105 protein-coding genes, 2 pseudogenes and 1 riboswitch (1 of these 108 cut by a window edge) are annotated in these 111,670 nt (G+C 74.3%); of the genes and pseudogenes, 60 read left to right on the top strand and 47 right to left on the bottom strand.

All coding sequences use genetic code 11. The features are described 5' to 3' along the window. Positions 1–140: the 5' end (the start) of a TerD family protein gene (locus Sdagh_RS19470; protein WP_189414433.1), read on the bottom strand. The gene continues 436 nt to the left of window position 1, outside the view; 140 of the gene's 576 nt are visible here — the first part of the coding sequence; it begins with the start codon at positions 138–140; its stop codon lies beyond the left edge, outside the window. Positions 141–300: 160 nt separating this feature from the next. Between Sdagh_RS19470 and arfB the strand changes: the two genes are divergently transcribed. Further along, the gene (gene arfB / locus Sdagh_RS19465) at positions 301–744 is read left to right on the top strand and encodes an alternative ribosome rescue aminoacyl-tRNA hydrolase ArfB (protein ID WP_370594898.1); all 444 of its coding nucleotides are present in this window, start codon (positions 301–303) and stop codon (positions 742–744) included. A gap of 12 nt (positions 745–756) precedes the next feature. On the opposite strand, the gene Sdagh_RS19460 is transcribed toward arfB, so the two are convergent. Continuing rightward, a complete protein-coding gene (locus Sdagh_RS19460) occupies positions 757–1,338 on the bottom strand; it encodes a flavin reductase family protein (RefSeq protein WP_190076652.1) in 582 nt (193 codons plus the stop codon). A 340-nt stretch (positions 1,339–1,678) separates the two neighbouring features. Here Sdagh_RS19460 and cdgB point away from each other — a divergent pair, with 340 nt between their 5' ends. Continuing rightward, a complete protein-coding gene (gene cdgB / locus Sdagh_RS19455) occupies positions 1,679–3,376 on the top strand; it encodes a diguanylate cyclase CdgB (RefSeq protein WP_190008898.1) in 1,698 nt (565 codons plus the stop codon). A gap of 119 nt (positions 3,377–3,495) precedes the next feature. Then, positions 3,496–4,467: a CBM35 domain-containing protein gene (locus Sdagh_RS19450; RefSeq protein ID WP_190076651.1), complete on the top strand. Its 972-nt coding sequence runs from the start codon at positions 3,496–3,498 to the stop codon at positions 4,465–4,467. A gap of 31 nt (positions 4,468–4,498) precedes the next feature. On the opposite strand, the gene Sdagh_RS19445 is transcribed toward Sdagh_RS19450, so the two are convergent. From Sdagh_RS19445 to Sdagh_RS19435, 3 genes are all read right to left on the bottom strand, one after another. Next, entirely contained in the window at positions 4,499–5,431 is a 933-nt protein-coding gene (locus Sdagh_RS19445) for a 1-phosphofructokinase family hexose kinase (protein WP_190076650.1), read from the bottom strand. A gap of 144 nt (positions 5,432–5,575) precedes the next feature. After that, positions 5,576–6,826: an N-acetylglucosamine-6-phosphate deacetylase gene (gene nagA, locus Sdagh_RS19440; protein WP_226535456.1), complete on the bottom strand. Its 1,251-nt coding sequence runs from the start codon at positions 6,824–6,826 to the stop codon at positions 5,576–5,578. Further along, positions 6,826–7,770 (bottom strand): ROK family protein, encoded by a 945-nt coding sequence (locus Sdagh_RS19435; protein ID WP_189414439.1) that lies wholly within the window; start codon positions 7,768–7,770, stop codon positions 6,826–6,828. Before Sdagh_RS19435 ends, nagA begins: the two co-directional genes overlap by 1 nt. Positions 7,771–7,887: 117 nt before the next feature. Between Sdagh_RS19435 and Sdagh_RS19430 the strand changes: the two genes are divergently transcribed. From Sdagh_RS19430 to Sdagh_RS19415, 4 genes are all read left to right on the top strand, one after another. Then, complete coding sequence (locus tag Sdagh_RS19430) at positions 7,888–9,156, top strand: ABC transporter substrate-binding protein (RefSeq protein ID WP_442777977.1); 1,269 nt, start codon at positions 7,888–7,890, stop codon at positions 9,154–9,156. A 68-nt stretch (positions 9,157–9,224) separates the two neighbouring features. Beyond that, the gene (locus Sdagh_RS19425; RefSeq protein WP_189414440.1) at positions 9,225–9,464 is read left to right on the top strand and encodes a DUF3263 domain-containing protein; all 240 of its coding nucleotides are present in this window, start codon (positions 9,225–9,227) and stop codon (positions 9,462–9,464) included. Between the two features lie 56 nt (positions 9,465–9,520). After that, on the top strand, positions 9,521–10,381 hold the full coding sequence (otsB, locus tag Sdagh_RS19420) for a trehalose-phosphatase (RefSeq protein WP_189414441.1): 861 nt from the start codon (positions 9,521–9,523) through the stop codon (positions 10,379–10,381). Positions 10,382–10,516: 135 nt separating this feature from the next. Next, the gene (locus Sdagh_RS19415) at positions 10,517–11,011 is read left to right on the top strand and encodes a hypothetical protein (RefSeq protein ID WP_189414442.1); all 495 of its coding nucleotides are present in this window, start codon (positions 10,517–10,519) and stop codon (positions 11,009–11,011) included. Between the two features lie 100 nt (positions 11,012–11,111). On the opposite strand, the gene Sdagh_RS19410 is transcribed toward Sdagh_RS19415, so the two are convergent. Both Sdagh_RS19410 and Sdagh_RS19405 read right to left on the bottom strand, forming a co-directional pair. Beyond that, positions 11,112–12,509 carry an alpha,alpha-trehalose-phosphate synthase (UDP-forming) gene (locus tag Sdagh_RS19410; protein WP_190076649.1) on the bottom strand — a complete coding sequence of 466 codons (1,398 nt, stop codon included), beginning with the start codon at positions 12,507–12,509 and terminating at the stop codon, positions 11,112–11,114. A 42-nt stretch (positions 12,510–12,551) separates the two neighbouring features. Further along, on the bottom strand, positions 12,552–13,496 hold the full coding sequence (locus tag Sdagh_RS19405; protein ID WP_189414444.1) for a glucosyl-3-phosphoglycerate synthase: 945 nt from the start codon (positions 13,494–13,496) through the stop codon (positions 12,552–12,554). Positions 13,497–13,651: 155 nt separating this feature from the next. Beyond that, a riboswitch (SAM riboswitch) is annotated at positions 13,652–13,793 on the top strand. Positions 13,794–13,810: 17 nt separating this feature from the next. On the opposite strand from Sdagh_RS19405, the gene thrC reads away from it, so the two are divergent. The 6 genes from thrC (at position 13,811) to Sdagh_RS19375 (ending at position 21,079) form a co-directional block, all read left to right on the top strand. After that, a complete protein-coding gene (thrC, locus tag Sdagh_RS19400; RefSeq protein WP_189414445.1) occupies positions 13,811–15,103 on the top strand; it encodes a threonine synthase in 1,293 nt (430 codons plus the stop codon). An 88-nt stretch (positions 15,104–15,191) separates the two neighbouring features. Beyond that, on the top strand, positions 15,192–15,467 hold the full coding sequence (locus Sdagh_RS19395) for a MoaD/ThiS family protein (protein ID WP_189414446.1): 276 nt from the start codon (positions 15,192–15,194) through the stop codon (positions 15,465–15,467). A gap of 414 nt (positions 15,468–15,881) precedes the next feature. Further along, a complete protein-coding gene (locus Sdagh_RS19390) occupies positions 15,882–16,085 on the top strand; it encodes a cold-shock protein (RefSeq protein WP_004986573.1) in 204 nt (67 codons plus the stop codon). Between the two features lie 323 nt (positions 16,086–16,408). Continuing rightward, positions 16,409–18,034, top strand: coding sequence for a chaperonin GroEL (groL, locus tag Sdagh_RS19385; protein ID WP_189414447.1), 1,626 nt, complete (start codon positions 16,409–16,411; stop codon positions 18,032–18,034). A 257-nt stretch (positions 18,035–18,291) separates the two neighbouring features. Continuing rightward, positions 18,292–19,419: an NADH:flavin oxidoreductase gene (locus Sdagh_RS19380; RefSeq protein WP_226535447.1), complete on the top strand. Its 1,128-nt coding sequence runs from the start codon at positions 18,292–18,294 to the stop codon at positions 19,417–19,419. 79 nt (positions 19,420–19,498) lie between these two features. Continuing rightward, positions 19,499–21,079, top strand: a complete 1,581-nt coding sequence (locus Sdagh_RS19375) for a carboxylesterase/lipase family protein (protein ID WP_190076648.1) — start codon at positions 19,499–19,501, stop codon at positions 21,077–21,079. Here the strand turns inward: Sdagh_RS19375 and Sdagh_RS19370 are convergent. The 4 genes from Sdagh_RS19370 to Sdagh_RS19355 all read right to left on the bottom strand — a co-directional run bounded on the left by Sdagh_RS19370 (position 21,019) and on the right by Sdagh_RS19355 (position 25,010). Beyond that, the gene (locus Sdagh_RS19370; protein WP_190008908.1) at positions 21,019–21,582 is read right to left on the bottom strand and encodes a hypothetical protein; all 564 of its coding nucleotides are present in this window, start codon (positions 21,580–21,582) and stop codon (positions 21,019–21,021) included. The genes Sdagh_RS19375 and Sdagh_RS19370 overlap by 61 nt on opposite strands. Continuing rightward, positions 21,530–23,002 (bottom strand): PTS transporter subunit EIIC, encoded by a 1,473-nt coding sequence (locus Sdagh_RS19365; protein WP_190076647.1) that lies wholly within the window; start codon positions 23,000–23,002, stop codon positions 21,530–21,532. Before Sdagh_RS19365 ends, Sdagh_RS19370 begins: the two co-directional genes overlap by 53 nt. A gap of 16 nt (positions 23,003–23,018) precedes the next feature. Further along, positions 23,019–23,945 (bottom strand): N-acetylmuramic acid 6-phosphate etherase, encoded by a 927-nt coding sequence (gene murQ / locus Sdagh_RS19360; RefSeq protein ID WP_189414452.1) that lies wholly within the window; start codon positions 23,943–23,945, stop codon positions 23,019–23,021. Positions 23,946–24,065: 120 nt separating this feature from the next. Then, positions 24,066–25,010: a MurR/RpiR family transcriptional regulator gene (locus tag Sdagh_RS19355; RefSeq protein WP_190076646.1), complete on the bottom strand. Its 945-nt coding sequence runs from the start codon at positions 25,008–25,010 to the stop codon at positions 24,066–24,068. A 54-nt stretch (positions 25,011–25,064) separates the two neighbouring features. Here Sdagh_RS19355 and Sdagh_RS19350 point away from each other — a divergent pair, with 54 nt between their 5' ends. Then, positions 25,065–25,451 carry a DUF8819 family protein gene (locus tag Sdagh_RS19350; protein WP_189414454.1) on the top strand — a complete coding sequence of 129 codons (387 nt, stop codon included), beginning with the start codon at positions 25,065–25,067 and terminating at the stop codon, positions 25,449–25,451. Continuing rightward, positions 25,448–25,762 carry a DUF4031 domain-containing protein gene (locus Sdagh_RS19345; RefSeq protein WP_190076645.1) on the top strand — a complete coding sequence of 105 codons (315 nt, stop codon included), beginning with the start codon at positions 25,448–25,450 and terminating at the stop codon, positions 25,760–25,762. The genes Sdagh_RS19350 and Sdagh_RS19345 overlap by 4 nt, the downstream gene beginning before the upstream one ends. Here the strand turns inward: Sdagh_RS19345 and Sdagh_RS19340 are convergent. Beyond that, entirely contained in the window at positions 25,751–26,827 is a 1,077-nt protein-coding gene (locus Sdagh_RS19340; protein WP_190008912.1) for a GNAT family N-acetyltransferase, read from the bottom strand. The two genes, Sdagh_RS19345 and Sdagh_RS19340, sit on opposite strands and share 12 nt — an antisense overlap. A gap of 10 nt (positions 26,828–26,837) precedes the next feature. After that, positions 26,838–27,503, bottom strand: a complete 666-nt coding sequence (locus Sdagh_RS19335) for an HD domain-containing protein (RefSeq protein ID WP_189414457.1) — start codon at positions 27,501–27,503, stop codon at positions 26,838–26,840. 42 nt (positions 27,504–27,545) lie between these two features. Here Sdagh_RS19335 and Sdagh_RS19330 point away from each other — a divergent pair, with 42 nt between their 5' ends. Continuing rightward, the gene (locus tag Sdagh_RS19330) at positions 27,546–28,220 is read left to right on the top strand and encodes a maleylpyruvate isomerase family mycothiol-dependent enzyme (RefSeq protein WP_189414458.1); all 675 of its coding nucleotides are present in this window, start codon (positions 27,546–27,548) and stop codon (positions 28,218–28,220) included. Between the two features lie 114 nt (positions 28,221–28,334). Next, complete coding sequence (locus tag Sdagh_RS19325; protein WP_190076644.1) at positions 28,335–29,030, top strand: copper homeostasis protein CutC; 696 nt, start codon at positions 28,335–28,337, stop codon at positions 29,028–29,030. Here the strand turns inward: Sdagh_RS19325 and Sdagh_RS19320 are convergent. Together Sdagh_RS19320 and Sdagh_RS19315 are read right to left on the bottom strand one after the other, a co-directional pair. Beyond that, a pseudogene (locus Sdagh_RS19320) lies at positions 29,027–29,600 on the bottom strand (integrase core domain-containing protein). The gene Sdagh_RS19325 and the pseudogene Sdagh_RS19320 sit on opposite strands and share 4 nt — an antisense overlap. Before the next feature lie 164 nt (positions 29,601–29,764). Then, positions 29,765–31,834: a HelD family protein gene (locus Sdagh_RS19315; RefSeq protein ID WP_226535444.1), complete on the bottom strand. Its 2,070-nt coding sequence runs from the start codon at positions 31,832–31,834 to the stop codon at positions 29,765–29,767. Between the two features lie 341 nt (positions 31,835–32,175). On the opposite strand from Sdagh_RS19315, the gene Sdagh_RS19310 reads away from it, so the two are divergent. Continuing rightward, positions 32,176–32,361: a hypothetical protein gene (locus Sdagh_RS19310; protein ID WP_189414460.1), complete on the top strand. Its 186-nt coding sequence runs from the start codon at positions 32,176–32,178 to the stop codon at positions 32,359–32,361. Positions 32,362–32,386: 25 nt separating this feature from the next. Here the strand turns inward: Sdagh_RS19310 and Sdagh_RS19305 are convergent, their stop codons facing one another. After that, positions 32,387–34,033 (bottom strand): DNA repair helicase XPB, encoded by a 1,647-nt coding sequence (locus Sdagh_RS19305; protein ID WP_189414461.1) that lies wholly within the window; start codon positions 34,031–34,033, stop codon positions 32,387–32,389. 218 nt (positions 34,034–34,251) lie between these two features. Between Sdagh_RS19305 and istB the strand changes: the two genes are divergently transcribed. Then, positions 34,252–35,478, top strand: coding sequence for an IS21-like element helper ATPase IstB (gene istB / locus Sdagh_RS19300; protein ID WP_189414800.1), 1,227 nt, complete (start codon positions 34,252–34,254; stop codon positions 35,476–35,478). On the opposite strand, the gene Sdagh_RS19295 is transcribed toward istB, so the two are convergent. Both Sdagh_RS19295 and Sdagh_RS19290 read right to left on the bottom strand, forming a co-directional pair. Then, positions 35,447–35,662 (bottom strand): hypothetical protein, encoded by a 216-nt coding sequence (locus Sdagh_RS19295; protein ID WP_189414462.1) that lies wholly within the window; start codon positions 35,660–35,662, stop codon positions 35,447–35,449. The genes istB and Sdagh_RS19295 overlap by 32 nt on opposite strands. A 471-nt stretch (positions 35,663–36,133) precedes the next feature. Then, positions 36,134–38,704: a helicase C-terminal domain-containing protein gene (locus tag Sdagh_RS19290; RefSeq protein ID WP_190076643.1), complete on the bottom strand. Its 2,571-nt coding sequence runs from the start codon at positions 38,702–38,704 to the stop codon at positions 36,134–36,136. Between the two features lie 151 nt (positions 38,705–38,855). On the opposite strand from Sdagh_RS19290, the gene Sdagh_RS19285 reads away from it, so the two are divergent. Beyond that, complete coding sequence (locus tag Sdagh_RS19285) at positions 38,856–39,851, top strand: hypothetical protein (RefSeq protein WP_189414464.1); 996 nt, start codon at positions 38,856–38,858, stop codon at positions 39,849–39,851. A gap of 45 nt (positions 39,852–39,896) precedes the next feature. After that, positions 39,897–40,526, top strand: a complete 630-nt coding sequence (locus tag Sdagh_RS19280) for an HAD family hydrolase (protein ID WP_226535442.1) — start codon at positions 39,897–39,899, stop codon at positions 40,524–40,526. On the opposite strand, the gene Sdagh_RS19275 is transcribed toward Sdagh_RS19280, so the two are convergent. Next, on the bottom strand, positions 40,496–40,753 hold the full coding sequence (locus Sdagh_RS19275) for a hypothetical protein (RefSeq protein WP_189414466.1): 258 nt from the start codon (positions 40,751–40,753) through the stop codon (positions 40,496–40,498). The genes Sdagh_RS19280 and Sdagh_RS19275 overlap by 31 nt on opposite strands. Positions 40,754–40,924: 171 nt before the next feature. Between Sdagh_RS19275 and Sdagh_RS36715 the strand changes: the two genes are divergently transcribed. Then, a complete protein-coding gene (locus Sdagh_RS36715) occupies positions 40,925–41,308 on the top strand; it encodes a cold-shock protein (protein ID WP_161163330.1) in 384 nt (127 codons plus the stop codon). 12 nt (positions 41,309–41,320) lie between these two features. On the opposite strand, the gene Sdagh_RS19265 is transcribed toward Sdagh_RS36715, so the two are convergent. The 4 genes from Sdagh_RS19265 to Sdagh_RS19250 all read right to left on the bottom strand — a co-directional run bounded on the left by Sdagh_RS19265 (position 41,321) and on the right by Sdagh_RS19250 (position 44,846). Then, positions 41,321–42,166 (bottom strand): 1,4-dihydroxy-6-naphtoate synthase, encoded by an 846-nt coding sequence (locus Sdagh_RS19265; protein WP_189414467.1) that lies wholly within the window; start codon positions 42,164–42,166, stop codon positions 41,321–41,323. Then, entirely contained in the window at positions 42,159–42,854 is a 696-nt protein-coding gene (locus tag Sdagh_RS19260; protein ID WP_189414468.1) for a futalosine hydrolase, read from the bottom strand. The genes Sdagh_RS19265 and Sdagh_RS19260 overlap by 8 nt, the downstream gene beginning before the upstream one ends. 23 nt (positions 42,855–42,877) lie before the next feature. Next, a complete protein-coding gene (locus Sdagh_RS19255; protein WP_226535440.1) occupies positions 42,878–43,348 on the bottom strand; it encodes a DUF2771 domain-containing protein in 471 nt (156 codons plus the stop codon). Positions 43,349–43,451: 103 nt separating this feature from the next. Beyond that, a complete protein-coding gene (locus Sdagh_RS19250) occupies positions 43,452–44,846 on the bottom strand; it encodes an MFS transporter (RefSeq protein WP_190076642.1) in 1,395 nt (464 codons plus the stop codon). 400 nt (positions 44,847–45,246) lie between these two features. Here Sdagh_RS19250 and Sdagh_RS19245 point away from each other — a divergent pair, with 400 nt between their 5' ends. From Sdagh_RS19245 to Sdagh_RS19230, 4 genes are all read left to right on the top strand, one after another. After that, positions 45,247–46,173, top strand: a complete 927-nt coding sequence (locus Sdagh_RS19245) for a DUF3027 domain-containing protein (protein ID WP_189414471.1) — start codon at positions 45,247–45,249, stop codon at positions 46,171–46,173. A 164-nt stretch (positions 46,174–46,337) separates the two neighbouring features. Beyond that, a complete protein-coding gene (locus tag Sdagh_RS19240; protein WP_190076641.1) occupies positions 46,338–49,466 on the top strand; it encodes a sacsin N-terminal ATP-binding-like domain-containing protein in 3,129 nt (1,042 codons plus the stop codon). A gap of 168 nt (positions 49,467–49,634) precedes the next feature. Next, a complete protein-coding gene (locus tag Sdagh_RS19235; protein ID WP_190076640.1) occupies positions 49,635–50,492 on the top strand; it encodes a calcium-binding protein in 858 nt (285 codons plus the stop codon). 161 nt (positions 50,493–50,653) lie between these two features. Next, positions 50,654–51,538, top strand: a complete 885-nt coding sequence (locus Sdagh_RS19230; protein ID WP_190076639.1) for a calcium-binding protein — start codon at positions 50,654–50,656, stop codon at positions 51,536–51,538. Positions 51,539–51,552: 14 nt separating this feature from the next. On the opposite strand, the gene Sdagh_RS19225 is transcribed toward Sdagh_RS19230, so the two are convergent. Together Sdagh_RS19225 and Sdagh_RS19220 are read right to left on the bottom strand one after the other, a co-directional pair. After that, on the bottom strand, positions 51,553–53,955 hold the full coding sequence (locus Sdagh_RS19225) for an HAD-IC family P-type ATPase (protein ID WP_189414475.1): 2,403 nt from the start codon (positions 53,953–53,955) through the stop codon (positions 51,553–51,555). Between the two features lie 102 nt (positions 53,956–54,057). After that, a complete protein-coding gene (locus Sdagh_RS19220; RefSeq protein WP_189414476.1) occupies positions 54,058–54,324 on the bottom strand; it encodes a DUF2530 domain-containing protein in 267 nt (88 codons plus the stop codon). Positions 54,325–54,516: 192 nt separating this feature from the next. Here Sdagh_RS19220 and Sdagh_RS19215 point away from each other — a divergent pair, with 192 nt between their 5' ends. Then, positions 54,517–55,968, top strand: a complete 1,452-nt coding sequence (locus tag Sdagh_RS19215; protein ID WP_189414801.1) for an NCS2 family permease — start codon at positions 54,517–54,519, stop codon at positions 55,966–55,968. Between the two features lie 4 nt (positions 55,969–55,972). Here Sdagh_RS19215 and Sdagh_RS19210 read toward each other — a convergent pair whose 3' ends face one another. After that, positions 55,973–56,161 (bottom strand): BrnA antitoxin family protein, encoded by a 189-nt coding sequence (locus Sdagh_RS19210; protein WP_226535438.1) that lies wholly within the window; start codon positions 56,159–56,161, stop codon positions 55,973–55,975. Positions 56,162–56,331: 170 nt separating this feature from the next. Between Sdagh_RS19210 and Sdagh_RS19205 the strand changes: the two genes are divergently transcribed. Next, positions 56,332–56,769, top strand: a complete 438-nt coding sequence (locus Sdagh_RS19205; protein ID WP_189414478.1) for a MarR family winged helix-turn-helix transcriptional regulator — start codon at positions 56,332–56,334, stop codon at positions 56,767–56,769. Between the two features lie 27 nt (positions 56,770–56,796). Further along, positions 56,797–58,146 carry an MFS transporter gene (locus tag Sdagh_RS19200; RefSeq protein ID WP_189414479.1) on the top strand — a complete coding sequence of 450 codons (1,350 nt, stop codon included), beginning with the start codon at positions 56,797–56,799 and terminating at the stop codon, positions 58,144–58,146. A 9-nt stretch (positions 58,147–58,155) separates the two neighbouring features. Here Sdagh_RS19200 and Sdagh_RS19195 read toward each other — a convergent pair whose 3' ends face one another. Beyond that, positions 58,156–58,743, bottom strand: a complete 588-nt coding sequence (locus tag Sdagh_RS19195; RefSeq protein ID WP_189414480.1) for a Uma2 family endonuclease — start codon at positions 58,741–58,743, stop codon at positions 58,156–58,158. A gap of 94 nt (positions 58,744–58,837) precedes the next feature. On the opposite strand from Sdagh_RS19195, the gene thpR reads away from it, so the two are divergent. Further along, positions 58,838–59,410 carry an RNA 2',3'-cyclic phosphodiesterase gene (thpR, locus tag Sdagh_RS19190; RefSeq protein WP_189414481.1) on the top strand — a complete coding sequence of 191 codons (573 nt, stop codon included), beginning with the start codon at positions 58,838–58,840 and terminating at the stop codon, positions 59,408–59,410. Positions 59,411–59,538: 128 nt separating this feature from the next. Here thpR and Sdagh_RS19185 read toward each other — a convergent pair whose 3' ends face one another. The 3 genes from Sdagh_RS19185 to Sdagh_RS19175 all read right to left on the bottom strand — a co-directional run bounded on the left by Sdagh_RS19185 (position 59,539) and on the right by Sdagh_RS19175 (position 61,943). Next, positions 59,539–60,531: an aldo/keto reductase gene (locus tag Sdagh_RS19185; protein ID WP_190076638.1), complete on the bottom strand. Its 993-nt coding sequence runs from the start codon at positions 60,529–60,531 to the stop codon at positions 59,539–59,541. Positions 60,532–60,583: 52 nt separating this feature from the next. Further along, entirely contained in the window at positions 60,584–61,171 is a 588-nt protein-coding gene (locus Sdagh_RS19180) for a Uma2 family endonuclease (RefSeq protein WP_189414483.1), read from the bottom strand. A gap of 70 nt (positions 61,172–61,241) precedes the next feature. Further along, complete coding sequence (locus Sdagh_RS19175) at positions 61,242–61,943, bottom strand: SGNH/GDSL hydrolase family protein (RefSeq protein ID WP_189414484.1); 702 nt, start codon at positions 61,941–61,943, stop codon at positions 61,242–61,244. A 109-nt stretch (positions 61,944–62,052) separates the two neighbouring features. On the opposite strand from Sdagh_RS19175, the gene Sdagh_RS19170 reads away from it, so the two are divergent. Both Sdagh_RS19170 and Sdagh_RS19165 read left to right on the top strand, forming a co-directional pair. Further along, complete coding sequence (locus tag Sdagh_RS19170) at positions 62,053–63,018, top strand: WD40 repeat domain-containing protein (RefSeq protein WP_189414485.1); 966 nt, start codon at positions 62,053–62,055, stop codon at positions 63,016–63,018. Between the two features lie 111 nt (positions 63,019–63,129). Continuing rightward, positions 63,130–63,414, top strand: a complete 285-nt coding sequence (locus Sdagh_RS19165; RefSeq protein ID WP_189414486.1) for a hypothetical protein — start codon at positions 63,130–63,132, stop codon at positions 63,412–63,414. A gap of 218 nt (positions 63,415–63,632) precedes the next feature. On the opposite strand, the gene Sdagh_RS19160 is transcribed toward Sdagh_RS19165, so the two are convergent. Next, complete coding sequence (locus tag Sdagh_RS19160) at positions 63,633–64,037, bottom strand: ATP-binding protein (protein ID WP_189414487.1); 405 nt, start codon at positions 64,035–64,037, stop codon at positions 63,633–63,635. Positions 64,038–64,164: 127 nt separating this feature from the next. Between Sdagh_RS19160 and Sdagh_RS19155 the strand changes: the two genes are divergently transcribed. After that, positions 64,165–65,034 carry a helix-turn-helix domain-containing protein gene (locus Sdagh_RS19155; RefSeq protein ID WP_190008944.1) on the top strand — a complete coding sequence of 290 codons (870 nt, stop codon included), beginning with the start codon at positions 64,165–64,167 and terminating at the stop codon, positions 65,032–65,034. After that, positions 65,031–65,213: a DUF397 domain-containing protein gene (locus tag Sdagh_RS19150; protein WP_190008946.1), complete on the top strand. Its 183-nt coding sequence runs from the start codon at positions 65,031–65,033 to the stop codon at positions 65,211–65,213. Before Sdagh_RS19155 ends, Sdagh_RS19150 begins: the two co-directional genes overlap by 4 nt. 61 nt (positions 65,214–65,274) lie before the next feature. Here the strand turns inward: Sdagh_RS19150 and serC are convergent, their stop codons facing one another. From serC to Sdagh_RS19120, 6 genes are all read right to left on the bottom strand, one after another. Beyond that, a complete protein-coding gene (gene serC, locus Sdagh_RS19145) occupies positions 65,275–66,393 on the bottom strand; it encodes a phosphoserine transaminase (RefSeq protein WP_190008947.1) in 1,119 nt (372 codons plus the stop codon). Positions 66,394–66,464: 71 nt separating this feature from the next. Continuing rightward, positions 66,465–67,682, bottom strand: a complete 1,218-nt coding sequence (locus Sdagh_RS19140) for a cytochrome P450 (protein ID WP_189414491.1) — start codon at positions 67,680–67,682, stop codon at positions 66,465–66,467. Further along, positions 67,679–68,305, bottom strand: a complete 627-nt coding sequence (locus Sdagh_RS19135; RefSeq protein WP_189414492.1) for a GTP-binding protein — start codon at positions 68,303–68,305, stop codon at positions 67,679–67,681. The genes Sdagh_RS19140 and Sdagh_RS19135 overlap by 4 nt, the downstream gene beginning before the upstream one ends. Further along, positions 68,286–68,645 carry a DUF742 domain-containing protein gene (locus Sdagh_RS19130; RefSeq protein WP_189414493.1) on the bottom strand — a complete coding sequence of 120 codons (360 nt, stop codon included), beginning with the start codon at positions 68,643–68,645 and terminating at the stop codon, positions 68,286–68,288. The genes Sdagh_RS19135 and Sdagh_RS19130 overlap by 20 nt, the downstream gene beginning before the upstream one ends. After that, the gene (locus Sdagh_RS19125) at positions 68,642–69,058 is read right to left on the bottom strand and encodes a roadblock/LC7 domain-containing protein (protein WP_189414494.1); all 417 of its coding nucleotides are present in this window, start codon (positions 69,056–69,058) and stop codon (positions 68,642–68,644) included. The genes Sdagh_RS19130 and Sdagh_RS19125 overlap by 4 nt, the downstream gene beginning before the upstream one ends. Next, on the bottom strand, positions 69,055–70,833 hold the full coding sequence (locus Sdagh_RS19120; protein WP_190076637.1) for a sensor histidine kinase: 1,779 nt from the start codon (positions 70,831–70,833) through the stop codon (positions 69,055–69,057). The genes Sdagh_RS19125 and Sdagh_RS19120 overlap by 4 nt, the downstream gene beginning before the upstream one ends. A 364-nt stretch (positions 70,834–71,197) precedes the next feature. Here Sdagh_RS19120 and Sdagh_RS19115 point away from each other — a divergent pair, with 364 nt between their 5' ends. After that, entirely contained in the window at positions 71,198–74,128 is a 2,931-nt protein-coding gene (locus Sdagh_RS19115) for an FAD-binding and (Fe-S)-binding domain-containing protein (protein ID WP_189414496.1), read from the top strand. 35 nt (positions 74,129–74,163) lie between these two features. Here the strand turns inward: Sdagh_RS19115 and Sdagh_RS19110 are convergent, their stop codons facing one another. Then, positions 74,164–74,616: an NUDIX hydrolase gene (locus tag Sdagh_RS19110; protein ID WP_189414497.1), complete on the bottom strand. Its 453-nt coding sequence runs from the start codon at positions 74,614–74,616 to the stop codon at positions 74,164–74,166. A gap of 225 nt (positions 74,617–74,841) precedes the next feature. Between Sdagh_RS19110 and Sdagh_RS19105 the strand changes: the two genes are divergently transcribed. Continuing rightward, positions 74,842–75,786 (top strand): EamA family transporter, encoded by a 945-nt coding sequence (locus tag Sdagh_RS19105; RefSeq protein WP_189414498.1) that lies wholly within the window; start codon positions 74,842–74,844, stop codon positions 75,784–75,786. Further along, positions 75,770–75,952, top strand: a complete 183-nt coding sequence (locus Sdagh_RS19100; protein ID WP_226535436.1) for a hypothetical protein — start codon at positions 75,770–75,772, stop codon at positions 75,950–75,952. Before Sdagh_RS19105 ends, Sdagh_RS19100 begins: the two co-directional genes overlap by 17 nt. On the opposite strand, the pseudogene Sdagh_RS36495 reads toward Sdagh_RS19100, so the two are convergent. Continuing rightward, positions 75,940–76,044, bottom strand: a pseudogene (locus Sdagh_RS36495) (nitroreductase family protein); the annotation flags it as partial. The gene Sdagh_RS19100 and the pseudogene Sdagh_RS36495 overlap by 13 nt on opposite strands. Before the next feature lie 140 nt (positions 76,045–76,184). Between Sdagh_RS36495 and Sdagh_RS19090 the strand changes: the two are divergent. The 9 genes from Sdagh_RS19090 to Sdagh_RS19050 all read left to right on the top strand — a co-directional run bounded on the left by Sdagh_RS19090 (position 76,185) and on the right by Sdagh_RS19050 (position 86,927). Then, positions 76,185–76,676 carry a TetR/AcrR family transcriptional regulator gene (locus Sdagh_RS19090; protein WP_229879733.1) on the top strand — a complete coding sequence of 164 codons (492 nt, stop codon included), beginning with the start codon at positions 76,185–76,187 and terminating at the stop codon, positions 76,674–76,676. Between the two features lie 193 nt (positions 76,677–76,869). Next, positions 76,870–77,667: a TIGR03084 family metal-binding protein gene (locus tag Sdagh_RS19085; RefSeq protein WP_190008954.1), complete on the top strand. Its 798-nt coding sequence runs from the start codon at positions 76,870–76,872 to the stop codon at positions 77,665–77,667. Further along, complete coding sequence (locus tag Sdagh_RS19080) at positions 77,664–79,334, top strand: acyclic terpene utilization AtuA family protein (protein WP_190008956.1); 1,671 nt, start codon at positions 77,664–77,666, stop codon at positions 79,332–79,334. Before Sdagh_RS19085 ends, Sdagh_RS19080 begins: the two co-directional genes overlap by 4 nt. Further along, the gene (locus Sdagh_RS19075) at positions 79,331–80,929 is read left to right on the top strand and encodes an acyl-CoA carboxylase subunit beta (RefSeq protein ID WP_190076636.1); all 1,599 of its coding nucleotides are present in this window, start codon (positions 79,331–79,333) and stop codon (positions 80,927–80,929) included. The genes Sdagh_RS19080 and Sdagh_RS19075 overlap by 4 nt, the downstream gene beginning before the upstream one ends. 10 nt (positions 80,930–80,939) lie before the next feature. Next, positions 80,940–82,865 carry an acetyl/propionyl/methylcrotonyl-CoA carboxylase subunit alpha gene (locus tag Sdagh_RS19070; RefSeq protein WP_190076635.1) on the top strand — a complete coding sequence of 642 codons (1,926 nt, stop codon included), beginning with the start codon at positions 80,940–80,942 and terminating at the stop codon, positions 82,863–82,865. Then, positions 82,862–83,992, top strand: a complete 1,131-nt coding sequence (locus Sdagh_RS19065; RefSeq protein WP_189414503.1) for an acyl-CoA dehydrogenase family protein — start codon at positions 82,862–82,864, stop codon at positions 83,990–83,992. The genes Sdagh_RS19070 and Sdagh_RS19065 overlap by 4 nt, the downstream gene beginning before the upstream one ends. Positions 83,993–84,007: 15 nt before the next feature. Beyond that, entirely contained in the window at positions 84,008–85,579 is a 1,572-nt protein-coding gene (locus Sdagh_RS19060) for a 4-coumarate--CoA ligase family protein (RefSeq protein WP_190076634.1), read from the top strand. After that, entirely contained in the window at positions 85,576–86,310 is a 735-nt protein-coding gene (locus Sdagh_RS19055; protein WP_190076633.1) for an enoyl-CoA hydratase family protein, read from the top strand. The genes Sdagh_RS19060 and Sdagh_RS19055 overlap by 4 nt, the downstream gene beginning before the upstream one ends. Next, the gene (locus Sdagh_RS19050; protein ID WP_189414506.1) at positions 86,298–86,927 is read left to right on the top strand and encodes a TetR/AcrR family transcriptional regulator; all 630 of its coding nucleotides are present in this window, start codon (positions 86,298–86,300) and stop codon (positions 86,925–86,927) included. The genes Sdagh_RS19055 and Sdagh_RS19050 overlap by 13 nt, the downstream gene beginning before the upstream one ends. Here Sdagh_RS19050 and pdxH read toward each other — a convergent pair. Beyond that, positions 86,917–87,603: a pyridoxamine 5'-phosphate oxidase gene (gene pdxH, locus Sdagh_RS19045; protein ID WP_190008964.1), complete on the bottom strand. Its 687-nt coding sequence runs from the start codon at positions 87,601–87,603 to the stop codon at positions 86,917–86,919. The genes Sdagh_RS19050 and pdxH overlap by 11 nt on opposite strands. A gap of 163 nt (positions 87,604–87,766) precedes the next feature. Between pdxH and Sdagh_RS19040 the strand changes: the two genes are divergently transcribed. Both Sdagh_RS19040 and Sdagh_RS19035 read left to right on the top strand, forming a co-directional pair. Then, entirely contained in the window at positions 87,767–88,861 is a 1,095-nt protein-coding gene (locus tag Sdagh_RS19040; protein ID WP_189414508.1) for a citrate synthase 2, read from the top strand. A 441-nt stretch (positions 88,862–89,302) separates the two neighbouring features. Then, on the top strand, positions 89,303–90,706 hold the full coding sequence (locus tag Sdagh_RS19035) for a PAS domain-containing protein (protein WP_370594897.1): 1,404 nt from the start codon (positions 89,303–89,305) through the stop codon (positions 90,704–90,706). A gap of 21 nt (positions 90,707–90,727) precedes the next feature. On the opposite strand, the gene Sdagh_RS19030 is transcribed toward Sdagh_RS19035, so the two are convergent. After that, on the bottom strand, positions 90,728–91,483 hold the full coding sequence (locus tag Sdagh_RS19030; RefSeq protein WP_189414510.1) for an SIS domain-containing protein: 756 nt from the start codon (positions 91,481–91,483) through the stop codon (positions 90,728–90,730). A gap of 312 nt (positions 91,484–91,795) precedes the next feature. Between Sdagh_RS19030 and Sdagh_RS19025 the strand changes: the two genes are divergently transcribed. Both Sdagh_RS19025 and Sdagh_RS19020 read left to right on the top strand, forming a co-directional pair. Further along, entirely contained in the window at positions 91,796–92,488 is a 693-nt protein-coding gene (locus Sdagh_RS19025; protein ID WP_189414511.1) for an iron-dependent transcriptional repressor DtxR, read from the top strand. Between the two features lie 531 nt (positions 92,489–93,019). Further along, positions 93,020–93,919, top strand: a complete 900-nt coding sequence (locus Sdagh_RS19020; protein WP_190076632.1) for an alpha/beta fold hydrolase — start codon at positions 93,020–93,022, stop codon at positions 93,917–93,919. 175 nt (positions 93,920–94,094) lie between these two features. Here the strand turns inward: Sdagh_RS19020 and Sdagh_RS19015 are convergent, their stop codons facing one another. Then, on the bottom strand, positions 94,095–94,748 hold the full coding sequence (locus tag Sdagh_RS19015) for a bifunctional DNA primase/polymerase (RefSeq protein ID WP_190076631.1): 654 nt from the start codon (positions 94,746–94,748) through the stop codon (positions 94,095–94,097). Positions 94,749–95,048: 300 nt separating this feature from the next. Between Sdagh_RS19015 and Sdagh_RS19010 the strand changes: the two genes are divergently transcribed. Both Sdagh_RS19010 and Sdagh_RS19005 read left to right on the top strand, forming a co-directional pair. Beyond that, positions 95,049–96,434: an NsdA family TPR-like regulatory protein gene (locus Sdagh_RS19010; RefSeq protein WP_189414514.1), complete on the top strand. Its 1,386-nt coding sequence runs from the start codon at positions 95,049–95,051 to the stop codon at positions 96,432–96,434. A 244-nt stretch (positions 96,435–96,678) separates the two neighbouring features. After that, entirely contained in the window at positions 96,679–98,262 is a 1,584-nt protein-coding gene (locus Sdagh_RS19005) for a hypothetical protein (protein ID WP_226535433.1), read from the top strand. A 17-nt stretch (positions 98,263–98,279) separates the two neighbouring features. Here Sdagh_RS19005 and Sdagh_RS19000 read toward each other — a convergent pair whose 3' ends face one another. After that, positions 98,280–99,551, bottom strand: coding sequence for an ABC transporter substrate-binding protein (locus Sdagh_RS19000; protein WP_190076630.1), 1,272 nt, complete (start codon positions 99,549–99,551; stop codon positions 98,280–98,282). Positions 99,552–99,668: 117 nt separating this feature from the next. On the opposite strand from Sdagh_RS19000, the gene Sdagh_RS18995 reads away from it, so the two are divergent. Further along, on the top strand, positions 99,669–100,169 hold the full coding sequence (locus Sdagh_RS18995) for an SCO4402 family protein (protein ID WP_189414517.1): 501 nt from the start codon (positions 99,669–99,671) through the stop codon (positions 100,167–100,169). Between the two features lie 47 nt (positions 100,170–100,216). After that, on the top strand, positions 100,217–101,101 hold the full coding sequence (purU, locus tag Sdagh_RS18990) for a formyltetrahydrofolate deformylase (RefSeq protein WP_190008970.1): 885 nt from the start codon (positions 100,217–100,219) through the stop codon (positions 101,099–101,101). A gap of 67 nt (positions 101,102–101,168) precedes the next feature. Here purU and Sdagh_RS18985 read toward each other — a convergent pair whose 3' ends face one another. Then, a complete protein-coding gene (locus tag Sdagh_RS18985; protein ID WP_190076629.1) occupies positions 101,169–102,575 on the bottom strand; it encodes a zf-HC2 domain-containing protein in 1,407 nt (468 codons plus the stop codon). Then, positions 102,572–103,162, bottom strand: coding sequence for a sigma-70 family RNA polymerase sigma factor (locus Sdagh_RS18980; protein ID WP_190076628.1), 591 nt, complete (start codon positions 103,160–103,162; stop codon positions 102,572–102,574). Before Sdagh_RS18980 ends, Sdagh_RS18985 begins: the two co-directional genes overlap by 4 nt. A 394-nt stretch (positions 103,163–103,556) precedes the next feature. Here Sdagh_RS18980 and Sdagh_RS18975 point away from each other — a divergent pair, with 394 nt between their 5' ends. The 4 genes from Sdagh_RS18975 to Sdagh_RS18960 all read left to right on the top strand — a co-directional run bounded on the left by Sdagh_RS18975 (position 103,557) and on the right by Sdagh_RS18960 (position 107,062). Next, positions 103,557–103,937, top strand: a complete 381-nt coding sequence (locus Sdagh_RS18975) for an STAS domain-containing protein (protein ID WP_189414803.1) — start codon at positions 103,557–103,559, stop codon at positions 103,935–103,937. Positions 103,938–104,209: 272 nt separating this feature from the next. Continuing rightward, positions 104,210–104,734 carry an EF-hand domain-containing protein gene (locus Sdagh_RS18970; RefSeq protein WP_189414804.1) on the top strand — a complete coding sequence of 175 codons (525 nt, stop codon included), beginning with the start codon at positions 104,210–104,212 and terminating at the stop codon, positions 104,732–104,734. A 119-nt stretch (positions 104,735–104,853) separates the two neighbouring features. Further along, entirely contained in the window at positions 104,854–105,330 is a 477-nt protein-coding gene (locus Sdagh_RS18965; protein WP_190008975.1) for an ATP-binding protein, read from the top strand. 466 nt (positions 105,331–105,796) lie between these two features. Next, a complete protein-coding gene (locus Sdagh_RS18960; protein ID WP_190076627.1) occupies positions 105,797–107,062 on the top strand; it encodes an MFS transporter in 1,266 nt (421 codons plus the stop codon). Here Sdagh_RS18960 and Sdagh_RS18955 read toward each other — a convergent pair. Further along, entirely contained in the window at positions 106,967–107,989 is a 1,023-nt protein-coding gene (locus Sdagh_RS18955; protein WP_190076626.1) for a GlxA family transcriptional regulator, read from the bottom strand. The genes Sdagh_RS18960 and Sdagh_RS18955 overlap by 96 nt on opposite strands. 72 nt (positions 107,990–108,061) lie before the next feature. Between Sdagh_RS18955 and Sdagh_RS18950 the strand changes: the two genes are divergently transcribed. Together Sdagh_RS18950 and Sdagh_RS18945 are read left to right on the top strand one after the other, a co-directional pair. After that, the gene (locus Sdagh_RS18950; protein WP_190076625.1) at positions 108,062–109,354 is read left to right on the top strand and encodes an MFS transporter; all 1,293 of its coding nucleotides are present in this window, start codon (positions 108,062–108,064) and stop codon (positions 109,352–109,354) included. Positions 109,355–109,377: 23 nt separating this feature from the next. After that, positions 109,378–110,346, top strand: a complete 969-nt coding sequence (locus Sdagh_RS18945) for a hypothetical protein (RefSeq protein ID WP_226534774.1) — start codon at positions 109,378–109,380, stop codon at positions 110,344–110,346. Here Sdagh_RS18945 and Sdagh_RS18940 read toward each other — a convergent pair. Then, complete coding sequence (locus tag Sdagh_RS18940; protein ID WP_189414525.1) at positions 110,316–111,503, bottom strand: flavin-containing monooxygenase; 1,188 nt, start codon at positions 111,501–111,503, stop codon at positions 110,316–110,318. The genes Sdagh_RS18945 and Sdagh_RS18940 overlap by 31 nt on opposite strands. Positions 111,504–111,670: the final 167 nt, after the last annotated feature.

Raw genomic sequence — 111,670 nt, 5'->3', positions numbered from 1 at the left:
GCGATCGCGGAGGCGTCCAGGTCGAAGTCGGTGCCCGTGGTGGTGCGGACGTCCCAGCCGAGGCCCACGGTGACGGCGGTCAGGCCCGGAGCCTCCTTGGTGAGCGAGACGTTGCCACCCTTGGACAGGCTTACAGCCATTGTTGGGAGTCCCTTCCCTCGTGTACGTACGGCAAGAAAGCTACAGCTACCCCCATGAACGACGAGGGGGGTACGCAAGGTTCCAGCTCCCTTTACTTTCTTTACCTCGGCTCGGATATTCGGGTGACGTGGGCGGCGGGAGCGCGGGAACATGGACCCCATGTCCCCCGTCTCCGGCCCCGGCCCGCACGTCGTCCGAGGCTCCGTCTCCCTCCCGGAGGCCGAGCTGATGTGGCGTTTCTCGCGGTCGTCCGGCCCCGGCGGACAGCACGTCAACACCAGCGACACCCAGGTCGAGCTGCGCTTCGACCTCGCCCGCACCGAGGCGCTGCCCGAGGTGTGGAAGCGGCGGGCGCTGGAGCGGCTGGCCGGCCGGCTGACCGACGGCGTCATCACCGTCCGCGCCTCCGAGCACCGCTCCCAGTGGCGCAACCGCGAGGCCGCCGCCGTACGCCTCGCCGCCCTGCTCGCGGAGGCCACCGCCCCGCCGCCCAGGCCGCGCCGCCCGACCCGCGTCCCGCGCGGGATCAACGAGCGCCGGCTGCGGGAGAAGAAGCAGCGCGGGCAGACCAAGCGGGGGCGTTCCCCCAAGGGCTGGGACTGACGGCGGGCCCGGTCAGCCCAACTGCCGGTACCGCCCCCGGAAGTACGTCAGCGGCCCGCCCTCCGCGCTCGGCACGGAAGCGGTCAGGACCCGGCCGATGACCAGCGTGTGGTCGCCGGCCGCCACCCGCTGCTCGGTGCGGCACTCCAGGGTGGCCAGCGCGCCGCCGACCAGCGGGGCGCCGGTCCGCGCGCCCGGGGAACAGGGGATGTCCTCGAAGAGGAGGCGGTCGCTGAGGCGGCCCTTCATCGCGAAGCGGCCGGCGATGTGCCGCTGGCTCTCCGACAGCACCGACACCGCCCACAGGGGCTGCTCGTCCAGCAGGTCGTCCATCCGGGAGCCCTCGCGCAGGCTCACCAGCACCAGGGGCGGGTCCAGGGAGACGGAGAGGAAGGCCGTGGCGGTCATGCCCACGTACTCCCCGGGCGGGGCGCCGGGGTCGTCCGGGTCCAGGGACGGCTCCTGGGCGGTCACCAGGACCACGCCCGAGGCCAGCCGGGACATGGCGGCACGGAACTCGTCGTTGCTCACCCCCTCAGCATGCACGGCCGTGGCGGAGGGGGAGGACGGGGTGGCGGGGCTGGTCTCGGACACGCCCTCACGCTAACGGCCGTCCGTCCGCTCCCGCATCGGGCTCCGGTCCCGGACGGGACCTAGGACCAGGGGCGGAGAAGCAACGTCACTATTTGCGTTCAGGAAGCGTAAGGGGAAAGTGCGGAAAGCCCGCCCAATTGTTCATCTTTCGCTGTGACTTGAGTCACAAGAGGTAGGAATTGTTGACCCTGTGTACCGAGTGGGCAGCGCGCTGTGATTCAGTGGCGGGGAAGCTGCAAGAGCATCATCGATACCCCATCGATGGATCATCGTGCACCATCCGGCAAAGGCGCCGAAGAGAACCCTTGATTCGCTGCGAGGTCTCGGGGGGAGGGCGAGCATGGAGACCGAGTCGGAGCCGTACGTCCGCCTTGCGTCCCTTCGGCAACTGCACCAGGCCATGGCCGACATGAACACGGCCCGCAGCCTGGCGGACACCCTGCAGACCGTCGCGGACGGCGTCGTCCACGCCCTCGGCTACGAGATGGCGGCCGTCAACCTCGTCCGCCCCGACGGCGACCTCGTCGTCGCCGCCTTCGCCGGGAACGCGGCCGCCGAGGCGCTCATCACCGGCCGCGTCGGCCCCCGCGCCTCCTGGGACCGCCGGCTGAACATGGGCGAGCGCTGGGGCGACCTGATCTTCATCCCGCACACCGAGGGCTGGGTCCTCGACGACGACGACGTGCCCCAGTGGTACACCGACGGGCCCGCGCCCCGCTTCGAGGACGAGTGGCACCCCTCGGACCGCCTCTTCGCCCCGATGTACGCCCCCGGCCCGCAGGGCGGCGGCACCAGCGGCGAGCTGATCGGCGTCCTCTCCGTGGACCGCCCGCGCAACGGCCGCCGTCCCGGCGCCTGGGGCCGCGAGGCTTTGCAGATGTACGCGTTCCAGGCGGCCATAGCGATCAGCAACGCCCGGCTCCGCTCCAACATGCAGCGCGCCCTGGTCCGCCTGGAACGCGAGCAGCAGGCCCTGCGCGCCAGCGAGGAGAGCTTCCGGCAGGCCTTCGAGTACGCCCCCTCCGGCATGGCCATCGCCGAGATGGGCGGCGACCAGCACGGCCGCATCCTGCGGTCCAACGACGCCCTGTGCCGGCTGCTCGGCCGGCCCGCCTCCGCGATGCGCCGCTACTCCTTCTCCGACCTCGTGCACGCCGAGGACATAGGCACCCTGCTGCGCACCTCCGCCGAGGGCGGCCGGGCCGAGCTGCGGCTGCGCCGCCGGGACGGCTCCTACGTCTGGGTCTCGCTGCGCAACAGCGTCGTCGCCGACGCCGCCGACGGGCCCCGCTTCCTGCTCACCCACGTCGAGGACATAGAGGAGCGCAAGCGCCGCGAGCTGGCCCTCGCCCACCGCGCCTCCCACGACTCCCTCACCGGCCTGCCGAACTCCGCCGAGCTGCGCTCCCGCCTCTCCGCCCGGCTCTGCACCCGCCCCCAGGCGGCGCACTCCGCGGTCGACGCCATGGACTCCGCCTACGGCGACACCCCGCACGGCGCCTACGCGGAGACCGCGCCCGGCGACCCCGTCTTCGACTCCGGCGGCCACTACTTCGACTTCCCGCCGCACCCGGCGCCGTACGAGACCCACGACCACCATGTGCACGCCGTGGCCCCCGAGGGCGACCGGGACGACGGCACCAAGGGGCTCGCGGTGCTCTTCTGCGACCTCGACGGCTTCAAGTCGATCAACGACCGGTTCGGGCACAACGCGGGCGACGCCGTCCTCATCGAGGTCGCCCGCAGGCTCTCCGGCGGCGTCCGCGACGGCGACACCGTGGCCCGGCTCGGCGGCGACGAGTTCGTCATCCTCGCCGACGGCCTCGGCCGGGCCGACGCGGCCGACCTCGCCGTACGGCTGCGCAACGAGATCGTGCAGCCGATCCGCGCCGAGGGACGGGCCGTCCGGGTGGGCGCCAGCTTCGGCATCGGATGGGCGCACTGCGGCATGACGGCCGACGAGGTCCTGAAGTCCGCGGACGAGCGGATGTACATCGAGAAACGATCTCGTCCCAAACAACATCGGCGGGCGGGATGATCCCCAGGTCAGCGAGTTGATGCGGTCCGCGTCACCCGTTCGGGTCATCGACACCGGGTAGGCTCGGCCTCTCACCACATGTACCGCACCCGCACCGCACCTGGTTAGGAGACCTAGGGATGACGCCCGGCAACAACGGCGCGAGCACGCCCGAGGACGACGACCCCTTCGGCTATCTGTACGCCGACGGGCAGGCCAACGGGGCCCAGCCGCCGTCCGGTGGTTACGGCTACCCGAACTCGGTCAACCGTGTGCGCCCGGTCGGTACCCGGCAGTACGGCGGGCCGGCCGCCGCCCCGCAGGCGGCCCCGCCGCAGCAGGGTGCCTACGGCCGGCCGAACGCGCCCTACGGCACCCAGGCCCCGCACTACGCCGCCCCGGAGACGCTCCCCGGCGGCGCCCCCGCCGGACCGCAGCAGCCGGGGCACGGCGGCGGGCGCGGGAGCCGCGGCGGGCGGCGCGGGCCGAACACCAAGGGGCTGCTGATCGGCGCGATCGCCGTGGTCGCCGCCGTCGTCATCGGCATCGGCATCGCCATGACCAGCAGCGGCTCGGACGACGACAAGACCGGCGACCGGGCGGGCGGGGCCTCCCCGACCACCTCCCAGTCGTCGGAGCCGTCCCCGTCGGCCAGCAGCAGCGCGCAGAACGACCCCGGTTCCGGCCTCCCCGCCGCCGACGCCGGCACCCTCGACCTCCAGGGCGGCGCCACCACGGCGTCCGACGTCGAGGGAGCCAAGTCCGCCGGCGGCGCCTACGTCACCGGCTTCAACGCGGTCGGCGCCAAGGTCACGTGGAACGTGGACGGCATCGCCGACTCCGGCACCTACCGGCTCTACGTGCGCTACGGCATCCCGGGCGTGGACGCCGACGCGACGGCGGTCGTCAACGGCAAGGCGAACGCCCAGCCCATCAACATGGCCAACTTCGGCAAGATGCCCGAGGGCGACTGGGAAAAGGGCTGGCAGACCACCTGGGTCAACGTCAACCTGAACAAGGGCACCAACGTCATCGAGATCGCCTGCAACCAGGGCAACCAGTGCAACGCGGTCCTCGACCAGGTGTGGCTGGAGCCGGAGAAGGGCCAGTAGGGCCGGCCCGGTCCGCCGGGCCCGCACGGCATCAGGCCGCGCTGCCGGCCTCCGGCAGCACCGTGACCCGGGCGAGCACTTCCTCGTACGCCGCCCGGTCGAACTCGCCCGCCACCGGGGCCAGGACCGTCGCCGCCGACAGGGCGACCGCGCGGGCCAGCCGGTCCGGCCAGGGCAGCCGCTCGGCCAGCCCCGACAGCAGCCCCGCGACCGCCGAGTCGCCCGCGCCGGTCGGGTTGCCGCGCACCCGGGCGGGCGGCGCGGCCCGCCAGCGGCCCTCCGCGGTCACCGCCAGCAGCCCCTCGGCCCCCAGGGACGCCACCACCGCCCGCGCCCCCCGCCGCCGGGCGTCCTGCGTGGCCCGCAGCGGCTCGTAGGAGCCGGTCAGCTCGGCCAGCTCGTCCGCGTTCGGCTTGATCAGGTCGGGCCGGGCGGCGACCGCCCGGCGCAGCGGCTCCCCGCTGGTGTCCAGCAGCACCGGCACCCCGGCGGCGCGCGCGGAGCGCACCAGCCCGGCGTAGGCGCCCACCGGCACGCCCGGCGGCAGGCTGCCGCACAGGGCGACCGCCGAGACGCCGGCGAGCAGATCCTCGTACGCCTCCTGGAAGGCGCGCCACTCGGCGGGCGAGATCAGCGGGCCCGGTTCGTTGAGCTGGGTGGTGTCGCCGGTGTGCTCGTCGACGACGGCGAGGGTGCGCCGGGTCGCGCCGGCCACCGGCAGCAGCGCGTCCACCAGCCGGGCCTGGCCGGCGAGCGCCGCCCGGACGGCGTGCCCGGTGCCGCCGCCCGCGAAGCCCGTGACCGTCACCTCGTGCCCGAGCGCCGCCAGCACCCGGGCCACGTTGACGCCCTTGCCGCCGGGGCGTTCCGTCACCTCGGTGACCCGGTGGGAGGCGTGCGGCTTCAGAGCCGGGACGCGATAGGTGAGGTCGAGAGCGGTGTTCAGCGTGACCGTGAGGATCACCGGGCCGGCCTCCCCCGAGTGCGTGCGTGCGTCCGTCCGTCCGTACCGGAGTGTTCCGCCGTGCTCCGGAGCTTCGATCATGCCAAACGGACGGCGGTCGGCCCAGCCCCGGGGCGGCCGGGACCCGCCCGACTCCGGGACGGATCAGTCCAGTCGCTGACCGGCCGCCCCGGGCTCGACCACCCACGCGCCGCGGCGCATCACGCCGACCACGTCGAACGCGGCGTCCAGCACCACCAGGTCCGCGTCCTTGCCCGGCTCCAGGGACCCCACCCGGTCGGCGAGGCCGAGCAGCCGCGCCGGGTTGGCGGAGATCGCGGCGACGACGTCCTCGACCGGCAGCCCGTCCACCGTCACCGCCCGCTTGAAGGCGCGGTCCAGGGTGAGCGTGGAACCGGCGATGGAGTCGCCCTCGACCAGCCGGGCCACCCCGTCGGTGACCTCCACCTCCAGCGGGCCCAGCAGGTACCGGCCGTCGCCGAAACCGGCCGCGTCCATCGCGTCCGTGATGAAGGCGACCCGGGCGGCGCCCGCGTGGTGGAAGGCGAGCCGGAGCGCGGCCGGGTGCAGGTGCGTACCGTCGTTGATCAGCTCGACCGTGACCCGCTCGTCCTCCAGCAGGGCGGTGATCGGACCAGGGGCCCGGTGGCCGATCGGCGGCATCGCGTTGAAGAGGTGGGTGGCGACGGTCGCGCCCGCGTCGATCGCCCGGAGCGTCTGCTCGTACGTGGCGTCCGTGTGCCCGACCGCCGCGATCACGCCGTGCTCGGCGAGCAGCCGTACGGAGTCCAGGCCGCCCGGCAGCTCGGTGGCGAGCGTCATCATCCTCGCGTGGCCGTGCGCGGCGTCGATCAGCTTGCGCACCTCCGCCGGGTCGGGGTCGCGCAGCAGCTGCTCGTCGTGGGCGCCCTTGCGGCACGGGGAGATGAACGGGCCCTCGAAGTGGATGCCGGCGATCTCTCCCTGCTGGGCCAGCTCGGCGAGCATCCCGGCGTGCCGGGCGAGGAAGTCCAGGTCGCCGGTGACGGCGGAGGCGACGACGGTGGTCGTGCCGTGGCGGCGGTGGGTCTCGACGCCCCGGAGGACGTCCTCGGCGGTGCCGCCGGCGAAGGAGGCTCCGCCGCCGCCGTGGTTGTGCAGGTCGACGAAGCCGGGGACGATCCAGTGGCCGGTCAGGTCGATGACCTGGGCGTGGCCGGGGGCGGTGGCGGCGATGCGGGTGCCGTCGACGGCCACCCGGCCGCCGGGGACGGTTCCGGTGGGGAGGACGACGTCGGCGCCGGACAGGAGGAGGGGTGCGCGGTCCGCCGCGGCGTGCGGCTCTGCTGTGGCTGGTCGCGCTCCGCGACGGAGTCGCGTGTCGGCGCTGCCCCGCGCCCCTGGGTCGGCTGCCATCACGACGTTTCCTCCGTACGGTCCGTTGGGTTCAGGAGATCCCAGGCCAGGAGTCCCGCGCCGAGACATCCGGCGGTGTCGCCCAGGGCGGCGGGGACGATGGACGGCTGGGTCTGGAAGGTGATCCGGCGTGCGACGGCCTCCCGGAGCGGTGTGAACAAGGTTTCCCCGGCTTCCGCCAGCCCGCCACCGATGATCAGCGTGCGGGGGTCCAGCAGGGTGAGGGCGGTGACCAGGCCGGCGGCCAGCGCGTCGACCGCCTCCCGCCAGACGCGTACGGCCGCCGGGTCCCCGGCCGCCACGGCCCCGGCGCAGTCCGCGGCGCCCGCCGCCGGGTCGCCCGAGGCCGCCGCCCACGCCTCGCCCACCGCGCTCGCGGAGGCGTACCGCTCCAGGCAGCCGCGCTGCCCGCACGGGCAGGGCACGCCGTCGGGGCGGACGACGACATGGCCGATCTCGCCCGCGAAGCCGTGCGCGCCGCCCTCGACCCGGCCGTCGATGCCGATGGCGCCCGCGATGCCGGTGCCGAGCGGGACGAAGAGGAAGCGGTCGGCGCCCCGGCCCGCCCCGATCCGGCCCTCGGCGAGCCCGCCGGTGCGCACGTCGTGGCCGAGGGCGACCGGGACGCCGCCCAGCCGCTCGCTCAGCAGGGCGCGCAGCGGCACGTCCCGCCAGCCCAGGTTGGCGGCGTAGACGGCGGTGCCGCGCGCGTCGTCCACGATGCCGGGGACGGCGACGCCGGCCGCGGCCGGGGCCGAGCCGAACCGCTCCGCGCCGAGCGCGGCCAGCTCGGCGGCGAAGTCCAGGATGCCGTCGACGACCGCCTCCGGGCCGCGCTCGCGGCCGGTGGGGCGGCGGGCCCGGTGCAGCGGCTCGCCGTCCGGCCCGGCCAGGGCGGCCTTCATCCCGGTGCCGCCCACGTCCAGGGCGATGACATGTCTCACGGGGACAGTGTGGCCCGATGACCCGCGAGAGGTCTAGTCCACTCGCGTGGTGTAGACCTTGATCCGTTAATCGGACGAAGGTCGGCGGAAAACGGTCGGCGGAGCGGGGAGCGAAGAGTGCGGCGGCGTGGAAAAGGGACGATCGCGGTGGTGTCCGCCCTGGGCATGGCGGCGGTCCTCGGCGGCTGCGGGATCGGCTCGGGCGGTTCGGACGGCGTGACCCTGCGCCTGGTCGCCGCCGACTACGGCGACAGCGAGTCCACCGGCTCGCAGCGGTACTGGGACGAGCTGGCCGAGTCGTACGAGTCCGGCCACCCCGACGTGGACGTCGAGGTCACCGTCTACTCGTGGAACGACGTCGACCGCAAGGTCCGCGAGATGGTCGACGCGGGCGACGCGCCCGACCTCGCCCAGATCGGCGCGTACGCCGACTACGCGGACGAGGGCCTCCTCTACCGGGCCGACGACCTGCTCTCCATCCCCACCCAGGCCGACTTCGTCCCCCAGCTCGCCGCCGCCGGCAGGGTCAACGGGGTGCAGTACGGCATGCCGTTCGCGGCGTCCACCCGCGTCCTCTTCTACAACAGGACCCTCTTCGCCGAGGCCGGCCTGTCCGCGCCCAGGAGCTGGGCCGACCTCGCCGCCGCCGCCGAGGCGCTGAAGGCCGACGGGGTGGCGTACCCGTACGCGCTGCCGCTCGGCCCCGAGGAGGCGCAGGCGGAGACCATGCAGTGGATGCTCAGCGGCGGAGGCGGCTACACCGACGCCACCGGCACCTACAGCATCGACTCGCCCGAGAACACCGCCGCCTTCACCTGGCTGAAGGAGAACCTGGTCGACAAGGACCTCACCGGACCCGTCCCGCCCGCGAAGCTGAACCGGGCCGACGCCTTCGCCGCGTTCGCCAAGGGCGAGGTCGGCATGCTCAACGGCCACCCGTCCCTGATGGCGATGGCCGAGAAGCAGGGCGTGAAGTACGGCATGGTGCCCACCCCCGGCGCCGACGGGCCGAGCGGCAGCACCCTCGGCGTCACCGACTGGATGACCGCGTTCAAGAAGAACGGCCACGCCGAGGAGGCCGGCGCCTTCCTCGACTTCGTCTACGACGACGAGAACGTCCTCGACTTCTCCCGCCGCTACGACCTGCTGCCGGTCACCGGATCCGCCTCCGAGACCATGGCCGCGGCCGAGGAGGACCAGGACCTGAAGCCCTTCCTCGACGAACTGCTGACCTCCGAGCTGTACCCGGTGGGCGAGACCTCCTGGGCGGCGGTCAGCGCGCAGATCAAGAAGGAGATCGGCAAGGCGGTCGCCCCCGGCGCCGATCCCGGGGCCGTGCTCCGGCTGCTCCAGACCGCGGCGAGCCGGGCCGACGACGCGAGCTAGGCCGGCGACGCGTGCCGGGCCCGAGCCGGCCGGCACCGGTTGTCGGTGCCCGGCGTTACCGTGCGGGCATGGACCAGGAACGACAGCCGCTGGGGGAGCGGGAGCTGCGCGTCCTCGCGCTGGAGCGCCGCGGCTTCCCCGGCCCCGGCGCGAAGGAACGCGCGATCCGCGAGGAACTCGGCCTCGCCCCCGTCCGCTACTACCAGCTCCTCAACGCCCTCCTGGACGACCCCCGGGCGCTGGCCGCGGACCCGGTGACGGTCAACCGGCTCCGCCGGGTCCGCGCGGCCCGCCGCACCGAGCGCTGAACCGCCCGGCCGATCACCGAGGCGTGCGGACGCCGCCTTGGGGATAGGTTCGCCGTATGGGCAGCCACACGGACGCACACACCTCTACGGACCCCCTGCCGACCCCCGCCACCGCGGCCGGGCGCGCGGGGCTCGACGCGCTGGTCGCCGACCCCGGCCGGGCGGTGATCGCGCTCGACTTCGACGGCACCCTCGCCGAGATCGTCCCCGACCCCGACCAGGCCCGAGCCCACCCGGACGCGGTGCCCGCGCTGGCCGCGCTCGCCCCGAAGGTCGCCTCCGTCGCGGTGATCACCGGCCGTCCGGCCGAGGTCGCCGTCCACCACGGAGGCTTCGCCGGCGTACCCGGCCTGGAACACCTCGTCGTCCTCGGGCACTACGGCGCCGAGCGCTGGGACGCGGCCACCGGCACCCTCTCCGCGCCCGCCCCGCACCCCGGCGTCGCCGCCGTCCGCGCCGAACTGCCCGCGCTGCTGGAGCGGGCCGGGGCGGAGGGCACCCGGGTCGAGGAGAAGGGCCGCTCGGTCGCGGTCCACACCCGCCGGGCCACCGACCCGCAGGCCGCCTTCGAGGCCCTGCGCGGCCCGCTCACCGGCCTCGCCGCCCGCCACGGGCTGATCGTGGAGCCGGGCCGCATGGTCCTGGAGCTGCGCCCGCCCGGCATGGACAAGGGCGTCGCCCTCCTCGACCACGCCCGCGGCCTCGGCGCCGGCACGGTCCTCTACGCCGGCGACGACCTCGGCGACCTGCCCGCCTACGACGCCGTCGACACGCTCCGCGCCGAGGGCACCCCCGGCCTGCTGGTGTGCAGCGGCAGCGACGAGGTGACGGAGCTGAAGCGCCGCGCCGACCTGGAGGTGCCCGGCCCGGCCGGAGTGGTCGCCCTCCTCGCGGCCCTCGCCCGCCGCCTGGCCTGAGACAAGGTCACGAGCAGTCGGCCCGTCTGTCACAGGCGCGTCCTGACGCCCCGCGCGAGGCAACCGGGCCGGCGCTCCCCGCTCTCCTGGAACACGAAGGCCCGCTCACCGGGCCCGCGACCCACAGGAGACACCATGTCCGCTCGCAGGACCCCGCTGCTCGCCCTCGCCGCCCTCGTCGCCGGCCTCACCCTCACGGCGTGCGGCAGCGGTGGCGGCGACGACAGCGCCGCTGCCTCCCAGGCCCCCGCGACCGCCTCGCAGACCGCCGCCGCGCCCTCCACCCCGGCCGCCCCCGCCTCGGACGCCGCCTCGGCCTCCGCGACGACCGGCGCCCCCGCCGAGGGCACCGCCGCGGACGGCGGCCCCGCCACCACGGACCCGGCCGCCCAGCCCGACGACCGCTGCACCAACCGCGTCGACTACGCCGGCGACCCCCGCTCCAACGCGGAGATCAACTCCATCGGCGACGACACCGGCACCTGCCCGGCCCCGCTGACGGGCACCTCGGCCAAGGGGGACACCAAGTGCACGGACCTGATCGACTACGCCGGCGACTCCCGCTCGAACGCGGAGATCAACTCGATCGGCGCCGACACCGGCTACTGCCCGGCCGTCCTGACGAAGTAGCGGGACGAGACAGCGGGACCAGACAGCGGGACGAGGCAGCGGGACGAAGCAGGAGGACAAGACAGCGGGACGGGGCCGGGGGACGACCGGGCTGCGGGACTCAGCCCCGCAGCGCCTCCAGCTGGTCCAGGAACCACCGGGCCGGGGGCAGCGCCGTCGCCGCCGCGGCCAGCCGCTTCGACCGCTCGGCCCGCTCCCCGTCCGGCAGGCTCAGCGCCTCGTGCAGCGCCTCGGCCGTCCCCGTCACGTCGTACGGGTTGACGACGAACGCGTCCTCGCCCAGCTCCTCGTACGCCCCCGCCTCCCGGGACAGCACCAGCGCGAACCCCGCGTCGGAGACGACCGGCACCTCCTTGGCGACCAGGTTCATCCCGTCCCTGATCGGGTTGACCAGCGCCACGTCGGCCAGCCGGTACGCCGCCAGCGACCGCGCGAAGTCGTCCTGGACGTGCAGCACGACCGGCGTCCAGCCCGCCGTGCCGAACTCCTCGTTGACCGACTCCGCGACCCGCCGCACCTCGGCCGTGTAGTCCCGGTAGACCTCCAGATCCTGCCGGGACGGGTAGGCGAACGCGACGTGCACCACCCGTTCGCGCCACTCCGGCCGGTCCGCCAGCAGCCGCCGGTAGGCCAGCAGCCCGCGCACGATGTTCTTCGACAGCTCGGTCCGGTCGACCCGCACCACGACCTTGCGGCCCTCGCCGATCTGCTCCCGCAGCGCCGCCATCCGTTCGTCCACGTCCGCCTCGCGCGACCGCTTCCGCAGGAAGTCCGCGTCCGCGCCCAGCCCGTGCACGCCGACGACCGTCTCCCCGAGCCCGCCCGCCAGCGCCTCGCAGCACGCGGTGAACGCGTCCGCCCAGCGCCGGGTGAGGAACCCGAGCCGGTCCGCGCCCAGCATCCCGCGCAGCACCTGCCCGGCGATGTCGTCCGGGAGCATCCGGAAGTACTCCACCGGCGCCCACGGCGTGTGCGAGAAGTGGCTGATCCGCACGTCCGGGCGCAGCTCGCGCAGCATCCCCGGCACCAGCGTCAGGTGGTAGTCCTGCACCAGCACGGCCGCGCCCTCGGCGGCCTCCTCGGCCAGCGCCTCGGCGAAGGCCCGGTTGAACGCCTCGTACGACGCCCACTGCCGGCGGAACTCCGCGTCGAAGACCGGCTCCAGCGGCGTCTGGTACAGCATGTGGTGGACGAACCACAGCACCGAGTTGGCGATCCCGTTGTACGCGTCCGCGTGCACGTCCGCCGGGACGTCCAGCATCCGCACGCCGTCCTCGCCGGCCCCGCGCCGCACCGCCTCCCGGTCGCCGTCGGACAGCGCCGAGCACACCCACAGCGCCCTCGCGTCCGGCCCGATCGCCGACAGCGCAGAGACCAGGCCGCCGCCGCCGCGTTTCGACCGCAGCGAACCGTCCTCCTGGATCTCGTACGAGACCGGTCCCCGATTGGAGGCGACCAGCACCTGGGCAGCACCGAACGACGAAGACGTGGAAGCCATACGCCTCAACCTAGCCCGGTCACGACCAGCTCAAACGTACGTTCACGCCACCTCGCGCCGGGCGTACTCGGCGATCTCCCGCATCGGCGGCCGCTCCTCGGTGTCCACCGAATAGGTGCGCGGCTCGAAGCCCGCCTCACCCCGCTCGAACTGGGTGAGCGCCGGCCGGATCAGATGCCCGCGGGCCAGCCGGAGCTGCGCGGTGCGGTAGATCGCGGCGGCCATCCGGCCCAGTGCCTGCCCGTCCTGGTGCCGGTGCCTGCGCACCCCCACGTCCACCTGGGCCAGCGCGTCCAGGCCCACCAGGTGCAGCGCGTCCACCAGCATGCCCAGCTCCACCCCGTACCCGACCGGGAACGGCAGCCGCTCCAGGAGCGACCGGCGGGCCGCGTACTCGCCGCCGAGCGGCTGCACGAACCCGGCCAGCTGCGGCCAGTGCATGTTCAGCAGCGGGCGGGCCATCAGCTCGGTGACCCGGCCGCCCTGCCCGGCCGCGCCCGCGAGCGGCCGGTCGTACATGGCCTTGACCAGGTGCACGTCCGGGTCGGTGAGCAGCGGGCCGACGATGCCGGTGACGAAGTCGGAGGAGAAGTCCTTCAGGTCGGCGTCGACGAAGGCCACGATGTCGCCGCTCGTCACCAGCAGCGACCGCCACAGCACCTCGCCCTTGCCGGGCACCGGTGCGATCCGCGGCAGGATCTCGTCCCGGTGCACGACCCGGGCGCCGGCCGCCGCGGCCACCTTCGCGGTGGCGTCCGTCGACCCGGAGTCGACCACCACGATCTCGTCGACCAGCGGCACCTGGCACATCAGGTCGTGGCGGAGGGCCGCGACGATGTCGCCGACCGTCTCCTCCTCGTTCAGCGCGGGCAGCACGACGCTGACCGACTGGCCGCCGCGCTGCTTCGCGGCCAGGATCTGGTGGAGCGGCCGGTCGGTCACGGACCAGGAGCGCGCGTTCAGCCACCGCTCGACTTCTTCCAGCACGGTCCCGGCTCCTCCCTGTACGGACCACGCACCGCTCGTGTGATCCATCTCGCGCATCGGACGACTATCTCAACTGTCCTGGCCTTCGGTTACAGTCTTGAACAACGCGGATGACCATCGCATGTCGGGGGTGGCCACCGCTGACAACCACATACAGCTCATCCAGAGGGGCAGAGGGACACGGCCCGATGAAGCCCCGGCAACCCTCCAGTCGGCACTCGTGAAGAAGCGGGGCTCCCGGCTCGGGAAGGTGCCAAATCCGTCTCACGACGAGATGCGTCGTGAGGAAGATGAGGAGAAAGGGCCTCGCCTCCATGGCTGTGCAGACTGCCGAAAGCACCACCTCTCCCGCTGCCGCTCCGGTCGATCTCGGTCCCGCCGCGGCGCTCTCCTGCCGGGAATGCGGCCACCGCGTGCCCCTCGGCCCGGTCTTCGCCTGCGAGGAGTGTTTCGGCCCGCTGGAGATCGCTTACGACTTCTCCGGATACGACACCGAGAAGCTCCGCGCGCGCATCGAGGCGGGCCCCGCGAACATCTGGCGGTACGCGCCGCTGCTCCCCGTCCCCGCCGACGTCGCGGACAAGCCCAACATCAACCCGGGCTGGACCAAGCTCGTCAAGGCCGACCGCCTCGCCGCCGAGCTGGGCGTCACCGGCGGCCTGTACGTCAAGGACGACTCCGGCAACCCGACGCACTCCTTCAAGGACCGTGTCGTCGCGCAGGCCCTGGAGGCCGCCCGCGCCTTCGGCTTCACCACCCTGTCCTGTTCCTCCACCGGCAACCTGGCCGGGGCCGTCGGCGCCGCCGCCGCCCGCGCCGGCCTGCGCTCGTGCGTGTTCATCCCGCACGACCTGGAGCAGGGCAAGGTCGTCATGGCCGCGGTCTACGGCGGCGAACTCGTCGGCATCGAGGGCAACTACGACGACGTCAACCGCTTCTGCTCCGAACTGATCGGCGACCCGGCCGGCGAGGGGTGGGGCTTCGTCAACGTCAACCTGCGCCCCTACTACGCCGAGGGCTCCAAGACCCTGGCGTACGAGATCTGCGAACAGCTCGGCTGGCGGCTGCCCGACCAGCTCGTCGTGCCCATCGCCTCCGGTTCCCAGCTCACGAAGATCGACAAGGGGCTCAGGGAACTGATCGAGCTGGGCCTGGTCGAGGACCGGCCGTACAAGATCTTCGGCGCCCAGGCGGAGGGCTGCTCTCCGGTGTCCACGGCGTTCAAGGCGGGGCACGACGTGGTCCGCCCGCAGAAGCCGGACACCATCGCCAAGTCCCTCGCGATCGGCAACCCGGCGGACGGCCCCTACGTCCTCGACATCGCCCGCCGCACCGGCGGCGCGGTGGAGGACGTGGACGACGAGCGGATCGTCGCCGCGATCAAGCTCCTCGCGCGCACCGAGGGGATCTTCGCGGAGACCGCGGGCGGGGTCACCGTCGGCGTGACGAAGAAGCTCATCGAGGCCGGCGTGCTCGACCCGGCCCTCACCACCGTCGTGCTCAACACCGGGGACGGCCTCAAGACGCTGGACGCGGTCGCGGGGACGGGGCTCACGGCGACGATCCGGCCGAACCTCGACTCCTTCCGCGAGGCGGGGCTGGCCTGACGGCCGCCGTCCCTCGTCCGCGGCCGGCGGTACCGGCCGCGCAGTTCCCCGCGCCCCTGGGCCGACCCACCGACCGGAGGTCAACGTCATGAGTGTCACCGTCCGCATCCCGACCATCCTGCGCACCTACACGGGCGGCAAGGCAGAAGTGAGCGCCGAGGGCGCGAACCTCGGTGAGGTCATCGCCGACCTGGAGAAGAACCACACCGGCATCTCCGCCCGCGTCCTGGACGACCAGGGCAAGCTCCGCCGTTTCGTCAACGTCTACGTCAATGACGACGACGTCCGTTTCGAGCAGGGCCTGGAGACCGCCACCCCCGACGGGGCCGGTGTCTCGATCATTCCCGCCGTCGCCGGCGGCTGACCCGGTCACGCACCGTCCCCGGAATTGCCCCCTCCGCAATAGAAGCGGAGGGGGCAATTCCATGTGGTTGAGCGCGGTACAGTTGGGGAACGCGCTGCCGATCGAGAGATCGGGAGCCCCCGAATTCCTGCCGCGCGCCCGACTAGATGTAGCCAAAGTGTGCGCACTCTTCGCGGCTTTTGTGACTTTTATGCGGCCCGACTTGCCCCGGAATCTGCTGAATTCATGCGATATTCCGGACCGCTCCCGTCCAGAATTCTCGTCCAATTGACCTGTTGCAGAGGGCAGTTGGACAGATACATTCGGCCGCGGTCGACGCGTTCCGGCGCACGCCCCCGCAACCTGGGGGGCGAGGTCTGACCCGGATCCGCGAAGTGCGGGTCTGTGCAAGGGCCAGTAATAGGGGAGTTAGGCATGGCTCAGGGCACCGTCAAGTGGTTCAACGCGGAGAAGGGGTACGGCTTCATCGCGGTCGACGGTGGTGCGGATGTTTTCGTCCACTACAGCGCGATTCAGATGGACGGCTACCGCACCCTTGAAGAAGGCCAGCGGGTCGAGTTCGAGATCTCGCAGGGCCAGAAGGGCCCGCAGGCCGACATGGTCCGCGTCACTGCCTGATCCGCGCGACCACCGCAGCGAACGGTCTTCGTCCGAAGGGCCCGCGTCTCAGGCGCGGGCCCTTCGGCATGCCCGGGAGCCGGTCCGGGGCGTGTTCGCCGGGGGCGGAGCGCGGACGCCGATCCGGGGGAGGCGCTTGCACTCGCAGGGGTCGAGTGCTAATCATTGGCGTTAGCACTCTGAAGGTGAGAGTGACAACGAAGGACCGGGTCGGTGAGGCCCGCAGGCCGGATGGGAAGGAACCACGAGGCCGGCGAGCCGTCCGTCGCGGGCGCGGGCGCGGTCCGAAGGAATCACCCCCAGTCCTGGAGGGACCACTTCACATGGCCAAGATCATCGCGTTCGACGAGGAGGCGCGGCGCGGCCTCGAGCGCGGCATGAACCAGCTCGCGGACGCCGTCAAGGTGACGCTCGGCCCCAAGGGCCGCAACGTCGTCCTCGAGAAGAAGTGGGGCGCGCCCACGATCACCAACGATGGTGTGTCCATCGCCAAGGAGATCGAGCTCGAGGACCCGTACGAGAAGATCGGCGCCGAGCTGGTCAAGGAAGTCGCCAAGAAGACGGACGACGTCGCCGGTGACGGTACGACCACCGCGACCGTCCTCGCCCAGGCCCTGGTCAAGGAGGGCCTGCGCAACGTAGCCGCCGGCGCCAACCCGATGGCCCTGAAGCGCGGTATCGAGAAGGCCGTCGAGGCCGTCTCCGCCGCCCTGCTGGAGCAGGCGAAGGACGTCGAGACCAAGGAGCAGATCGCCTCCACGGCCTCCATCTCCGCCGCCGACACCCAGATCGGCGAGCTGATCGCCGAGGCCATGGACAAGGTCGGCAAGGAAGGCGTCATCACCGTCGAGGAGTCCCAGACCTTCGGTCTGGAGCTGGAGCTCACCGAGGGTATGCGCTTCGACAAGGGCTACATCTCGGCGTACTTCGCCACCGACATGGAGCGTATGGAGGCCGTCCTCGACGACCCGTACATCCTGATCGCCAACTCCAAGATCTCCAACGTCAAGGACCTGCTCCCGCTCCTGGAGAAGGTCATGCAGTCGGGCAAGCCGCTGCTGATCATCGCCGAGGACGTCGAGGGCGAGGCCCTGTCGACCCTGGTCGTCAACAAGATCCGCGGCACCTTCAAGTCCGTCGCCGTCAAGGCCCCGGGCTTCGGCGACCGCCGCAAGGCCATGCTCGGCGACATCGCCATCCTCACGGGCGGCGAGGTCATCTCCGAGGAGGTCGGCCTCAAGCTGGAGAACGCGACCCTGGACCTCCTGGGCCGCGCCCGCAAGGTCGTCATCACCAAGGACGAGACCACCATCGTCGACGGCTCCGGCTCCGCCGACCAGGTCGCCGGCCGGGTCAACCAGATCCGCGCCGAGATCGAGAACAGCGACTCGGACTACGACCGCGAGAAGCTCCAGGAGCGCCTGGCCAAGCTCGCGGGCGGCGTCGCGGTCATCAAGGCCGGTGCCGCCACCGAGGTGGAGCTCAAGGAGCGCAAGCACCGCATCGAGGACGCCGTGCGCAACGCCAAGGCGGCCGTCGAGGAGGGCATCGTCGCCGGTGGTGGCGTGGCCCTGCTCCAGGCCTCCCAGGTCTTCGAGAAGCTGGAGCTGGACGGCGACGAGGCGACCGGCGCCAACGCCGTGAAGCTCGCGCTGGAGGCCCCGCTGAAGCAGATCGCCGTCAACGGCGGTCTCGAGGGCGGCGTCGTCGTGGAGAAGGTCCGCAACCTCACCGTCGGCCACGGCCTCAACGCCGCGACCGGTGAGTACGTCGACATGATCGCCGAGGGCATCATCGACCCGGCGAAGGTGACGCGCTCCGCGCTGCAGAACGCGGCCTCCATCGCCGCGCTCTTCCTCACCACCGAGGCCGTCATCGCCGACAAGCCGGAGAAGGCGGGCGCCGCGCCGGCCGGCGGCGGCATGCCGGGCGGTGACATGGACTTCTGATCGACCCCAGGGTCGATCGAGCGTCCGGTCGTTCGAGGGCGGTGCCCTCTGTCCTTCACGGGACAGGGGCACCGCCCTCGGCGTTTCCCGGCGACCGCCGGGCGGCCCCGGCGGTCACCGGGCACGGGCGGGGTGTGAGCTGGGTCATGGGCGCCGGGGCGGGCGGAATGCCGTGGGCGGGAGCCGTGTTACGCGGAGCGCACGATGAATGCGCGTGCACATACCGACCGGTACTTGCAGAACCGAGGAGCCCCCACGTGACCACCTCCCCCGATGTCGCCGCCCGCGCCGCCGAGATCCTCGCCCGTCCGGCCGCCCTCAACGGCCTGACCCTCCGCAACCGCATCGCGATGGCTCCGATGACCCGGATGTTCTCGCCCGGCGGCGTCCCGGGGGAGGACGTGCGGTCGTACTACGCCCGCCGCGCCGCCGCCGGCGTCGGACTGATCGTGACGGAGGGGACGTACGTCGGCCACCCCTCCGCCGGGCTGAGCGACCGGGTGCCCCGGTTCCACGGCGAGGAGCAGCTCGCGGGCTGGGCGAAGGTCGCCGAGGCGGTGCACGCCGGGGGCGGCGCGATCGTGCCGCAGCTCTGGCACATCGGGACGGTGCGCAAGGAGGGGCAGGCGCCGTACCCCGACGCCCCCTCCCACGGCCCCTCCGGCCTGCGCATCGGTGAGGACGAGCCGACCGCCACGCCGATGACGCGGCAGGACATCGACGACGTGGTCGCCGCGTTCGCGCAGGCCGCCGCCGACGCCGAGCGCATCGGGTTCGACGGCGTCGAGATCCACGGCGCCCACGGCTACCTCGTCGACCAGTTCCTGTGGTCCGGCACCAACCGCCGCACCGACGCCTACGGCGGCGACCCCGTCGCCCGTACGAAGTTCGCGGCGGAGATCGTCGCGGCCGTGCGCGAGCGGGTGTCGGCCGAGTTCCCCGTCATCTTCCGGTACTCGCAGTGGAAGCAGGACGCCTACGACGCCCGGCTCGCCGAGACCCCCCAGGAACTGGAGGCGATCCTCGCGCCGCTCGCCGCCGCCGGTGTCGACGCCTTCCACGCCTCCACCCGCCGCTACTGGCTGCCCGAGTTCGACGGCTCCGACCTCAACCTCGCCGGCTGGACCAAGAAGCTGACCGGCAAGCCCGTCATCACGGTCGGCTCGGTCGGCCTGGACGGCGAGTTCGGCCAGGCGTTCCTCGGCAAGGGTGCCGAACTGCGCGGCCTGGACGACCTCCTTGACCGCTTGGAGCGCGACGAGTTCGACCTCGTCGCCGTCGGCCGCGCCCTGCTCCAGGACCCGCACTGGGCCGAGAAGGTCCTCGCGGGCCGCTTCGACGAACTGGCGCCGTACGACGCCGCGTCGCTGAAGACCCTGAGCTGAGCCCGTTCCCCGGGCGGGCGTAAGGTCCGTGAGATCACCAACTGGCGTACGGCCGGCGGTATCCAGTGAGGAGTGATCGATGACGGACACAGAGGTGGGCGAGGTCGAGGTGCGCACCACCGGCGGCGCGGTGCGCGGCCGGCGGGAGGACGGTCTCACCGTCTTCCGGGGCATCCCCTTCGCCGCGCCGCCGGTCGGCGAGGCCCGGTTCGCCGCGCCCCGCCCGGCCCGGGCGTGGGACGGCGTCCGGGAGGCGTACGCCTTCGGCCCGCCGCCCCCGCAGGACCTGCTGGTCCCCGGCCCGGCGACCGGGTCGGGCGACGGCGACTGGCTGACGGCCAACGTCTGGACGCCCGACGCCGCCCCGGCCGCCCGCCGCCCGGTGATGGTGTGGATCTACGGCGGTGCCTACAAGCTCGGTCACGCCGGCAGCCCCGGTTACGACGCCCGCCGGATAGCGGACGACGGCGACCTGGTCGTCGTCACCTTCAACTACCGGGTCGGCATGGAGGGTTTCGCCCGTATCGAGGGCGCGCCCGCCAACCGGGGACTGCTCGACCAGGTGGCCGCGCTGGAGTGGGTCCGGGAGAACATCGCCGCCTTCGGCGGTGACCCGGATCAGGTCACCGTCTTCGGGGAGTCGGCGGGCGCCGGCTCGATCGCCGCGCTGCTCGCCATGGACCGGGCCCGCGGCCTCTTCCGGCGGGCGATCGCGCAGAGCGTGCCCGGCACGTTCTTCTCCGACCCGCTCGCCCGGGACATCGCCGCCGCCCTCGCCGCGGAGGCGGGACTGCGCCCGACCGTCGCCGACCTCGCGGCCGTCGCCCCGGACCGGCTGGTCGCGGCCGGGCAGACGCTGGCCGCGAAGATGCTCGGCCGCGCCGACCGCTGGGGGCAGGCCGCGCCCACGGTGACGCCGTACGCGCCCGTCGTGGACGGTGACGTCCTGCCCGAACTGCCGTGGCGGGCGGTGGCCGGCGGGGCGGCCCGGGACGTCGACCTGGTCGTCGGCCACAACCGCGACGAGTTCCGCCTGTTCACCGCCCTCGCCGGACAGCTCGGCCGGATCGGCGAGGACCGGGCGACGGCCGCGCTGCGGATGTACGCCCCCGGCGGCGAGGCCGCCTACCGGGCCGCCTTCCCCGACGCGTCCGCCGGCGAGCTGTACGAGAGGGTGCAGACGGACTGGCTGTTCGCCGTGCCGACGATGCGGCTGGGCGAGGCCCAGCTCACCGGCGGCGGCCGGGTCCACGCCTACGAGCTGACCTGGCCGGCCCCCGGCAACGGCGGCGGGCTCGGCGCCTGCCACGCCCTCGACGTGCCCCTGCTCTTCGGCACCTTCGGCGCGGACCTCGGCATCGTGCTCTTCGCCGGGACCGAGCCCGACGCGACGGCGCACGCGCTGTCCGCCCGGTTCCGCGCGTCCTGGACGGCGTTCGCCAGGACCGGCGACCCGGGCTGGCCGGCGTACGACACCGAGCGGCGGCTCGTGCAGGTCCTCGACACCGAGCCCGCCGTCGTCCCCTACCCGGAGGAGACCACCCGGCGCCTGTGGGAAGGGCACGAGATCACCGCGCTGCCGCTGCTCGGCCGGTCGGATCAGGGCATCGGCTCGACGTCCCTGCGGACCGGGGTGCCCCACACGCGCAGCACCTCGTAGTCCGTGAACTCGTGGACGAGGCGGTAGGCGAGCGCGGGGCGGGGACCGCGGCGCTGCGCCGCCAGGTACAGCTCGGCCTCGCGGCGGTCGCGGCGCGGGGTGCCGCACAGCTGCCACGCCCGGCCGTTCCACGCCTCCGGCAGCCAGCGCTGCTGGGGCTGGGGCCGGTCGTCCCGCACCCCGTACCGGGACTGCACCGGCTCGACGGGCCGGGGCCGGGCCGGGCCGCCGCCGTACTCGGCGCGGCGGGCGGACCGGCGCCGGGTCTCGCACAGCAGGCACAGGTCGGGCGCGGCCTCGTCCACCGGCCCGTTGGGGTGCTCGGGGCAGCGGGTGCTGGGGGCGGCCGTCGTGACGCTCTCCTCCAGCAGGTCCAGGGCGCGGCGCAGATCGCCCCGCATCTCGTGGACCTTGGCGTCGGGGGTGTCGGTGGACAGGGCCTCGCCGTGCTCACCGAGGAGACGCAGGGCGCGGCCCAGGGCGGTCAGCTGGGCGTGGTTCATGTCCTTCAGAATCGCACACCGCACCGGCGTCGCCCGGCCCGCGCACCCCGCCCAGCCCGCCGAAGAGGCAGGTCGCCGCGAAACCGACGACGTACCCCGTGAGCAGTCCGCCGCCGTAGACGGCCGCCGTCACCGCCAGGCCCCGGTCCCCGGCGAGCAGCGGGAACAGCGCCCAGCCGGACGGGCCGATGGCCGTGGCGCCGACCTCGGTGCCGAGCATCGCGAAGAGGCCGACGAACGCGCCGCCCGCCGCCCCGCCCACGCACGCCGTCAGGAAGGGACGGCCGAGGGGGAGGGAGACGCCGTAGATGAGGGGTTCGCCGACGCCGAGCAGGCCGGCCGGGAGGGCCGACCTGATGGTGGTGCGCAGGGAGGTGTCGTGGCGCAGCCGGACGTACACCGCGACCGCCGCGCCGACCTGGCCCGCGCCCGCCATGGCCAGCAGCGGCAGCAGGACGGTGTGGCCCTGCTGGTCGATGAGGGTGGTGTGCAGGGGGATCAGCGCCTGGTGCAGGCCCAGCATGACCAGGGGGAGGAAGAGGCCGCCGAGGAGCAGGCCGGCCAGGACGCCGGTGGTGGTCAGCAGCCAGGTCGCGGCCGTGCCGACGGCGGACGCCACCTCGCCGGCCGCGTACATCAGCACGTAGAGGGTGGCCAGGCCGGCGACGAGGACGGTCAGGGTGGGGGTGAGCAGGACGTCCAGGGTGCCGGGGAGGCGGGCCCGGCACCACTTCTCCACCTGGCAGCCGAGCAGCGCCGCCGCGAGCGCGCCGAGGACGCCGCCCTGGCCGGGGGCGAGCGGCGCGCCGAACGCGGTCACCTGGGCGACGCCCGGGTAGACGACGACGGTGGCGACCGCGCCGCCCAGGACCGGGGTGCCGCCGAACTCCTTGGCGGTGTTGTGCCCGACGAACACCGCGATCAGCGCCATGAAGGCGGCGGAGAGCGCCGTGAGCGCCGGGGTGAGGCCGGGCAGCAGGCGCAGATTGCGCAGCAGGCCGGCGACGCCCGCGAGGATGCCGCAGCCGATCAGGGCGGGGATGAGCGGGACGAAGACGTCCGCGACGCGGCGCAGGGCGGCTTTGAGGGGAGTGGCGTTGCGCCGCTTCTGGCGGGCCTTCAGCTCCGCGCCGCGCCGGGCGAGGGCGTCGGCGGAGCCGTCCCGCTCCGCGAGCAGCGCCTCGAACGCCTCTGTCACCCGCCCGACCGTCCCCGGCCCCAGCACCACCTGGTACGACGGGCCGTCCTCCACGACGCCGAGCACGCCGGGCAGGGACCGCAGGTCGGCGTCGTGGACCCGGGTCCGGTCGGCGAGGACCAGCCGGAGCCGGGTCACGCAGTGGGCGACGGAGACGACGTTGGCGGGGCCGCCGACCAGGGGGAGGAGGGCGGTGGCGGTGGCGCGGGGGTCGTTGTGCACCCCCCGAGCCTGCGGCTCACCGCTCCGTCGCGCCCAGCGCGGCGCGCAGCCGGCCGCCGGAGTCCTCCAGAAGGCGGGCAGCCGTCGGGCCGTCCACCCCCGCCAGCAGGATCAGCACCGCCTGCTTGACCTCCCCGCCGGCCGCGTCCAGCGCCCGCTCGATCTCCTCGTCGCCGGCGCCGGTCGCCTGGGCGACGATCCGCCGGGACCGGGCGCGCAGCTTCTCGTTGGAGGCGCGGACGTCGACCATCAGGTTCCCGTAGGTCTTGCCGAGCCGGATCATCGTGATCGTCGACAGCATGTTGAGGACGAGTTTCTGCGCCGTGCCGGCCTTCAGCCGGGTCGAGCCGGCGATCAGCTCGGGGCCGGTGACGACCTCGATGCCGTGCTCGGCGGCGGCGGCCAGCGCGCTGCCCTCGTTGCAGGCCAGTCCCACGGTGAGGGCGCCGCGCGCGCGGGCGTGCGTGACGGCGCCGACGGCGTACGGGGTGCGCCCCGAGGCGGAGACGCCGACCACGGTGTCGTCGGCGGTGAGGGCGAGCGCGTCCAGGTCGGCGCGGGCCAGCCCGGCGGAGTCCTCGGCGCCCTCGACGGAGGTCACCATGGCGTCCGGCCCGCCCGCGATCAGGCCGACGACCTGACCGGGCGCCGTGTTGAAGGTGGGCGGGCACTCGGAGGCGTCCAGCACGCCGAGCCGTCCGGCGGTACCGGCCCCGGCGTAGACCAGCCGGCCGCCGCGCCCCATCCGTACGGCGATGGCGTCGACGGCGGCGGCGATCTCGGGCAGCCGCGCGGCGACGGCGGCGGCGACCCCGGCGTCCTCCCCGTTCATGAGCCGGGCGATGTCGAGCGTCGCCAGCCGGTCGATCCCGGCGAACTCCGGCCGGAACGCCTCGGTGGCCAGCGCGTCGAGCTGGGAGCGGAGGTCAGGGGTGGAAGTCATGCAAGGCGGCCCTTCTCAACGTCGGTGTCGATGATGCCCTCGGGGGCGCGGGGCTGTCTCGCTGTGCGGCCGCGCCGCGTGGGCGTGTCCACCCGGCGGACCCGCGGCCGCCCCCGCCGGTCAAGCCCTGCGGCGCCCCGACCCATGCCGGTGGGCCAACGCCTCGTAGGAGGCCGACAGCGCCGGCCCCGCCGCCGCGTACGTCCGCTGCGCCACCCCCACGAACAGGCAGTCCACCACCAGCAACTGCCCCGTCCGGGAGGACATCGCCGCCGGCCGCAGCTCGCTCTCCCGCGCCGAGGACGTCGTCAGCACATGGTCGGCGTACTGCGTCACCGGCCCGTCCGGCCGCCCGGTGACCGCCACCGTCGTCGCCCCCCGCTCGAACGCCACCCGCAGCGGCTCGATGACGTCCCCGGTCGACCCGGAGTGGGTGATGGCGACGGCGACGTCCCCGGCGCGCAACTGCACCGCGTTGGTGACGGCGAGGTGCGGATCGGAGTGCGCGTGGGCTATCAGCCCGATGCGCAGCAGCTTCTGCGTGAGGTCCTGGGCGACCAGCCCCGACGCCCCGATGCCGTACACGTCGGTGCGCCGCGCGGCGGCCAGCGCGGTGACCGCCGCGCCGAGCTGGGCGGTGTCGAGACCGGCGGCCGTGTCCGCGAGGGTCTGCCGCTCGTCGTGGGCGAGTTTGGCGACGACGCCGGCGATCGGGTCGTCCACCGCGATGTCCGTGGTGATGGCGGGCGCCCGCCCGGACTGCTGGGCCGCGGCGAGCCCGGCGAGGGCGAGGCGCAGGTCCCGGTAGCCGGGGTAGCCGAGCAGCCGGGCGGTGCGGACGACGGTCGCCTCGCTGGTGCCGGTCAGCTCGGCGAGCCCGGTGACCGTGAGGGCGGCGCAGCCGGCCGGGTCCTGCGCGACGGCCTCCGCGACCCGCTGCATGGAGCGGGTCATGGACGGTGCCAGCGTGCGGACCTTGGCCGCGAGGGCGGCGGGCGCGGGCGGCGCGGTCCGCGGTCCGCCGAGCGGCACCCGGCTGGAAGTTTCCTTCACGTCGTCGGTCACCTGTGAAAGATATTTTCGGTCCGGTGTCCGGTCAAGAGTGCGCACAATGGGTGCATGGACACCGTCAGCCCCCTGGAACAGGCGTTGCACGCCGCGCGCGCCCTCGTCCTCGCCGATCTCGTCGCGGCGCACGTCGCCGAGGCGGACGTGGTCTCGCTGGTCGAGGAGTCGGTCGCGCAGCGCCGCTGGTGGGTGGAGCAGTGGCCGGACGGTGCCCCGTTCGTGGCGGGGCTGGTCGCGCAGGACGTGCAGGACGCGCTGCTGGAGCGGTACGGCCGCTGGCCGCTGTGCCCGGTGTGCGGCTCCGGCGGCCCGCACGCGCTGGACATCGCGCCGGAACTGGGCCCCGACCCGCACTGGGTCTGCTCCGAGGCGGGCGTGCGGGTCGCCGCCGTGGGCGCGCTGGGCACGGCCCTGGGCGGCGGTACGGCCACCTCATGAGCGTCTACGTCGATCCGCCGACCTGGCCCGGTCACGGGCGGATGTGGTCCCACCTGGTCAGCGACGTCTCCTACGACGAACTGCACGCCTTCGCCGACCGCCTGGACCTCCCCCGCCGCGCCTTCGACCGCGACCACTACGACCTCCCCGCGCACCGCTACGCGGACGCCGTACGGGCCGGCGCGCGCGAGGTGGGCAGCCGCGAGGTGGTGCGGCTGCTGCGCGCGGCGGGACTGCGCCGGCCCAAGCGCCGGGACCGGCCCGCCGGGGACCGGGAGCGGCCCGAGGGCCGGGAGCCGTCAGCGCCGTAGTTCGAAGGCGAGGGGCTGCCCGTCCGCCGAGCCGTCCGACACCTGCCGGAACCCGGCCCGCCCCACCACCGCCCGCGAGGCGAGGTTCTCCGCCTCGACCAGGGCGAGGACGCGGCTCACCCCGGGCTGCTCCAGCGCCCACGCCGACAGCGCGCGCAGCGCCTCCGTGGCGTAGCCGTGCCCGCGCGCCGCCGGTACGAGGTCGTAGCCGATCTCCACCCGGCCGTCCTCGTCCGGCGCGTCGTGGAAGCCCATCGCGCCGACCGCGAGCCCGTCCGCCCGGCGCACCAGCGCGTACGTCCCCCACTGCGGCCGGTGCGTGCCCGCCTCGTACGCCTTCGCCACCAGGCCCGCGCCCACCCGGGTGCCGTCGGCCGGGCCGTCGCCGGCCCAGTCGAGGCCGCCGTCGCCGCCGAGGGCGAGGTCGCTCGCTGCGGCCGGGGTGACGCCCTCCAGGGTGAGGCGCTCGGTGTCGAGGACGAGGTTGTTGCACCACTTCCACGCGGTCACCGGGGCCCGCCCCGGCAACTCGCCGCGACCGGTGGCCCACAGCAGGGTCGCCCAGGGGTCGGCGGCGGGCCGGACGTGCGGGAAGATCCGGGTCAGGACGTACGCGCACAGGTCGGCGGGCGGCGTGTACGCCACGTCCAGCGCCCGCGCCATGTCGTGGGTGTGCAGCAGCACCTCGGCGACGCCCATCGCGGCGAAGCCGTCCCGGTTCGCGCTGCGGAAGGGGTACGGATGGAAGGCGCGGACCTCGCGCGGCGTGGTCCGGACGGCGGCGGTGAGCAGGCCGCCCATCGCCTCGACGACCCGCAGCGTGCCGTCGTTGCCGGCGCCGTCCTCCAGGACCAGCTCGAACGGCACGTAGCTGTCGGCGGCCCGTCCGGTGAGCTGTCCGGCGTAGGCGACGAGACACTCGGCGACGTGCACCGCCGTGTCCCGGACGCTCCACTCCAGCCCGGCCGCCCGGGCCCCCTCCCAGTCCCGGTCCACCGCCGTCCGCAGCGCCGCCACGGCGCCCGCGACGGCCGACTCCACCTGTTCCCCGCCCTCGGTCCACATGGCGGGCAGGCTACGGCGCCGGGGGACCGTTGGGCGACAGCATTTCCAGCTCGCCGGTGAGGTTGTACCGGGCGGTCGCCTCCCAGGCGCGCCGCCCGTACGGCGTCCGGAACAGCCTCGGCAGCTCCAGGAGTCGGCGCAGGACCGCCGCCCGGCCGGCGCGGAAGGCGTCGTCGGGCACGAAGTGGTACTCCTGCCGGACGGCGGCCGTGTAGGCGGCGTACGCGGCGGGCGGCGCGGCGAGGATCGCGAGGTCGGCGTCGCACAGCACCTGCCCGTTGCGGTCGTCGGGGCCCGGGTCGTGCGAGACGGTGAGCCGGACCAGACGGGCCACCTCGGCGGTCGCCGCCGCCCCCACCCCGGCCTCCGGCAGCGCCCGTCCGGCGAGCCGCGCCGACCGCTCCTCGTTCTCCGACCGCTCCGGCAGGTAGACGGCGTCGTGGAACCAGGCGGCGAGACGGACCAGGTCCGGGTCGGCGGCGTGCTCCTCCAGCACGTCGATGTGGTCGAGGACCGCGGTGAGGTGCTCGACCGTGTGGTAGCGCCGCTGGGGTTCCCGCCAGCGGGCCAGCAGGTCGCCGGCGTACGGCGCGGGATCGGGACCGGCGGCGTCCGCGCCCCGGGCCCCGGTCAGGGCGCGGGCGAAGCGGTCGCGGAGGGTGTCGGGATCGGCCATGCGCCCATTCTCCCGCCACCGGACACGGCCTAGCGTGGAACCATGACGACACCTGCCGATGTGCACGACGTACGCGACCCCGGGCTGCCCGGCCGGCTGCTGGCCGCCGAACGGGACGCGCTGGTGCCGCTGCTGCGGTCCCGGGCCGACGAGGACTGGGCGCTGCCGGTGGCGGCGTGTCCCGGCTGGACCGTGCGGGACGTGCTGGCGCACTGCTCGGCGGCGCTGGCGAGGGTGGTGGAGAAGCGTTTCGAGGAGGGCGTCTTCTCGCCCGGGTCCAACGAGCGCGACATCGCCGAGCGGGCCGGCTGGACGCCCGCCCGGATCATCGACGAGCTGGAACGCGGTATGACGGACGCCGGCCCGGTGATCGCGCGGGCCGGCGGCGCGCTGGACCAGGTGGCGCTGGGGGAGTGGGTGCACGCGGGTGATGTGCGCGTCGCCCTGGGCGAGCCGGGGGCGTACGCCGGGAGCAGCCTGCCGGAGGCGCTGGCGCTGCTCGTCTCGGTCACCCGGGCGCTCGGCCACGTCCCGGTCCACGCCGACCTGGACGACGTGGACGAGCCGCTGAAACTGGGGGAGGCGGACGGCGCGCGCCCGCCGGGCCGCTTCATCGGCGACGCCGCCACCCTCGTACGGCTCTACGCCGGACGGTCGGTCGAGGGCCCCTACGAGCTGGCCGGAGTGGAGGAGCGGGAACTGGTCATCTTCGGGTGAGGCGGTCGGCGTACGCCGGGGGCGCGCGGCCCCGGGGCGCTAGTCTGTTCCGTGATTGGACTAGACCTGTAGCCGCGCCGGTGAAGGCCGGTGAACGCCGACGAATGGGGCCCCATGAGCAAGCGTGCAGTCCTGGAGGTGATCGCCCTCGACGTCGAGGACGCGGTCGCCGCCCGGGCCGGAGGCGCGGACCGCCTCGAACTGGTCACCGACATGGCGGCCGACGGGCTCACCCCCTCGGTCGCGACCGTCCGCGCGATCCGCGCCGCCGTCGACATCGACGTCCGCGTGATGCTGCGGCTCGCGGACGGGTTCGCCGCCGGGGACGTGGCCCGGCTGGTGCGGGTCGCGGGGGAGCTGCGGGAGGCGGGCGCGGACCAGTTCGTGCTGGGGTTCCTCGACGCGGACGGCGATGTCGACCTGGCGGCGGTGGAGCGGCTGGCGGCGGTGCTGGAAGGGTGCCGGTGGACGTTCCACCGGGCCATCGACCGGGCCGCCGACCGGGCCGCGCTGCGCAAGCGGCTAGCGGACTTCCCCGGCCTCGACACGTATCTGACGGCCGGGGCGGCCGGCGGGGTGGACGAGGGGCTGCCGGTGCTGGTCGCCGAGGGGCGGCGGCAGGGCGAGCCGGGGTACGAGCAGCAGCTCCTGGTCGGCGGCGGGCTGCGCCTGGAGCACGTGCCGAAGCTGCTGGACGCGGGCATCGACGGCTTCCACATCGGTGGCGCGGCGCGGCCCTCCGGGTGGGACGGGCCGGTCTCGGCGGACGCGGTCGCGCGCTGGCGGGCGGTGCTGGGGGACGCGGCCTAGGTGTGCTGTGCGGAGAGGTTGGTGACGCGGCCGGCTGGTGGGTGGCCGTCGATGCCGGTGCGGGGTCGGTGGTAGTTGTACCGGTCCGGCCAGTCGGGAAACGCGGCCTGGCGTTCGGCATCCGAGGTGCAGGGCCGGTGGTGGGCCCATTCGTCGGGCAGGGTGCGGTGGAAGCGTTCGGCCTTGCCGTTGGTCTGGGGTCGCCAGGGCCCGGTCCAGCGTGGCCGGTGCGGGCAGGCCATCGCGGACAAGGATGCGGTGCGCGGTGGAGGCGGCGATGCCGCACCGGGCGGCCGGCCGGACGGGGCCGATGCGGTGCTCGCGCCGCAGGCGCACCGCCTGCTGTGCGACCGTGTCGGGCGTCCGGCGCGGGCTGTGGTGGGGGCGGCTGGAGCGGTCGCGCATCCCGGCCGGGCCCAGTTGCCGGTAGCGGCCCGCCCAGCGGGCTGCGGTGGCGTGGCTGACCTGGAAGCGTTCCGCGGCCCGCCGCAGCGGCCGGCCGTCGTCCACGACGCACCGGGCCGGGCGAAGCCGCCCGGTCGGAGTCAGCGGGGCGCTGCGGTGGGACACGAGGGCCTCCTGCGGTCGGGTGCAGATGTCGCAGTCCACACCGACCCCAGAAGGCCCTCACCCGTTCAAGCACCCAGCACGCGTGTCACCAACGTCCCGGGAAGCACACCTAGTGCCCGAACGGCGTGGGCCCCCGGGCACACCGGGCCACCGGGGTGCCGACGCTAGGACAACTGCTCCGGCAACGGCTCCCCGTGCGTCACGATCAGCCCCGACACCGCCCTGGTCAGGCACACGTACAGCCGCCGCAGACCCGTCCGCTCGTCCGGTTCCCCGGCGACCACGGCCCCCGGCTCGTCGAGGACCACGTAGTCGTACTCCAGACCCTTGGCCAGCGACGCCGGGACCAGGGTCAGCCGTACCTCCCGCGTGGTCTCCGCACCCGGCGCGAGATGACCGATCCCGGCCTCCGTCAGCTCCCGCGCCAGCCCGGGCAGCCGGGCGTCCGCGCAGATCAGGCCCACCGACCCCTCCCGGCGCAGCAGTTCCGCGCAGGCCGTGACCGGATCGCCGGCGGCCCGGATCTCGAAGAAGCCGGGGTTCTCCCGGATCGACCGCACCGGCGTCAGCCCCGGCGCGATGTGCGGCAGCAGCCGGGAGGCGTAGGCGATCACGTCCGTCGGCACGCGGAAACCGGCGGTCAGCTCCTCGATCACCGCCCCCTCCTTGCCCAGGTGGGCCAGCGCCTCCGGCCAGCCGCGGGTCGCCCACGGGGTGGTGCCCTGCGCCAGGTCGCCGAGGACGGTCACGGACCCGGTCGTGCAGCGCCGGCCCACCGCCCGGTACTGCATGGGGGAGAGGTCCTGCGCCTCGTCCAGGACGACGTGCCCGAGGGACGGGGTGCGCTCGATCAGGTCGGCCGCCTCGTCGACGAGCACCGCGTCCGCCGCAGACCACCTGGCCGTCCGCACCGACCGGGCCGGCTTCGCCCACAGCACCGCCTTCTGCTCCTCCTCGGTGAGCAGCCCCGCGGCGTGCCCGGCGAGGAACTCCGGCTCCGACAGCAGCCGCAGCACCAGCCTGGCCGGGTCCACGGCCGGCCACACCGCCTTCACGCACGCCTTCACCGCCGCGCTCCGCGCGACCGCGTCCTGCACCCGGTCGTCCGGCGCCTCACCGGCCCGCTCCATCCGCACCAGCACGGCGTGCGCGATCCGCTGCGGCAGGGCCTCCCGGGCGGCGCCGTACCGGATGTCCCGGTCCAGCAACTCCCGTACCAGCTCCTCCACTTCGTACGCGGCCACCCGCCAGCGGCGTGAGCCGCGCACGACGACGACCGGTTCGGCGGGCATCGTGACGTGCGCGTACAGCGCCCGGCGCAGCACCTGGGCCATCCGCGCGTCGCCCTTGACCACGGCGGCCGTCGCGTCGTCCGTGCCGCGCACCTCGACGTGGGCCACCAGGTCGTCGACGGTGGCCTGCCGGACGGCCAGCTCGCCCAGCGCGGGCAGCACCTGCTCGATGTAGTGCAGGAAGGACCGGTTGGGCCCGATGACCAGGGTGCCGGTGCGGGCGAGCCGCTCGCGGTGGGCGTACAGCAGGTACGCCACCCGGTGCAGGCCCACGGCCGTCTTCCCGGTCCCGGGACCGCCCTGCACGCACACCGACCCGGCGAGCCCGGCGCGCACGATCTCGTCCTGCTCGGGCTGGATGGTCGCCACGATGTCCCGCATCGGGCCGACGCGGGGCCGCTCGATCTCCCGCTGGAGCAGCCTGCTGGTGGTGGCCTCCTCGGCGGGGTCGGAGAGCCGCTCGTCCTCGTACGCGGTGATGTCACCGCCGGTGTAGCCGAACCGGCGGCGCAGCGCGACGTCCTTCGGGTCCTTCCTGGTCGCCTGGTAGAAGGCCTGCGAGACCGGCGCCCGCCAGTCGATGACCATCGGGTCGCCGTCCGCGTCGTGCACGTGCCGCCGCCCCACGTAGAAGCGTTCTCCTTCCGCTCCCTCCGCCCGCTCGGCCCCCGGCGCGTGCAGGAAGTCGAGCCGGCCGAAGAACAGCGGGGTGTCGCTGAGGTCGGCCAGCGCCTTGACGCGGTCCTCGATCTGCTTCTCCAGCACGGCGGCGTTCACCCAGTTCGCGGTGACGTCGGAGATGTCGAGGGACTGGACGTCCTCCCGCATGGCCCGCAGCGCGGCCCGCGAGGCGGCCAGGTGGGCGCGTTCCCGGGAGAGGGGACCGGACGGGGAGTCGGACGGGGAGTCGGACCGGGGGTCGTCGTGGACGGACGTGGACAAGGGGGTGCCTCCGGCGGGCCTGGTACGGGCGACGGCGATGCCGTCCGGTTTCCGTCCGGACGGCGGCACTCCGCGGAGGGAGGCGGGCAAGAGCGGAGATTCTAGGCGAGGGACGGGCGGCCGAGCCACCGGATAAGCCGCTGCCCGCCGGATCTCCCGCCCGCGGAACGTCCCCCCGGGCCTCCGGGCGTCCCCCCGCCCGTCGCCGGGGCGTCACCCCTTAAGGGATCGGCTCCTCCGTCCTGAGGGGGACGGCTCCACCCGTGGGCTGAGCGGAGCGGGCCGTGGACTCGGCCCCCGGACCGATGACACCCGTATGTCCGCAATCGCACCATGGAGGCATGAGCGCAGCAACCCTCTCCCCCGCCCCCGCACCGGGCCGCGCGTCCGCTGCCCCGCACCCGGCCGCCGCCCGCCGGCTCACCACCGCCCTGCGCGCCGTCCGGGTCTTCGCGGGCGCGGCCTTCGACGTCGTGGTCCTCGGCGTGGACGAGGACGAGGCGGCCGGCGTCCGCCGCAGACGCTGAGCCGGCCCCGCCCGGACGCCCCGGCTCAGCCCTCGTCCGCCAGCACCTCGTCCGCGTCCATGATCCGGTACGCGTACCCCTGCTCGGCCAGGAAGCGCTGGCGGTGGGCGGCGAAGTCCTGGTCGAGGGTGTCACGGGCGACCACCGAGTAGAAGTGCGCCTGGTGGCCGTCGGCCTTGGGCCGCAGCACCCGGCCCAGGCGCTGCGCCTCCTCCTGCCGCGAGCCGAACGTCCCCGACACCTGCACGGCGACCGTCGCCTCCGGCAGGTCGATGGAGAAGTTGGCGACCTTCGACACCACCAGCACATTGATCTCGCCCTGCCGGAACGCCTCGAACAGCTTCTCCCGCTGCGCGTTCGACGTCTCGCCCTTGATGACGGGCGCGCCCAGGTGCTCGCCCAGCTCGTCGAGCTGGTCGATGTACTGCCCGATGACGAGGATCTGCTGCCCGGCGAAACGCCGCACGATCGCCTCGGTCACCTTCCGCTTGGTCGCGGTGGTCGCGCAGAAGCGGTACTTCTCCTCCGCCTCGGCGGTGGCGTACGCCAGCCGCTCCGACTCGGTCAGGTTGACCCGGACCTCCACGCAGTCGGCGGGCGCGATGTACCCCTGCGCCTCGATCTCCTTCCACGGCGCGTCGAACCGCTTCGGCCCGATGAGCGAGAACACGTCCGACTCGCGGCCGTCCTCCCGCACCAGCGTCGCGGTCAGCCCCAGCCGCCGCCGGGCCTGGAGGTCGGCGGTGAACTTGAAGACCGGCGCGGGCAGCAGGTGCACCTCGTCGTAGACGATCAGACCCCAGTCCCGGGAGTCGAACAGCTCCAGGTGCGGGTAGACGCCCTTCCGCCGGGTGGTCAGCACCTGGTACGTGGCGATGGTGACGGGCCGGATCTCCTTCTTCGTCCCGCTGTACTCGCCGATCTCGTCCTCGGTCAGCGAGGTGCGCTTGACCAGCTCGTGCTTCCACTGCCGGGCGGAGACCGTGTTGGTGACGAGGATCAGCGTCGTCGACTTGGCCTGCGCCATCGAACCGGCCCCGACCAGCGTCTTCCCCGCGCCACAGGGCAGGACGACGACGCCGGACCCGCCGTGCCAGAAGTTCTCCACCGCCTGCTTCTGGTACGGGCGCAGCGCCCAGCCGTCCTCGGCCAGCTCGATCGGGTGCGCCTCGCCGTCCACGTACCCGGCGAGGTCCTCGGCCGGCCAGCCCAGCTTCAGCAGCGTCTGCTTGATCTGCCCGCGCTCGGAGGGGTGCACGGCCACCGTGTCGGGATCGATGCGGTGGCCGACCAGCGGGGCGATCCGCTTCGACTTCAGCACCTCCTCCAGGACGGGCCGGTCGGTGGTGGTCAGCACCAGCCCGTGCGCCGGGTGCTTGCTCAGCGTCAGCCGGCCGTAGCGGTCCATCGTCTCGGCGATGTCGACGAGCAGCGCGTGCGGCACGGGATAGCGGCTGTACTGCACCAGCGCGTCCACGACCTGTTCGGCGTCGTGCCCGGCCGCCCGCGCGTTCCACAGCCCGAGCGGCGTCACCCGGTAGGTGTGGATGTGCTCCGGCGCCCGCTCCAGCTCGGCGAAGGGGGCGATGGCACGGCGGCAGTCGCCGGCCAGCTCATGGTCGACTTCCAGGAGCAGCGTCTTGTCGGACTGGACGATCAGCGGACCATTCACGGGCGGCACCCTCTCGCGTGCGTACGGCCGACGGCGGTGGGACGGATCGGCCAAACGTCCAGTGTGCCTGATCGCGGGGGTGGGACAGGCCGGTCCGGGCGTTCCGTGCGGCGTGAGTCCTACTGGATGTCTATTCATCCCAACGTGTGGTCCGACGTCCGCTTCCCCCGAATGGTCCTGGAAAATGGGCCACTGTGCCCACCGTGCAGAACACCCCGATGCCGACTCTCGGCTACGCCCTGTTCGCCACCCGCTGGCTTCAGGCCCCGCTGTACTTCGGACTGGTCGCCGCGCAGGGGGTGTACGTCTACAAGTTCTTCAACGAGCTGTGGGTGTTACTCCTGCGCTGTGTGAGCGGCCGGGCGACCGAGACCTACGTGATGCTCGCGGTGCTCAAGCTGGTCGACGTCGTCATGATCGCCAACCTGCTGATCATGGTCATCGTCGGCGGTTACGAGACCTTCGTCTCCCGCATCGGCCTCCAGGGCCACCGCGACCAGCCGGAATGGCTCAGTCACGTCAACTCCAACGTGCTGAAGGTGAAACTGGCCACCGCCATCGTGGGCATCTCCTCCGTGCACCTGCTCCAGATGTTCGTCGACGTGCACCACACCTCCCGGCACGCACTGCTGTGGGGCACGGTCATCCACATGGCGTTCATCGTCTCGGCGGCGATCCTCGCGTACATGTCGGGGCCGATGGCGCGCCGGGCCGAGCGCGCCCACCCGGCCGAGCGCGCCCACCCGGCCGAGCAGCCGTCGCCGGAGGCGCCCCGGGTGACCGCTCCCGCCGCCACCCCGTTCCCCGCCCAGCGGCAGGCCCTGGACGCCGGGCCGCCCGCGCGGGAGGCGGCGGGGGCGGAGGACCGGGTGCGGGAGGCCGGTTTCCCGATGCGCCGGCTGCTGGAGGAGTTCGACGAGAGCCATCCCCGCGTCTACGACCGGGAGACCGTCGCCCGGCTCGGCAAGCTGGACTTCGTCACCGCCCGGCAGAACGCGGTGTTCGTCGGCCCGCCCGGCACCGGCAAGACGCATCTCGCCGTCGGGCTCGGCGTGCGCGCCTGCCAGGCCGGGCACCGGGTGCTGTTCGCGACCGCCGCCGAGTGGGCCGCCCGGCTCGCCGGGGCCCGCGCGGCCGGCCGGCTCGCCGAGGAGCTGACCGACCTCGACGCCTGCTCCCTGCTGATCGTCGACGAGGTCGGCTACACCCCCCTCGACCCGGCGGCCACCGCCCTCCTCTTCCGGCTGGTCGCCCACCGTTACGAACGCGGCTCGCTGATCGTCACCGGGGACCGGCCGCCCGCCCGCTGGGACGAGGTCTTCGCCGGTCCCTCGGTCGCGGCGATGGTGGACCGCCTGGGCCACCACGCCGAGCTGGTCCGCGTCGACGGCGACAGCTACCGCACCCGCCGGGCTACCGCAGCGTGGGCAGAGCGAGGTTGTTGAGCAGCGGCCCCTCGACGCTGATCAGCTCCCCGTTGGCCGGGGCCGCGGCGGACGTGCCCGGCAGCGGGAGGGGCAGCGCGGCGGCCTCGGGGACGAGCACGCCGAACAGCGCGGCGGCGGTCACCAGGGCGGCGACGGAGACGGCGACGGCGGTACGGGCGGAGACGGGGCGTTCGGGACCCATGGCGGATATCCGGCCTTTCGCGTACGGCTGAGCGGACGGGAGACGGGAGACAGCGGGCGGGAGACGGGAGACAGCGGACGGGAGACGGGGGACACGGCGACGGGAGACGGCGGGGAGCGGGCCGGCCCCGGGGGGACGGCCGGCCCGCGTCACCGGGGCGGGCGGCTCAGAGGGTCAGGCCGCCGCCCAGATCGATGCCGATGGCGGCGGCCTCGGCGGTCAACGCCCCCAGCAGCGCGGCGGTGGTGGTCAGGACGGCGGCGAGTCGGCGAACGGCACGCATCGGGTACTCCCTTTCGTTCGGGTTCAGGACACCCCGTGGCTGCCCGGGGCCCGACGGCCCGATGCCGTTTATGAAGAAAGCTCCCCCCGGGGTGGGAACCACCCGGCGTGGCGTGCATGAACCGCCGCGTACGCCCGAAAGGGCGCAGGTCCGGGGAGAAACGGCCGCCCGCCGCGTAAAACCGTGGGTCAGTCCGTGTCGTCGGCGAGTTCGGCGACCCCGGTGATCCGGTGCAGCGCGAAGGTGCGGACCTCGTCCGCGGTGTGGTCGTACGCCGTCACGAAACCGCCCTCGACCCGGACCGGCGCGATCACCCGCTGGCTGGCCGCGCCGTCGGCGTTCACGTGGCCGATCCACACCGCCTCCCCGGTCAGCACGGCCGCCTGGAGGGTGGCGAGGGTCTCGGCGGCCCCCGACCGGGGCGGCTCACCGGCCGTGCCCGCCGCGCCCGCCGCCTCCGTCCGGTGCGGCGCGGTCGCGGCCAGGTCGCCGGCGCGGATGGCCCGGACCGCGGCCGTCAGCAGCGCGTCGTCCGGCACCGGCGGCCCGTCCGGGACCGGCTCGGGCGCCGTGCGCGGCGGGGTGCGGTGGGCGTCCGCGCGGGCGATCAGCACATCGCCGCCCGCCGACTCGGCGGCCGGCGCGAACCCCATGCCGCGCAGCCCCTCCAGCAGCGCCGCCGGGTCGGCCCGCGCGGCCAGCACGGTCGGCGCGAGGCGCCGCAGCCCGAGGCCGGCGGCCCGCTTGTCGGCGAGGATCTCGTCGAGCGTGGCGTCGTCGTCGCAGCGCACGTACGCCGAGGCCGCGCCGACCCGCAGCCGCCCGTGCCGCCGGGCCACGTCGTCGATCAGGTACGTCAGCGGCTGCGGCACCGGCGTGCGCGAGTACCGGGCGAGGAAGGCGTGCAGGTCGGCGGCGCTCTGCCCGGAGTCCAGGGCGCGGCGTACCGAACCGGGCGTGAACCGGTAGACGGTGGCGCCCCCCTTGGACTCGACGTCCGCGACCATGTCGAGCAGTTCGGCCAGCGGACGCCGCAGCGGCCCCGGCGCCACCGCCGTCAGGTCGGCCTGGAGCAGCACGTGGTCCAGCGGCTCGGGCAGCAGCGGCGCCAGCACCCGGGCCGCGGCGGCGGTGGCGACGGCCTGCTCGGCGGGCGGCAGCGGCTCCGGCGCGGGCGGCGTGCGGTGGTGCACGGGGAGCTTGTCACCGGGCCCGGAGACGGTCCCGTCCCCGGCCCCGTCCGCGGCCTCCCGCGCCGGCGCCCCGATCAGCGCCCGCCCCGGCGCGGCCAGCGCCCCGCGCCCGGTGACGCCCAGCAGGTCCGCCTCGGCCAGCGTCCAGCGGGCCAGCCGGAGCCGCAGGTCCTCGGCCGCGCCCTCGGCCCGCTCCTCCCGCCGCGCCCCGCGCAGCGGACGCTCCCAGCGCAGCCGGGCCAGCACCGACTCCGGGTCCGGCGCGGCCCCTTCCGGCAACCGCGCGAGCAGCGCCAGCACCCGGTGCCGTACCTCCGGCGCCGCCGACCGGTCCAGGCCCGCGCCCAGCGCCGACAGCGCCCGGTCCTTGGCGTCCCGCGAGCCGACCAGACCGCTGGTCCGGGTGGCGAGCAGCCACGCCTCGGCCAGCCGCGCCCAGCGCAGCTCCGGGGGCAGCTCCCGCCACTCGTCGTAGGCCGGGGTCGCCGCGTACCGCTCGTCGGCCTCGCCGTCGGAGGCCACCAGCCCGGCGGCGTAGGCCAGTTCGACCCAGAAGGCGGCCTCCGGCTCGGGCACGTCCAGGGCGACCGCCGTCCGCTTCAGGTCGCGCACGCTCAGCCCGCCGGCCCGCAGCACGGCCGGGCCGCCCTCGTCCCAGTCCTTCAGCAGTTCCTCGACGGTCCCGAGGGCCGCGAGCGCCTGCCCGGCGGCGGCGCCGTCCACCACCTGCGGACGGTAGGCCGCCCCGGCCGTCACCGGCGGCGGCAGCGGCTCCGGCGTCCGGTGCGCCCGCCCGGCGCGCAGATGCAGGGCGACCTCGCGGGGCAGGACGACCGTGCCGGGCGCGGTCGGCAGCAGCAGCCCCCGGTCAAGGAGCCAGCGCAGGTGCGCCGCCGGATCATGGGTGACCTGCCCGTACGGCGGCCCCCACACCAGCCGGTCCAGCACCTGGCGGGACTCCCCGGGCGCGTCGGCGAGCAGCTCCGCCATCCGGGCCCGGTCGGTGAACAGCCCGGTCAGCGCGTCCACCGCGGACACCGCGTCGTGCGTCGAGGGCAGCCCGACGGCGGCGAGGACCTCCTGCACCCGGCCCGGCGACATCCCCGCCGTGGCCTCCCGCACGGTCGGCCCGAGCCCGGTCGGCGACGGGTGCTGCGGCGAGGGCGCCAGCAGCTCCCGCGCCGTGCGCACCAGCCGCAGCCGGTCGTCGGCGCCCCACACCAGGGCCTGCGCCCGCAGCGCCCCGAGCGCCCGGGGGAGCGCGGCGGCGACGTCCGGGTCGCCGTCGTCCCCCGCCATCAGCCCGGACAGCTCCCCGTACGTCGCCGGATCGGCCGCCACCGCCAGTGCCTCGGCGGTCTGCAGCGCGAACCGGTCCAGCCGCTCCAGGGCGCGCACCACCGAGGCCCGGGTACCGGCCCGGGTGGCGAGCTGGGTGAGGTCGGTGGGGACGGGGGTGACGAGGTCGGGGCGGCTGCGCAGGAGGGCGGCCAGGGAGGCGTCGTCCCTGGCGCGGAGCGCCTCCGCGAGGGACCGGGGTGCCGCGGGCTTGTCCTCGGTGCTCATCCGCCCCACGGTAGCGGGTCGCCCCCCGCGCGTCCGCGCCGTTCCCGGCCCGCCACCGGGTGTTCTCCCGGCGGCGGGCCGCGCCCGGTGCCGGCGGCAGGCGGTACCGTCGTGCGACGGGAAGCACCAACGCACCGCCCCGGAGGGCTTCGTGGGGATCGAGAGCGACCAGGTCGTCTACGAGTATCTGAGCCGCGTCGGTGACGTGGCCCAGCAACGCCAGCTGCCGTCGGCCGCCCGGATGCGCCTCGTCGCCGACCTGCGCAACGAGATCGACAAGCGCCGGTCGAAGACGGTCGTCGACTCGCCCGCCGCGGTCCGCCGCATCCTGGACCGGCTCGGCAGCCCCGACGAGGTGGTCGAGGCGGCCGGCGGGAGCGCCCCGGCCGTGACGTGGGAGCCGCCGCCCGCCGTGCCGGTCCAGCCGGACGGGGAGAGCCCGCGGCCGGCGCCCGGGGAACGCCCCAAGGGGGAGCGCCCCAAGGGACTGCGCCGGGTCGTCCCGCGTCCCCGTCCCGCCGCCCCGCCGCCGCCCGTCGAGGCGCCGGCCCCGCCGCACCTCGCCCAGTCCCACGAGCTCGCGGACACCGCGGGCCCCCGGCCCGACTGGTGGCGCACGGAGGGCGGCCCGTTCGGGCGCGGCGACCAGGTCCCCGGCTTCGTCGGCGGCATCGAGATCCCGGACCTGCTCAAGCCGCCGCCCCCGCGCGAGAAGCCCCCGGCCGAACCGGTGAAGGCCGCGGCACCGGAGACGGCCGCCGTCCCGGGTACAGGGCGCCGCCGGCTGCCGCGCCTCTTCCCGCGGGGCGCCGGCCGGCCCGACACCCTGCTGCTGTGCGCCGCGGTCCTGCTGGCCGTCGGCGCGATCCTCGGCAACCTGCTGCCGCTGGCCCTCGGCTGGGTCCTCGCCTTCCTCTCCCGCCGGCTGACCCCCGTCCAGGCCAAGTGGGCCGTCCTCGGCCTGCCCGGCCTGACCGCGGCGGCCGGGGTGGTCTGGCTCTGGGGCCGTACGGACGGCCGCTGGGGCGACCCGATCACCGAGGGCCACATGAACGAGGCCGTCGCGGACACCTGGCCCTGGGTCCTGAGGGCGGCGGCGCTCGCCTCGGCGGCGTACCTGGTGTGGAGGGCCCGCCGCCGCGCCTGACGGACGGCGGCCGGCCGCACGCGGCCCGCGCTCACAATGGAGCGCATGAACACAGCCCCCACCGTCGGCTTCGACCTCGACATGACCCTCATCGACTCCCGCCCCGGCATCCACGCCTGCTACGTGGAACTCTCCGCCCGGACCGGCACCCACGTCGACGCCGACCTCGCGGTCACCCGCCTCGGCCCGCCCCTCGAACAGGAACTCGCCCACTGGTTCCCGGCGGAGCGGCTCGCCGCCACCGCCGCCCTGTACCGCGAGCTGTACCCGGCGCACGCCATCGCGCCCACCCCGGCCCTGGCCGGCGCGGCGGAGGCGATCGCGGCCGTACGCCGGGCCGGCGGCCGGGCGATCGTCGTCACCGCCAAGTACGAGCCCAACGCCAAGCTGCACCTGGAGCACCTCGGCATCGAACCGGACGCGGTCGTCGGCGACCTGTGGGCGGAGCAGAAGGCCGTCGCGCTGCGCGAGCACGGCGCCGACGTCTACGTCGGCGACCACCTGGGGGACATCCGGGGCGCCCGTGCCGCGGACGCGTACTCCGTCGCCGTGGCCACCGGCCCGTACACCGTCGGTGAACTCCGCGCGGCCGGCGCGGACACCGTGCTGGCCGACCTCACGGAGTTCCCCGGGTGGCTGGATTCCTACCGGGAGGGCTCCGCGGTCCGCGCCTGACGGCGGCCCGCCGCGATCGACCGCAGCACCCCCGCCCCGGCGATCAGGAAGCCGACGCCCATGAGCATGCTCAGCAGGAACATGTACGTCGGGAACGGCGTCGTGCCCAGGAACAGCGGGGCCACCGTGACGAGGGTGGCCACGGTGCCGATGAAGAAGACGATCACACCGGCCCGGATCAGCCGGTCACCCGGCGCGGCGGAATTCGTTCGGGTTTTGTCACGCACCCGACCAGGGTAGTTCCCGACCCGAAGGAACGACCGGGGGACGTCTTGTCACCGGCCTGAAGACCATTAGCCTGGGTACCGGCGGGTCCCGGACCCGCCCGAGTGCTATCAGGACCCGTTTCCGCAGCAGCCATCCGCAGTTTTCCGACGAGTACGAGGACGAGGACAGACGTGCCTACCGGCAAGGTCAAGTGGTTCAACAGCGAGAAGGGCTTCGGCTTTCTCTCCCGTGACGACGGCGGTGACGTCTTCGTCCATTCCTCGGTCCTCCCCGCCGGAGTCGAGACGCTGAAGCCGGGCCAGCGCGTGGAGTTCGGCGTGGTCGCCGGCCAGCGCGGTGACCAGGCGCTGTCCCTGACGCTGCTCGAACCGGCCCCGTCGGTCGCGGCGGCCCAGCGCAAGAAGCCGGACGAACTGGCCTCGATCGTGCAGGACCTGACGACCCTGCTGGAGAACATCACGCCGATGCTGGAGCGCGGCCGCTACCCGGAGAAGACGGCCGGGAAGAAGATCGCCGGCCTGCTGCGGGCGGTCGCGGACCAGCTCGACGTCTGAGCCGCGCGCCGGCTACGGGAAACGCAGCGCGTCGGGGCCGAGGGCCGGCACCAGTCCCTCGGCCGCCGCCCGGGTCAGCAGGCCGCGGATCGCCGCGTAGCCGTCCTCGCCGAGGCCGGCGGTGAACTCGTTGACGTACAGCCCGATGTGCTGGTCGGCGACGGCCGGGTCCATCTCCTGGGCGTGTTCCATGACGTACGGGCGGGATGCCTCCGGGTCGTCCCAGGCCGCGCGGACGGACGCGCGGATCGCGTCGGCCAGGGCGGTCAGCGTCTCCTCGCCCAGGGACCGCTTGGCGATGATCGCGCCCAGCGGGATCGGCAGCCCGGTCGTCGCCTCCCAGTGCTCGCCCATGTCGGCGAGCTTGTGCAGGCCGTAGTTCTGGTACGTGAAGCGCGCCTCGTGGATCACGAGCCCCGCGTCGACCTTCCCGTCCCGCACCGCCGGCATGATCTGGTGGAACGGCATCACGACGATCTCCCCGACCCCGCCGGGCACGGTGTCCGCCGCCCAGAGCCGGAACAGCAGGTACGCCGTCGACCTCTCGCTCGGCACCGCGACCGTCCGCCCGCGCAGATCGGCCCCGGCCTCCCGGGTGAGGACCAGCGGGCCGCAGCCCCGGCCCAGCGCGCCGCCGCAGGGCAGCAGCGCGTACTCGTCCAGGACGTACGGCAGCACGGCGTACGACACCTTCAGCACGTCCAGCTCGCCGCGCTCGGCCATGCCGTTGGTGAGGTCGATGTCGGCGAAGGTGACGTCGAGGGCGGGGGCGCCGGGGACCCGGCCGTGGGCGAGGGCGTCGAAGACGAAGGTGTCGTTGGGGCAGGGGGAGTACGCGATCTGCAAGGTGTCACTCATGGGGGTTCCAACTCTCCAGGGCGGGGGTGAGCTTCCCGAAGGCGTCCGTGAGGGCCGCGAGCGCGTCGCCGATGCGCCAGGCGGCCCGGTCGCGGGGGCCGACCGGGTTGGAGACCGCGCGCAGCTCCAGCACGGGCACGCCGTGCGCGGCGGCGGCCTCCGCGACGCCGAAGCCCTCCATGGCCTCGGCGAGGGCGCGGGGGTGGCGGGTCCGCAGGGCGTCCGCGCGGGCGGCGGTGCCGGTCACCGTGGAGCCGGTCAGGACGGTGCCGGGGCGGGCGCCCGTCGCCTCGGCGACCGTGCGCACCAGCGCGGCCGGCGGGCGGTGGGTGACCGTGCCGAAGCCCAGCTCGGTGACGGGCAGGAAGCCGTCGGCGGTCTCGGCGCCCAGGTCGGCGGCGGTGATCTCGTCGGCGACGACGAGCGAGCCGAGGGGCGCGTGGGGCGCGAAGCCGCCCGCGATGCCGGCCGAGACGACCAGGTCGTAGGGGTGCCCGTCGAGGGCGGCGGCGGTCAGCGCGGCGGCCGTGGAGGCGGCGGCGAGGGCGGGGCCGACACCCGCCGCGAGCAGGTCCCAGCCGGAGCCGTCCGGGCGGTGCAGCGTCACCCCCGGCCGGGGCAGCTGCCGCAGCGGTCCGGGAAACGCCCCGGCCACCGCGTCCCGTTCGGCGGGGACCGCGGTGGCCACGAGGACGTGCGGGGCGGGCGTGGTCAGTCGCCCTTCTTCAGCTCGAAGGCCCAGACACCGGTGAAGGTCTGGCCGCCCTCCTTGCCGTTGCCGGCCACCACGGCGACCTTCGTGGAGTCGCCCTGCGCGCCGTACTGGGCGTTGAAGAACACGCTGCCCGGGACCGTGCGGTAGGTCTTCTTGCTGTCCTCGGTCAGCGGCTGACCGTTCATCAGGATCGTCCAGCGCTTGTCGGCGACGTCCGGGTCCACTCCGAAACGCACCGTCTCGTCCGGGTCGACCGTGAGCGACTTGATGTCCTTGTCCTGGAGGCACTTGGTCAGGTCGGCGGTCTTCAGGGCTTCGTCGCCCTCGCCGCCACAGGTGGCCTCGGAACTGATCGAGTCGCCGCCGACGGTGATCGTCGACAGCGGCGTCGGCTTGTCGCAGGCCGACAGGACGAGCAGTCCGGCGGATACGGCGCCGGCGGCGGCGACGGCACGGCGGCGTCGCACAGCGCGGTGTCCATGAGCGGCTGCGCCGCGGGGCAACGTGGTCATGGGCGAAGGCTATCGGGCGCCCCCGGATCGCTCCCCACCTGGGTACGGCGTGCCGTGCTCACGACACCCCCGCCCGGTGGCCGCCGTGGCGGGCCGACCGGAACAGACCCCGTACGGTGCTCAGCCAGCCGGCCGCGATGATCGCGGCGCCGACCGACAGGCCGAGGGTGCCGTTCAGCGGCAGGGCGATGCCGACCGCGCCGCCCAGCACCCAGGACATCTGGAGCAGCGTCTCGGAGCGGGCGAAGGCGGAGGTGCGGACCAGCTCGGGCACGTCCCGCTGGATCAGCGCGTCCAGGGAGAGCTTGGCCAGCGCCTGCGCGAACCCGGCGATCGCCGCCAGACACGCCACCAGCACCGCGCCGAAGAACACGGCGGCCGTCACCGCCGCGCCCAGCACACAGGCCAGCACGGTCACGATGATGATCTCCGGCGCGCGGGAGCGCAGCCAGGCCCCGACCGCCGTGCCCAGCGCGTTGCCCGCGCCCGCCGCCACGCCGACGATCCCCAGGGAGACGGCGGCGCTCTGCCCGGTCATCGGGTGCTCGCGCAGCAGGAACGCCAGGAAGAAGATCAGGAACCCGGTCAGGCAGCGCACGGCGGCGTTGGCCGCGAGCGCGTGCGTGACCGCCGGGCCGACCGTGCGCAGCCCGGGGCGCCTGGCGGACCCGCGGTGCGGCCCGTGCAGATGGGCGCCGTCCGCGGCGAGCAGCGCGGTGGCCTCGCCCTTCGCGGAGTCCACCGTGCGGGGCAGCGTGAACGACAGGAACGTTCCGGCGACGAAGATCACGAAGGCGCCGTAGAGCGGCCAGCGCGGGCCGATCTGCTGGAGGCCCGCGCCGATCGGGGCGGCGGCGCCGGTGGCGAGCAGCCCGCCGAGGGTGACCCGGGAGTTCGCCTTCACCAGGGAGAAGGCCGGCGGCAGCAGCCGGGGCACGACGGCGCTCCTGACCACGCCGTACGCCTTCGAGGAGACCAGCACGCCGAGCGCCGCCGGGTACAGCTCGATGCCGCCGCTGATCACCGCCCCCGACAGCACCAGGGCGAGCAGCGCGCGGGCCGCCATCGCGGTGGCCATCGCCGCCCGCCGGCCGTGCGGGACGCGGTCCAGGAGCGGGCCGATCACCGGGGCGAGCAGGGTGAAGGGGGCCATGGTGATGGCGAGGTAGAGCGCGACCCGGCCACGCGCCTCGTCGGTCGGCACCGAGAAGAAGACCGTGGAGGCGAGGGCGACGGTGATCATGACGTCGCCGGCGCCGTTGACGCCGTGCAGCTCGATCAGCTTGCCCAGGCCCGACTCGCCGGCGCCGTGCGCGTGCGTCACCCGGCGGATGCCCCGGGCGGGCCCGGTCACCGGCAGGTGCAGCGCGCGGCCGACCGCGCGGAAACGCCCGGGACCGCGTCCCCGGGCCCGGTCTTTCAGTTCCGTCCGTTCCGTCCGTGCGGCTGCCACCCCGTCATAGTGCCCCGGGAGACGGGGGAGTAGAGCTGTCATCGGGCGGATGGAGCTGATCGGGTCGGGCGGGGCGGGGCCGGGAAGGGGCCGGGGCGGAGGCGGGCGGCGGCCGGGTGACGGCCGGGTCGCGGGCGGTTCGGGGCCGGGTCGCGGGCGGGAAACTCCCTCCGGTGTCCCCCGTCGGTGTAGGCCCAGCGCAGCCGAGCAGGTAGCGTGCGTAGCGCGTCGTGGCGAATGTTCTCGGCCGCGCGCCTCTCAGTCATCCCGCAGAATGGATGACGTAGGTGCGCCCGAGTGCGTCGGGCGCGGACGTCGACGCGGTCCCCGGGTCCGCTCCGTCCGTCCCCCGCCGGCAGTGGCGCACCCGTGAGACGGCGTATGGAGAGAAGCGATACCTGTGAGCGCAGCGACAACGCGAAGCCGCACCCCCGACCGCCTGTGCGCCGAGGCCGTCGACCTCGCCCGGTCCGCGGCCGAGGAGGCCGCCGCGCCTGGTGTGGTCGGAGAACACGCGGGACTGGTGTCCGAGGGTGACCGTGTTGTCACGCACTACTTCGAGTGCACCGAGCTGGGCTACCGGGGGTGGCGCTGGGCGGTGACGGTGGCGCGGGCCTCCCGCGCGAAGGTCGTCACCGTCGACGAGGCCGTGCTGCTGCCCGGCCCGGACGCCGTCCTCGCCCCCGAGTGGGTGCCGTGGAGCGAGCGGCTGCGCCCCGGCGACATGGGCCCCGGCGACCTGCTGCCCACCGACGCCGAGGACCTCCGGCTGGAGCCGGGCTGGTCCGGTGAGGACGAGCCACCGCCGAACTCCGCCGTCTCCGACCAGATGGCCGACCTGGTGGAGGCGGAGGACGCCGAGGTCACCGCCGGGCCGCCGGGCGAGCTGCCCCTCACCCCGCCGCGCGGCACGATCGCGGCCGTCGCCGACGAGCTGGGCCTGCGCCGGCCCCGGGTGCTGTCCCGGTACGGGCTGCACACCGCCGCCGACCGCTGGGAGGAGGCCTTCGGGCCGAAGACGCCGATGGCCCAGGCGGCGCCCGCGCCCTGCGTGTCCTGCGGCTTCCTGCTGCGGATCGGCGGCTCGCTCGGGCAGGCGTTCGGCGTCTGCGCCAACGAGTTCTCCCCGGCGGACGGGCGGGTCGTGTCCCTCGCCTACGGGTGCGGGGGGCACTCGGAGGCGGCGGTGATGCCGAAGCCGCCGCGGACGGCTCCGCCGGTGATCGACGAGACGCGGGTCGATCCGTTCCCGCTGCGGCCGGCGGCGGACTCCGGGTCCGTGCCGGTGGCCGAGGACGCCTCCACGGCCGAGCTGGGGCACGCGTAGGCGGTCTCGCGCCGGCGCGGGGGCTGCGCCCCCGGACCCCCGTCGGCCCGAACGGCCTCGTCCCCGAACGCCGGACGGGCCGGGCGTCGCCGCCCGGCATGAGTGCCGGCTCCGCGCGGTACCTTCGACCCCACGCCGTCCCGGGTCGATGAGGAGAGATGAACGTGAGCAAGTTCGTGCGGCCCGCCGCCGAGGGTGCCGACCCGTTCGGCACGGCACGGCTGCGGCGCGGGGTGCTGGACGCCTGGGCCACGAGCCCCGCCCGGTTCCGTGAGGACGCCAACGCCGAGGAGGACCTCGTCCTCGGCGGCTACCGCGACCGCCTCGTCGTGGAGCTGGCCCAGAACGCCGCCGACGCCGCCGCCCGGGCCGGTGTGCCGGGCCGGCTCCGGCTCACCCTGCGCGACGGCGTGCTGGTCGCCGCCAACACCGGCGCCCCGCTGGACGCGGCCGGCGTCGAGTCGCTCTCCACGCTGCGTGCCTCCGCCAAGCGGGACACCGCCGAGGGCGCCGTCGGCCGGTTCGGCGTCGGCTTCGCGGCCGTCCTCGCCGTCACCGACGAACCCGCGGTCGTCGGCCGGCACGGCGGCGTGCGCTGGTCCCTGGCCGAGTCCCGGGACCTGGCCGCCGACGTCGCCCGGCACTCCCCGGGCCTCGGCGACGAGATCCGCCGCCGGGACGGGCACGTGCCGCTGCTGCGGCTGCCGTTCCCGGCCGAGGGCACCGCGCCCGGCCCGTACGACACGGCCGTCATCCTCCCGCTGCGCGACACGGCCGCCGCCGACCTCGCCGAGCGGCTGCTGGCCGGCGTGGACGACGCCCTGCTGCTCGCCCTCCCGGGGTTGACGGAGGTCGTCGTCGAGGGCGCGGACGGCACCGTACGGACGCTCGGCCGCCGCACCGAGGACGGGCTGACCGTCGTGGCGGACAGCCGGGACGGCACCACCCGCTGGCGGACCGCCGCCGCGCACGGGCCGCTCACCCCCGACCTGCTCACCGGACGGCCGGTCGAGGAGCGGCTGCGTCCGCACTGGTCGGTCACCTGGGCCGTGCCCGTGGACGGCGAGGGCGCCCCCGTCCGGCCCCGGACCAGCCCCGTGCTGCACGCCCCGACGCCGAGCGACGAGCCGCTCGGCGTCCCGGCCCTGCTCATCGCCTCCTTCCCGCTGGACTCCACCCGCCGGCACGTCGCGCCCGGTCCGCTCACCGACTTCCTGGTGCAGCGCGCCGCGGACGCCTACGCCGGACTGCTCGCCGACTGGACACCGGTCACCGCCGGGATCATCGGCCTGGTCCCCGGCCCGCTCGGCAAGGGCGAGCTGGACGGCGCCCTGCGCCAGGCGGTCCTCGACCGGCTGCCGCGCACCGCCTTCCTGCCGCCCGCCGCCGCGCCGGGCGAGGACGACGACCCCGAGCTGCCCGCCGCGCTGCGGCCCCGGGACGCCGAGGTGGTCGAGGGGGCCGGCGCGGAGACCGTCCGGGTGCTGGCGGAGGTGCTGCCGACCCTGCTCCCGGCGGGCCTGGAGCGGCGCGTGGAGCTGCGCACGCTGGGCGTGGCCCGGCTGCCGCTGACCGACGCGATCGACCGGTTGGCCGGGCTGGAGAAGGAGCCCGGCTGGTGGCGGCGGCTCTACGACAGCCTGGCCGGCGTCGACCCCGACCGGCTCTCCGGGCTGCCGGTGCCGCTCGCCGACCGCCGTACGGTCATCGGGCCCCGGCAGATCCTGCTGCCCACCCCGGACGCCGCCGCCCTGGACGCGGAGGTGCTCGCCCGGCTCGGGCTGAAGGTCGCCCATCCGGACGCCGCCCATCCGCTGCTGGAGAAGCTCGGCGCCCTCCCGGCCACCGCGCGGGCCGTGCTCACCACGCCGCAGGTGCGGGCCGCCGTCGCCGCGTCCCTGGACGACGAGGGCGGCGCCAACTGGGAGGACGACACCCTCGACGCCGAGGAACTGGCCGACACCGTCCTCGGGCTGGTCCGCGACGCCGCCCTGGAGCCCGGCGAGGAGCCGTGGCTCGGCGCCCTTGCGCTGCCCGACGAGGACGGTGAGCTGTCCCCGGCCGGGGAACTGGTCTTCCCCGGCGGGCCGTTCGCCCGGGTCATGCGGGAGGACGAACTCGCCGCCGTCGACGCGGAACTCGCCGCCAAGTGGGGCCCGGACGTCCTCGCCGCCTGCGGGGTGCTGGTCACCTTCGCCCTGGTCCGGGCCACCGACGTCGTCCTCGACCCGGACGAACTGGAGCCCCGCGAGGGGGACTTCGCCGAACCCGACGACGCGGGGCTGCTCGACGCCGTCGACGTGTGGTGCGAGGACATCCTCGACCGCTTCCCGGACACGCCCGTCCCGCCGGTCGCCACCGAACTCGTCGCCGTCCGCGACCTGGACCTCGTGGACGACGACCACTGGCCCGAGGCCCTCGCCCTGCTCTCCCGCCCGCCGCTGCGCGACGCCCTCGTCCAGCCGGTGCGGATGCTGCTGCCCGACGGCACCCACGAGACCGTACGGCCGTACACCGCCTGGTGGCTGCGCGGGCACCCGGTGCTCGGCGGTCGCCGCCCCGCCGGGCTGCGCGCGGCCGGCGGCGACCCGCTGCTGCGCGGCCTGTACGACGAGGCCGACGCCGCCGGCTTCGACGACGAGCAGGTGCTGCGGGCGCTCGGCGTCCGCACCTCCGTCGCCGCCCTCCTCGACGAACCGGGCGGCGCCGCCGAGCTGCTGGACCGGCTAGCCGACCCGGACCGGCCCGTCACCGCCGCCCAGCTGCACGGGCTGTACGGGGCGCTGGCCGGCCTCGACCCCGAGCAGGTGACCCTGCCGGACGAGGTACGGGCCGTGGTCGACGGCGAGGTGCGGGTGGTGGACGCCGCCGACGCCGTGGTCGTGGACTCGCCCGACCTGCTGCCCTTCACCGGCGGGGTGCCGCTGCTGCCGGTGCGTCCGGCGCGCGCCGCGGAGCTGGCCGAACTGTTCCAGGTGCGGCGGCTGAGCGAGTCCGTCACCGGCCGCGTCGACTCCGAGGGCACCGAGCACGAGGTGCCGGAGCCGGTACGGGTGCTGCTGGGCGGCGGGACCCCCGCCTCCTACGTCGAGCACGAGGAACTCGTCGTGGACGGTGTGGAGATCGACTGGCGGCTCACCGACGACGGGGTGCCGCACGCCGCCACCCTGGAGGGCGTCGCCGCCGGCCTGGCCTGGGCGGCGGGCCAGTGGCCCCGCCGCTTCGAGGTCGCGGCCCTCCTGGAGGACCCCTCCCGCACGGAGGAACTGGCCCGCGACCGCTGGTTCGACTGACCCCGCCCGAAGCCGCCGTCACCTGTCCTTCACTTCCGTACAACCATTCGTTTCCCTCACGCATCTGATCACCTGAGTCAACAGACTCCCTGATCATTCGGGCCCCGGCGTGACGCGAGCCGTTGGGGGGCGACGACCGCCGGGGCCCCTTTCCCACGTGGGGATCGCATGCGTATACGCGTCACCGGTGCCGCCGTCCTCGGCGCACTGTCCCTGTCCGTCCTCGCCGTCCCGGCCGCGCAGGCCGACGAGCAGCAGAGCCTGACGTCGTGGCCGTCGGCGCACGGGTCCGCGGCGGGCAAGGCCGCGGACTTCGCCGCCACTGCCGACGACCGGCTGGGCGACACCAGGATCACCAGCGTCACCGTCAACGGCGGCAAGGACATCGTCGTCGGCATCACCAAGAAGAAGTCCTTCACCGTCACCGTGACGGCCAACGACCCGAGCGGCATCTACGACGGCTACGCCCAGCTCTGGCACGGGGCGAAGTCCAGCAGCGCCGACCAGGTGCTCGCCCCGGACGCCGACATGGGCACCTGCAAGGCGACCAGCGCCACCGCCGCCACCTGCAAGGTCACGATCGTCGCCGACCCCCTGACCAACATCTACGGCAACCTCCTCGCGGGCACCTGGAAGGTCTGGGCCGGTGCCATGGGCAACGACGGCGACTACGTCGTCAAGGACGCCTACAAGACCGCCAAGGTCCAGCGCGCCTCCAAGCTCACCGTCAACGCCGCGCCGGAGCCGGTGAAGAAGGGCAAGACCATCACGGTCACCGGCAAGCTCTCCCGCGCCAACTGGGACGACCTCAAGTACCACGGTTACACCGGCCAGCCGGTGAAGCTCCAGTACCGCAAGAAGACCTCGAAGACGTACACCACCGTCAAGACCGTCAAGACCGACTCGACGGGCAGCCTGAAGACCACGGTCAAGGCGAGCGCCGACGGCTACTTCCGCTACTCCTTCGCGGGCACCACGACCACCCCGGCCGTCACCAGCACGGCCGACTTCGTCGACGTGAAGTAACCCGCCCGGCGCCACCGGCAGTTCACCCTCGGGACGCCCAGGTGAACTGCCGGTGACGGATGCGCCAAGCCTTCACGGGACGTACAACCCGCCCCTCCCGCCACGGATCTGACCAGGTGAGTCACCAGACTCCACCGTCACCCTGTGGGGGAAACGAACACATGCGTATACGTGCCACCGTGGCCGCCGTCACCGGCGCCCTGGCCCTCTCCGCGCTCGTCGTGCCGGCCGTCGCGCAGGCCGCCGACGACACCCGTCCGTCCTTCGCGTCGACCGTCGGCGAGACGGCCGCCGACCTCAAGGCCGGCCTGAAGGGCGACGCGCCCACCGCCCGCGGCGGCGCCACCGCGAAGGCCGCCGCGTCCGCCGGCTTCTCCGTCTCCGGCGTGTCCGTCAACCACAACAAGGACGTCATCGTCGGCACGACCGGCAGCTACACCGTGCCGCTCACCTACACCCTGAACCACACCGGTGACCTCGGCGCCTACGGCACCGCCGCGGTGATCTACCACGGCACCTCGATCGACGACGCGACCTGGGGCTTCAGCTCCGACGACGCGGCCACCTGCGCCGAGGTCTCCGCGACCGCCCTGAAGTGCTCGACGACCGTCACCTTCCTGCCGGCCGAGCTGCTCAACATCGACGCCGGCACCTGGCGCGTCGGTGTCGTCGTGGTCACCGACGAGGAGGAGGTGACCCTGGAGAACGTCGGCACCCGCAAGGTGCTGCGCACCTCCAAGGTGACCGCCGACGCCGCCCCGGAGCCGGTCAAGAAGGGCGCGACCATCACCGTCACCGGCAAGCTGACCCGCGCCGACTGGGACACCAACACGTACGTCGGTTACGGCGGCCAGTCCGTGGTCCTCCAGTACCGTCCGAAGACCTCCGACACCTACACCAACGTCAAGGGCATCAAGTCCACCTCCACCGGCGCCCTGAAGACGACCGGCAAGGCGAGCGCCGGCGGCTACTACCGCTTCGTCTTCAACGGCTCCGCGACCGGCGGCAAGGCCACCGCCACGGGTGACTACGTCGGCGTGCAGTAACCACCGCGCGACCCCTACACGGGAAAGCGGCGGCCGACCCACCTCCACAGGATCTCCAGGGCGGCCGCCGCCACCGCCGCGATGCCGACCGCGGTCCACGGCATCGTCGTACCGACCAGTTTCAGCGCGAAGAAGTCCTGGAGCCACGGGACCGCCAGCACCACCAGGAAACCGGCGCCCATCGCCGTCACCAGGCCGATCCGCCACCAGGTGTAAGGGCGGGCGATGATCGCCAGAACCCACAGCGAGATCAGGAACAGCGTCAGCGTCGCGGCGCTGGTCTCCGCGTCCAGCGCGCCCGGACCGCTGTAGTGGTGCCGCGCCACGAGGTACGTCACGAAGGTCGCCGCCCCGGCCAGCACGCCGCCCGGGATCGCGTACCGCATCACCCGCCGCACGAAGTGGGGCCGGGCCCGCTCCCGGTTGGGGGCGAGGGCGAGGAAGAAGGCGGGGACGCCGATCGTCAGTGTGGACAGCAGGGTCAGGTGGCGGGGCAGGAACGGGTACTCCACCCGCGCGCACACCACCAGGATCGCCAGCAGCACCGAGTAGACCGTCTTGACCAGGAACAGCGTCGCGACGCGGGTGATGTTGCCGATGACCCGGCGGCCCTCGGCGACCACCGACGGCAGGGTGGCGAAGCTGTTGTCCAGCAGCACGATCTGCGCGACCGCCCGGGTCGCCTCCGAGCCGGAGCCCATCGCGACCCCGATGTCGGCGTCCTTCAGCGCGAGGACGTCGTTGACGCCGTCGCCGGTCATCGCCACCGTGTGCCCCCGCGACTGCAGGGCGCCGACCAGCTCCCGCTTCTGCCGCGGGGTGACCCGGCCGAAGACCGTGTGGTCGTCGATCACCGCGGCCATCTCGTCCCGCTCGGCGGGCAGCCGGCGCGCGTCCACCGCCCGGCCGTCGAGCCCGAGCTTGGCGGCGACCGCGCCCACCGAGACCGCGTTGTCGCCGGAGATGACCTTGGCGCTGACGTTCTGCCGGTCGAAGTAGCGCAGGGTGTCGGCCGCGTCGGCGCGCAGCCGCTGCTCCAGGACGACCAGGGCGACCGGCTCGGCGCCCTCGGCCGCCGCCGGACCGGCCGGGTCCCGCCCGTCCGCCGCACGGGCCAGCAGCAGCACCCTGAGCCCCCGCTCGTTGAGCCGGCCGGTCTCCGCGAGCGCCGGGTCCTCCTCGGCGAGCAGCACGTCCGGCGCGCCCAGCAGCCAGGTCCGGGCGGTGCCGTCGGCCTCCTCGAAGGCGGCGGCGCTGTACTTGCGGGCCGAGGAGAAGGGCAGCGTGGCGGTGGTGCGCCAGTCACCGGCACCGTCCGGCCAGGCGTCGATGACCGCCCTCAGGGAGGCGTTGGGGCGCGGATCGGCGGCGCCGAGGGCACCGAGCACCCGCCGTACGTACCTCTCGTCGGCGTCGTTCAGCACGCGCAGCTCGGTGACGTCCATGCCGCCCTCGGTCAGCGTGCCGGTCTTGTCCAGGCAGACCGTGTCCACGCGGGCCAGGCCCTCGATCGCGGGCAGCTCCTGGACCAGGCACTGCTTGCGGCCGAGCCGGATCACACCGATCGCGAAGGCGACCGAGGTGAGCAGCACCAGGCCCTCCGGGACCATCGGCACGATGCCGCCGACGGTCCGGGCGACGGCGTCCTTCAGGTCGTTGTCCTCGCCGACGAGCTGGCTGAGGATCAGGCCGATCGCGGTCGGCACCATCATCCACGTGACGTACTTGAGGATGGTGGAGATCCCGGAGCGCAGCTCGGAGTGGACCAGCGTGAAGCGGGACGCCTCCTCGGCGAGCTGCGCGGCGTAGGCCTCCCGGCCGACCTTGAGCGCCCGGTACGCCCCGCCGCCGGCGACCACGAAACTGCCGGACATCACCGGGTCGCCGGGCCGTTTCACCACCGGGTCGGCCTCGCCGGTGAGCAGTGACTCGTCCACCTCCAGGCCGTCCGCCTCGACGCACTCGCCGTCGACGACGACCTTGTCCCCGGGCCCGAACTCGATCACGTCGTCCAGCACGATCTCGGAGGTGCCGACCGGGGTGGCGCGCCCGTCGCGCCGTACGGGCGGGCGGGCCTCGCCGATCAGGGCGAGGGAGTCCAGGGTCTTCTTCGCCCGCCACTCCTGGACGATGCCGATGCCGGTGTTGGCGAGGATCACGAAGCCGAACAGGCTGTCCTGGATCGGCGCCACGATCAGCATGATCACCCAGAGCACGCCGATGATCGCGTTGAACCGGGTGAAGACGTTGGCCCGGACGATGTCGAGCACCGACCGGCTGCTGCGCACCGGCACGTCGTTGACCTCGCCCCGGGCCACCCGCTCGGCCACCTCGGCGGAGGTCAGCCCCGCCGTCGGCCGGGGCAGCGGCACCGGGTGCACGGGGTCGAGTTCGGAGCCCGCGTCGATGTGCGTCATGCGTTCGACGGTACGTGCGGACCCGGCGCTTCACACGGTGGGCGGGCGGAAGATCCGACCTGGGGAGGAGGGCCCGTAGGGGATGTGCTGCCCTTGGAGCGGTCAGGCGGGCCTCGTCTGCCGGGCGGCGGCGTCGCGCTTGATGGCGGCGTCGCGCTTGCGGACGTACCAGACGCCGATCAGGCCCAGTCCGCCGCCGGCCAGGCAGGTCCACACCCACCAGGTGTGCCCGTGGTCGTCGAACCAGCCGTAGAAGGGCAGCTGGACCAGGAAGAGGACGAACCAGATGACGGTCCCGCCGGTGATGGTGGCGACCACGGGGCCTTCCAGGGGCTCCGGCGCCTCGTGCTTCGGTGTCCACTTCGCCATGCGCACAGCTTACGAGGCGCCGCACGGCCGGCACGCGGCGCCGGACGATCAGCTTGTGGCGCGCGGGTCTACGCGCGGAGATAGCTTTATCTCCTTCATATGTTCATACTGAACTCGTTTGCCCTTGACCACTTTCATTCGTAGAAAACACCAAATGGGCCGTGGGGGAGTCCTTTGGTGATGAGGTCCGCAATGTCCACCTCGGCCACCGCCCAGGTCCCGGCGCCCGAGCCGTCCGAGGGCCGCGCCCCGCAGGGCGCCCTCGACCGCTACTTCAAGATCTCCGAGCGCGGCAGCACCCTCGCCCGCGAGGTCCGCGGCGGTTTCGCCACCTTCTTCGCGATGGCCTACATCGTCGTGCTGAACCCGATCATCCTGGGCAGCGCGAAGGACATGTACGGCCATCAGCTGGACAACGGCCAGCTGGTCACCGCGACCGCCCTCACCGCGGCGTTCACCACGCTGCTCATGGGCGTCATCGGCAATGTGCCGATCGCGCTCGCGGCGGGCCTCGGCGTGAACTCCGTCGTCGCCCTCCAGCTCGCCCCGCGGATGTCCTGGCCGGACGCCATGGGCATGGTCGTGCTGGCCGGTTTCGTGGTGATGCTGCTGGTCGCCACCGGGCTGCGCGAGCGCGTGATGTCCGCCGTGCCGCACGGGCTGCGCAAGGCCATCTCCATCGGCATCGGCCTGTTCGTGATGATCGTCGGCCTGGTCGACTCCGGGTTCGTCACCCGGATGCCGGACGCCGCGCAGACCACCGTGCCGCTCCAGCTCGGTACCGGCGGCCACCTGAACGGCTGGCCGGTACTGATCTTCGTGCTCGGCGTGCTGCTCACGCTGGCGCTGATCGTGCGCAGGACGCCCGGCGCCATCCTGATCTCGATCGTCGTGATGACGGTCGTCGCGGTGATCGTCAACCTCGTCGCGGACATCCCGTCCTGGGGCCTGACCACGCCCGAGTGGCCCGGCAACCCCGTCTCCACCCCGGACTTCGGGCTGGTCGGGCAGGTCAGCCTGTTCGGCGGATTCGAGAAGGTCGGCGTGCTGACCGGCGTGCTGTTCGTCTTCACCGTGCTGCTGTCGTGCTTCTTCGACGCGATGGGCACGATCATGGGCGTCAGCGACGAGGCCAAGCTGACCGACGCCCAGGGCCAGATGCCGGGCATCAACAAGGTCCTGATGATCGACGGCATCGCCGTCGCGGCGGGCGGCGCCAGCTCCTCCTCGGCCACCACCGCGTTCGTGGAGTCCACGGCCGGCGTCGGCGAGGGCGCCCGCACCGGCTTCGCCAACGTCGTCACCGGTCTGCTCTTCGCCGTGGGCCTCTTCCTCACCCCGATCGCCACGATGGTGCCGTCCCAGGCGGCCACGCCCGCGCTGATCGCGGTCGGCTTCCTGATCCTGGCCGGCTCGATCAAGCAGATCGACTGGGCGGACTACACGATCGCCGTCCCGGCCTTCGTGACGATGCTGATGATGCCCTTCACGTACTCGATCACCAACGGCATCGGCATGGGCTTCGTCACCTTCTCGCTGCTGCGGCTGGCCGCCGGCCGGGGCCGCGAGGTGCCGGTGGCGATGTACGTGGTCTCGGCGGTCTTCGCCTTCTACTACCTGATGCCGGCCCTGGGCCTGACGTGAGCCCTCACGTGACCCCGTAGAACCTCTCGGTCTCTTCCACGGCGGACTGGAACCGCTCGTCGAAGTCATCACGGATGAGCGTCCGGACGACATAGTCCTGGACGCTCATCCCTCTTTTGGCCGCACGGTCCCGGAGCCGTTCGAGCAGCTCCCCGTCCATCCGCAGGCTGAGCACACTGGTCCCCATGGCCACGAGCGTCACCCCGGTGCGCCGGGTGACGCACGGTTTTCCGCAGCCTGCTCACTCGTACGAGTGACAGAAGGGGCACCGTGGCGCGGGAGTGGCCAGGGAGTGGCCAGGGTCACGGACGCGCGGGGCACCCCGGGTGTTCCTTCGTAAGACTAATGAGTTACGCTAAGGACATGCCGGACCTCAGCCATGGCGACGACGCCGCCGCCGTGAACTCCTTGCGCTCCGCCGTGATGCGGCTGTCCCGTCGGCTCAAGCACCAGCGGGTCGACGAGTCGCTCAGCCCCACCGAGATGTCGGTGCTCGGCACGCTGTCCAACTGCGGCAGCGCCACCCCGGGTGAGCTGGCCCGCAAGGAGCACGTCCAGCCGCCCTCGATGACCCGCATCGTGGCGCTGCTGGAGGCCAAGGGGCTGGTCGGCCTGGAGCCGCACCCCGAGGACCGGCGGCAGAAGGTCGTGACGCAGACCGAGCAGGCCGTGGTGATGCTCGAGGAGAGCCGCCGCAAGCGGAACGCGTTCCTGGCCACGCTGGTCGAGACGCTCGACGAGGACGAGTGGGCGAAGCTGCGTGCCGCCGCCCCCGTGCTGGAGAAGCTCGCACACCTGTAAGCGGCATGGACGAGGAGGCGAACCCTTTTGAGTACGGGACCCGGAGCACACTCCGCCCCCGCACCTGACACCCACGACGACCCGCCCACCCCCAAGACCTCGATGTTCGCCTCCCTGAGGGTCAGGAACTACCGCCTGTTCTTCCTGGGCCAGGTCGTCTCCAACATCGGCACCTGGATGCAGCGCATCGCCCAGGACTGGCTGGTCCTGAGCCTCACCGGCTCCTCGGCGGCGGTCGGCATCACCACCGCCCTGCAGTTCCTCCCGATGCTCCTCTTCGGCCTCTACGGCGGTGTCCTCGTCGACCGCCTGCGCAAGCGCCCCACGCTGCTGGTCACCCAGTCGGCGATGGCCCTGACCGCGCTGGCCCTCGCCGCCCTCACGCTGACCGGGCACGTCCAGGTCTGGCACGTGTACGTCGCCGCGTTCGTCATGGGTCTCGCGACCGTCGTCGACAACCCGGCCCGGCAGTCCTTCGTCTCCGAACTGGTCGGCCGCGACCAGCTCCAGAACGCGGTCAGCCTGAACTCGGCGAACTTCCAGTCCGCCCGCCTGGTCGGCCCCGCCGTCGCGGGTCTGCTGATCACCGGCATGGGCACCGGCTGGGCGTTCCTCCTCAACGGCGTCTCGTTCGTCGCCCCGCTCACCGGGCTGCTGCTGATGCGGGCCCGCGAGCTGCGCGTGGTCGAGCGCGCCCCGCGCGGCAAGGGCCAGCTGCGGGAGGGCCTGCGCTACGTCGCCGGCCGCCCGGACCTGATCTGGACCATCGTCCTGGTCGGCTTCATCGGCACCTTCGGCTTCAACTTCCCGGTGTTCCTGTCGGCCTTCGCCGACGACGTCTTCGACTCCGGGGCGGGCGCGTACAGCCTGTTCAACACCCTGATGGCGGTCGGTTCGCTGGCCGGCGCGCTGCTCGCCGCCCGGCGCGGCACGGCCCGGATGCGGGTCCTGATCGCCGCCGCGCTCGCCTTCGGCGCCGTGGAGGTGGTGGCCGCCGTCGCCCCCGGCCTGTGGCTGTTCGCCCTGCTCATGGTGCCGATCGGCGTGTTCAGCATGACGGTGAACGTCACCGCCAACACCAGCATCCAGATGTCCACCGACCCGGCCATGCGGGGCCGCGTGATGTCCCTGTACATGATGGTGTTCCTGGGCGGCTCGCCGGTCGGCGCCCCGATCGTCGGCTGGGTCACGGACACCTACGGCGCCCGCGTCGGCTTCGCCGCGGGCGGCACGGTGGCCTTCCTGGCGGCGGCGGTGACCGGCGTGATCCTGGCCCGGCTGGGCAACCTGCGCCTGGCGGTCGGCTGGCACCACGGCCACCCCCAGGTCCGCTTCGTGCCGCGCGAACGCCGGGAGGAACTGGCCCCGGCGGCGTAGCCCTCCGGGTCAGTCGCGGGGGAAGCCGTCGGTCTTCAGCGCGAGGCCGACGGGGGTGTCGGTAAGGTCGATGTCCTCCCCGAACCCGAAGCTGACGGTCGCGTGGTAGGCGCCGTCCTTGGGCAGCGTGTGCAGATGCCACTCGCCGGTGTACGGGTCGACGATCAGGTAGACCGGTACGCCGGCGGTGGCGTATGTGTCCTTCTTGGGGCCGTAGTCGTTGGCGGCGGTCTTGCTGGAGATGACTTCGGCTACGAATTCGACGTCTTCGTGGCGCCAGCGGCCCTTGTCGTCCTTCTCCGCGCCTTCCCCGAGGGCCACCACGTCGGAGGCGAATCCGTTGAGATGCCCCGGGTAGTCCATGCGCACGTCGGACTTGACGCGCTTGCGCGGATAGTTCGTGCGCAGTTGGTCGTAGATGTCCGCGATGATGTCCCAGTGGGTGTCCCGCTGCGGCGTCATGAAGATGTGACCCCCGACGATCTCGGCCTTGTAACCCTCGGGGACGGGCAACTTCTCGAGCCACTCGAACAGGACGTCCAACGTCAGCTCGACGCTCTCCTCGGCCATCTCGATCCTGTCTGCAAGGACGGTCATCGTGGCGCTCCTCCCCGGCCACCGTTCGATAACGGGCAGCCGCGCAGTACAACGATACGCACGGTGACCAGGACACGCCGGGCAGACTGAGGGCATGAGACTCTTCGCCGCCGTGCTGCCGCCCGAGGACGTGGTCGCGGAGCTGGCCGTCGAGGTGGAGCGGCTGCGGGAGCTGCCCGGGGCGGAGCGGCTGCGGTGGACCGGCCGGCCCGGCTGGCACTTCACGCTCGCCTTCTACGGCGAGGTGGACGACGCCCTCGTACCGGAGCTGTCGGAGCGGCTGGCGCGGGCGGCGCGCCGGACGGAGCCGTTCGCGCTGGCGCTGCGCGGGGGCGGGCAGTTCGGTCGGGGCCGGGCGCTGTGGGCGGGCGCGGACGGCGAGCCGCGGGCCCTGCGGCTGCTGGCGGACCGGGCGGAGGCGGCCGGCCGCAAGGCGGGCGTGGCGAGCGGCGGGCACCGCCGGTACACCCCGCACCTGACCGTGGCCCGCGGCCGGGAGGCGTACGACGTCCGTCCCTACCTGGAGCTGCTCGACGGCTTCACCGGCCGGACATGGACCGTGACCGGGCTGGCCCTCGTCCGCAGCGACCTCCCGGCGTCCGGGGTGCCCGGCGAACAGCCCCGGTACGAGACGGTCGCCCGCCACCCGCTCGGCGGCGCCGGTTAGGCTCGGTGCCGTGGACCCGAAAACCCGGAACCGGATCATGGCCGGTGTGCTTGTGCTGATGCTCGTGGTGGTGGCGGTGGCGGCGGCGCTCGGAAACTAGCCTCCCGTACGCCGCCGCCCCGCCCCTGTCACCAGGCGAAGGCCTCCGGCGCGGGGCCCGGGCCGGGGAAGATCTCGTCGAGCCCGGTCAGCAGCTCCTCGGACAGCTCCAGCTCGACGGCGCGCAGCGCGGACGCCAGCTGGTCGGCGGTGCGGGGGCCGACGATCGGGCCGGTCACGCCGGGCCGGGTGAGCAGCCAGGCCAGCGCGGCCTCGCCGGGCTCGATGCCGTGCTTGTCGAGCAGGTCCTCGTACGCCTGGACGCGGGCCCGGGAGGCCGGGTCGGCGAGGGTGTCGGCGGCCCGGCCGCTCGCCCGGCGCCCACCGGTCGCCTGCTTGCGCAGGACGCCGCCCAGCAGACCGCCGTTCAGCGGCGACCAGGGGATGACGCCGAGGCCGTACTCCTGCGCGGCCGGGATGACCTCCATCTCGGCGCGGCGCTCGGCGAGGTTGTACAGGCACTGCTCGCTGACCAGGCCGATGGTGCCGCCGCGGCGGGCGGCGGCCTCGTTGGCCTGGGCGATCTTGTAGCCGGGGAAGTTGGACGAGCCGACGTAGAGGATCTTGCCCTGCTGGATCAGGACGTCGATCGCCTGCCAGATCTCGTCGAACGGGGTGTCGCGGTCGATGTGGTGGAACTGGTACAGGTCGATGCGGTCGGTCCTGAGCCGCTTGAGGCTGGCGTCGACGGCCCGCCGGATGTTCACGGCGGAGAGCTTGTCGTGGTTGGGCCACGCGGGGCCGTCGGGGCCCATGTTGCCGTAGACCTTGGTGGCGAGGACGGTCCTGTCGCGCCGGTCGCCGCCCTTGGCGAACCAGTTGCCGATGATCTCCTCGGTGCGGCCCTTGTTCTCGCCCCAGCCGTAGACGTTGGCGGTGTCGAAGAAGTTGATGCCCGCGTCCAGCGCGGCGTCCATGATGAGGTGGCTGTCGGCCTCGTCGGTCTGCGGGCCGAAGTTCATCGTCCCGAGGACGAGCCGGCTGACCTTGAGTCCCGTGCGTCCGAGCTGCGTGTACTTCATGGTCACCCAGCCAACGACGTGGAGTGCGCTCCAGGCAAGCGGGCGGGGCGCGTCAGTCGCGGGGGAAGCCGGCGGTGCTCAGGGTGAGGCCGAGGACGGTGCCGGTGAGGTCCAGGTCGTGGCCGAAGCCGACCGTGGTCTCCGTGACGTACTCGCCGTCCTTCGGCCGGGTGTAGACGTGGCACCTGCCCTGGCAGGGGTCGGCGACGAGGCAGACGGGGACCTCGGCGACCGCGTACGCGGTCTTCTTCGGGCCGTAGTCGTCGGCCGCGGTGGCCTGGGAGACCACCTCGGCGACGAACTCGACGTCCTGGTACCGCCAGTGTCCCGTCTCGTCCTTCTCGGCGCCGTCGCGGAGCTTGGCGACGTCGGGGCAGAAGCCGTTCCCGTGGCCGGGGAAGTCGATGCGGACATCGGAGAAGAGGTGGATGTCCATGCCGAACCTGTCTTCGACGGCCCGGACGATCCGGCGGATGATGTGCCACTGCGTGTCCCGCTGCGGCGTCATGTAGATGCTGCCCCCGACGATCTCGACCCTGAATCCTTCGGGGACGGGCATCTTCTCAAGCCGCTCGAACCAGTCGTCGAGGCTCTCGGTGCTGACGTCGGCCATGGCGATCCTGTCGTCCGCGACGGTCATCGTGGCGCTGCTCCCGGTGGCTCCTGGGACGGAGCCGCCGCGCGGTACAACGATACGCACGGTGACCGGGTCACGGACGGTCTCGCGGGGCACTGAGCCCGGGGGCGTACGGCCCGCCGAGCCCCCACCCCTGCTCCATCGCCTCCGCGAACGCCGCCGCGATCTTCCGTTCGCCGCTCGGGCCGGGGTGGGTGCCGTCGTACGTGTCGGTGGCGAGGTCGTACGTGGGCGGGACGGAGGCCAGGAGGAGTGGGGAGCGGGGTTCGTCGAGGTCGGCGGCGGCCTTGGCGAGCAGGTCGTTGAAGAGGGCGACCTGCGCGCCGAAGTCCGGGTCCTGCCGGGCCCGTATGTTCGGGATCACCGGCAGCAGGACCATGCGGACGCGGGGCCGGGCGGCGCGCGCCCCGGCGACGAAGCGGTGGACGTTCTCCGCGGTCTGTTCGGCGTTCGTGTAGAAGCCGAGGTCGATCAGGCCGAGGGCGACGAGGAGCACGTCCGCGCGGTGGGCGCGGACCGCCTCGCCGATCAGCGGCGCCATGTGCAGCCAGCCCTCGCCCCAGCCGGCGAGGTGGGCGCGGGGGAAGTCCGGGTCGGCGTAGGCGAGGGAGACGGGCGCGTCGGCGGCCTTGTCGTACAGGGTCTCGCGCGGGCCGACGAAGGTGAACGGGCCGTCGTACGCCGTGCGCAGGTGCTGCCACAGCCGATGGCGCCAGGTGTGGTCACCGGCGCTCCCGATCGTCTGGGAGTCCCCGACGGGCATGAACCTGAGCATCCGTCCATCATGGACGATCGCCCGGACGCCGGTGGTGTGAGCCCGGCCACCGCCCCCGCGGCGCGGGCGGCTGTCACGAACACCCGTCCGGGATGGCAGGCTTGGGCGCATGCGCCGATCCCTCGCCCTTCTCGCCGCGACCCTTCTCACGGGTGTGTGCGCCGCGCCCGCCCTCGCCGTCGACGGGGACGAGGGGTTCACCATCACGGACCCCCGGATCACCGAGTCCAGCGGCCTCGCGGCCTCCCGCCTCCATCCCGGCGTCTACTGGACCCACAACGACCAGGACAACGGCCCGTACCTCTACGCCGTCGACGGCGCGACCGGCAGGACGGTCGCCCGTGTCTCCCTCGCCGGGATCGGCACGCCCCGGGACGTCGAGGCGATCTCCATCGGCCCGGACAACCGGATCTACGTCGGTGACATCGGGGACAACCTCGGCGGCACCTGGCCGTACGTGTGGATCTACGAGCTGCCCGAGCCGGCGGAACTGAAGGACCAGACGGTCGAGGCGAAGCAGTACGTCGTCAAGTACGACGACGGGCCGCGCGACGCCGAGTCGATGGTCGTCCACCCGAAGACGGGCCGGGTCTACATCATCGACAAGCAGGAGGACGGCGGGCACCTGTACGAGGGCCCGGCGGAGCTGTCCACGTCCGGCGCGAACGTCTTCAAGCGCTCGGCGGCCGTCGACCTGTGGGCCACGGACGCGGCGTTCTCCCCCGACGGCGAGCAGCTCACCGTACGCGGCTACCTCGGTGGCCTGTACTACGACTGGAACGACGGGAAGCCCGCCCGCAAGGGCCGGATCAGTGTGCCCCTGGGCCAGGGCGAGTCCGTCACCTACACGGTCGATGGCAAGAAGCTGCTGCTCGGCATGGAGGGCGCGAACAGCGCGGTGAAGGCGCAGGACGCGCCGGGCGGGGAGCCGTCCGCGGCGGCCTCCGGGGGCGGCGGCGCGGCGGCGGCCTCGGAGGACTCGGACGGGACCACGCTGAAGGTCGGGGGCGCGGCGGCGGTACTGGTGGTGCTGGCGGGGCTGTTCGGGCTGCGCCGGATGGGCCGGCGGTCGTGACGGCAGGGGCAGGCGAGCGTGCGCCGCACCCGGTGCGGGGAGCAGGTGACCAGGGCCAGGGAGAGGAACGCGGGGCGTTCCAGGTAGAAGCCCGGTGACACGTCGCCGCCGGTGGCCGGCCGCTCGACGGCCGTGGTGACGTGCGCGGCCGGGCGGGCCGGTTCGAACCTCGGCATCCTGCCGCTCGACGGCCCGCTGCCGCTGGCGATGGGCAACCCGTTCAATCTGATGGACGACCGCTTGGTCGTGGTGGAGGACTGGCACGCCGAACCGTGGCTGGACGACGCGGAAACGATCGCTCTGTACCGGCGGGGGGACACCTTCGCCGAGTCCGCCGTCTTCGGCGCGGACGCGCGGCAGGTGATCGCGCGGGTGCGGTGGAGTATCAGGGTCTGAGGACGTAGGGGCGTACGACGTCGTCGGCCGGCAGGGCGGGCGGCCGAGCACGTTCCGGCTGAGGCCGGTTCGTCCCGTCCTCCGGGTACGGCAGGTACCGGCCGGCCGCGCGGGAGCGCTTGTGCCAGCGGCGCCAGCGGGCGTCGTAGGGAGTCGGCAGCCGCCATACGTACGGGTCCGGGGTGCGGACCTCCCCGCCGGGGTTCTGGACAGGCGTTTCACGGAACCGGCGGAACACTGGTCTCCCACCTCGCCCATACGCACTTGGTGTACCGCTCCTGACGGCATCCCCAGGAGTCGGCCAGCGCCGCCACGAGGGCGAGTCCCCGGCCGCCCTCCTCGTCGGGGGCGGAGTCGTGGAGGCGGGGGAGCCGGTCGCGGTCGGGGTCGGAGACCTCCAGGAGCAACTCCGTCCCGTGGAGGGCGAGTATCACGCGGACCTGGGCGTGGGAGACCCGGCAGTGGGTCACGGCGTTGGTGACGAGTTCGTTGGCCAGCAGCGTGACGAGGTCGGCCTGCTCCCCGGCGACACCCCAGTCGGCGAGGGCCTTGCGCAGGCGGTGGCGGGCGGTTGACACGTGGTGCCGGTGTTTGGGGATGCGGAAGGTTTCCGTTGCGGGCATGGGAAGTATTTGACACCGGCAAAATCCCAACCGAGGAATGTATGCAGAGATCTCACTCGATCGTGTCATCCGAGACCGAAGCGGACGGAACGCGTGGCAAGGTGGCGGGCGGAGAGGGGAGGTCCGCATGCCCGCAGGTGGACGGCCGACGGTGCGCAGCAGGCGGCTCGGTACGGCGTTGAGGCAGTACCGACAGGCCGCCAAGCTGGACCAGCCGCAGGCGGCCGAGGTGATCGCGTCGAGCCAGGCGAGGATCAGCCGTATCGAGAGCGGGCACGCCACACCGCGCGTCATCGAGGTGCGGCTGTTGCTCGACGCCTACGGGGTTTCCGATGCCAAGACGCGTGACAAGTTGGAAGACCTGGCCAAGTATTCGAAGAAGCGGGGCTGGTGGCTGGAGCACGCGGACAGCCTGCGGCCGGACTATCTCGACCACATCGCGCTCGAAGACGACGCCAGTCACATCAGACAGTGGCAGTCCGTGCTGGTCCCGGGGCTGCTGCAAACGCCGGCCTACGCCGAGCTGATCATCACCGAGGGACCCAGTGAACTGTCCTCCGAGCGGATCGCGGAACTGGTGAAGGTGCGCAGTCGGCGGCAGGAAAGGATCACCGAGGGAGGGATCGAGTACACCGCCGTACTGTGGGAAGCGGTCATCACCTATCCCTTGCTGACCAACGCCGTGCACCGCGAACAATTGGCCGCGCTGCTCGAAGCGTCGCAGCGGTCGAACGTCACCCTCCAGATCCTGCCGTTCAGTTCTGGCACACTGGCGGCCGGCACCTCCGCCTTCGCCGCGTTCAGCTTCGACCCCGAGTCGGAGGTCGAGGTGGTCACGATGGACGACCTGATGAGTACGACGATCCTCGAAGACCCCGACGACCTGGCCGTGCACGTGAAGACGTTCGCACTCCTGCAAGCGGCCGCGTTGTCACCGGCGGAGAGCGCGGAACTCATCCGGAGCAAGCTGCGATCGATCGGGGAAGACGCTTCATGACCGACATAACAGGCCCGTTCCGCAAGTCCTCCTACTCCAACCAGGAGGGCGAATGCGTCGAGGTCGCCGAGACGGCCTGCCTCGGCCGAGCCGTCCGCGACAGCAAGCAGCACGCGGACGGCCCGCTCCTCATCGTCTCCCGGGAGAGCTGGGCCGCCTTCCTGCGGCAGATCCGGTGATGCGGAAGGGGCGCCCGGCGACGATTCGCCGGGCGCCCCTTCACTCGCGTACGCCGAGAAGTCAGAGCTTCTCGATGACGTAGTCGACGCACTTCGTCAGGGCCTCGACATCGGCGGGGTCGACGGCCGGGAACATCGCGACGCGGAGCTGGTTGCGGCCCAGCTTGCGGTACGGCTCCGTGTCGACGATGCCGTTGGCGCGCAGGGCCTTGGCGACGGCCGACGCGTCGATGTCGTCGGAGAAGTCGATCGTGCCGATGACCTGGGAGCGCTTGGCCGGGTCGGAGACGAACGGGGTGGCGTACTTGGATTCGTCGGCCCAGGTGTAGAGGCGGGTCGAGGAGTCCTTCGTACGGGCCGTGGACCAGTCCAGGCCGCCCTGGGAGTTCAGCCACTCCAACTGCTCGTTCAGGAGGAACAGGGTGGCCAGGGCCGGGGTGTTGTACGTCTGGTTCTTGCGGGAGTTGTCGATCGCGGTGGGGAGCGAGAAGAACTCCGGGATGTGGCGGCCGGAGGCGTGGACGCGCTCGGCGCGCTCGATCGCCGCCGGGGAGAAGACGCCGATCCACAGGCCGCCGTCGGAGGCGAAGGACTTCTGCGGGGCGAAGTAGTAGACGTCGGTCTGCGCGATGTCCACCGGGAGGCCGCCGGCGCCGGAGGTGGCGTCGACCAGCACCAGGGCGTTCTCGTCGGCGCCGGGCACGCGCCGGATCGGCATCGCGACGCCGGTCGACGTCTCGTTGTGGGTGTACGCGTAGACGTCGACGCCGGACTCCGCGCGCGGGTCCGGGTGGGTGCCCGGGTCGGAGGAGACGACCGTGGGCTCGGCCAGCCAGGGGGCCAGCCTGGCCGCCTTGGCGAACTTCGAGCTGAACTCGCCGAAGGCCAGGTGCTGCGACTTGTTCTCGATCAGGCCGTGGGTCGCGATGTCCCAGAACGCGGTGGAGCCGCCGTTGCCGAGCACCACCTCGTAGCCCTCGGGCAGCCGGAACAGTTCGCCGATGCCCTCGCGGACCTTGCCGACGAGGTTCTTCACCGGGGCCTGGCGGTGGGACGTGCCCATGAGGGAGGTGCCGGTGGCGGCGAGGGCGTCCAGCGCCTCCGTCCGCACCTTGGAGGGACCCGCGCCGAAACGTCCGTCCGCGGGCTTGATGTCAGAGGGAATCCGGATCTCAGCCACGTGGCCGAGGGTATCCGTTACGGGAAACCTGGGCGAAACGTCGTCCGTCCGGTGAGACGGCCGGGAGGCGGTCAGGGGTGGGCGCCGCCGAGGGCGGGCGTCGGGGTGAAGGTGACCGGGAGGGCGGTGAAGCCGCGCATCCACGGGGACTCGCGGCGGCGCAGGGACTCCGCAGGCACGGCCAGGTCGATGTCGGGGAGCCGGTCCAGGATCACCTCGATGCCGGTGCGGGAGATGACCTCCGCGATCTCCTGCGCCGGGAACGGGCAGCGGTGCTCCCCGTGGCTGAAGGCGAAGTGCGCGTTGTTGCCGCCGGTCAGGGAGGCGCCGTCGGTCCGGACCTGGGGGTCGGAGTTGGCGCCCTGGAGGCCCAGGATCAGCAGGTCACCGGCGTCGATACGGCGTCCGCCCAGGGTCGTGTCGCGGGTGGCGTAGCGGCCCGGCATGTTCTGGGTGGGGGCCTGCTCCCACAGCACCTCGTTCATCGCCTCCGGGACGCTGCTGCGGCCGCCGAACATCGACGCGGCGAAGCGGTGGTCGGTGAGCATCAGGTGCAGCGAGGTGCCGATCCAGTCGGCGGTGGGCTGGTGGCCCGCCGACATCAGGATCATCAGGTCCTGGACGATCTCCTCTTCGGTGAACTCGCCGCGCGCCGCCAGCATGCGGGAGACCACGTCGTCGGCCGGTTCCGCCGCGCGCTGCGCGACCAGCGCCTGGCAGGAGTCGTGCAGGTGCTTCTGGCCGGCCAGCGCCCGGTCACCCGCGTTGATCATGTCGGTCATCGACGTGACCAGGGCGGTGCCCTCCTCGTCCGTCCATCCGTAGATGCGGGCCAGGACGCGGACCGGGAGCAGCATGGCGTACTCGTCGATCAGGTCGGCGGTGCCCCGGCCGCAGAAGGTGTCGATCAGCTCGTCCGCGAAGTGCTCGGAGTCGGCGCGCAGCACCGCCGGGTCGACGCCGTCCAGCGCGTCGCTCAGCAGGCCGGAGCGGCGGCGGTGGCGTTCGCCGACGGTGTAGAGGATGGAGGGCTGGCCGCGGTTGACGACCGGGCGCAGCGGCCAGTCGTCGGGGATGTTGTCCCACTGGTTCCACAGCTCGGAGTCCCGGCTGAACAGCTCCGGGTCGCCGGTGACCTGGTGCAGCTCGCGGTAGCCGATCACCAGCCAGGCGGGGATGCCGCCGTCGAGCAGCACCGGCGCCACCGGGCCGTGCTTGCGCCGCATCGCCCGGTACAGCTCGGCCGGTTCCTCGTGCGAACCGGGTCCGCGGAGGTGAAGGGGGCTCACACCAGCTCCTGGGTGGGTCGTGCGGGATCGGCGGCGCCGGCGGCGTACCGGGCGTAGACGTGTTCCACCAGCGTGATCAGGACTTCCTTGGCGGACTCGCGCGAGCGCGCGTCACAGCGCAGCAGCGGGACGTGCGGGTCCAGGTCGAGGGCCTCGCGGATCTGGGCCGGGGCGAAGTCGGGGCCGCCGAAGTCGTTGAGGGCGACGACGAAGGGCGTGCCGTGCCGCTCCAGGCGGTCGATGGCGTACCAGGAGTCGTCGATCCGCCGGGTGTCGACCAGGACGACCGCGCCCAGGGTGCCCTGGAAGAGCCGGTCCCACAGGAACCAGAAACGTTCCTGCCCTGGGGCGCCGAAGAGGTACAGCACGTTGCGCGCGTCGAGCGTGATGCGGCCGAAGTCGAAGGCGACCGTGGTGGTGGTCTTGGCGTGCACCCCGGTCAGGTCGTCGACGGCGGCGCCGGCCTGGGTCATCGTCTCCTCGGTGTTGAGGGGACGGATCTCGCTGACCGACCGGACCATGGTCGTCTTGCCGACGCCGAAGCCGCCCACGATCACGATCTTGAGGCCGTTGTCGGCGGAGGCGCCGAGCGGCGCGCTCGCTCTAGAGGTTGCGGAGTCCAACGAGCACCTGCTCCAAGATTTCGGGATCGGGAAGGGCTTCCTGGCGCGGATGGCGGGCGCTGACGCGGCCCGCGTCGAGGAGGTCGGTCAGCAGGATCTTGGTGATGCCGACCGGCAGCCGCAGTTCGGCGGCGATCTCCACGACCGCGGTGGGCCGTTCGGTCATGCGCAGGATCGCGGCGTGCTCCGACTGCATGCCGGGGACCGGGTCGCACTCGGCGACGACGAGGGTCACCAGGTCGAACGGGCTGTCCGCGCCCGCCCGGCTGCGTCCGCCGGTCAGGGTGTAGAGGCGGTCGGGGGCGTCGTCCCGTCCCGGCCTGCCGCCGGCACCGTTCATGACGTACGGGGCGTACGGGGCCGGGCGGTCAGGTGCTCGCCGAGCTGCTCGACGAGTTCGCTCATGTTGTGGCCGACGAGGCCCGCGTCGGCGTCCTCGGCGGTGACCACGGCCAGGTGGGCGCCCTCGCCGGCCTCCACGATGAACAGCACCCCGCCGTAGAACTCGGCCATCGCCGACCGGACGCCACCGGTGCCGTCACCGAACTCCACGGAGGCGCCGTGCGACAGGGACTGGATGCCGGCCGCGATCGCGGCGAGCTGGTCGGCCTGGTCGGCGGTCAACTCCGGGGTACGGCACAGTTTCAGGCCGTCACGGGAGAGCACGAGCGCGTGCCGCGCGCCGGGGGTGCGCTGCAGCAGGCCCTCGATCAGCCACGTGAGCTTGTCGTCCGCGGTCGTCGTGCCGGTCATGTGGTGGTGTCGCCTTCCGGGAGGGATGCGGGTGCGGATGCGGATGCGGATGCGGGATCGGGGTCGGATACGGGTTCCGTGGTCGTCGGACCCACGGTGGTCGCTCCGGCGGTCGACGCGTCCGCGGCCGGCGGACCGGTGGTGCCGCGGACGGCCTGCTGGAAGGTGCCGAAGCGGGCGACGCGCGCCTTCGTCTCCTCGCGGGTGGGCGGGGTGCGCGGCGCGGTGGCGGACGGCGCCTGCCGGGTGCGTTCGGCTTCGGCGAGGGTCCGGCCGCGGCGGCGCTTCGGCAGCCCGTGCGGGAGGGTGGAGAGCGGTTCGGGGCCGTGCTCCGGCTCCGGTTCCGCGGGGCGCGCCACGGCGTCCGGGGCCGGGTGCCGCGCCGGGGAGGGGGTCTCGTGCCGCCGGGGGAGCTGCCGTACCGGAGCCGCCGCGGGTACGGCAGCCGGCGTACGGGTCCGGGCGGCCGGTTCCGGTCCGTCCTCGGCGCCGGGGCCCGGGAGCGCGCCCGGCGACACGAGGATGTCCTGCGGTACGAGCATCAGCACGCCGGTGCCGCCCCGGGCCGACGGACGGAACGACACCTTCAGGCCGTACCGCTGCGCCAGCCGCCCCACCACGGCCAGGCCGAGCCGGGTGCCGGTCAGGCCGCCGAGCCCGGCGGTGCGGCCGGAGACCGCGTTCTCGGCGCGGCGCAGCTGGGTCTCGCCCATGACGAGGCCCGCGTCCTCGACGGAGACGATCGCGCCGGCCGGGACCTCCTCGACGTAGACGTGGACCTCCGCGGTCGGCGGGGAGAAGTTCGCGGCGTTGTCCAGGATCTCGGCCAGCGCGTGCATGACGGCCTCGGCGGCGTGCCCGGCGACGGCGGTGTCGCTGGTGGAGTGCAGGCGGACGCGCTGGTAACCGCTGATCCGGCCCATGGCGCCGCGCAGGATGGACTCCATGGCGATCGGGCGGGCCCAGCGGCGGCCCGACCGGGCCCCCGCCAGCACGGCGACGGAGTCGGCGAGCCGACCCGCCTGGGCGGTGCGGTGGTCGAGGTGGAGGAGGTCGGTCAGCACCTCCTCGTCGGCGTGCTTCTCCTCCATCGCGCGCAGGTCCGCCAGGGTCGCGGTGGCCAGGGCCTGGAGGCGTCCGGCGACGTTGGCGGTGGCGGAGACGGCGGCGGCGCGGCGGGACTCGGCCTCCCGCAGCTTGCGGGTGAGCCGGGCGACGTCACCGGTCAGCCGCTCGCGCTCGGCGGTGTGTTCCGCCACGCGCCGGGTCCGCTCGGCCTCGTACTCCTCGGTGAGCCGCGCCCGCTCCGCCGCGTGCTCCTCGGTGAGCCGGGCCTCCCGGGTGCCGTACTCCTCGGTGAGCCGGGCGAGTTCGGCGGCGTGGGCGTCCGTGAGCCGGGCGTGTTCCTGGGCCAGGTCGGCCGCGGCGCGGGCGCGCTCCCGGTCGAGTTCGCCGGTGAGCCGGGCGCGTTCCTGCCGCGCCTCCTCGGCGGTCCGGACGCGTTCCTGGAGCAGCCGGCCCACCTCCTGGTTCGCGGACTCCAGCCGGCGGCGGGCGGTCCGGGCCGACCGGAGGCCGTGCGCGGCCACGGTGACCGCCACGCTCAGCAGCAGCCCGGCGGCACCCGCTCCCAGCCCGAGGGGCGTGCGCACGGAGTCGGGGGCGACGAGGACCGCGCCGGTGACCGCGAGGCCGGCCAGTACCGCGGTGACCAGGAAGACGGGCAGCAGCCCGGATATGGCGGGGCGTTCGCCGGAGGATTTGGCGGAGGTCATCAGTCGGTCTCTCGGTCGCGGTACGACGATGCGGCGATGCGGTGCTGTGCGGTGCGAGGGGGTGTGGCTGTGCGGCGGAGTGCGGTGCCGCGGTGGGGTGCGACGGGGTGTGGTGACGGTGTGGGCGGTGGCGTGGGGGAGTTGTGGGGATTCTGTGGTCGATTTTCGGCAGCCTTCTCCGGCGCGGGCCGACACCATTGGCTACCTGACCGTCACTATAAGAGACTTCACGATCGCGTTGGGCACATTAATGTCACGTTCTTAGCATCAGATCACAGGAACAACTACGGCAAAGGTGCCGACGGCGAACGCGGCGCTCCCGATGGCCCGAACCCGACGCCGCCCACCGGGGCATGCTGAGGGCATGACGGATGTGCCAGAGGCCCGGCCCGAGGTGCGGGACGCGCTGCGCGCGGCCGTGCGCGGCGAGGTCTCCTTCGGACCGACCGCCCGCGCCCTGACGACCATGGACGCGTCCAACTACCGCCGCGTCCCCCTGGGGGTGGTCGCCCCGCGCGACGCCGACGACGTGGCGGCGGCCCTGGAGGTGTGCCGCACGCACGGCGTGCCGGTCGTGGCACGCGGCGGCGGCACCTCGACCGCGGGCCAGGCGACCGGCACCGGGGTGGTCCTCGACTTCACCCGGCACATGAACCGGCTGCTCGCCCTCGACCCCGGGGCCCGTACCGCCGTGGTCCAGCCCGGCCTGGTCCTGGACCGGCTCCAGGACGCCGCCGCCCCGCACGGCCTGCGGTTCGGCCCCGACCCCTCCACCCACAGCCGCTGCACCCTCGGCGGGATGATCGGCAACAACTCCTGCGGCGCGCACTCGGTGGCCTGGGGGACGACCGCCGACAACGTCGCCGCCCTGACCGTCCTCACCGCGCGCGGCGAGCGGCTGCGCCCCGGACCCCGGTGGGCCGGTGCGCCGGCCGGCCTGCGCGCGCTGGTGGACGGGGAACTGGCGCGGCTGCGCACCGGCTTCCCCGACCTGCCCCGCCGCATCTCCGGATACGCGCTGGACGCCCTGCTGCCCGAGCGGGGCGCGGACGTCGCCCGTTCCTTCTGCGGTTCCGAGGGCACCCTGGGCGTGCTGACCGAGGCCGTCGTCCGGCTGGTCGAGGCGCCGCCCGCGCGGGCGCTGGCCGTGCTCGGGTACGGCGACGAGAGCGCGGCGGCCGACGCGGCGGCCGGGCTGCTGCCGCTCGGGCCGCTGACGGTGGAGGGGATGGCCGCCGACCTGGTGCCCGACCCGGCCGGGCTGCCGCGCGGCGGGGCCTGGCTGTTCGTGGAGACCGGCGGCGCCACCCCGGCCGAGGCCCGCGCGCGGGCCGAGGCGGTCGTCCGGGCCGCCGACGCGCTGGACGCGCGGGTGGTGACCGACCCGGCCGGGCAGCGGGCGCTGTGGCGGGTCCGGGAGGACGCGGCCGGTACGGCCACCCGGATGCCCGGGGGTACCTCCCGGACGGAGTCCGGGGGAGGCACCGAGGCGTGGCCCGGCTGGGAGGACTGCGCGGTCCCGCCCGCCCGGCTCGGCGCCTATCTGCGGGAGTTCCGGGCGCTGCTGGCCGCCCACGGCCTGCGCGGCACGCCGTACGGGCACTTCGGGGACGGCTGCATCCACGTCCGTATCGACTTCGACCTGCTGACCGGTCCGGGCGTCGCCCGCTTCCGCCGCTTCTCCGAGGAACTCGCGGACCTGGTCGTCGCGCACGGCGGTTCGCTCTCCGGCGAGCACGGCGACGGACAGGCCCGCGCCGAACTCCTGCCGCGCATGTACGGCCCCGCGACCGTCGGCCTCTTCGCCCGCGCCAAGGCCCTCTGGGACCCCGACGACCTCCTCAACCCCGGTGTGCTGGTCCGCCCCGCGCCCCTCGACACCGGCCTCCGGTTCGCCGTCCTGCCCCGCGAACCGGTCGACGTCGTCTTCGGATACCCCGCCGACGGCGGCGACTTCACGGCGGCGGTACGGCGCTGCGTCGGGGTCGCCAAGTGCCGTACGGCGCCGGCGGCCGGCGCGTCCGTGATGTGCCCGTCGTTCCGCGCGACCGGCGAGGAGGAGCACTCGACGCGGGGCCGGGCGCGGCTGCTGCACGAGATGCTCGCCGGGGACGTGATCACCGGCGGCTGGCGGTCCACGGAGGTCCGCGACGCCCTCGACCTGTGCCTGTCCTGCAAGGGCTGCCGGTCGGACTGCCCGGTCGGGGTGGACATGGCCACGTACAAGGCGGAGTTCCTGCACCACCACTACGCGGGCCGGCGCCGCCCCGCCGCGCACCACACCCTGGGCCGGCTGCCGGAGTGGCTGCGCTGGGTGGCGCGCACCCGGACCCCCGCCCTGCTCAACTCGCTCGCGGCGGTACGGCCGTTGGCGGCGGTGGCCAAACGGCTCGGCGGCATCGCGCCCGAGCGGGCGATCCCCCGCCTGGCGACGGAACCGTTCACCCGGTGGTGGCGCCGGCGCCGGCCGGCGCCGGCGGGCGGGGGCGCCACGGTCGTCCTGTGGCCCGACACCTTCACCGAGCACCTCTCACCGTCCGTGGGCCGGGCGGCCGTGCGCGTCCTGGAGGCGGCGGGCCTGCGGGTCGCGCTCCCCCCGACGCTGCGGCCGGTGCGCGGCGCGGTCGGCGACGCCCGCACCCGGTCGCCCGCGACCCTGCTCACGGCCCTGCTCGGCGCCTCGCGCGGCCGGGTCTGCTGCGGACTGACGTACGTCTCCACCGGCCGGCTCGACCTGGCCCGTACGGTGCTGCGCCGCACGCTCGACCTGATGGAGCCGGTGCTCGCGACGGCCGCCCCGGTCGTCGTCCTGGAGCCGAGCTGCGCGGCGGCCCTCCGCGGCGACCTGCCCGAGCTGCTGCCCGACGACCCGCGGGCCGCCGCCCTCGCGGACCGCGTCCTCACCTTCGCCGAGACCCTGGAGCGCCACGCCCCCGACTGGACGCCGCCCGTCCTGGACCGCCCGGTCACCGGGCAGACCCACTGCCACCAGCACGCGGTCCTCGGCGACGGGCCCGACCGCCGGCTGCGCGCCGCCGCGGGCCTCACCGGCGAACCGGTCGGCGGCTGCTGCGGACTGGCCGGCAACTTCGGTTTCGAGCCGGGACACCAGGAGGTGTCGGTGGCGTGCGCGGAGGAACAGCTCCTGCCCGCCGTGCGCGAGGCGCCGGACGGGGCGGTGGTCCTGGCGGACGGCTTCTCCTGCCGGACGCAGCTGGAGCAGCTGGCGGGGGTGCGGGGGCGGCACCTGGCGGAGGTGCTGGCGGAGGCGCTGGAGGTGGAACAGGGCGGCTGAACACGTCTCCCCGGCTCCGCCGCCCGCGTTGCCCCTCAGCAGACCGTCTCGCCCCGCACCAGCGGACCGCACACCGGCTGGATCTCCTCCGGCAGCTCCTCCGGGCGGCACCAGCGGGCCTCCAGGATCTCGAACGGGTCCAGGCGCAGCTCCCCGCCGAGCAGCCGGGCCTCGTAGGCCACCTCCAGACGGGTGCGGAAGCCGCTGTTCAGCATGACCAGCCGCCCCGGCTCCACGTCGAGGCCGGTCTCCTCCCGGACCTCGCGGACGACGGTCCGCCGGAAGTCCTCGCCTTGGTGCGCGAACCCGCTCGGCAGGCCCCACTGGCGGCCGGGCGGCCACATCCGGTGCCGCAGCAGCAGCACCCGTCCCTCGGCGTCGCGCACGACACCGGTGACACCGACCACGAACTTGGGGTTGAGCAGCCACACCAGGCGGCTCTGCACCGGGCGCAGGGCGCGCCACAGACGGGCGAGGAATCGGCTCACGGGGCCTCCGGGCAAGGGGTGCGGCGGACCGGGAGTGCCGCCGCCCGGACGGTACCCCGCGCGGGCGGCCGGTCCGCACCGTGGAAGTCCGTTGACAGCCGCCTCCCGGGCCAGGACAGTTGCATGGCGGGGTGACACTGCTGACCGAGTCCACTTCCATGGACCAGCGGTACAGTGAAATGAACACAGCCCCTGCCTGGATTCCGTCACCGTCCCGGAGTACCCGTGAGCACCCCCAGCGCCGCCCCCGGCACCTCGACCCCGGCCGCCGTCCCCGCCCCGGCCGGCGCGCCCCACCCCGCCGGCACCCCCGGCCGCCGGGGGGCCTTCGGACCGGTCGGCCTGGTCCTCGCCGGCGGGCTGTCGGTGCAGTTCGGCGGAGCGCTGGCGGTGACGCTGATGCCCCGGGCGGGCGCGCTCGGCATCGTCACGCTGCGGCTGGCCGTCGCCGCCGTGGTGCTGCTGCTGGTCTGCCGGCCCCGGCTGCGCGGCCACTCGCGCGCCGACTGGGGCACGGTGGTCACCTTCGGTGTCGCCATGGCGGGCATGAACGGCCTCTTCTACCAGGCCCTCGACCGCATCCCGATCGGCGCCGCGGTCACCCTGGAGGTCCTCGGCCCGCTCGCGCTCTCCGTCGCCACCTCGCGCCGCGCGGTCAACCTCGTCTGGGCCGCGCTCGCCCTGGGCGGGGTCTTCCTGCTCGGCGGCGGCGGCTTCGACGGCCTCGACCCGGCCGGCGCGGCCTTCGCGCTGGCGGCGGGCGGGATGTGGGCGGCGTACATCGTCTTCAGCGCCCGCACCGGCCGCCGCTTCCCGCAGGCCGACGGCCTGGCGCTGGCCATGGGCGTGGGCGCGGTGCTCTTCCTGCCCCTCGGCGTCGTCGAGTCGGGGACGAAACTGCTCGACCCGGTGACGCTCGGCCTCGGCGCCGCGGTCGCCCTGCTCTCCTCCGTCCTGCCCTACACCCTCGAACTCCTCGCCCTGCGCCGCCTGCCCGCCGCCACCTTCGCCGTCCTGATGAGCCTGGAGCCGGCCATCGCCGCCCTCGCCGGCTTCCTCGTCCTGCACCAGTCCCTGACCCCCGCCCAGTGCGCCGCCATCGCCCTCGTCGTCGCGGCGAGCATGGGGGCGGTACGGACCCAGGTGGGCCGGCGTGCACGGGCGTCGTGACCCGGACGGCGGTCCCTGGCCGTGGAAGGTCGTCGTCGACTCGACCGTGACCCGCCCGGTCCGCACCCGGTTCACCGGCGCGGTCTCGTCGGCGTGGCCGAAGGAGACGCCGACGAGCGGCTTGCCCCCGGTGACGCCCAGCTCGGCGCGGACGGTGTCGGCGTAGAAGCTCAGCAGCCCCTGCGGGCAGCTGTCCACGCCGTACGCGGTCATGGCCAGGAGCAGGGTCTGCAGATAGGCGCCGGCATCCGCGGCCAGCCGCGCCGTGCCGTCACCCTGGACGAGGAGGAACGCCGCGTGCGGGGCGCCGTAGAAGTCCAGGCTCTCCGCGTCGTGGGCCGCGCATCCTGGCCGCCGCCGCCCGGCTGTTCGTGGCCCGGGGCATCAACGCGACCGGCATGGAGCAGGTCGCGGAGGAGGCGCCGGTCTCCAAGCGGACGCTGTACGCCCACTTCCGCACCAAGAACGAGCTGGTGATCGCCCACCTCCAGGGCCTCGCCCGGTCGGGGGCGACGCTGGAGGGCGTCCTGGCCCGGGAGGACGTCCCCGCGCGCGAGCGGCTCCGCCGGCTGTTCGAGCAGCCGGCGCGGGACGCGGCCCCGGTGCGCGGATGCCCGTTCATCGACGCCGCCGCGGAGTTCCCCGACCCGGAGAGCGCGGTGCACTCCTACGCCCGGGAGCAGAAGCTGCGCATGGTGGACCTGATCGCCGCCCTGCCGGCGGAGCTGGGCTGCCGCGAACCCCTCGCCCTCGCCGAACAACTGGCCACCCTCGCGGACGGGGCGGCCGGCCGCGCCATGGTGCTGGACGACCCGGACTACGGCCGGCACGCGCGGGCGGCGGCGGACATCCTCCTCGACCACGCCCTGCCGGGGGACGGCCGGGTCTGACCTGGAAGGCGCCCGGGGGATGGGCGCCCCTCGGCCCAATTCATGCAAGCACGCTTGATTGTTTTCCGGGTCGCTGCCATGCTCTCGCCCACGCCCGCACAGTGGAGCCGGCCGCCGCGCGAGACCGGCCGTCGCGCTGCCCGCACGACCCCCGCACCACCCCGTACGCCGCCGCGCCCGAGGGGAGTGTCCCGTGTCCGACCCGACGCCCGTGATCGACGATCTGCGCGAGGAGAGCGAGGAGCTCGACGCGCTGGTCGGCCGGCTGCGGCCCGAGCAGTGGGCGCTCCCCACCCCCGCCCCGGGGTGGACCGTCGCCCACCAGATCGCGCACCTGACCTGGACCGATCGCGGCGCCCTGGTGGCCGTGACCGACCCGGACGGCTTCCGCGCCCTGGTGGAGAAGGCCCTCGCCGCACCCACCGGCTTCGTCGACGACGGCGCGGAGGAGGGCGCCGTGCTGCCGCCCGCCGCCCTCCTCGACCGCTGGCGCCGGGGCCGTACCGCGCTCGCCGCGGCGCTCCGGGCCGCCCCGCCCGGCACGCGGTTCCCCTGGTACGGGCCGCCCATGGCCGCCGCGTCCATGGCGACGGCCCGCCTGATGGAGACCTGGGCCCACGGCCTCGACATCGCCGACGCGCTCGGCGCGCGGCCCGAGCCCACCGGCCGGCTCCGGCACATCGCCCGGCTCGGCGTCCGCACCCGCGACCACGCCTTCCGCACCCGCGGCCTCACCCCGCCCGCCGAGGAGTTCCGCGTCGAACTCACCGGCCCGCACGGCGAGCTGTGGGCGTTCGGACCCGAGGACGCGCCGCAGCGCGTGACCGGCCCCGGCGCCGACTTCTGCCTGCTGGTCACCCGCCGCGCCCACCGCGCCGACCTCGCCCTGCGCGCGGACGGGGCGGACGCCGGCCGCTGGCTGGACATCGCCCAGGCCTTCGCCGGACCGCCCGGACCGGGCCGCCGCCCGAAGGGGGAGGACGCCCGGTGACCCCGCTGCGGATCGGCAACGCCTCCGGCTTCTACGGCGACCGCTTCGACGCCCTGCGCGAGATGCTGACCGGCGGCCCGCTGGACGTCCTCACCGGGGACTACCTCGCCGAACTGACCATGCTCATCCTGGGCCGGGACCGGCTGAAGGACCCCGGCGCCGGATACGCCCGTACCTTCCTGCGGCAGCTGGAGGAGTGCCTCGGCCTCGCCCACGAGCGGGGCGTCAGGATCGTCACCAACGCCGGCGGGCTCAACCCGGCCGGACTCGCCGCCGCCGTACGCGAACTGGCCGGCCGGCTCGGCGTCCCGGTCCGGGTCGCGCACGTCGAGGGTGACGACCTCAAGGCCCGGTACCCCGACACCCTCGCCGCCCACGCCTACCTCGGCGGGGCCGGGATCGCCGCGTGCCTGCGGGCGGGCGCGGACATCGTGGTCACCGGGCGGGTGACGGACGCCGCGCTGGTCACCGGGCCGGCAGCCGCCCACTTCGGCTGGGCACCGGACGCCTACGACCGGCTCGCCGGCGCGGTCGTCGCCGGGCACGTGCTGGAGTGCGGGGCGCAGGCCACCGGCGGGAACTACGCCTTCTTCCGGGACGGCGACGTACGGCACCCCGGCTTCCCGCTCGCCGAACTCCACGCCGACGGCACCTGCGTCATCACCAAGCACGACGGCACCGGCGGTTTCGTCGACACCGGCACGGTCACCGCCCAGCTCCTGTACGAGACCGGCGGCGCCCGGTACGCCGGGCCGGACGTCACCGCCCGGCTGGACACCGTCACCCTCACCCAGGACGGCCCCGACCGGGTCAGGATCGACGGCGTGCGCGGCGAGGCCCCGCCGCCCACCCTCAAGGTCGGCCTCAACCGCCTCGGCGGCTTCCGCAACGAGGTCGTCCTCGTCCTCACCGGCCTCGACATCGAGGCCAAGGCCGCCCTGGTCCGCGAGCAACTGGCCCCGGCGGTGGGCAAGGTCGCCGACGCCCGCTGGGAACTGGTCCGCACCGACCGGCCCGACGCCCCCACCGAGGAGACGGCCAGCGCCCTGCTGCGGCTCGTCGTCCGGGACGCCGACCAGCGGGCGGTCGGCCGCGAACTGACCGGTGCCGCCGTCGGGCTCGCCCTCGCCGGCTACCCCGGCTTCCACCTGCTCGCGCCCCCGGGCAAGGGCGCCCCCTACGGGATCTTCGAGGCCGCGTACGTCCCCCACGACGTCGTGGACCATACGGCGGTCCTCCCCGACGGCCGCCGCGTCCCCGTGCCGCCGCCCCCGGACACCGCCGCCCTCACCGCCGTACCGGAACCGCCCCTGCCCGACCCGCTGCCGCCGGGGCCGGTGCGGCGCGCGCCGCTCGGGCTCGTCGCCGGGGCCCGCAGCGGCGACAAGGGCGGCGACGCCAACGTGGGCGTGTGGGCGCGCACCGGGGACGCCTGGCGCTGGCTGGCGCACGCGCTGACCGCCGACCGGTTCCGGGAGCTGATCCCCGAGAGCCGCCCGCTGCGCGTCACCCGGCACGTGCTGCCGAACCTGCGCGCCCTGAACTTCACCGTCGAGGGCCTCCTCGGCGAGGGCGTCGCCGCGCAGGCCCGTTTCGACCCGCAGGCCAAGGCGCTCGGCGAATGGCTGCGCGCCCGCCACCTGGACATACCGGAGGTACTCCTGTGACGGTCCTGTCCTCCGCCCTCGACCCGGACGAACCCGGCCACCGCGCGAACCGCGAGGCGATGCTCGCCAGGCTCGCCGCGCTGGACACCGAGCACGCCAAGGCCCTCGCGGGCGGCGGCGCGAAGTACGTCGAACGGCACCGGGGGCGCGGCAAGCTCCTCGCCCGTGAGCGCGTCGAACTGCTCCTCGACCCGGACACGCCCTTCCTGGAACTGTCCCCGCTGGCCGCCTGGGGGAGCGAGTACGCCGTCGGCGCCTCCCTCGTCACCGGCATCGGCACGGTCGAGGGCGTGGAGTGCCTGATCACCGCCAACGACCCGACCGTGCGCGGCGGCGCGTCCAACCCCTGGTCGCTGAAGAAGGCCCTGCGCGCCAACGACATCGCCCTCGCCAACCGGCTCCCCTGCGTCAGCCTGGTCGAGTCGGGCGGCGCCGACCTGCCGTCCCAGAAGGAGATCTTCATCCCGGGCGGCGCGATCTTCCGCGACCTCACCCGGCTGTCGGCGGCCGGCATCCCCACGGTCGCCGTCGTCTTCGGCAACTCCACGGCCGGCGGCGCGTACGTCCCCGGCATGTCCGACCACGTGATCATGGTCAAGGAGCGGGCGAAGGTGTTCCTCGGCGGGCCGCCGCTGGTGAAGATGGCCACCGGCGAGGAGAGCGACGACGAGTCCCTCGGCGGCGCCGGGATGCACGCCCGGGTCTCCGGCCTCGCCGACCACTTCGCCGTGGACGAGCCCGACGCCCTGCGCCAGGCCCGCCGGGTCGTCGCCCGCCTCAACCACCGCAAGGCGCACCCCGATCCGGGACCGGCCGAGCCACCGAAGTACGACCCGGAGGACCTGCTCGGCATCGTCCCCGAGGACCTGAGGACGCCCTTCGACCCGCGCGAGGTCATCGCCCGGATCGTCGACGCCTCCGACTTCGACGAGTTCAAGCCGCTGTACGGCACCAGCCTCACCACCGGCTGGGCCACCCTGCACGGCTATCCCCTCGGCATCCTTGCCAACGCCCGGGGCGTCCTCTTCTCCGAGGAGTCGCATAAGGCCGCCCAGTTCATCCAGCTCGCCAACCAGCGCGACATCCCGCTGCTCTTCCTGCACAACACCACCGGCTACATGGTCGGCAAGGAGTACGAGCAGGGCGGCATCATCAAACACGGCGCGATGATGATCAACGCGGTCTCCAACTCCCGCGTCCCGCACCTCTCCGTCCTCCTCGGCGCCTCCTATGGCGCCGGCCACTACGGCATGTGCGGCCGCGCCTACGACCCCCGTTTCCTCTTCGCCTGGCCGAGCGCCAAGTCCGCCGTCATGGGCCCGCAGCAGCTCGCCGGGGTGCTGTCCATCGTCGCCCGGCAGTCGGCGACGGCGAAGGGACAGCCGTACGACGACGAGGCGGACGCCGCGCTGCGCGCCATGGTGGAGCAGCAGATCGAGTCCGAGTCCCTGCCGATGTTCCTGTCCGGGCGGCTGTACGACGACGGCGTCATCGACCCGCGCGACACCCGCACCGTCCTCGGCCTCTGCCTGTCCGCCGTGCACACCGCCCCCTACGAGGGCGCGCGCGGCGGCTTCGGCGTCTTCCGGATGTGAGGGGATCACCGTGATCAGCACCGTCCTCGTCGCCAACCGGGGCGAGATCGCCTGCCGGATCTTCCGCACCTGCCGCGCGCAGGGCATCCGCACGGTCGCCGTCCACTCCGACGCCGACGCCACCGCCCTGCACACCCGCCTGGCCGACGCGGCGGTACGGCTGCCCGGCTCGGCGTCCACCGACACCTACCTGCGCGGCGACCTGATCGTGGAGGCCGCCCTCGCCGCCGGCGCCGACGCCGTCCACCCCGGTTACGGCTTCCTCTCCGAGAACGCCGCCTTCGCCCGCGCCGTCACCGACGCCGGCCTGACCTGGATCGGGCCGCCGCCGGAGGCGATCGAGGCGATGGCGTCCAAGACCCGCGCCAAGAAACTCATGGGCGCCGAACCCCTCCACGAGGTCACCGAGGCCGACCTGCCGGTCCTGGTGAAGGCGGCGGCCGGCGGCGGCGGACGCGGCATGCGGATCGTGCGCCGCCTCGCCGACCTCGACGCCGAACTGGCCGCCGCCCGCGCGGAGGCCGCGAGCGCCTTCGGCGACGGCGAGGTCTTCGTCGAGCCGTACGTCGAGCACGGCCGCCACGTCGAGGTGCAGCTCCTCGCCGACACCCACGGCACGGTGTGGACGCTCGGCACCCGCGACTGCTCCCTCCAGCGCCGCCACCAGAAGGTGATCGAGGAGGCCCCGGCGCCGGGCCTCACCGACACCCTGACCCGCGAGCTGTACGAGCGGTCGGTGCGCGCCGCGCGCGCCGTCGACTACACGGGCGCCGGCACCGTCGAGTTCCTCGTGGCCCCCGACGGCACGGCGCACTTCCTGGAGATGAACACCCGCCTCCAGGTCGAACACCCGGTCACGGAGGCCGTCTTCGGCGTCGACCTGGTCGCCCTCCAGCTCCGCGTCGCCGAGGGCCACCCCCTCGGCCCCACCCCGCCCGACCCGCACGGGCACGCCGTCGAGGCCCGCCTGTACGCCGAGGACCCGGCCGCCGGCTGGGCCCCGCAGACCGGCCGCCTGCACCGCCTCGCCGTCCCGGACGGCATCCGTCTGGACACCGGGTACACCGACGGCGACGACATCGGCGTCCACTACGACCCGATGCTGGCCAAGCTCGTCGCCCACGCCCCGACCCGCGCCGAGGCCGTCCGCCGCCTCGCCGGCGCCCTGGAACGCGCGGCCGTCCACGGGCCCGTCACCAACCGCGACCTCCTCCTGCGCTCCCTGCGCCACGAGGAGTTCACCTCCGCCCGCGTGGACACCGGCTTCTACGACCGTCACCTGCCCGCGCTCACCACCCCCGCCCCCGACCCCCTCGCCCCGCTGGCCGCCGCCCTCGCCGACGCGGCCGGCCGCTCCCGCTTCGGCGGTGCCTGGCGCAACGTGCCCTCCGGCCCGCAGGTCAAGCGGTACGCGCTGCCCGGCGGCGAGGAGACCGAGGTCCGCTACCACCACACCCGCACCGGCCCGCGCGCCGACGGCGTCCACGTGGTGCACACCGCCCCCGGCCTCGTCGTCCTGGAGACGGACGGCGTCCGCCGCCGCTACGAGGTGGCGTCCTACGGCGACGAGATCCACGTCGGCACCACCCGCCTCACCGCCCTGCCCCGCTTCCCCGACCCCGTCCCCCAGCACGCCCCCGGCTCCCTCCTGGCCCCCATGCCCGGCACGGTCGTCCGCGTGGCGGAGGGCCTGACGGAGGGAGCCCGGGTGACGGCGGGCCAGCCCCTGCTCTGGCTGGAGGCCATGAAGATGGAACACCGGATCACCGCCCCGGCCACCGGCACACTGACCTCGCTGCACGCCGTGACGGGACAGCAGGTGACGGTGGGCTCTCTCCTGGCGGTGGTGACAGGTAGTCAGGGGCGCGAGGAACCGCGCGCCGTCAGGGGCGCGAGGAACCGCGCGCCAAGCCACGACGAAGGAGCCGTCACATGATCACCACGGAGACCCCCGAACACACCGCCCTCCGGCAGGCCGTAGCGGCCCTGGGCAACCGACACGGCCGCGACCACGACCGCGAGGCGCTCTGGCGCGAAGCCGGCAAACTCGGCTACCTGGGCGTCAACCTCCCCGAACAGTACGGAGGCGGCGGCCGCGGAATAACAGAACTCTCCATCGTCCTCGAAGAACTCGGCGCGGCCGGCTGCCCCCTGCTCATGCTGGTCGTCTCCCCGGCGATCTGCGGCACGGTGATCGCCCGCTTCGGCACGGAGGAACAGAAACGCCGCTGGCTGCCCGGCCTCGCCGACGGCACCCGCACCATGGCCTTCGGCATCACCGAACCCGACGCCGGTTCCAACAGCCACCGCATCACCACCACCGCCCGCCGCGACGGCACCGACTGGCTCCTCACCGGCCGCAAGGTCTTCATCAGCGGCGTCGACATAGCCGACGCCACCCTCGTCGTCGGTCGCACCGAGGACGCCCGAACCGGCAGGCTCAAGCCCTGCCTCTTCATCGTCCCCAGGGACGCCCCCGGCTTCGAGCGCCGCCGGATCGACATGGAACTGCACGCCGAGGAGAAGCAGTTCGAGCTGACCCTCGACGACGTACGCCTTCCCGCCGGGGCCCTGGTCGGCGACGAGGACGCCGGCCTCCTCCAGCTCTTCGCCGGCCTCAACCCCGAACGCGTCATGACCGCCGCCTTCGGCATCGGCATGGGCCGCTACGCCCTCGCCCGCGCCGTCGAGTACGCCCGCGAACGCACCGTCTGGAAGACGCCCATCGGCGCCCACCAGGCCATCGCCCACCCCCTCGCGCAGGCCCACATCGACCTCGAACTGGCCCGCCTGATGATGCGCGAGGCGGCCCGCCTGTACGACGCCGGGGACGACGCCGGCGCAGGGGAGGCCGCCAACATGGCCAAGTACGCGGCCGGCGAGGCCTGTGTCAGGGCCGTCGACCAGGCCGTGCACACCCTCGGCGGCAACGGCCTGACCCGCGAGTTCGGCCTGGCCTCCCTGATCACCGCCGCCCGGGTGTCCCGGATCGCCCCGGTCAGCCGGGAGATGATCCTCAACTACGTCTCCCACCAGACCCTCGGCCTTCCCAAGTCGTACTGACGCCCTGGAGGAACCGTGTTCCGCAGCGAGTACGCAGACGTCCCACCGGTCGACCTCCCCATCCACGAGGCCGTCCTCGCCCGGGCCGCCGAGTTCGGCGACACCCCGGCCCTGATCGACGGCACCGACGGCACCACCCTCAGCTACACGCAGGTCGACCGCTTCCACCGCCGGGTCGCCGCCGCGTTCGCCGAGGCCGGTGTCCGCAAGGGCGACGTCGTCGCCCTGCACAGCCCCAACACCGTCGCCTTCCCGATCGCCTTCTACGCCGCCACCCGCGCCGGCGCCTCGGTCACCACCGCGCACCCGCTGGCCACGGAGGAGGAGTTCGCCAAGCAGCTCGCGGACTGCTCGGCCCGCTGGATCGTCACCGTCTCCCCGTTCCTCGACACCGCCCGCCGGGCGGCCGGGCGGGCGGGCGGCCACGTACGGGAGATCTTCGTCTGCGACAGCGCGCCCGGCCACCGCTCCCTCGCCGACCTGCTCGCCTGCACCGCCCCCGAGCCGGCCGTCCCGATCGACCCGGCCGAGGACGTCGCCGCCCTCCCGTACTCCTCGGGCACCACCGGCACCCCCAAGGGCGTGATGCTCACCCACCGCCAGATCGCCACCAACCTGGCCCAGCTCCACCCCGCCGTACCGGCCGGCCCCGGCGACCGCGTCCTGGCGGTCCTGCCCTTCTTCCACATCTACGGTCTGACCGCCCTCATGAACGCCCCGCTCCGCCTCGGCGCCACGGTCGTCGTCCTGCCCCGCTTCGACCTCGAACAGTTCCTCGCCGCCGTTCAGACCCACCGCGTCACCGACCTCTACGTCGCCCCGCCGATCGTCCTCGCCCTCGCCAAGCACCCCCTGGTCGCCGACTACGACCTCTCCTCCCTCCAGCGTGTGATCAGCGCCGCCGCCCCACTGGACGCGGGCCTGGCCGCCGCCTGCTCCCGCCGGCTCGGCCTGCCGCCCGTGGGACAGGCGTACGGCATGACCGAACTCTCGCCGGGCACCCACGTCGTCCCCCGCGACGCGATGGCCGACGCCCCGCCCGGCACGGTCGGCAAGCTCATCGCCGGCACCGAGATGCGCATCGTCTCCCTGGACGACCCCGGCACCGACCTCGGCCCCGGCGCCCCGGGCGAGATCCTCATCCGCGGCCCCCAGGTGATGAAGGGCTACCTGGGCCGCCCCGACGCCACCGCCGCGATGATCGACGCCGAAGGGTGGCTGCACACCGGGGACGTCGGTCATGTCGACCGGCACGGCTGGCTGTTCGTCGTCGACCGGGTCAAGGAGCTGATCAAGTACAAGGGCTTCCAGGTCGCCCCCGCCGAACTGGAGGCCCTCCTCCTCACCCACCCGGGCATCGCCGACGCGGCCGTCACCGGCACGTACGACGACGACGGCGATGAGGTCCCGCACGCCCACGTCGTCCGCGGCCCGGACGCGCCCGGCCTGACCGGGAGCGAGGTCATGAGGTACGTCGCCGAGCGCGTCACCCCCCACAAGCGCGTCCGCCGGGTCACCTTCATCGACGGCGTCCCCCGGGCCGCCTCCGGCAAGATCCTCCGCCGGGAACTGCGGGAGCGCGCATGAGCGCCGTCACCACCGCCCACGACCGGGGCGTCACCACCCTCGCCCTGGACTCCCCGGGCAACCGCAACGCCCTCTCCGCCGCCCTGGTCCGCGACCTCGCCGCCGCCCTGGCGGACTGCGGCGCGGACCCCGCCGTACGCGCCGTCGTCCTCACCCACACCGGCACCACCTTCAGCGCCGGCGCGGACCTGAGGCAGCCACCGGACCCGGCCGCGTTCACCGCGCTGCTGCGGCAGGTCGTGGAGCTGCCCAAGCCGGTCGTGGCCCGGATCACCGGCCATGTCCGGGCCGGCGGCCTCGGCCTCGCCGGCGCCTGTGACATCGCGGTGGGCGGCCCGGGCGCCTCCTTCGCCTTCACCGAGGTGCGGATCGGGGTGGCGCCCGCGGTGATCACGATGCCGCTGCTGCCCCGCCTCGACCCCCGGGCCGCCGCCCGCTACTGCCTCACCGGCGAACGCTTCGACGCCGCCGAGGCCGCCCGCATCGGCCTGCTGACCGCGGCGGGCGACGACGTGGACGCCGTCCTCGCACCGGTCCTCGACGGGCTGCGCCGGGCCTCCCCGCAGGCCCTGGCGGAGACGAAACGGCTGCTCACGGCTATCGTGCTGGAAACCTTCGACCGGGACGCCGACGCGCTGACCGCGCTGTCGGCACGGCTGTTCGCCTCCGCCGACGCCGGTGAGGGGATGACGGCCTTCCTCGAACGACGGGATCCCGCATGGGTGCTGTGACCGCGACCGGCGCCGACCGCGCCCCCAAGCAGGACCGCAGCCGGGCCACCCGGCAGCGGCTGCTGGCCGCCGCCGTGGCCTGCCTCGCCGAACACGGCTGGGCGGGCTCCACCGTCTCCGTGGTCGCCCTGCGCGCCGGGGTCTCCCGGGGCGCCGCCCAGCACCACTTCCCCACCCGCGAGGACCTGTTCACCGCAGCCGTCGAGTACGTCGCCGAGGAACGCTCCCTCGCCCTGCGCGCCCTCTTCCCCGAGGGCGCCGGCGACCGGCGTGCCGTGGTCGCCGCCCTCGTCGACCTCTACACCGGCCCCCTCTTCCGGGCCGCCCTGCACCTGTGGGTCGCCGCCTCCGACGAGGAGCAACTGCGCGGCCGGGTCACCGAACTGGAGGCCCGGGTCGGCCGCGAGACCCACCGCATCGCCGTCGCCCTCCTCGCCGCCGACGAGTCCCGCCCCGGCGTCCGCGAGACCGTGCAGGGCCTGCTCGACATGGCCCGCGGCCTGGGCCTGGCCAACCTGCTCACCGACGACACCCCCCGCCGGGAGCGGGTCGTCGCCCAGTGGGGGGCGCTGCTGGACGCGGCGCTCGGCGACCCCGCGGACCCCGTCAGGGACTGAGCCGCTCCACCCGCCAGCCGCCGGCGCCGTCCGCCGTGTACCGCAGCCGGTCGTGCAGCCGGTTCTCCCGGCCCTGCCAGAACTCCACCGACTCCGGCACCACCCGGAAACCGCCCCAGTGCGGCGGCACCGGCACCTGCTCGCCCTCGGGATGGCGGGCCGCCAGTTCGGCGTAGGCGGTGTCGAGGTCCGCGCGGGAGCCCACCACCGAGGACTGGGTACTGGCCCACGCCCCGAGCTGCGAGCCGTGCGGCCGGGTACGGAAGTACGCGGCCGTCTCGTCCCGCCCGGTGCGGGCCGCCGTCCCCGTGACGATCACCTGGCGGGCCATCGGATGCCAGGGGAACAGCAGCGCCACATGGGGATTGGCGGCGAGGTCGCGGGCCTTGCGGGAGCCGTAGTTGGTGTAGAAGACGAAGCCCCGCCCGTCGAAGTGCTTCAGCAGCACGGTACGGGAGCTGGGCCGGCCCTCGGCGTCGGCGGTCGAGACCACCATGGCGTTCGGCTCGAAGAGGCCGCCGTCCGTCGCCGCCTGCTGGAACCAGCGGGCGAACTGCTCGACGGGGGTGGCGGCCAGCTCGGACTCGGAGAGCCCCTCCGCCCGGTACTGCTTGCGCATCGAGGCGAGATCGAAGGGGACGGCGTCTGCGTCGGTCACGCGGCCATCCTGCCGCATCCCGCACCTCCGTACGGTGTCCTTCGTCACGCCGTGGCACCCAGTGCCGCAGCCCCTCCCCGCGGGTGGCACTCAGGGATATCGTGCCGCGTACGGGCAGCACCGGGAGGGGCACCGGGGCGCCAAGACCATGACCACCATCACGATCACGAGGAGCCGCCTGATGTCCGACTTCGTACCCGGGCTAGAGGGAGTCGTCGCGTTCGAGACGGAGATCGCCGAACCCGACAAGGAGGGCGGCGCGCTCCGCTACCGCGGCGTCGACATCGAGGACCTGGTCGGGCACGTCTCCTTCGGCAACGTCTGGGGGCTGCTCGTCGACGGTGCCTTCAACCCCGGGCTGCCGCCCGCCGAGCCGTTCCCCATCCCGGTCCACTCCGGTGACATCCGCGTCGACGTCCAGTCGGCCCTCGCCATGCTGGCGCCGGTCTGGGGCCTGAAACCCCTCCTCGACATCGACGCCGGACAGGCCCGCGCCGACCTCGCCCGCGCCGCCGTCATGGCCCTGTCCTACGTCGCCCAGTCGGCCCGCGGCCAGGGGCTGCCGATGGTCCCGCAGCGCGAGATCGACAAGGCGGAGACGGTCGTCGAACGCTTCATGATCCGCTGGCGCGGCGAGCCCGACCCCAAGCACGTCAAGGCCGTCGACGCCTACTGGACCTCCGCCGCCGAGCACGGCATGAACGCCTCCACCTTCACCGCCCGCGTCATCGCCTCCACCGGCGCCGACGTCGCCGCCGCCCTCTCCGGGGCCGTCGGCGCCATGTCCGGCCCGCTGCACGGCGGCGCCCCCTCCCGCGTCCTCGGCATGATCGAGGAGATCGAGCGCACCGGCGACGCCGAGGCGTACGTCAAGCGGGCCCTGGACCGGGGTGAACGCCTGATGGGCTTCGGCCACCGCGTCTACCGCGCCGAGGACCCCCGCGCCCGCGTCCTGCGCCGCACCGCCCGTGAACTGGGCGCCCCCCGTTTCGAGGTCGCCGAGGCCCTGGAGAAGGCGGCCCTCGCGGAACTCCACGCCCGCCGGCCGGACCGGGTGCTCGCCACCAACGTCGAGTTCTGGGCGGCCATCGTCCTGGACTTCGCCGAGGTCCCGGCGCACATGTTCACGTCGATGTTCACCTGCGCCCGCACGGCCGGCTGGTCCGCGCACATCCTGGAGCAGAAGCGCACCGGCCGCCTGGTCCGCCCCTCCGCCCGCTACACGGGCCCCGGCTCCCGCGACCCCCGCGAGATCGAGGGCTACGCGTCCCTGTAGGCCCGTGGGTCCGTGGGCCACGGGACCCGCACACGCAGACGACCCGCGAGTCTGGTTCCTCCGGGGAGGAGCCGGCCGGACGTACCGGCGACTCGCGGGTCGGGTGACTGCTCGGGATTGGGCCGGCTGCGCGCCTCTGTCACGCGCTGGTCCGGCACCGCACTCGGTGTGGTGACGGGCCGCTAGCCCGCAGCCACCTCACGCGTCCGGTTTCCATACATCTGCCGAACCACCTCCCTTCTCGTGTGCACCACACCTTAGGAAGCGGCCGGCGGGCGCTCAACTCTTTTTTTCCGGGGCGCCGGGAATCGGTGTCCGCCGTACAACGATTCCCGCGAATATTGCGGGAACCAGGTGTGCCGTCAGTCACGTTCGAGTTGAATGAAGGGGAACAGGGGAACCGACGAGCCGTACGGCGGACGCAGCCTGCAGGGGGTTCAGGTGAGTGCTTCGCGGCGCAGTGGGGCGACCGACGAACGGGGCGCCGACGGGCCGGAGCAGCCCGACCGGGAGGGCGCGGACCTGCTCGCCGCCCTGCTGGACGGGATGGACGCGGCCCTGTGCGCGTTCGACGCGGACGGGGTCGTCACCCACTGGAACCGGGAGGCCGAGCGCATCCTCGGCTGGACGGCCGCCGAGGCGGTGGGCCGCAAGGGGTTCGCCGGCTGGGCGGTGCGCAGCGCGGACGCCGAGGAGATCGAGGGCCGGCTGCTGGCGGCGATGCGCGCGCCGGGCCGGCAGGTGCACGAGTTCGCGCTGCTGACCAAGGACGGCGGCCGGGTGCTGGTCCGTACCCAGTCCGCGGCCGTGCGCGGCCCGGACGGCGAGCCGGCCGGGCTGTACTGCGCGTTCAGCGAGGTGCACACCCAGATCGACCTGGAGCGCTCGATCGCCCTGAGCGAGTCCCTGTTCGAGGAGGCCAGCTGGGGCGTGGTGCTGGTCGACGCCGATCTCCGGCCGGCCGTCGTCAACGCGCACGCCGCGCGGGCGCTGGGCACCGGGCGCACCTCCGTCCTGGGCCGGCCCCTGGGCGACCTGCTCTCCCAGGGCGTGGAGGAGCTGGAGAGCGCGCTGACCCACGTTCTCGCGGAGGGCGCCCCGCGCGCCCCCGCCGACATCTGGGTGAGCGTGCGCACCCCCGACGGCGAGCGGCGCCGCTGCTGGAGCAGCGGGTTCCTGCGGCTGGCCTCCCCGCTGGCGGAGGAGCCGGTGCCGCTGGGCGTCGGCTGGCTCTTCCTCGACGTCACCGAGGCCCGGCAGGCCGAGCAGGAGGCGTCGCAGCTGAGGTTCCGCTCCCAGCAGCTGCACCGGGCGGCGCGGGCGGCCGCCGAGTGCGAGGACCCGGCGGAGGCGGCCACCGTCCAGCTCGACTTCGCGCTGGCCGGGTTCGCCGACCACGCGCTGATCGACCGGGTGGCGGGCGGCCCGGTCGGCGACCCGGACGGCACCGAGGACGCCGCCCCCGTGCGGCTGGTCCGGCTGGCGGCCACGCCCTCCGGCGCGCCGGGGCCGAGCCTGCGCTCCGGCGTGGCCGGGCTGCCGGTCCGCTACGACCAGGGGCATCCGGCGGTGCAGTGCGTGGAGCGGGCCGGGTCGGTGCGGGCGAGCGCCGGGACCATGGCGGCCGACCGGGCGCGGGCCTGGGCGCGGGCCCGGCAGTGGCCGGACGACACGGTGCACGGGCTCTGCGCGGCCCTGCGCAGCCGGGGGCGCACCCTCGGCGTCGTCACGTTCCTGCGGGGCGCCGGCCGGAGCGCGTTCGAGCGGGCGGACGCGGCGCACGCGGAGGACGTCGCCCTGCGGATAGCGGCGGCCCTGGACCTGGCCGACGCGGCGGGGGAGTGAGGGCCGGGGCGCGGACGCCGCTCAGCGGCGGTAGAAGATCCGGTCGCCGTACTGCTCCAGGACCCGGCGGTTCCACTCGTGGCCGCCGTCCACGTTGCCGGAGCGCAGCAGCGGCGGTTCGGTGCCCCGGTCGGCGAGGACCGCGGCGGTCGTGGCCAGCACGGCCTGGAGGAGGGCGGCGGTGACGACCGTGGAGGCGGGGGCGAAGGGCGCGGGCACGGTGTCCAGGGTGAGTTCCGCGTCCCCGACCGCGATCTTCGAGTCCAGTACGAGGTCGCAGTGGTCCTTCAGGAACGTGCCCGAGCCGTGCCGCGACCGGGTCCCGGTGGCGTAGGCGACCGAGGTCACGCCGATCACCCGGACCCCGCGGGCGCGGGCGGTCAGGGCCATCTCCACGGGCAGCGCGTTGCGCCCCGACAGGGAGACGATCACCAGGGCGTCGCCCGCGCGCAGCGGCGAGGAGTCCAGCACGGCGGTGGCCAGGCCGTCCACGCGCTCCAGGGCGGAGCCGAGGGTGGCGGGCATCACGTCGACGCCGACCACACCGGGCACGGTGAGCAGGTTCATCAGGGCGAGGCCGCCCGCCCGGTAGACGACGTCCTGCGCGGCGAGCGAGGAGTGGCCCGCGCCGAACGCGAACAGCCGGCCGCCCTCCTCGACGGTGTCCGCGAGCAGCGTGCCGGCCGCCTCGACGGCCGCCTCCTCCTCGTCGCGGACGCGGTGCAGCAGGTCGATCGCCGCGTCGAGGAACTGGCCGGCCGGCTTGCGGTCGCTCATGCGGAGCCCCTTCGCTGTCGCTGAGTTGTCGCTGAGTTGTCGCTGAGTTGTCGCTGAGGTGTCGCTGGGTCGTGCGCGGGGTGGCGCGCCCGCGCGCTGTGCCGCGCCTCACGGTGCGGTCCGGACCAGCGCGGTGTCAACACGGCGGCGGGTCCGGCGGCGAGGGACCAGGCGGTACCCTCGGACACCCCACCCGGCCCTTCTCCTCGGCGCGGCACGGTTGTCGGCGGTATGCGTCAGAATTGACGGCAGGGCCAGCGCACGCGCCGGAGCGCCGTCGAGCCTCCGGGAAGATCTCATCAAGGGGCATGTATGTCCGGACTGATCGACACCACGGAGATGTATCTCCGCACCATCCTCGAGCTGGAGGAGGAAGGTGTGGTCCCCATGCGCGCCCGGATCGCGGAGCGGCTCGACCAGAGCGGTCCGACGGTCAGCCAGACGGTGGCGCGGATGGAGCGCGACGGCCTGGTGTCCGTCGCCAGCGACCGGCACCTGGAGCTGACCGACGAGGGCCGTCGGCTGGCCACGCGCGTGATGCGCAAGCACCGGCTCGCGGAGTGCCTCCTCGTCGACGTGATCGGTCTGGAGTGGGAGCAGGTGCACGCCGAGGCGTGCCGCTGGGAGCACGTGATGAGCGAGGCGGTGGAGCGCCGCGTCCTGGAGCTGCTGCGCCACCCCACCGAGTCGCCGTACGGCAACCCCATCCCCGGCCTGGAGGAGCTGGGCGAGACCGACACCGCCGACCCGTTCCTCGACACCGGCCTGGTCGCGCTCTCCGAGCTGGACCCGGGCGCCGAGGGCAAGTCGGTCATCGTGCGCCGCATCGGCGAGCCGATCCAGACGGACGCGCAGCTGATGTACACGCTGCGCCGGGCGGGCGTGCAGCCCGGCTCGGTGGTGAGCGTGACGGAGTCCGCGGGCGGGGTGCTGGTGGGCAGCGGGGGAGAGGCGGCCGAGCTGGAGGCGGACGTCGCCTCCCACGTGTTCGTCGCCAAGCGCTGACCCCGGCCGGCCCCTGGCGGTGTTGCGCCGCCGTTTCCGTCCCGTCGCCTGCCTGATTCCATCCGCCCGAAGGGCAGCGTCCGCCCGGTTCGCGTGCGAGGCTGTCCCGCGTGAGGCATATGACGACGGCCCGGTGCCGCGTCGGGGGTGGAGCGGGGGAGGCGGACGCGGTGGCCGTCCGGCCCCTTCCGGAGAGGGGGAGGCAGTGCCGCGCGGACGACAGAGGGCCCCGGCGCCGTGCGGCGCCGGGGCCTGCCCTCCCCTGTGCTGACCCGGAGCCCCGAGCTCTCAGGGTCATCCCCTCGGACCGTTTTCCCCGAGCGGCCCGCCTCCTGCTGAAGATCTCCCCTCGACGGCGGCGGCCAATCCCCGGCGGGTGTCACTCGAACGAGGGGTATTCCCCGGCAGGACGGTTTTTTCGAATGAGTATTCGATAATCTTCGCTACTCTGCGGTGACAGGGAGTACCACCAGCACGGCAGGCAGTTCAGGTCCAGATCAGGTCCGAGCGGATCTTGGGGGTGCCAGGACCATGGCGCGGCGTATCGACGTGACCGGGGCGGGCGGCGTACGCCTCGCGGCCTGGGAGTTCGGCGACCCTCCCAAGACCGGGGACCAGGGGTCCGCCGGGCCCGGTGGACCGGGGGACCCGGACGGGGCGGGGCGGCCGGGGGTCCTGCTGCTGCACGGCCTGATGGGCCGCGCCTCGCACTGGGCGGCCACCGCGCGCTGGCTCTCCGGCCGGCACCGCGCCGTCGCCCTCGACCAGCGCGGTCACGGCCGCAGCGAGAAGCCGCCGGAGGACGCCCACACCCGCGAGGCGTACATCGAGGACGTCGGGGCCGCGCTGGACCGGCTCGGCCTCGCCCCGGCCGTCCTCATCGGCCACGGCATGGGCGCGCTGACCGCCTGGCAGTTCGCCGCGCGCCACCCCGAGCTGGTCCGCGGCCTGGTCGTCTGCGACATGCGGGCGTCCGCGCTCGGCGGCGCCTCCCAGCAGGACTGGGCCGAGTGGTTCCGGTCCTGGCCGGTGCCGTTCGCCACGCTCGCCGACGTCCGCAAGTGGTTCGGCGAGGACGACCCCTGGGTGGAGCGGCCGAACCCGGCCCGCGGCGCCTTCTACGCCGAGGTGATGGCGGAGGCCGCGGACGGCTGGCGCCCGGTCTTCGACCCGGAGCAGATGCTCGGCGCCCGCGCCACCTGGGTGCGGGACGCCCACTGGGACGAGCTGGCCCAGGTGCGCTGCCCCACCCTGGTCGTCCGCGGCCTGGACGGCGAGCTGGGCCGCGCCGAGGCCCAGGAGATGGTCCGGGTCCTGCCGCGGGGCCGGTACGCGGAGGTCCCCGACGCCGGCCACCTGGTCCACTACGACCAGCCGGAGGTCTGGCGCGCGGTGGTCGAGCCCTTCCTCGACGGTCTCCCCGAAGCCTGACGACGCCCCGTCCGGAAGGAGCGCCTCCGGGTCGCGCGGCAGCGCCCCGGAGGGGTCCGCTGCCTCAGGGGCGCGGGGCTGTGTCGATAGGCGGCTCCGCCGCGTGGGCGCGACCCGTCACCGGCGATCCGCACCCGCCCCCCGGCAGAACCTCGTAGACACGTGGGCGCAGACGCTACCGAGTCCTCCCGCACGCATAGGCCACCGCCGGGATCAACTCCTCCACGTCCGGCAGCCACCGGTTGGCCGGCGTCGGCCGGCGGGCCCACTGCACCGCCCCCCGCACCCCGTACCGCGTGGGCGGCGCCGCCACCCACTCCCCTTCCCCCAGCACCGCCAGGTCCAGCGACACCGGCGACCACCCCAGCCGCCGCACCAGCTCCGGCACCTTCGCCGCGGCCCCCGGCAGGACGAAGAACCGCATCCGCCGGTCCGGCGCGGACGTCACCGGCCCCAGCGTCAGCCCCGTCCGCTCCATCCGGGCCAGCGCCAGGCACCCGGCCGTCTCCGGCACGTCGAGCGCGTCGAACGTACGCCCCGTGGGCAGCAGGATCGCGGCCCTCGGCTGCTTCTGCCACATCCGGCGGGCCACCGTCGCGCTGCCCGTCGCCTGGCTCGCCCAGTCGGCACGCGCCGGGTGCGCGCCGGGGAGGGCGCACGCGGGGTCCTCGCAGGAGCAGCGCTGCTCCCCGCCGACCGCTTCCAGCCAGGTGCCGGGGACCACGTCCCAGTGCCGCTCCTCGGCGTAGCGAACGGCGGTCTCCAGCAGCGACGCGCCGCGCTGCCGGGGAATCTGTGCGGTCTCGGTGCCCGGGATCGTCTCTTCCACGTGGAACTCAACTCCCGTGCCCACCCCGGGTTACGGCCGGTGCGCGCGCGGGAGGGGAGCACCGGTCCCGGGGCCGGGCGCATGGGTGCATGTCCGGGGGCGCGCGAGAGGAACCGCGGCGGGAGCCGGGTAACCAGGCAGGGGGACACGGCGAGCGTGCCGTTATCCGGCAAACCTCGCAAGCCTCGCATTGTCCGCATGCCAGTGGGGCATTGATCTTCACGGCCGGTTTCTTTCGGCAGAAGACACGTCAACTCGGTGCACGGGCAGGCACCCGAGCCATGAAGCAGGGGGTACGCCATGGCCGCAAGGCCTCTCGTCGCGCGGCAGCCGAACGAACGGCTGCAGGCGCTCATCCAGGAAGCGGGCTGCTCCAACGCGGGGCTCGCCCGCCGGGTCAACATGTGCGGCGCCGAGCACGGTCTCGACCTGCGGTACGACAAGACGTCGGTGGCGCGCTGGCTGCGCGGACAGCAGCCGCGGGGCCGGGCGCCGGCGATCATCGCGGAGGCGCTGGGCCGCAAGCTCGGCCGGACGGTCACGATCGACGAGATCGGCATGGCCAACGGCAAGAACCTCGCGTCCGGCGTCGGCCTCCAGTTCTCCCCGACGGTCCTGGGCGCCATCGAGCAGGTCTGCGAGCTGTGGCGCAGCGACGTGGGCCGGCGGGACTTCCTGTCCGGCTCCTCGGTCGCGGCGTCCGCGCTGGTCGAGCCGAGCCGGGACTGGCTGATCTCCGCGCCCGACGCGCAGGTCTCGCGCGCCGCAGGGCCCCGGGTCGGCCAGTCCGACGTGGCGGCGGTGCGGGCGATGACCCAGGCCCTGGTCGACCTGGACCACCAGTACGGCAGCGGGCACGTCCGGCCGGTCGTCGTGCACTACCTCAACAGCGTGGTCTCCGGGCTGCTCGCCGGGTCCTACCGGGAGGCGGTCGGCCGGGACCTGTTCGGGGCCGTCGCCCGGCTGACCGAACTGGCCGGGTACATGGCCGTCGACACCGGCCAGCCCGGACTCGCCCAGCGGTACTACATCCAGGCGCTGCGCCTCGCGCAGGCGGCCGGCGACCGCGGCTACGGCGGTTACGTGCTCGCCGCGTCCATGAGCCACCTCGCCGCGCAGCTCGGAAATCCCCGGGAGATCGCGCAGTTGGCGCGCGCGGCGCAGGAGGGCGCACGGGGGCGCGTCACCCCGCGCGCGGAGTCGATGTTCCACGCCGCCGAGGCCCGCGGGCACGCCCTGCTCGGCGATGTGCGGGCGGCCCAGGAGGCCGCCGGGCGGGCGACGGCCGCGCTGGAGGCGGCGGACGCGGACGCCGGGGACGACCCGGAGTGGATCGCCCACTTCGACGGGGCCTACCTGGCCGACGAGTTGGCGCACTGCCACCGCGACCTCGGGCAGCCGGAGGCGGCGGCGCGGTACGCCGAGGAGTCCCTGGCCGGGCACCCGCCGACCCGGGCCCGCCGCCGGGCGATCGGCTACGTGCTGCTGGCCAGCGCCCAGGTGCAGCGCCGCGAGATCGAGGAGGCGTGCAGCACGGGCATGAAGGCGGTGGAACTCCTCGGCACCCTGCGCTCCAACCGGGGCGCCGAGTACCTGGAGGACCTCCAGCAGCGCCTGGAGCCGTACCGCGAGGAGTCGGTGGTACGGGAGTTCGGCGCCCGCGTCGACCTCCAGGCGGCTGCCTGACCGACGCCCCGGCGGACCTGGCCGGCGACCCGGGCGGATGGGGACATCCGCCCGGGCCGCGGGTGAACACCCGGGAAAGCAGGGGGAGGTGGGGGAGCGGAAAAGTCAACGGGACGCTGTGGCCCGGTTCTGTTACCGCCGTCACAGGGGAAAAGGTCAGGTCCCGTGCGGCGTGGCAGCGGGTTCGGGGGACCCGGTAGCGTGAGCCGACGATTCCGAAGGTCCCCCATGCGTAGGAGCCCCGGTGACACAGAGTGGACAGGGCGAGGAGCCCTCGGCGCGCCCGGCGCGCGAAGGCATCGTGCTGCCCTCCGACGGCGGCGAGCCCCTGTTGCCGGGCATGACGGGCGCGACCGCCGGTCCGCCGTCCGGCCCGCCCGCCCCGCCCCCCGCCGCCCCCGCCGGCGGCCAGTCCTGGAACGAGGCGTGGGGGCCCGGCGGCCCGCAGCCGGGCCCCGACGTCCCCTGGGACACCCCCGGACAGCACCCGCGGCAGCCCGCCCCCGACGCCTGGTCCCCGGCCCCGGCCGGTCCGGGCCCGCTGCCCCCGGAGGGCGCCCGGCCCCCGGCGTACGGCGGTCAGCCGCAGCCCTACGGCGGCCAGGACCCTGCGTACGGCGGTCAGCCGCAGCCCTACGGCGGTCAGCCCCCGGCGTACGGCGCCCAGCAGCCCCCGTACCCCCAGCAGGGCGGTGCGGCGCCGCTGCCGCCCGCGCAGGAGCAGGCCACCCAGTACCTGCCGCCCGTGCCGGCTCCGGCCGACGAGGGCGCGACGCAGTACCTCCCGCACATACCCCCCGCGCCCGCCGACGAGGGCGCCACCCAGTACCTGCCGCCGGTCGCGCCCGGCGCGCTGCCGCCCGAGCAGCCCCCGCCGCACCAGTCCGAGGAGACCCGCTCGCTCGGCGTGGTCAAGCCCGGCGGCCCGCGGGGCGCCGGCCCCGTGCCGACCCCCGCCGCGCACCCCGACGCGCAGGCCACGCAGTACATCCCGCCCGTGCCCGGCGGCGCGGAGCGCCAGCCGCCCGCCGAGTTCGACAACCTCTTCCGCGGCGCCCCGGCCGGTGACGGCCCGGCCGGCTCCACCCAGCAGATGCCGATGCCCGGCACCCCCCAGCCCCCCGGCCCCGGCGCCCCCTACGGATACGCCCCGCAGGACCCGGGCGGCGGCGGGCGGCGCGGCGGCGGGGGCCGGCGCACCGGTTCCCGGCTGCCGCTGCTGGCGGCCGTCGGCGTCGGCATCGCCGTCGTCGGGATCGGCGCCGGCGCGCTGCTGGCCGGCGGGGACGGCGACGACGAGGCGAAGAAGCAGCCCGTCTCCGCCACCGCCCCGGCCACCGAGGGCTCCGCCTCCGCGTCGCCCTCCGCCGACCCGGCCCGGGAGCAGGCCGTCGCGCTGGACGCGCTGCTCGCCGACAGCGGCGACAGCCGGCAGTCGGTGATCGACGCCGTGGCCTCCGTGAAGTCCTGCGACAACCTCGGCCAGGCGGCCCAGAGCCTGCGCGACGCGGCGAAGCAGCGCACCGAACTGGTCACCCGGCTCTCCCGGCTCTCCGTGGACCGGCTGCCGGACAACGCCGCGCTCACCGCCGCCCTCACCAAGGCGTGGCAGGCGTCGGCGTCCGCCGACAACCACTACGCGGCCTGGGCGGACCAGGCGGCCGGCAAGAAGGGCTGCAAGAAGGGCCAGGCCCGCACCACCGCGCAGACCCAGGCCGGCAACAAGGAGAGCGGCGTCGCCAGCACCGAGAAGGCCAGGGCCGCCGAGCTGTGGAACGTGATCGCCAAGAAGTGGGGCCTGACCGAACGGACCCCGGTCCAGCTGTGACCGGCGGCCCGCCGGCCTCAGCTCACCTCGGCGGCCCGCAGCGTGTCGGTGGTGTCCAGGAAGCCCTTCCTGGCCGCCACCAGGCGGCCCTCCCGGACCACCTGGAGGGTGACGTCGGTGTTGACCAGCCGCGGGAAGCCGACGGCGGCCAGCTCCGACTGGAAGGTCCACTTCAGCGTCGGGGTGAGCCCGCCGGTGCCGACCTCCAGGCCGTCGTCCAGGGCGCCGCTGACGGTGTCGGCGGTCACCGGGCCGTCGCCGAGCGAGGCGACGACCTTCTTCAGCACGGTGTACGCGATCCAGGTGGTCTGCACCCCGGCGTCCGCCGCGTCGACGCGGTTGTCGCCGAACGCCTTCTCCTTGAGGACCTTCTTCATCGGGCCCCACCGCGGGTCCGTCGACACCGGGTACCAGCTGGTGACGTACGACCCCTCGTACGGGCTCGACGCCCCGCCGGTGGCGTTGACCGTGGACTGGTCGACGCTGCCCAGCACGGTCGCGGTGCGCACCTCGGGCCAGGCGTCGCGGGCCCGCCGGAAGGAGTCCATGAAGGTGCTGGTCCGGTCGCCGAGCACGGGAACCACGCACCCCTCGGCCGTCGCGTCGGCGGTCGCGCTCCGCAGCGCCCGGTCCGCCTGGCCGCCGTACTCGGTGGCGTCCTCCGCCGCCCGCTGGTCGGTGGCGTCCGGGTGTCCGCCCGCGGTGAGGCCGGAGTCCAGCAGCGGCGGCAGCTGGTCGCCGGCGATGGTGTCCGGGCGGACCATGGCGACCGCCCCGCAGGCGCCGGCGAGCGCGGTGCCGAGGCCGGCCAGCAGCGCGGGCTGCCCGCCGTTGACCGGGTAGGACAGCGGGCTGGTGAACTCCCTGGTGGTGATGCCGTAACCGCCGATGTACGGGATGCCGGCGCCCTCCAGGACGGGGAGGAAGGAGTCGGCGTGCTGGCTGTAGGAGCCGACGACCGCGACGACGTTCTCCTTGACCGCGCGCCGGGCGCACTTGGCGGCGGTCACGCCGTCGTTGTGGTCGTTGCAGGTGAGCACCTTCAGCCTGCGCCCCGACAGGCCGCCGTGGCCGTTGACCCAGCGGGCGTAGGCGAGGGCGAGGGCAGGCATGCCGGGTCTGTTGGTGGCGCCGGTGTCCTGGGGCGCCCAGGTCATGACGGTGACGGTGTCGTCCGCGGTGCCCCCGGCGACCCCGGGGACCACCCCGCAGCCGACGGCGAGCGACGCGCCCGCCGCCACGGTCGCCAGGGTCGAGGAGATCTTCCTGATACGTCGCCTGCCGGTCATGAAACCGCACGATTCCCCCACAGGACTAACCTGGGGGCGCCCTCCGTTCAACGCCCGGTGACCCCGGGGTGAATTGCGGGGGCCTGTGAGACGAGCACCGAGAGGAACGTACGATCGATGACCGTGCAAGGTCCGGAGAACTCTTCCCGTCGCGGCCGTCGCTCCTCCACCATGGGCGGCATGCCTCTCAACGACATGCCGTGGTGGCGCTGGCGCAGCAACGTGCGGTCGGCGCTGCACATGCTCTCCGACCCCGCCTTCCAGCGGGACGTCTGGCTGGCCGGCACGGACGGCTACGGCGACGTCACGGACGCGGTGTACCGGCTGGTGGAGGACACCTGGCTGGACCACTGGTCGGCGGAGAAGTACGTCGGCACGATCTTCCGCGACTCGCAGGAGGCGGCGCTCGTCGACACCGCGGTGCTGCGGGTGCTGCGGATCATGCACCAGGTCGGCCCGGACGCGCCGGTCTCCGCCTACCTCCAGTACCCCGACTGGCCCGAGGCGGTACGGGCCGCCCGGGACGCGCACGTACGGCTGGCGACGAGCGACGGGGAGGACCCGGACACGGCGCCGCGCAGCCTTGAGGTGCTGAGCCTGCTGACCCGGTCCGCGTAGCGGAACGCCGCTCGGCCCGGGGGGCCGGGTGTGGGACCCTGTCCGGCATGAACGAGCAGTCCTCCCGAGCCGCGGCCGTCCCGGCCGACCAGTACGTCCTCACCCTCTCCTGCCCGGACAAGCAGGGCATCGTGCACGCGGTGTCCAGCTACCTGTTCATGACCGGCTGCAACATCGAGGACAGCCAGCAGTTCGGTGATCACGACACGGGCCTGTTCTTCATGCGCGTCCACTTCTCGGCGGATGCTCCGGTCACCGTGGACAAGCTGCGGGCCAGCTTCGCGGCGATCGGCGACTCCTTCCACATGGACTGGCAGATCCACCGGGCCGACGAGAGGATGCGCGTCGTCCTCATGGTCAGCAGGTTCGGGCACTGCCTGAACGACCTGCTCTTCCGCGCCCGCATCGGCGCGCTGCCGGTGGAGATCGCGGCGGTGGTCTCCAACCACACCGACTTCGCCGAGCTGGCCGCCTCCTACGGTGTCCCCTTCCACCACATCCCGGTGACCAAGGACACCAAGGCGGAGGCGGAGGCGCGGCTGCTGGAGCTGGTGCGGGAGGCGGATGTCGAGCTGGTCGTCCTCGCCCGGTACATGCAGGTCCTCTCCGACGACCTGTGTAAGCGGCTGAGCGGGCGGATCATCAACATCCACCACTCGTTCCTGCCGAGCTTCAAGGGGGCGAAGCCCTACCACCAGGCGCATGCGCGGGGCGTGAAGCTGATCGGCGCGACGGCGCACTACGTGACGGCGGATCTCGACGAGGGGCCGATCATCGAGCAGGAGGTCGAGCGGGTCGGGCACGACGTCACGCCGGACCAGCTGGTGGCGATCGGGCGGGACGTGGAGTGCCAGGCGCTGGCGCGGGCCGTGAAGTGGCACGCGGAGCGCCGGATTCTGCTGAACGGGCGGCGGACGGTCGTGTTCGCCTGAGGGTCCGGGGGGCGGTGCGTGGGCGGCCACGGCACCACCCGCGGTCGCCCGGCGACGGAAAGGGCCCTTACATCCGGCTCAGGCTCGCCGTGGCGAACAGGACGTCCCTGATGGCCTGCCGGTCCCCGGACCGCCCCGCCGCCGCTTCCTCCGGCGGTACCCGGCCAGCCGCCAGCCGGCAGAACTCCACGTCGTCCAGGGCGATGTACGCGACCTCGTGCTCGGGGGAGCCCACCGCCGCCGGGGAGTCCAGCGGGATCAGCCACTGCCCGCCGCCGGAGCCCTCGATCTCCAGCCGCAGACTGCGCCCCGGCGTCCCCGCCGCGACCAGGTGCCGCGGCGCGTCCGACGCGGCCTTCCCCGCCCGGCGGCGTTCCGCGAGCGCGGCCGGCAGCAGCCGGGCGGTGAGGTCGACCATGCGGTGGAGATGGCGCGCGGCGGGCGGGTGGTAGGGGTAGGCCACCGCCTCCGCGATGTCCTCCGCGTGCATCCAGCACTCGAAGGCCCGGTCCACCATCGCGTCCCGCAGCGGCAGGGCGAAGTCGCCGTACGACACCGGCATCCGGCCCCCGCCCGCGTCCCGCCCGGCGTCGCCACCGCCGGTGAACGCCGTGGTCCGCACCAGCGCGTGGGTCTGCGCCCGCCACGGCGCCCGGACCGCGCGGGTCGGCGGGAGGTGCGAGGACCGCCAGTACGCCTCGGTGCGCCCGGCCGGTCCCGGCTCCCCGGCGGGCACCTCACCGAGCGGGTCGGCCAGGCCCAGGGCCACCGCGACCAGGCCGTCGACCGCCAGGAGGTGCGCGAGGGTCCCGGCGACGGTGGTGCGGCGGCCGGCCGTCCCGCCGTCCGCGAACCAGCGCAGCCGCACCGGGGCGTGCCAGTCGGCGTCCCCGATGTCCTGGAGCAGGGCGTCCAGCCGGGCGGTCTCGGCGTCGTACGGCATGGTCCACTCGGGGACCGGGATGCGCGGCGGGCGCCGGGCGAGGCAGTCGTCCAGGACGCGGGTGCGCAGGGACGGGTCCGGGTCGAGGGTCTCCGGGGGCCGGAGCAGGCCGACCGCCGTGCGCAGCCGACGGGCCTCCTCCGCGCAGGCCCCGCACTCGCCGAGGTGCCGGTCGACGGCCGCCGACTCCTCCGCCGAGCAGGCGGCCAGCGCCCACGCGCCGAGCAGGGACTTCAGCACGGGGTGCGCCAGCACCAGCGGCGCGGCGGGCGGCGGCGGGCCGCCGTCCTCCACGGGGGCGCGCGGCAGCGGTATCCGGGCCCGGCGCGCGTCCGTGCCGCCGGCCGCGCCGGCCGGCGGCGTCTCCGGGCGGGCCGGGTCCTCCGGCGCGCTGCCCGGCCCGGCCTCCCGGTCACCGTCGCCCGTGCCGTCGCGGTGCCCCGGTCCGTCGCCGTACGCCCGGTCGTCGTACGCCCGGTCGTCGTACCCCTCGTCGTCGTACGCCCCGGACGGGTCCGCGCCGCCGCTCATGCGGCACCTCCGTAACCGGGCGGGTCCTCGGGTGCGCCGGGGGCCGCGACGTCGTGGGCGGTGGAGAGCAGTTGCAGGCCCAGGCGGAGCCGCCGGCGGGTTTCCTCCTCGGTGATGCCGAGGTCGGCGGCGGTCTGGCGGTAGTCGCGGCGCTGGAAGCAGGCCCGCTCCAGCGCGGAGCGCAGCGGTGCGGGCATGGACTGCACGATGTAGTCGGCGCGGGCGGCGACCGAGGCGCGGCGCACCCGGCGTTCGAGGTCCTCCGCGGTGCCGGGGCCGCCGCGCTCCAGGGCGGCCGTCTCCGTGGCGCGCAGCCGCCGCACGGCCAGCCGGTGCGTGAGCCCGGCGAGCCAGGTGCGCATCGGACCCTGCCGGGGGTCGTAGGCGTCCGGGTGCTCCCAGACGTGGGTGAAGACCTCGCGGGTGACGCGGTCGGCGGCGCTCTGGTCGTCCAGGACCCGGTGGGCGAGGCCGTGCACCAGGGCGGCGAACCGGTCGTACAGCTCGCCGAGGGCGGCGGCCTCGCCGCGGGCGAGCCGCTGCTGCATCGCGCGGTCCCAGCGCGGCGGTGTGTTCCTCGTCGCCATGCGACCCCCTCCACCCCCTGCTCGTGCCCGGCGTGCGGCCGGTCCGTCCGGTGTCCAGCCTGCGGCCCCCGCCGTCCCGAATGTAGTCCGCACCTATGACGACGCACGCCCCTTTGTGGCAATGCGCGCCCCCCGGGGTGAACCGGGTGGTACAGGGCGCCCACGCGGTGAGGGCACCCACTGTCCCGGCGGCGGCCCCCACCGCCTGACCGGACAAGACCGGATAAGAGCGGAGGGGATCGAATGGGATCGGAGGGGGTTGTTTCAAGCCCCTTCTGATCGGTGCCCGTTTTCCGGCAGGCGTTTGCGGGAACGGCCGGTGGGCAGGCGCGCGCCCAAGAAGCGTAGGCAGAGCATCCGTTTCGGTGCCGATCCGTTGCGACGAGCGAAGGGCATGGTGGTGGCGTTCAACGTGACCGGGGAGGAGCGGGGTGGCTGGACCGTGGTCCAGGTGTCGGGCGAGCTGGATCTCGTGTCCTCGCCCGCGCTGCGCCAGCGGGTGCACGACGCCGTGGCCGAAGGCCGCCACAGCCTGGTCCTCGACCTCTCCGACGTGCTGTTCTGCGATTCCAGTGGCGTGGGCGTGCTGATCGCCGCCCGGCGCCTCATACGGTCCTGCCAGGGCCGGCTGCGGCTGATCCTGCCCGCCCAGGGCGCGGTCGACGGCTCCCACGTCAACCGGGTCCTCGCCGCGCTGGGCGTGCGCCGCCTCTTCGACGTCCACCCCGACCTCGCCTCGGCCACCGGCGACGAACCCCGCCCGCTGTCCGCGTAGGACCCACCCGCGCGCCGCACCCGCCCGCGCCCCGCACCCACACGCGCCCCGCACCCACACGCGCCCCGCACCCACACGCGCCCCGCACCCGCCCGCGCCCCACACGCCGCGCGCCGCGCGTCATCGTTCTGTCACATCGTTGTACCGGTATTCGCCCGGTCTTGGTGCGGACGTCACTTTCCGCGCCAGGGCGCCCGCCGCCGTCGTACGCTCCCTGCGAGACATCCCCCACCCGACGTAAGGCGGCCAGAGAACAGATGGTCAGCGAAGAGATGGTCAGCGGCGAGGACGGACGCGGGATCGCCGACCGGTTCGCCACCTTCGACCTGAACGGCAACGGCTGCATCGACCGCGAGGACTTCAGCGAGGCGGCCAAGGCGCTGCTCGCGGAGTTCGCCGTCGCGGCCCGCTCCGACAAGGGGCAGGCGCTGTACGGCGGTGCCGAGGCGTTCTGGCAGGGCATGGCCGGCATCGCCGACCGGGACGGCGACCAGCGCATCACCCGCCAGGAGTTCGTCACCGGCGCGGTCAAGCGCCTGCGGGACACCCCGGACCGGTTCGCCGAGATCGCCCGTCCCTTCCTGCACGCGGCGCTGGCCGTCGCCGACGCCGACGGCGATGGGGCGGTGACGGTCGAGGAGACCGTACGGCTGCTCACCGCCCTCGGCGTTCCCCCGGAGACCGCCCGCCCGGTCGCGGCGAGCCTCGACGCGGACGGGGACGGGAAGGTCGGCGAGGAGGACGTCGTCCCCGCCTTCGCCCACTACTTCACGGTGGCGGAGCAGGCGGGGGAGTAGTGGGGGAGCGGGTGGCGGCGTAGGGGAGTCGCACAGTATCCCGTACGGGTACTCCTTCCCGTTGGAATATGCCCGAAGCGCTTGTTGGTGTGACGGCGGGTCAACCATGCTGTCGCACCATGCAGAAGGCGCAGCTGGAGATCCGGCCCGACCCCGCCGAGGTCGGGCGGGCCCGGAAATGGGCCCGTGCACGGCTCGCGGCGTCGGGGGCGCGGGACGACGAGGCCCTCGCCGACGCGCTCGTTCTGCTCGTCTCCGAACTGGTCACCAACGCGGTCGTGCACACCGGCCGTCCGGCCGTGCTCCGGCTCGCCCTGCCCGGCGCGGAGGCCGACGGGTCCGCCGTCCGGCTGGAGGTGGCCGACGCCTGCGGGCACGCGCCGGTGTACCGGTGCGCGGACGGCGAGGCGACCGGCGGCCGGGGGCTGGCCCTGGTCGACGGGCTGGCCGACCGCTGGGGCTGGACGCGGGACGAGGCCGGCAAGCGCATCTGGTGCGAGCTGGACCGCCGTGCCGCGCCGGCCGCACCCGCCGGCGCGGCCGACCGGGCCGGGACGGTACCGGTCGGGGGCGGCCGGGCGTACGAGGCGGTGTAGCGGCGTGCGGGAGCGGGGCGCCGCGCGGGCTGCCGGCCCCGTGACCCGGGGCTCCCGGCCGTGCGCCCGGCCGTGCTCCCGTGCGCGGCCGGTGCGGAACGGGGCACAAGGGACGAAAAGCCCACCCGGGCGTTGACGGTGGGTGACCCCGCGCTCACCCTGATGTACAGCGATTCGCCGTGAGGGGACGGCGAGGGTCCGTGACGGGAGCCCTCGCCGAGTGTGGGTCGCGGCGCGACGGCACTCCCCGCACGGCTTCGGCGCCGGGGTGGAGTGCCGGGGCCGGACGGCGGCGAGCGGCGCCGTTCTCGGGGTGCCGGTGCCGCCCCGCCGTCCGGTCGGCCGTCAAGAGTTGTCCACAGGCTGGGGAAAACTCTGAAGGGCTCGGCACGCACACGATCCAGGACGCCGGAACGCTTCCGGAAAACCCCTGGGACGCCCCCGCCCCCGCCCCTACCGTCCTCCTATGACCTACCGCGACGTGGCCTCCCGGCCGGTGCTGATCTGGGCCGGCACCGCGTTCGCCGCCCGCATACCGGTGGCCATGGCGCCGCTGGCCCTGGTCTTCCTGGTCCGGGACGGGCCCGGTGGCTACTCCCTGGGCGCCGCCCTCGCCGCGGTGTACGTGCTCGGCGAGATCGCCGGCGCCCCGCTGCTCGGACTGCGGCTGAACCCCGACCGGGCCCGCCGGCACCTCGCGGCCGGCCTGCTCACCGGCGCCGCCGGCTTCGCGGCCCTCGGCCTGCTGCCCGGCGCCCCCGCCGGAGCGCTCGCCGCGTTCGCCTTCCTCGCCGGGGCCGCCCCGGCCGCGGCGACCGGCGGACTGCGCACCCTGCTCACCGAGCTGGTCCCGGAACGGGCCGTCACCCAGGCGCTGTCCGTCGAGTCGATGCTGGGGTCCGTGGTGTGGTCCGTCTCCCCGGCGGCGGTCACCGGCCTCGCCCTGGGCGTCGCCCCGCCCGTCCCCCTCCTCCTCGCGGCCGGTTCGATGGCGGTGTCCGCCGCGGGGCTGTGGGCGCTGCCCGCCCGCTGGGGCGGTGCGGGCACGGCCGCCGCCGGGACGGCACGCCCCCCGGTGCCGCGGGTGCTGGCCGCCGCCTGGCCGGTGTACGTCACCGGCGCCGCCGGCCTCACCCTGCTGGGCCTCGCCGAGATCGTGCTGCCCGCCCTGCTGGAACAGCGCGGCGCCGGTGCCGGCTGGTCCGGCCCGCTGCTCACCGGCCTGGCGGTCGGGGCGGGCGCCGGTGCCTTCCTGTACGGACTGCGGTCCTGGCCGGGCCTGCCCCGCACCCGCGGCCTGGCGCTGCTGTGCGGCATGTCGGCCTGTGTGGCCGGGGTCGCGCTGGCCCCCGGCACGCCCTGGATCGCGGCGGGGCTCGCCCTGGGCGGCGTACTCCAGTCCGGTGCGCTGCTCACCCGCAACCTGGCCCTGCGCGAGGCGCTGCCCCCGGAGGCGCTCGCCGCCGGGTACTCGGTGATGTACGCCGCCGCGGGCGCGGGCTACGCGGTGACCGGCGGCCTCGCCGGGCTGCTGCTCGGCGTGGCCGCCCCCTCCACCGCCATCCTGGCCGGCGTCGCGCTGACCCTCGCCCTCGCCCTCGTCGGCTGGTGGGGCGAGGTCCGGCGGGCCGCCCGCTCAGCCGGTGGCGACGGCGCCGCGCGGCGCCCCGGCCGGCCCGCTGCGGAAGGCCCGCCGGTACGCGGTGGGGGCGACCCCGAGCGTCGCCTGTAGGTGCTGGCGCATCGACTGGGCCGTGCCGAACCCCGCCTGCCGGGCCACCTGGTCCACGGAGAGGTCGGTGGACTCCAGCAGGTGCCGGGCCCGTTCCACCCGCTGCAGGGTCAGCCACTGGCCGGGGCTGATCCCGACCTCCTCGCGGAACCGCCGGGTGAAGGTCCGTACCGACATGGCCTCCCGTTCCGCCAGGTCCCGCAATCGGAGGGGCTCGTGGAGGCGGTCGAGCGCCCAGGCGCGGGCGCCGGTGGTGGACGCCTGCTGCGGGTCGGGCACCGGCCGCTCGATGAACTGGGCCTGACCGCCGTCCCGGTACGGCGGCACCACCGTGCGCCGGGCCACGTCGCTCGCGACGGCCGCGCCGTGGTCCCGGCGGACCAGGTGCAGGCACAGGTCGATGCCGGCCGCGACCCCCGCCGAGGTCAGCACGTCGCCGTCGTCCACGAAGAGCACGTCCGCGTCGACCCGGACCCGGGGGAAGAGCCGCTGGAAGTGCTCGGCCGAGGCCCAGTGGGTGGTCGCCGGACGGCCGTCGAGCAGTCCGGCGGCGGCGAGCACGTAGCCGCCGGTGCAGATGGCGACCAGCCGGGTGCCGGGCCGGACCAGGGCCAGGGCCGCGGCGAGCTCCGGGGTCAGCACGCCCTCCTCGTGCACGGGACCCAGCTCGTAGGAGGCGGGCACGACGACCGTGTCGGCGGTGGCCAGCGCCTGTGGGCCGTGCTCCACCAGGACCGCGAAGTCGGCGTCGGTGGCGACCGGGCCGGGCGGCCGGACCGAGCAGGTGACGACCTCGTAGAGCGGACGGCGCCCGGCGTCCCGGGCCATGCCGAAGATGCGCTGCGGGATGCCCAGCTCGAACGGGATCAGACCGTCCAGGGCGAGGACGACGACGCGGTGCGGGCGGGGTTCCCGGTCGGACGGCATGGCCCGATCCTAGCGAACCATGTCCTCCGGGCCACTCGCTGCGGACCGGCCCGGTGACACAAGCTCCATGACGTGACCCAGACAAGCGAAACGGCGGCCGCCGCCCGGCCCGTCCGGCAGCCCCGGCGCCGGGTGCACCGCGCCTGGTTCGTCGCCGCCGTCACCTTCGTGACGATCATCGGCGCCGCCGCCTTCCGCGCCGTGCCCGGCATCCTCATCGACCCGCTGCACGCGGAGTTCGGCTGGTCGCGCGGCACGATCGGCGCCGCCGTCTCCGTCAACCTCGCGCTCTACGGCCTCACCGCGCCCTTCGCCGCCGCCCTGATGGACCGCTTCGGCATCCGGCGGGTGGTCGCCGCCGCCCTCACCCTGATCGCGCTCGGCTCCGGGCTGACCGTCTGGATGCAGTCGGCGTGGCAGCTGATGCTCTGCTGGGGCCTGCTGGTCGGCCTCGGCTCGGGCTCGATGGCCCTCGCCTTCGCGGCGACCGTCACCAACCGCTGGTTCGCCACCCGGCGCGGCCTGGTCAGCGGCATCCTCACCGCCGCCTCCGCCTCCGGCCAGCTGATCTTCCTGCCGCTGGTGTCCTGGATCGTGGAGAGGTACGACTGGCGCCCGGCCGCCGTCACCGTCGCGCTCGCCGCCCTCGCGGTCGTCCCCTTCGTCTGGCTGCTGCTCCACGACCACCCGGCCGACCTCGGACAGAAGCCGTACGGCGCCACGGAGTTCGTCCCCGGGCCCGCCCCCGTCACCGGCGCCGCGCGGCGCACCCTGGACGTCCTCGCCACCGCCGCGCGCACCGGTACCTTCTGGCTGCTGGCCGGCACCTTCGCGATCTGCGGCGCCTCCACCAACGGCCTGGTCCAGACGCACTTCGTGCCCGCCGCGCACGACCACGGCATGCCGGTCACCGCCGCCGCCTCGCTGCTCGCCGTCATCGGCGTCTTCGACGTGGTCGGCACGATCGCCTCCGGCTGGTTCACCGACCGCTTCGAGCCGCGCCGCCTGCTCGCCGTCTACTACGCCCTGCGCGGCGTCTCCCTCCTCTTCCTCCCCATGCTCCTCGCGCCGGCCGTGCGCCCGCCGATGGTCTTCTTCATCGTCTTCTACGGCCTCGACTGGGTCGCCACCGTCCCGCCCACCCTCGCCCTGTGCCGCGAGCGGTTCGGCGACGACAGCGCGATCGTCTTCGGCTGGGTCCTCGCCTCCCACCAGGTCGGCGCCGCGCTGGTCGCCTTCCTCGGCGGCGTCGCCCGCGACGTCTTCGGTTCCTACGACGTCGTCTGGTACGCCTCCGGGGCGCTGTGCGCGGCGGCGGCGCTGATGGCCCTGGTGATCAGGCGGCGCCCGGTGCCGGCGCTCTGACGGGCCGGCCGTACGCTTCCCCCGTGACGTGGGGGGACACGGTCCGGCGGATTCGCTCGGCCTGGACGTACGAGGAGACGCGGACGGCCGCCGCGTGCAGCGCGGCGCAGTGGCCGGCCGCGTGGCTGGCCTGGTGGGTGCTGACGCGGAGCGTCCAGGACGACTACGGCATCGGGTACGGCGGTGCGTTCGGCCTCATCTGCCTGCTGCTGTTCGCCCCGCTGTACCTGCCGGTCCTCGGCCTGCTGCACACGCTGCTGCACATCGCGCCGGCCGCCGTCCTCGCCCGTACGGCACCGGCCCGCCGGCTGCCCGGCCCCGCGTGGGCCCGGCACCTGGCCGCGGTGGCGCTGCTCGGCGCGGTGTGGGCGGTCCCGGTGGCCTGGGCGGCGGGGTCGGGCTTCTGGAGTACGGCCCTGTCGTGCGCGCTGCTCGGCGCGGCGCCGGCGCTGGCCGCGGGGTACGCCCGCCGGGGCCGCCGTACGGAGTCCGACCTGCCGGGCTGGGGATGCTGGGGGGTGTGGTTCCGGGCCGGGGCCGGCGGGTTCCTGCTGTTCGCCGGGGCCTTCGGCGGTCTCGCGCTGGCCGCCCGGTCCGGGCTGGTCCCGGAGTACGAGCCTCCGGTGCTCTCCGCCGCCCAGGTCACCGGGGTCTGGCGAAGCGGGGACGGCGCCGTGCTGCGGCTCGACGCGGACGGCGGGGCCGAGCCGGTCCGGCTGCCGATGAAGGTCACCGACCGCACCGACCGGTCGATCCCCGTCTGCGCCGGCGCCGGCACCTGGTCCCTGCGCCGGGACGGCCCCTACGGCGAGGAGCGGGCCGGCGTCCTGGTCCGCCCCGGCGCGTCCGGCTCCTGCGACCAGGACACGTACTGGACCATCGGCGGCACCGAGGACGCCCCCGAACTCTTCGTCCTCCTGGGCGACCCCGACGCCGGCGACCTGCTGGTCCTGACCCGGGATCAGGGCAGCCGGGCGGCCCGGCTGCCCTGACGGCGGTCGACCGCGCGCGCGATGCGCACCGCGTCGCGGGCGAGTTCCCGGAGCATCCCGCTGATGGGGTTGGTGAAGCCGGTGAAGTACAGGCCGGGGGCGTCCTTCGGGGTGCGGGCACCCCGGACGACCGGACGGCCGCGCGCGTCCAGCACGCCCAGGTGGCCGACGAGCCCGGTCAGGCCGCGCTCGTACCCGGTGGCGGCGATCACCGTGTCCGGGGCGACGCGGTCGCCGTCCGCGAGGACCACCTTGCCGCCCTCGAAGCCCTCCACGGCGGCGACCACCTCCACCCGGCCCCGGCGCACCGCGTCGATCAGACCGACGTCCTGCACCGGGACGGCCCCCTGCCGCACCCGGCTGTACAGGCCGGTGTCCGGGCGGGGCAGGCCCCGCGCCGACAGGTCGGGGACGCTCACCCGGGCCAGCGGCCGGGCCAGCCGGTCGACGAGCCGCACGGGCAGCCGGCGGACCAGGACCGCCGTGTACTGGGCGGCCCACCCGGCGGTCGAGCGGCGCACCAGGTGCGGCGGGGTGCGCACCGCCAGCCGGACCCGCGCGGCACCGCCCTCGACCAGGTCGACGGCTATCTCGGCACCGGTGTTGCCGACCCCAACGACGAGGACGTCCCGGCCCGCGTGGGGCGCGGCGGAGCGGTACTCGCAGGCGTGCAGGAACGTTCCGGTGTAGCTGTCCCGGCCGGGCCAGTCCGGGACCCGGGGGGTGTGGTTGTAGCCGGTGGCCACCACCACGGCGGCGCCGGTCAGTTCGCGGCCCCCGGAGGCGCGCAGCAGCCAGCCGTCGCCGTCGGGGGCGGGCTCGACGCGGTGCACCTCGACGCCCGTGACCACCTCCAGACGGTGGTGCTCGGCGTACTTCTCCAGGTAGCGCACGACGTCGTCCCGGGCCGGCCAGCGCCCGAACCGGCGCGGCATCGGCAGGCCCGGCAGGGACGACAGACGTCGGGTGGTGTGCAGTCGCAACCGGTCGTAGTGGCGGCGCCAGGACGCGCCGACCTGGTCGGACCGCTCCAGCACGACGGCGCGCACGCCCCGGGCGCGCAGGGCGTACGCGGCGGCGAGCCCGCCCGGTCCGCCGCCGATGACGTAGACCGGGCGCCGCGCTGGGGAATCGGTGAGGTCGGGGGAGTCGGCCATGCGGCGAGCGTAATCACCGCCCGCCGCCCGCGGGACCGGCTAGGCCGACTTGTGACCGGCCGTCTTCGCGACCCACTCGATGAAGTCGCCGGCGTCCTCGTTGGCCCCGTGCCCGGCGTCCCAGTAGTAGCGGTGGCTGACGTCGTCGCCCAACTGGTGGGCGGCGG

This window comes from Streptomyces daghestanicus, assembly GCF_020521275.1.
Lineage (GTDB): Bacteria > Actinomycetota > Actinomycetes > Streptomycetales > Streptomycetaceae > Streptomyces > Streptomyces griseoviridis.
Note: the sequence above shows the minus strand (reverse complement) of the source record. Positions and strands in the feature narration are given on the sequence as shown.

What these genes read in the sequence shown, in the direction of transcription:
- arfB (WP_370594898.1), top strand. Translation starts at nt 301, where the DNA reads ATGTCCCCCGTCTCCGGCCCCGGCCCGCACGTCGTCCGAGGCTCCGTC.
- cdgB (WP_190008898.1), top strand. Translation starts at nt 1,679, where the DNA reads ATGGAGACCGAGTCGGAGCCGTACGTCCGCCTTGCGTCCCTTCGGCAA.
- Sdagh_RS19450 (WP_190076651.1), top strand. Translation starts at nt 3,496, where the DNA reads ATGACGCCCGGCAACAACGGCGCGAGCACGCCCGAGGACGACGACCCC.
- nagA (WP_226535456.1), bottom strand. Translation starts at nt 6,826, where the DNA reads ATGGCAGCCGACCCAGGGGCGCGGGGCAGCGCCGACACGCGACTCCGT.
- Sdagh_RS19425 (WP_189414440.1), top strand. Translation starts at nt 9,225, where the DNA reads ATGGACCAGGAACGACAGCCGCTGGGGGAGCGGGAGCTGCGCGTCCTC.
- otsB (WP_189414441.1), top strand. Translation starts at nt 9,521, where the DNA reads ATGGGCAGCCACACGGACGCACACACCTCTACGGACCCCCTGCCGACC.
- Sdagh_RS19415 (WP_189414442.1), top strand. Translation starts at nt 10,517, where the DNA reads ATGTCCGCTCGCAGGACCCCGCTGCTCGCCCTCGCCGCCCTCGTCGCC.
- Sdagh_RS19410 (WP_190076649.1), bottom strand. Translation starts at nt 12,509, where the DNA reads ATGGCTTCCACGTCTTCGTCGTTCGGTGCTGCCCAGGTGCTGGTCGCC.
- thrC (WP_189414445.1), top strand. Translation starts at nt 13,811, where the DNA reads ATGGCTGTGCAGACTGCCGAAAGCACCACCTCTCCCGCTGCCGCTCCG.
- Sdagh_RS19395 (WP_189414446.1), top strand. Translation starts at nt 15,192, where the DNA reads ATGAGTGTCACCGTCCGCATCCCGACCATCCTGCGCACCTACACGGGC.
- Sdagh_RS19390 (WP_004986573.1), top strand. Translation starts at nt 15,882, where the DNA reads ATGGCTCAGGGCACCGTCAAGTGGTTCAACGCGGAGAAGGGGTACGGC.
- groL (WP_189414447.1), top strand. Translation starts at nt 16,409, where the DNA reads ATGGCCAAGATCATCGCGTTCGACGAGGAGGCGCGGCGCGGCCTCGAG.
- Sdagh_RS19375 (WP_190076648.1), top strand. Translation starts at nt 19,499, where the DNA reads ATGACGGACACAGAGGTGGGCGAGGTCGAGGTGCGCACCACCGGCGGC.
- Sdagh_RS19370 (WP_190008908.1), bottom strand. Translation starts at nt 21,582, where the DNA reads ATGAACCACGCCCAGCTGACCGCCCTGGGCCGCGCCCTGCGTCTCCTC.
- murQ (WP_189414452.1), bottom strand. Translation starts at nt 23,945, where the DNA reads ATGACTTCCACCCCTGACCTCCGCTCCCAGCTCGACGCGCTGGCCACC.
- Sdagh_RS19350 (WP_189414454.1), top strand. Translation starts at nt 25,065, where the DNA reads ATGGACACCGTCAGCCCCCTGGAACAGGCGTTGCACGCCGCGCGCGCC.
- Sdagh_RS19345 (WP_190076645.1), top strand. Translation starts at nt 25,448, where the DNA reads ATGAGCGTCTACGTCGATCCGCCGACCTGGCCCGGTCACGGGCGGATG.
- Sdagh_RS19340 (WP_190008912.1), bottom strand. Translation starts at nt 26,827, where the DNA reads ATGTGGACCGAGGGCGGGGAACAGGTGGAGTCGGCCGTCGCGGGCGCC.
- Sdagh_RS19335 (WP_189414457.1), bottom strand. Translation starts at nt 27,503, where the DNA reads ATGGCCGATCCCGACACCCTCCGCGACCGCTTCGCCCGCGCCCTGACC.
- Sdagh_RS19330 (WP_189414458.1), top strand. Translation starts at nt 27,546, where the DNA reads ATGACGACACCTGCCGATGTGCACGACGTACGCGACCCCGGGCTGCCC.
- Sdagh_RS19325 (WP_190076644.1), top strand. Translation starts at nt 28,335, where the DNA reads ATGAGCAAGCGTGCAGTCCTGGAGGTGATCGCCCTCGACGTCGAGGAC.
- Sdagh_RS19310 (WP_189414460.1), top strand. Translation starts at nt 32,176, where the DNA reads ATGAGCGCAGCAACCCTCTCCCCCGCCCCCGCACCGGGCCGCGCGTCC.
- istB (WP_189414800.1), top strand. Translation starts at nt 34,252, where the DNA reads ATGCCGACTCTCGGCTACGCCCTGTTCGCCACCCGCTGGCTTCAGGCC.
- Sdagh_RS19295 (WP_189414462.1), bottom strand. Translation starts at nt 35,662, where the DNA reads ATGGGTCCCGAACGCCCCGTCTCCGCCCGTACCGCCGTCGCCGTCTCC.
- Sdagh_RS19290 (WP_190076643.1), bottom strand. Translation starts at nt 38,704, where the DNA reads ATGAGCACCGAGGACAAGCCCGCGGCACCCCGGTCCCTCGCGGAGGCG.
- Sdagh_RS19280 (WP_226535442.1), top strand. Translation starts at nt 39,897, where the DNA reads ATGAACACAGCCCCCACCGTCGGCTTCGACCTCGACATGACCCTCATC.
- Sdagh_RS19265 (WP_189414467.1), bottom strand. Translation starts at nt 42,166, where the DNA reads ATGAGTGACACCTTGCAGATCGCGTACTCCCCCTGCCCCAACGACACC.
- Sdagh_RS19235 (WP_190076640.1), top strand. Translation starts at nt 49,635, where the DNA reads ATGCGTATACGCGTCACCGGTGCCGCCGTCCTCGGCGCACTGTCCCTG.
- Sdagh_RS19230 (WP_190076639.1), top strand. Translation starts at nt 50,654, where the DNA reads ATGCGTATACGTGCCACCGTGGCCGCCGTCACCGGCGCCCTGGCCCTC.
- Sdagh_RS19225 (WP_189414475.1), bottom strand. Translation starts at nt 53,955, where the DNA reads ATGACGCACATCGACGCGGGCTCCGAACTCGACCCCGTGCACCCGGTG.
- Sdagh_RS19220 (WP_189414476.1), bottom strand. Translation starts at nt 54,324, where the DNA reads ATGGCGAAGTGGACACCGAAGCACGAGGCGCCGGAGCCCCTGGAAGGC.
- Sdagh_RS19215 (WP_189414801.1), top strand. Translation starts at nt 54,517, where the DNA reads ATGTCCACCTCGGCCACCGCCCAGGTCCCGGCGCCCGAGCCGTCCGAG.
- Sdagh_RS19205 (WP_189414478.1), top strand. Translation starts at nt 56,332, where the DNA reads ATGCCGGACCTCAGCCATGGCGACGACGCCGCCGCCGTGAACTCCTTG.
- Sdagh_RS19195 (WP_189414480.1), bottom strand. Translation starts at nt 58,743, where the DNA reads ATGACCGTCCTTGCAGACAGGATCGAGATGGCCGAGGAGAGCGTCGAG.
- thpR (WP_189414481.1), top strand. Translation starts at nt 58,838, where the DNA reads ATGAGACTCTTCGCCGCCGTGCTGCCGCCCGAGGACGTGGTCGCGGAG.
- Sdagh_RS19185 (WP_190076638.1), bottom strand. Translation starts at nt 60,531, where the DNA reads ATGAAGTACACGCAGCTCGGACGCACGGGACTCAAGGTCAGCCGGCTC.
- Sdagh_RS19180 (WP_189414483.1), bottom strand. Translation starts at nt 61,171, where the DNA reads ATGACCGTCGCGGACGACAGGATCGCCATGGCCGACGTCAGCACCGAG.
- Sdagh_RS19175 (WP_189414484.1), bottom strand. Translation starts at nt 61,943, where the DNA reads ATGCTCAGGTTCATGCCCGTCGGGGACTCCCAGACGATCGGGAGCGCC.
- Sdagh_RS19170 (WP_189414485.1), top strand. Translation starts at nt 62,053, where the DNA reads ATGCGCCGATCCCTCGCCCTTCTCGCCGCGACCCTTCTCACGGGTGTG.
- Sdagh_RS19160 (WP_189414487.1), bottom strand. Translation starts at nt 64,037, where the DNA reads ATGCCCGCAACGGAAACCTTCCGCATCCCCAAACACCGGCACCACGTG.
- Sdagh_RS19155 (WP_190008944.1), top strand. Translation starts at nt 64,165, where the DNA reads ATGCCCGCAGGTGGACGGCCGACGGTGCGCAGCAGGCGGCTCGGTACG.
- Sdagh_RS19150 (WP_190008946.1), top strand. Translation starts at nt 65,031, where the DNA reads ATGACCGACATAACAGGCCCGTTCCGCAAGTCCTCCTACTCCAACCAG.
- Sdagh_RS19130 (WP_189414493.1), bottom strand. Translation starts at nt 68,645, where the DNA reads ATGAACGGTGCCGGCGGCAGGCCGGGACGGGACGACGCCCCCGACCGC.
- Sdagh_RS19125 (WP_189414494.1), bottom strand. Translation starts at nt 69,058, where the DNA reads ATGACCGGCACGACGACCGCGGACGACAAGCTCACGTGGCTGATCGAG.
- Sdagh_RS19120 (WP_190076637.1), bottom strand. Translation starts at nt 70,833, where the DNA reads ATGACCTCCGCCAAATCCTCCGGCGAACGCCCCGCCATATCCGGGCTG.
- Sdagh_RS19115 (WP_189414496.1), top strand. Translation starts at nt 71,198, where the DNA reads ATGACGGATGTGCCAGAGGCCCGGCCCGAGGTGCGGGACGCGCTGCGC.
- Sdagh_RS19090 (WP_229879733.1), top strand. Translation starts at nt 76,185, where the DNA reads ATGGAGCAGGTCGCGGAGGAGGCGCCGGTCTCCAAGCGGACGCTGTAC.
- Sdagh_RS19065 (WP_189414503.1), top strand. Translation starts at nt 82,862, where the DNA reads ATGATCACCACGGAGACCCCCGAACACACCGCCCTCCGGCAGGCCGTA.
- Sdagh_RS19055 (WP_190076633.1), top strand. Translation starts at nt 85,576, where the DNA reads ATGAGCGCCGTCACCACCGCCCACGACCGGGGCGTCACCACCCTCGCC.
- Sdagh_RS19050 (WP_189414506.1), top strand. Translation starts at nt 86,298, where the DNA reads ATGGGTGCTGTGACCGCGACCGGCGCCGACCGCGCCCCCAAGCAGGAC.
- pdxH (WP_190008964.1), bottom strand. Translation starts at nt 87,603, where the DNA reads ATGCGGCAGGATGGCCGCGTGACCGACGCAGACGCCGTCCCCTTCGAT.
- Sdagh_RS19040 (WP_189414508.1), top strand. Translation starts at nt 87,767, where the DNA reads ATGTCCGACTTCGTACCCGGGCTAGAGGGAGTCGTCGCGTTCGAGACG.
- Sdagh_RS19030 (WP_189414510.1), bottom strand. Translation starts at nt 91,483, where the DNA reads ATGAGCGACCGCAAGCCGGCCGGCCAGTTCCTCGACGCGGCGATCGAC.
- Sdagh_RS19025 (WP_189414511.1), top strand. Translation starts at nt 91,796, where the DNA reads ATGTCCGGACTGATCGACACCACGGAGATGTATCTCCGCACCATCCTC.
- Sdagh_RS19020 (WP_190076632.1), top strand. Translation starts at nt 93,020, where the DNA reads ATGGCGCGGCGTATCGACGTGACCGGGGCGGGCGGCGTACGCCTCGCG.
- Sdagh_RS19010 (WP_189414514.1), top strand. Translation starts at nt 95,049, where the DNA reads ATGGCCGCAAGGCCTCTCGTCGCGCGGCAGCCGAACGAACGGCTGCAG.
- Sdagh_RS19000 (WP_190076630.1), bottom strand. Translation starts at nt 99,551, where the DNA reads ATGACCGGCAGGCGACGTATCAGGAAGATCTCCTCGACCCTGGCGACC.
- Sdagh_RS18995 (WP_189414517.1), top strand. Translation starts at nt 99,669, where the DNA reads ATGACCGTGCAAGGTCCGGAGAACTCTTCCCGTCGCGGCCGTCGCTCC.
- purU (WP_190008970.1), top strand. Translation starts at nt 100,217, where the DNA reads ATGAACGAGCAGTCCTCCCGAGCCGCGGCCGTCCCGGCCGACCAGTAC.
- Sdagh_RS18985 (WP_190076629.1), bottom strand. Translation starts at nt 102,575, where the DNA reads ATGAGCGGCGGCGCGGACCCGTCCGGGGCGTACGACGACGAGGGGTAC.
- Sdagh_RS18980 (WP_190076628.1), bottom strand. Translation starts at nt 103,162, where the DNA reads ATGGCGACGAGGAACACACCGCCGCGCTGGGACCGCGCGATGCAGCAG.
- Sdagh_RS18975 (WP_189414803.1), top strand. Translation starts at nt 103,557, where the DNA reads ATGGTGGTGGCGTTCAACGTGACCGGGGAGGAGCGGGGTGGCTGGACC.
- Sdagh_RS18970 (WP_189414804.1), top strand. Translation starts at nt 104,210, where the DNA reads ATGGTCAGCGGCGAGGACGGACGCGGGATCGCCGACCGGTTCGCCACC.
- Sdagh_RS18965 (WP_190008975.1), top strand. Translation starts at nt 104,854, where the DNA reads ATGCAGAAGGCGCAGCTGGAGATCCGGCCCGACCCCGCCGAGGTCGGG.
- Sdagh_RS18960 (WP_190076627.1), top strand. Translation starts at nt 105,797, where the DNA reads ATGACCTACCGCGACGTGGCCTCCCGGCCGGTGCTGATCTGGGCCGGC.
- Sdagh_RS18955 (WP_190076626.1), bottom strand. Translation starts at nt 107,989, where the DNA reads ATGCCGTCCGACCGGGAACCCCGCCCGCACCGCGTCGTCGTCCTCGCC.
- Sdagh_RS18940 (WP_189414525.1), bottom strand. Translation starts at nt 111,503, where the DNA reads ATGGCCGACTCCCCCGACCTCACCGATTCCCCAGCGCGGCGCCCGGTC.